Raw genomic sequence first — 115,343 nt, forward strand, 5'->3', positions numbered from 1 at the left:
TCCTAGGAGCACTTTTGCTTCTTGTTTGGGGCCTTGTATTTTACCGAATATACCAGGCCTTTGCCCCTGAAGAAGAGCTCTCTATGCCCTCCATACAGTTTGCCCATTGGAATAAAGAACAGGCGGTCAATAAAGAGGGATATCAACTTGCTTTAGACTATGAAGATCCCTTTTTGAAGGAACAAGCTTATCATTTTTCTTCTCCTAGGCCAAGACAGCAAATGGATCAAAAACCTAGTTTTGCCCAAAAGGAGCCCAAAAGGAGCAAAAAAACCGAAAAGAAAGTCATTCTCCCCAAAATGCCTCAGGTCCGCTATCAGGGCTACGCCATAAGTCAATCTGACAGCATTGCAATTATTAAAATTGATAATCAGTTTTTCCCCAACCTAAAAGTAGGCGAAGTAGTCCAGGGAATTCGCTTAATGGCCATTTTCCCCGATTCTATTTGGTTAGATTGGCGAGCCGAACGCCATACTATTTTGAAGAAGTAGTTGCCGATTTTTTCTTTTGCTTCGCCTTCTTTTTTTCTTTTTGCGCTGGCTTCTTTTTTCGTTCTTTTTTGGGTTTAGCTGCTTTTTTCTCTCCTTTTTTGTAGCGTTCTACTCGAATACAACGGCCAGTTTCAGGATCAAAAAAATAGTATTTCCCATGCAGTTTTCCTTTGCGATACTGTCCTTTTTCAATCAATTGCCCAGCAGCATTATAGCGGCGTAAAACTCCTTTTTTTTGTCCTTTTTTCCAATTTAGCTCTTCTTTTAAGCGCCCATTTTCCCACCATTTTTGCCAAAGGCCATGCTTTAACCCTTTATGAAAAAAGCCTTTTTCCAAAAGATTTTGATTCGGATAAAAACGCTCATAAAGCCCTTCTAACAACAAGCCTGAATATGCTGCTTCTGTACCCAATAAGCGATCTTTATGATACCAGAAGTACATTTTTCCTTTTTGCACCTTCAGCTTTTCAGGGTTTTTTACAAAGATCTTGGCTCGAACAAGGGTATCGCCCTCTAACATACTCAAAGGACGTAATTCAGATTGAGCAAAGGCTTCAACTGAACCTATAATAAATAATAGTAGGAATATATTTTTCATATTCTTTTGGCCCAAAGCTAGCCATTTATTGGCTGATGTCAAATAAAAGTAATTTTTAGAGTACCTATTTTTTTGGGCCCGGCCGCCTAAGGCGGCCGGGCCCTTGCAGGGCTCGCAGGACTGCTCGGCCCTGCGCCAGCAAGCTGGCTGGGTCTGCCGCTACGCGGCACCCTTTCAGGCCCCTAGGCCTGCGGCGGCTTCGCCGCCTGCTCGCTGTGGCTGCAGGTTAAAACCAGCAGCCAATTTAGGTACAGCAGAGCCAACTCCTAAGCAACAATTGGCCTGCAGCTTAAAAGCCGCAGGACCTGAAAACCAAATATATCCTTCCCACAAACAAAGCAGGGGCTTTTAAGCCGCTGCGGCAAGAAAGAACAAGGCCCAGCAAGAATGGCTGCGGCCTTTAGGCTGCAGGTAGCGGCAAAGCCGCCATGGCCGAAGGCCAAACGGCCCAGCGCTGCGGAGGGGTGGCCGAAGGCCAGACCGAAGCCGCCAAAGGCGGCTGAAGGGCCGAACAGACCTGTGAGCCCCGCAGCATAGCGGCGGCCGAACTAGGCGAAGCCTAGCCGGCCGCGGGCCCCCAAAAAAAAAGAAGCTACCTTTCGATAACTTCTTCTATTTTGTACTTAAAGTGATTCCCTTAATCCCTCATTTTTAGGACCAATTTGCCAAACTGCTGGCCTTTGTCCATACAATCAAAGGCTTTTTGCGCTTGGTCCAAAGGCCAAACCTGCTCGACTAAAGGTTTGATTTTGTGCTCTTCTACCCAAGCGATCATCTGGGCAAAATCCTCATCGCTGCCCATGGTACTGCCCATAATATCGAGCTGTTTCCAAAACATCTTTTGGGGATTGATTTGGAATTTGCCCCGGGTTCCCCCATAAAAAACGATCCGTGCAGCAGGACGGGCCAAATCGACAAAATGGCCAAAGTCGGGACCGCCAGCACTATCAATAATCAAATCAAAACCAGCGGGATCTTGGGCCAATAGGGCCTTATGCCATTGGTCCTGCTTATAAGAAATGCCGTTTAGGGCGCCCATTTCCTTGGCCTTTTCGATCTTCTCGGCCTGTCCAGAGCTCACCCAAATATCAATGCCCAGAGGTTGGGCAAATTGCAGGGCCGTTAGGGCCACGCCCCCGCCAATACCCGAAATAAATAGGCGTTCGCCCACCTGCAGACGGCCTCGGCTAAAGAGCGCCCGATAGGCCGTGAGTCCGGCCAAAGGCAGGGCCGCCGCCTCCTCGGCAGAAAGATGAGCGGGCCGCAAAAACAGGCGATCTTGGGGGACCAACAGATATTCGGCAAAGCTGCCATGCTGCGGCATGCCCAAAATGCTATAGTTTTTGGCTTGTACGGCTTGCTTTTCGCCCCAATTTTGGTTGGGATTGACGATAACCTTCTGGCCCAGCCATTTTTTATCGGCCTGCGGACCCAATTCCACCACCTCGCCACTAGCATCCGAGCCCAAGATGATCCCTTCTCGAACGCCAGGATAGAGGCCTTGGGTAATATATAAATCGCGGTGATTGAGCGCAGCCGCCTCCACCTTAATCAATACCTGATCGGCTTGGGGGCTAGGCTTTTCAATTTGGCGATAAACAGCGGGAGATTTTTTTTGGTCCAAGACCATTGCATACATCTTGCTCATCATTCTATAGATTTAGGGCCTTTTGTGCAGCAGGGCAAAAACTACCGTACATCTAGCCATGAACTAATCATTTAGGCTCTCTAAGCTATAAAAACATTTGCGTTGGGCCAAGTTTGGACAAAAAAAAGCCGCTCTCTAAGCGAGAGCGGCTTTTTGCTTTATTTTTCGGCCAGCGGAGCAGCTTGATTTTCTGCCCCGATGGGATCAATTACATTTCTAGCGAAGAGAATTTTCTTTTTCCAATAAGAAGACTTGCTTACATTTTCGATCATGATACCGTGGCGGGGGCCATTGGCATGAATCACGGTAATTCCTTCGGCGGTATTGCTTAGAATAAGACCAACATGAGTGACCATTCCGCCCTTGCCATAACGGCTAAAAAAGAGGAGGTCGCCTACCTTTGCGTCCTTAAGATCTACATGTTTTCCTTGTTTAGCTTGATAGCGAGAGCCGGGAGAGATTTCGATTCCGAAAAGGCGCATGACATAAGAAGTATAGCCAGAGCAATCGAAAGCATTGGGGCCTTTGGCAGCATAAACATAGGGGCGGCCCAGATATTTTTTGGCGGCGGCTGTAATTTCGGAGCGAATCAAAATTCGCTTTTCTAGGGTCAGCTCCCCTTGAAATTTTACGGGAACGGGTGGGTAGACGGCTTGGCGCATCTTGGCCAACTTCGCTTTGCGCTTAGCCTTCGCTTTTGCTTGGCGTTTGCGTTGGATCAGGGACTTCATGCCTGTGATGTCGGCCTGTTCGATTTGGGCTTTTTCTAGTTCTAGGGCTTGGATGACCTTAACTTTCTCGGCAAAGGTAGCCATGGTAGCGGCCAATTGTTCGGCCTGGGCCTTTTCCTCTGCCAATTGCTCTTGTTGCATGCGAATATATTGGTCGCCGACGATCAGTAGCGTCATGTAGAGCAAAAAAATCTGAAAGATCTCTACCTTAGATATGGAATTCATATATTTTATTCTTCTGTTCGCTCTCTCTTTTGGCTTAAACTTTAAAGCCATTTGTTTAAGGAGGCTTGAACGCGATCAAAAATCTTTTTTCATATAAAGCGGCTGCAAATGTATTTATTTTGGCCCAAAAACCAAAAGAATCTCCTTTATTGAAGGCTTAAGCTTATGAAATTTAACAGTTTAGGAACTTTCTGCCTTATTTTATCTTTAGTTTTGCTCGTTAATTGGGCCAAGGCACAAAACAAAACGGAGCGTCCGATTACCTACTCTAAAGTTTGTTTTTACACCATAGAAAAGCAAGGATTTGAGCGTTTTATGGAGGTGGTCGAGGCCGTCCAAAAAGGCAAAGAGCGCAAAGTGCAGGCGCAGATTCGCAAAATGCTGCGTGATTTGCGCAAATTTGACAGTAAAAAGACCGATCGTAGTTTTGAGCTTTGGTATCAGGCCAACTACAGTGATTTTGAGCAGCAGTTGGCCGTTGTGCGGCAATCTACCATTAAGTCATTAGAGATTTACAGGGCCAGATGGCGGCGCAATCAGTGTCATTATTTTGATCATACGGCCTTTTTGATGCAAGTATTGGCCTTTGAGAGCGAGCGTTTTTATCCGGACTATTGGTTTATGGGGCAAGAGCGTTACTTTTCAGAGACCTTAGTCCGTAGAGTTCGAGCGGCGGCAGCAAAAGACCTCCCGCCTATTTTTGAGCATTCGGATTTGCATAAAGAATTTGCGCCTATGTCTGCCCTACAAGCCTGGGAGCTGGACCAGATGAAGCGCTACTTGCAGATTGGTCCATATGGAGAGGATCCTGGGGGCATTGGTCAAAAGCCGCTTATACCCTACTCCTACGGCATTATTCTGCGGCCAGAGGCTAGTTATATATTAGAGCAAGTTGTTTTTGATGATCGCAGTTTGGACCTGGACCTCAATCGGCAGCTGCGGGCTTTGCAGCGTTTCTTAAAAAGCTGCCGAGCTGGAGAAATCTACCTTTTGCTTCGCTTTGAGGAGCGGCCTTTTCGGCCTTAGGGGATAATTTTCTTGGCGGTTGGCACAAAAAAGCCGATTTTTGGCCCATTGCGTCTAGCAGGGCTCGGCCAAAAGCCGGGCAGCCCCAAAAAAGAAAACAAAATGAAAACAGAATGTCCAAGCTGTCACAAAAGCTTTGAGTGCCAGCCAGAAAACATCAGCAATTGCCAGTGTGTGGACCTAGTTATTGGGCCTGCTTTGAGAGCCCATTTGGCCAAGAGCAAAAAGAGCTGTTATTGTGCCACCTGCTTGCGAGAACTGAATACAATTTGCGAGCAGGCCGCTAGAGAGCCCCTGCCTCAGAAGGCCCATGAATTTGTAGAAGGCAAGCACTTTTATAAAGAAAATGGCCTTTGGATATTTAGTAAATACTACCTCATTCAGCGGGGATATTGTTGTGGCAACGGCTGCAAACACTGCCCCTACTAAACGATAGAAAAATGGCGTTTTGGAACAATGCTTTTGGTGCCGTAGACGAGGTGCTGCCCGAATTTAAGAGCCTGCCCGAGGGCATCGGCTACCTAATGGGAAGAGTACGAAGCATGAGTGATAGTTTGGCCGACAGCCAGGTTTATGTAGATAAACGCTGGCTAGAAGTGCGGGATGATCTTGATTTTCAGGAATCGGTTTTGCATGTCTTTAAGGAAGGGGGCAATTATTTACGCATCTTGGATGGCGATATTGCCAGTGGCAGTTGGGAGGCCAGTTTGGGCGGCCTGATCATTAAGTTTGGGGGCAAGCATGAGCTCTATGAACTCGTCTTTTTGGACCTCGACTTTTTCATTTTGAAAAAGCATGGGCAACAAGGCCCCAAGGGCGGGCGTCCCTACTTTGTTTTGGCCCGAGAGGGGCGAGCAAAAGGACGAGAATGGCCCGAGCTTTTAGAGCTGCTTTTTCAAGACTACAAAAGCGAATCCTCTTATTTCCAATGGGTTTTTGTGCTTTTCGTCCTCATTTTGGGCATCCTACTCTACTCCATTTTGTAGATGTCACAAAAACTATTGTGGCTAAGCCCTGTTATCCATTTAAAATTCCCTATTTTAGGCCGTTAAATCAACCGCCAAAGTTATGTCAGAAAACAAAACGCAAAACACCATAGACGAAGTAAGTAAAATCTTCTCTACCTATTTAGTAAAGAATGGCCTACGCAAAACCCCCGAACGCTTTGCCATTTTGGAAGAAATCTATAAGCGCAACGATCATTTTGATGCAGAAGCGTTATATATCCATATGAAAACCCAGAACTATCGGGTGAGCCGAGCTACCGTCTACAATACACTAGAGCTTTTGGTCGCCTGTGATTTGGTGCGCAAGCATCAATTTGGAAAAAATTTGGCTCAATACGAAAAAGCCTATGGCTTCAAGCAGCATGATCATGCCGTTTGTATTGAGACTGGAGAAGTCTTTGAATTTTGTGATCCCCGTATTCAGCAAATCAAGGAGTTGGTAGCCGAAATGCTCGACTTCGAAATTACTCACCACTCGCTAACCTTCTATGGTTACAGCAAAGAAGGCCGCGAAAAAAAGAAATAGGGCCCAATGACTTTTCAATTAGAACAACAAGATGAAATTTGCATCTTGGAACTGGATGACCTTTGGAATCCAGAAGAAAACCAGTCGATTATTCAGGAAGTAGAACGCCTAATTGCTCAGGGGCAACGCCTGTTTCTCATTGATTTAGGGCAGATGCAATTTATGAACTCTTCTGGACTCGCTTTTTTAATTAGCATCCTTACCCGTGCCCGCTCTGCCGGTGGAGAATTGGCCCTTTGCCGGATCTCACCAAAAATTGAGCAGCTCCTACTCATGACTCGTCTGCGCTCTACCTTTGAGGTGGCTGACAGCCGAGAGGAAGCCCTGAACATTTTGCAAGCCTTAACAAAGAACTAAAACCTAATCTTTAGCCGCTTTTCAAAAGTTGTTTTTATTTTTGTGCGCCAAAAGTAGATTCCATCTACATTTTTTGCTACACAAAATTTTGCAACTATGGTTGATGTTCTGTTGGGACTCCAATGGGGAGATGAGGGAAAAGGTAAGGTCGTGGATTATTTAGCTCGGCAATACGATATTGTCGCTCGCTTTCAAGGAGGCCCCAATGCTGGGCACACTTTGGTCCTAGACGGCCAAAAATTTGTACTGCACACCATCCCCTCTGGGATTTTTAGACCTCAGGTGCTCAACCTGATTGGTAATGGCGTAGTGATTGACCCCACTACCCTGATTAAAGAAATGGAAAGTATTGCCGCCGCTGTCCCAAATTTTGGGGAGCGGCTTTTTATTGCCAAAAAAGCTCAGCTGATCCTACCCTCACATCGTTTGCTCGATACTGTGATGGAGGCCGCCAAGGGCGAGGGTAAAATTGGCTCTACCCTCAGAGGAATTGGCCCCACTTATACCGATAAAATTGCTCGCCGTGGGCTGCGCATGGGCGATATTCTCTTGCCTAACTTCAAAGCCCGCTATGAAGAACTCAAAGCGGAGCATTTGAAAATGGCCCAAATCTATCCCGCTGTAGATTTTGATTTGGCGGGACAAGAAGCCGCTTTTTTTGCCGCTGTAGAAACCCTAAAGGGCCATCAATTGGTAGATGGCGAATACTTTATCAATAAGCAGTTGGCCCAAGGTAAAAAGGTTTTGGCCGAGGGCGCCCAAGGCTCTATGCTCGATATTGATTTTGGCACTTATCCCTTTGTCACTTCTTCCAATACCATTAGCGCCGGGGTTTGCAACGGCCTAGGCGTGGCCCCACAAAAGATTGGGGAGGTGATTGGCATTACCAAAGCCTATTGCACCCGCGTAGGTAGCGGCCCCTTCCCTTCTGAGCTCTTTGGTGAAGAAGGCGAAAATCTTCGCCAAGCGGGTGGAGAGTTTGGTGCGACTACGGGCCGTCCCCGCCGTTGCGGTTGGCTCGATTTGCCGCAGCTCAAATATACCATTATGCTCAGTGGCGTGACCCAATTGGTCATTACCAAGGTAGATGTCCTGAACGAAATGGAAGAGCTCAAAGTGGCTACGGCCTACAATTATGGGGGGCAAAAAAGCCAAGAATTGCCGCATGATTTGGTCCTTGAAGACATTAGTTTGGACTATCGCAGCTATGCGGGTTGGAAAAGCAGCCTCAAGGGCATTCAAAAGTTTGAGGACTTTCCGCAAAAGCTACAGGATTACATTCATAGCCTAGAAACAGAGCTAGGCGTACCCATGAAAATGATCTCTACTGGTCCAGAGCGAGAAGCGTTGATTATTAGAGATTAGGATTTTCTTTTTTTGGGGCTGCCCCTTCCGCTAGGTTAAAACCCAGCGCAAAGCGGCATCGCTTTGCGAAGCGATACAAAATGAGGGTTGAAACCCTCATGAATGATCGGTCGGGTCGGGCCATTTCGCAGCTCGCAGGTCTGCTCGGCCCTGCAGCGCTTTCAGCGCTTTGGTCTGCCGCCTTCGGCGGCCCTGCTACAGCCCCTCAGCCGATGCTGTAGGTAGAAACCTACAGCAAGGAAGGCCCAAACCTAAAGGTTTGGGCCTTTTATTTTGGACCAAGATCTGCGTCCTACAGGCCCGAAGGGCCGCAGGCTGAGGGATGGTAGGGGGTGGCCGCAGGCCAGACCGAGCCAGCTTGCTGGCGATGGGCCGAGCGAGCAGCGAGCCCCCGAACAGCCCGACCCGAGCGAAGCGAGTGGGCAGCCCCAAAAAAAGCCCCTCTACAGCAAACTGCAGAAGGGCTTAAAAAATGTAAGCTTACTTTTTATTGGGCGGCATTTTTCAAAATGCGGTCAAAGCGGATACCATTGGGGCCAATAGACATCCAGACGAAGAGCGGCTTGCCGACAACATGGGTTTCGGGAACAAAGCCCCAAGAGCGAGAATCGGCAGAATCGTCGCGGTTATCTCCCATCATCCAGTAGTAATCCATTTCAAAGGTATAGCTATTGGTGGTTTGGCCATCAATAATAATTTGGCCATCGCGGATCAGTAGATCGTGGCCTTCATAGGCCGTAATCACTCTTTTGTAGAGATCGATATTATCCATGCTCAGATTCACGGTCTCCCCCTTTTTGGGAATCCAGATGGGGCCATAATTATGGTTATTCCAGGGGAAAAGCTCGCCATTGTAGGGGAAAATCCCTTGATTGTAGCCTGGGGCACCCACCACTGGGCGAATCTCCTTGAGAATTGGGGCCAACTGAGGATCTTGCAACATCTGCTCGACCACCAAAGGCGAAATATTTCTGAAATTGCTGGCTTTTCCGGGGCCAGACGGAATCGAAAGCGCATAATTATCATCTACATAACTCATATTGATGCTCTTATTATCTTGGGGCACCAACTCATAGCGATACTGCACGCCGGGGATAATATCGGGCTCTTGGCCATTGACAAATAGTCGGTTGGCACGGACCTCAATGCTATCGCCGGGCAATCCCACACAGCGCTTAATATAGTGGTCGCGCTTATCTACAGGCCGAGTAACAATACGGTTTTTAAAGCGTTTGAGGACCTGCTGGCGGGTCGCCTCTCTTTGGGCTCTGGGCGTCCCTTTGAGAATATTATGATAATCGCTAGAATAATCTACCCCTTTGATAATCGTATCGCCTTCGGGGTAATTGAACACCACAGGATCGTAGCGATTGACCTTTTGTAGGGCGGGAGCGCGATTATAGTCCCAACTGGGCCATTTAGAATAGCATTCGCCCCCCGTTATGGGCATCACATTATGCAAAAGCGGAAAAGAAAGGGGCGTCATGGGCAATCTAGAGCCATAATGCAGCTTACTCACAAAAAGGAAGTCTCCGACCAAAAGCGAGCCCTCCATCGATGGCGTGGGAATAGTGTAGGCCTCGATCAGGAAAAGGCGAATAAAGTGAGCGGCAAAAACCGCAAAAAGGATAGAATCGGCCCATTCTCGGACAAAAGTCTTTTTGGGAAAAGGGCGTTCTTTTTCTAGCTTTCGGATAGCGGCTTGGTCCTTATTTTTCACAGCCATTTTATAGGCGGCCTTATACTCCTTTCGTTGTTGGTGGGCGGGGCCTTTATAGCTCAATTCATCTTTTTTGACAAAGCCTAGGTAGGGAAACCAAGCAAAGGGGGCTGCAATAGCCAAAACATTATCCCAAAAGCCATATTTACCAAAGCTGCGATTGAGCTCGATAGCCATAGCGGCCAGGGTGAAAATATTGACAATAGGGATAAAAAGCCAGATAATATGCCAGCTAGGGCGGCCCACAATTTTGGTCCAACTCAGGTAGTTTAGAATGGGAACATAAGCTTTCCAGCCAGTTTCTCCAGCCTTTTCAAAAAGTTTAGAAATACCGGCAAAGGGCAGTAGGTAACCCAAGATAAATACCGATAGGTAATAGAGGATATCCATATATAAGATTATGATTATTGTAGCAAAGAAAGTCCCTATTTTCGGGCATAAGAATCTCGAAAGGCCTTAAAGCGCATACTCCAAACGCCCCAGAAGGCCTCGCTAAAGATGGCCGTGCTCATTTTGGAGGCGCCTTCTTCTCGGTCCTTAAAGGTAATGGGTACTTCTCGGAGTTTGAAGCCCAATTGCCAGGCGGCAAACTTCATTTCAATTTGGAAAGCATAGCCCTTAAAGCGAATTTTCTCAAAATCGAGTTGGGCCAGAAAATCTCGTTTGTAGCAAACAAAGCCAGCCGTAGCATCAGAAACGGGCATCCAAGTAATCAGGCGAACATAAATAGAGGCTCCTCTCGACATCAGGATGCGTTTGATGGGCCAATTGACTAATTTTCCGCCCCGAACATAGCGAGAGCCTACACTTACGCCCACTCCAGCTTCTTGACAAGCCTTGGCCAAACGAGGCAAATCTTTAGGATTATGCGAAAAATCGGCATCCATCTCAAAAATATATTGATAGTCTCGCTCCAAGGCCCATTTAAAGCCTGCGATATAAGCCGTTCCTAGCCCTTGTTTGCCTTTTCTTTGCAAGAGAAACAAGCGAGAAGCCACTTCTTTTTGTAATTCTTGTACTTTTTCGGCCGTACCATCTGGAGAGCCATCATCGACAACCAAAATATCAAAGGAGCAATCTGCGGGCAAAGCCAGCACTGCTCGAATAATATTCTCGATGTTTTCAATTTCGTTGTAGGTGGGTATAATCACCAAATTTTCACTTGCCAATTTGCTAGATTTTATTGAGATTTCGCTCTTTATGCAAAGTATATTTGGCCCAATGGGGATGAAGCAAATATATATAAGTTGTTTAACTTTTTTTGGACCTTATTAGCGCCTTAAGGTTTTTTAGTTTTTCCTTAAAAGCGCCCTAAAATAATGAAGTTGACCGAAAAAAGGCTTTTATCGCTTCAGAAATCAGCCTTTGCGCTGCAATAGCGCCATATAAAAGCCATCTTCTGGCCCACGATCTGGCCCTAAATGCTGCTCTTTGAGCAATTCGAACTCTTGACCATCGGGGCTTTGCAAAAAGCGCTGAACCTGCCACTCATTTTCTGAAGGCAAAATGCTACAGGTGGCATAGAGCAACTGCCCGCCAGGCTTACACAAAAGCGAATATTCTCTTAAAATATGCGCCTGAGTAGCCTGTATTTCTTCCAAAAACTCTGGCTTGATGATCCATTTTGTCTGTGGGTTTCGACGCAATACGCCCAAGCCCGAACAAGGTACATCCAAAACCAAATAATCGGCCATGTTGTAGTAGGCTGGCGAAAAACGCCCCGAGGCAGGAATTTTCTCTGTTTTAATGATGCTTACGCCCGCTCTTTTGGCCCGCTTTCGCAGCTCTTTGAGCTTATGCTCAGAGAGGTCCATAGACAATATTTCTCCCCGATTTTTCATCAAGGCGGCTAGGTGCAAACTCTTTCCCCCCGCCCCAGCGCAAGCATCTACCAAATAACGGCCCGCCTGCGGCTTAAGAAAATGTGCCAGTTGCTGAGAAGCATAATCCTGCACCTCAAACCAGCCCTCTTCATAAGATTTTAAATGGGTAAATTTTCGATTTTGGCCCAATACCAAAGCTTCTCGATCGCCCAAAAGCTCTACAGGCAAGCCCTCTTTGCGCAAACGATGCAATACCTTTTGCCGAGGCGCCTTGAGGCTATTGCTTCGCAAAACCACATCGGCAGAGCTATTGAGGGCCGGCAGCAATTTGGCCCAGCGCTCCTCCCCCACTTCCTGCAGGGCACGCTCCTCCAACCAATCTGGAATAGACTCCCGAATTGCTCGATTTTCTACTGCTACACGATGCCGACGCCAGATTTCTAGACTATCCAATCCCTGCATTTCTGGCCAATCTTCTGGCGGCTGATGCCCTTGCAACAACCAAGCAGTTTTTAGCATCAGCCACCAATCGGCTTCGGTTTCTGGCGGCCGCTCCAAGGCTACCTCATAATACAAACGATACCAGCGGATGAGCTCATAAATTTGCTCGGCCACAAAACGGCGATCGCGGCTGCCCCATTTCTTATTGCTCCGCAAAAGCTGCTGTATGCTGCGGTGCGCATGGGCTCCCTCTTGCAAAATGGCGCGGGCAGTTTGCCAAATTGGGGGAATCAGATTTTTATAAAATCGCAAGACTTTTCTATTTTTTGGGGCCTCCCGCAGCAAGCTGCGGGCGCTAGTTTAATTCATGAGGGTTTTAACCCTCATTCATATATGATCGCAAAGCGATGCCACAGTTGCTGTGGGTTTTAACCTACAGTAAAAACAGCCCAGACGTCTGGGCTATTTTTTTAGGTATAAAATGACCGATTCGATATGGCTGGTGTGCGGAAACTGGTCCACCAAACTGAGTTTTACCGCCTCATAGCCTGCTTCTTTAAGGACCAAGCTATCACGAGCTTGTGTGGCTGGGTTACAAGAAATGTAAACGATAGCGGGCGCCTCCAATTCAATTACTCTTTTGAGGGCCTTGGGTACAATTCCCCCACGAGGTGGATCCAAAACAATGACCCCAATCTTTTGCTTAAACTGCGGATATTCCCATAGGAATTTGCGCACATCAGCCGCATAAAACTCAATGCCTTCAATATTGTTGCGGGCCGCATTTTTGGCCGCATCCTCAATGGCTTCAGGGACAATATCTACCCCAATAATTTTTTGAATTTTGGGGCTACGGCTCAAAAGCTGGGCAATGGTTCCTGTTCCACAAAAGAGGTCCATCACCCAAAGATCTTCTTGGCCCAATTTGGCCATGGCTTCTTCGGCATAAGCAATGGCTCTTTGGTAGAGCAGCTCTGCGCAGGCGGGATTCGTCTGGAAAAAGCTCTGCATAGAAATCTCAAAAGAGAGGCCCAATAATTCTTCTACCACCTTGGGCTCGCCATAAAGTAGCTTTTGGTTTTCGGGCAATTGCTTGACGGCATCCCCTACCTCATCATTGAGGCTATGCAAAACGCCAGCTAGGCGGTCTTCGCCCAAAATATCTTTGAGCAGGTCCACAAATGCAGCTTGGTCAAATTGGTCCAAGCCCTTAGAAGTGGTCACCAAATTAAACAAAAGCGCATCTTGAGCAAATGATTTGCGGACCACCAAAAAGCGGAAAAAGCCTTCGCTTTTAGCGGGATCCCAAGCGGGAAGGCCCGTTTTTTCGCAAAACTCTCTAATGCGGAACAGCTGCGACTCCAACTGCTCATCAAAGAGGCCAGAATCTGCATCTAGGTTTTCTACGGCCCACCATTGGCCCCTTCTTTTGAAGCCTAGGGCAAAATCCCAACTTTCTTCTTCGGTCCCTAGCTCAGAACGGAGACTAGAAAAAGAATATTCCATTTTATTGCGGTAGTGCCAGCTTTTGGGCGAGGCAATATAGCCCTCAAAAACCTCTTCTACATTTTCCCATTCGCCTAGGCGCTTGAACATCTCTAGGGTAGATTGCTCTTTAGCCGTTCTTTGCTTTTCTATGGGCCAGGCGGCAAAAGGAGCGCCTGGAATCCGTTGGTAGGGTAACTCTGTTTCTTCGGCTGCGGGCTGCAGCACCTTAATGAGCTTGGCCTCGGCAAAGCGCTTTTTCTTTTTGGTGATCCGAGCCGCTACTTTTTGGCCCGGAATACTATTGTTTACAAAGACAATAAACTCCCCATTTTCGGTAGGGAGTTTAGCAATGCCTTTGCCGCCAAAGGCCATATCTACAATGTCTAATTCTAAGGTGGTTCCTTTTTTCAATTTAGCTGTTTTATAAGTCTTCTTGATAGCAATTTGGATGCAGCAGGCCCGAAGGGCCGCAGGCCACAACAAGCACTTTAGGGCGCAGTTCGACGACCAAAGGGAGTAACCGCCGCAAGGCGAAGCCGCAGCGGAGGCCCCAAACCTTCATCCTACTGCTCTTCTTCCGTTGTTTCTTCGGTAGTGGGGGCCTCCAACTGAGGGGCTTCGGCCTCTACCAACAACTCTTCTTTCATGCGTTTAACCATCAGGTGGTGGGCCTGATCTTGAATCATTTTTTCTTTGCCTTGTTGCTTATAGCCTAACTTTTCATAGAAGGCTTTAGCGGCGGTATGCGTGAGCAGACTGAGGTGATTCCAACCTGCAAAAAGGGCCACTCTTTCCAGTTGAGAGAGCATAAATCGGCCGAGGCCTTGGCCCTGGTATTCGGGAGCGATCACGATTTGCTGCAATTCGGCTTTTTCGTTGCGTTTGCCCGCCTCCGTTTCGATTTCGGGTTTGAGGATCACGCCACCCAAGAGCTCATGCTCCTCAGAAAAGAGGGCATAATGCAAAAGCTCGGCCTCGGCGGCCCAGTCCTCTAGTTCAAAAGTCATTTTTAGGGGCTCAATTAGGGCCTCTTTGCGGAGGGCCACCAAATCGTCATAATTGGGAGAGGCAAATTCAATTTGTGCTAAGTACATCATATCTTAATTTTTTGGAGGCGCCAGAAACTTCAGAATACCTTGGGCCACTCGCTGAGGGGCGCCAGCTTGGCCAAGTTTATTGCGCAGCGCCTTATATTCTTGGGCTATACGTTGACGATTTTCGTCCTCAAAAAGTTGTTGGAGTTCCGCTTTTAGGCGTTGAGGATTCAAATCATTTTGGATCAATTCGGGTACCAACTCCTTTTGCATAATCAAATTGACCAGCGAAATATAAGGAACCTTGATAATTTGCTTGGCTATCCAGTAAAAAATTGGGTGCGTTTTATAGCAAACCAACTGCGGCAGCTCGAAAAGGGCGGCCTCTAAGGTAGCCGTGCCCGAGGTGACCAGGGCCGCTTGGCTGTGCGCCATCAGGTCGTAGGTTTGGTTTTGGACAAAAGTGACTTGTGGAAAAGGCGCCAAGAAATTGCGGTAAAATTCGGGTTCTAAACTGGGGGCACCCGCCACCACAAATTGGGCCTTGGGGAAATTGGGCAAAACCGTCAACATCAAAGAGAGAATAGAGCGAATTTCTTGTTTTCGGCTACCTGGCAAAAGCGCAATAATGGGTTGATCTGCGCTTAAATTATTTTGGGCCAGAAAATCGGGATTGGGCTGGTGTTTATCCACCACCTCAATCAGCGGATGGCCTACATAATGCACCTTCATGCCCCTTTGGCGGTAAAATTCCTCCTCAAAAGGCAAAATCACATACATTTCGTCTACATATTGCTTGATCTTCTCGACACGGCCAGCGCGACTGGCCCAAACCTGAGGCGAAATATAGTAGACCACCTTTAGGCCCTGACTTTTGGCCCATTTGGCCATGCGCAGATTAAAGCCCGAATAATCAATGAGAATCAGGACATCTGGCTGAAAGTCGAGAATATTCTTTTTGCAATCGGCGAAGTTCTGGAAAATCTTAAAAATCTTGAGCAAAACCTCAACGGGGCCCATAATGGCCAGCTCCCGAATGTGTTTGTCTAGCTCGGCCCCTTGGGCCTGCATAAGATCGCCCCCCCAAGCGCGAAACTGGGCCTGAGGATCTAGGGCGTTAAGGGCCGAAAGCAAAAAGCTAGCGTGTAGGTCGCCAGAAGCTTCTCCGGCAATGCAGTAATATTTCAAGAAAATAGAGTTTTGCTGATGGGCGCAAAGATAAACAACTTATCGAACTAGCTCAATTGTTCGATCAGCAACTCTAGGCCTTTTTTGAGTTCTTGCAGGTCTTCTAGCTGCAATTCACTTTTTTCTAGGCCCGCAATTAGTTGAGTAGGCACTTTTTGGCCCTCCTCTTTGAGCGCCTGCCCTTTCTCCGTCAGATGAATGCGCCATACTCGCTCATCTTGAGGGTCTTTTTGGCGCTGCAACCAACCCTCTTTTTCCATCCGCTTCATTAAGGGCGTGATGGTGTTGCTATTGAGCAAAAGGCGCTCTCGCAAGTCCTTCATGCTGCGGCCATCTTCCTCCCAAAGGAGCAAAAAGACCAAATATTGCGGATAACTAATGCCCAAAGGGGCCAACAAAGGCTGATAGGCCCGAATAATCAGGCGCGAGGCCGCATAAACCGGAAAGCAAAACTGTTGATCGAGCCGTAAAGGTATTTTTTTGTCCATAGATACAAATTTAAACAAAAAAGAGAGGACCAAAGATAGCCCTCTCCCTAGAAAGAATTAAAATTCTTGCCCTAATCTGCCAAGCTGATGCTGCAATCTACATTCCCTCGAATGGCTCTAGAGTAAGGACAAACGGCATGGGCCGCCTCTAAAAGGGCCTGAGCTTGGGCTTTTTCTACGCCCTCAATTTTGGCCTCAATCGCCACTTTGAGGTCAAAACCGCCCTGCTGATTTTTAATCAACCCCACTTCCGCTCTGATTTCAGAAGTAATTTTGAGCTTTTGGGTTCGTGCCACCAAATTGAGCGCACTATCAAAACAAGCCGCATAACCGGCCGCAAATAATTGCTCGGGATTCGTGTGTTCGTCATTGGCTCCACCCAAAGCCTTGGGCATGCGTACCGATACGCTCAAAACGCCATCTTCTGTGGCTACTTCTCCATTTCGGCCTCCTTTGGCCTTGGCTGCTGTGCTGTAAATAAGCATAATTATCTTGGTTTTTGGTGATTTTTAATATCGCTTGCGATACAAATATAGCTCAGGTTTTTATATCGCAGGCGATATTTATGCACTTTAAGTTTTTAGTAACGTTTTGGGGCTGCCCTGGCCTTTGGCCAGGTCGGGCTGTTTCGCAGCTCGCAGGTTTGCTCGGCCCTTCGTTTTTTTTCGCTTTGCTCAAAAAACTCGGTCTGGCCTTCGGCCACTGCTGTCCATCCCTCAGCCAGGCGGCTGCGCCGCCTCTAGACGCAGAACGCCCGCTGCTTGGGGCAGCGGGCGCTTTTGGACCAAATCAGCAGTAAATACAAAACTACTAATCAGCACATTCTATCTTGCAATTACAGCCTCCTATATAATAGCTGGAATAGCTATAATCAGTAAATCCATTTTCACATGTTTTGGCCACTTCACGACATTTCTTGCGATTGTAGTTGTCTACAACTACATGATTAGCAATAATGAAAACAGCTACACATAAGACGGCCAGCATTATTTTTTGATAAAAGATAGGGATAAACTTCATATACATGGATTTTATTATTTGTTGAACGTTCAAGACAAAAACAACCCTCTGGCTGAGGGATGGAAAGTGGGGCGGCGCAGCCGCAGACCCAGCCGCCTTCGGCGGCGCAGGGCCGAGCGAACAGCGAGCCACGACACAGCCCGACCCGGCCGATAATTCATGAGGGTTTTAACCCTCATTTTGTATAGCTTCGCAAAGCGATACCGCTTTGCGCTGGGTTTCAACCCGGCGGAAGGGGCAGCCCCAAAAAAATATTATTGTGCAATAAAATGCTCGCTTAGATCTCCAGCATCTTCTATTTCTTCGTCCTCTTGACCAAATTTGAGGGCATCGGCTAAGATGACATATTGGGCCAGCATAACAACGGGTATGGCCACCAACAAGCCGAAAAGCAAGACAATAGTGGCAAAAAATAGCAAGAGCAAAGAGATAAAGGCATAAAAAAACCAGTTCAGGAGATTTCCTTTCATCAACTTTACGCTTGCTTTCATGGCCCCAATAACTCCTAAGTTGGAGAAAGTAATGATAGGGAGACCCAAGGACAAGGCTGCATAGCTCAAAAGGCTAGCAAGCGCTCCTAAAAAGAGCAAAACAAAGCCAAACAGACCAAAAGAAGGCATAAAAAAGTTTCCAGAAATAGCCATATCGAGCTCCGTACTCAAATTCTGGTTGATCAGAACAAAAATGAGCAGAGGCAAAAAAGGCAAAAGGAAAACTACACTAGTTAGTAAACTGACTCCTACTAATTTAAGCAGCTTTGGTCCAGCCAGAAAAAAATCGCTAAACTTCGGCTGTTCTTTTCGATAAATCTTATCGCCCATATAATAATAGCCTGCAACAAAAAAGGCATTAACAAAGAGGTCTAGTATATCTCCTAGGAGCTCAAAAGTCAGTTGGCCAATAATGGTAAGCAGAAGCTTAGCTAGCCCCCATAACAAGGTATAGCCAATAAAGTAAAAAAAGTAATCGCGGAGGAGTTCGTAAGATTTGTTAAGGATGTCGCCAGCGGAAAAGCGATAATTGTTCTGCACCGCCTGTTCTAAGCGGCGTTCAAAGTTGTTCATTGGTTTAGAGTTTAGAAAAATTTAAAAATGCACATGCACCTCTTCCAAAGAGAGCTCAAAAGAGAGGATACTATGTCCAGGAATATCTGGAGCTAGGCCCTGCTCGCCATAAGCTAGGCGAGAGGGCAAAATAAATACAGCTTGGCTGCCCACATACATCTTTTGGCTAGCGAGCTGAAAGCCGGGGATGGTCCCAGAAAGGGGCAACATATCGGCAGCGCTGCTATCAAAGCTGTTGTAGAAAGTGGCCCCTTGCCAAATTTGGCCCTTATAGCGCAACTCTAGCGTAGAAGAAATATCGGGCTGATCTTTAAGGGTATCTGGCTCTTGCAAAAAGTAGAGGAAATAACCCGCTTCGGGATCTTCATAATAGTCGATTCCCGCCTGCTCTAAAAAGCTTCTGATTTCGTTCCGCTCGTTGATCCAGCGTTCTTCGCTGGCCTTTTCGCAGGCGGCAAAAAGCAAACTACTGATCAACAAAGTGATCGCTAATATTTTGTTCATGATCATCTTCTTTATACAATTGGAAAATCTTTTCCAAGACAACATAGTTTACCACCAGGCTTACAGGAACAGAAACCAGCAGGCCCACAAAAAGCAGCAAAGTGCCTAGAATATTGATGCCAATGATGAGGAAAAACAGCCCGACAAAAGTCAGGAAATTTTTCTGGACCAATTTGCGGCTAGCCTCTAGCGACTCCCAGATGCCAAAATCTGCTATGGTTAAAATCACCTGACCTAGAGTATAAGAAAAGCTCAGGTAAAGCGTACCAAAAAAGCCTGCAATCAAAAGGCCAATGCTCAGGCCGCTCAGCTGGGGCATATAAAACTCGCCAGTTTGGGCGATCTCCTGCATCAGTTGAAACTCCGCTATAATATTATCTTGAAAAAAGAGGCTCGCTATAGCAGGCATGAGCGGCAAATAGATCAAAATCGTTAGCAAAAACTGATAGCCGATCAGCTTGCCAGCCTTTTTATGGCCATCCATAAAGAGATTGAAGGAAAAAGGCTGGCCTCTTCGGATAGCCTGGGCTGCATAATAATAGCCCGGCAACCAAAGGGCCGAAAAAAAGAGAGAGACCAGATTGTCTAGGCCCGGAGCAATAGCACTGGCCAGACTAGAAGCGCTGCCGCTAACAATAAGGTAGATAATCATAAAGCCAATAAACTCTCCCATTTTGGCTTTAACGGTTTCATAGGCCTGACTGAGGACCTCGGAGGGGGAAAAATCATAGCCTTTTTCTAAGGCCTGATTCAATCGATCTTCAAAGTTGATCATTGATGGTCAATTTTAATGGTTAATGGGGTTGATTTTACGGTCTTCAAAAGACAAGAACGCCTTTTTTAGTTCCTGCTCTAAATTTTCTTTTTCTTCCTCTGATAAAAAGCTATATCGAATACTATTAAAAGAGAGTTGTTTAAAGTCTTCATAGCTCAACTGGCTATTTTGGGCCAAAAGGCAATACTCCTGACTCAGGCTAGTAGCCAAAAGGGCGGGATCATCGCTAGCCAGTACAATAGGTACTTCTGCCGCTAAATAAGTAGAAAATGGATGTTGCTCGGCAGGAAGGCCCAAGATAAAGGCATTGCTCGTCAGCAGTAGCTCTAAGGGAATAGCTCGCTCTTTCATCATTTGCAAACAAGCGGCTGCATCCCTTTCTAGCGGCAAGCCCACCCCATGCCCAATGCGCTTAGCGCCGAGCTGGATCGCCTGCTCAATGGGGTTTTGGTAAGGGCGGCCGGCCAAAATATCGGGCCGAAGCTCTCCAGCATGTAGGGCCAAAGAAACGCTTGGAAATAGTTGTTTGAGGTATCGAAGCGCCTGCATTTGGCCCTCAAATTCTGCCTGAGAGAGCTCGGCATGTTCTGGCCCAACCAAATTGACAGCCAGCACCCAATCTGATTGTTGGGCCAACTGAAAGGCCAGATAAAGTTGGGCAAAAACCATGGGCAAGGGGTAGGTCCGCACCGCATACCATTGTAGACCAAGCTGAGCCTTGGGCCCTTCTAAGGCCTGATAATCGGCTTGCCAGCCCGCTATTTCGGCCAATACTTCTTGAATTAAGTCTTCTATTCCGTAGTGGAGCAGACTTTGGGTCCAGCCCTCAAAATTGGCGGGCTGGCTGCTCCAGCCTTGGGTCCAGCTCCAGAGCTCTTGCCGGGCTGCGGGGGCCTCAATGAGGGTTTCGACATACAGGATGTTTTCCGCTGCGGCCTGCTGGGCAATTTGGCCCAGCCAATAGCCCTCTTGGCCCTGAAAGATGGGGGCGATTTTCCCAAAGAAGTTGAAAAATTGCTGGGCACGCCCTTCCTTGCTGGCCCCTTTTATCGACCAGTTGGCGAGCATTTCGCTTTTATTGTAGCTATAGAGGGGCAAAAAACCAGGCTGGGCGCTGGCCGACAGCTGCCCCTCTGCATTGGCCCAAAAGCGGCCCCCTTTGGCCCAGATGGCCTCGGGCAAGAGTGCCCCCAAAGCATGATGATGAATGTCGCCTCCTTTCGGAAAGGCCTCGAAAAAAGCCGTTAAGGCCTTGGCCGAAGAGCGAATACTGGCAAAATACTGAGCCGTTTTGGAGCAAGTAGACATCTTTGTTCTTATTGTTTTAACCCTAGCTTAAGTTCATTTTGGCCCAAAATAATGAAAAAGCGTTTACCTTTGCCCCATATTTGGCCCCAAAGCAGGATTTTCTTGTGGCGAAGCCGCCGCAGCAACCTACAGTAAAAAGGGCCGAAGGCCCGCCGGCCTAGGGGCCTGAAAGGGTGCCGCGCAGCGGCAGACCCAGCCAGCTTGCTGGCGCAGGGCCGAGCAGACCTGCGAGCCCTGTAAGGGCCCGCAGCAGCTTGCTGCTGAGGCCCCAAAACCTCCTAAAACAGCATTTCAAAACTCTTTAGATTATAGCATGAAAGCAAAAAAAGTAGCCGACTCGAAAACGGTCATGACCGAAATGATTATGCCCAACGACACCAACCCCATTCACAACCTGATGGGCGGCAACCTAATGCGATGGATGGATGTGGCCGCTGGTATTTGTGCCGGCCGACATTGCGAGAGCTATGTGGTGACCGTGGCGGTGGACCATGTGTCTTTCCAAAAACCAATTCCCCTAGGCGATGTGATTACCCTACAATGTAGCGTAACTCGCGCTTTTTCTACCTCCGTAGAGGTCTATGTCGAGGTCTTTTCGGCCGATATTAAAGGCGGGAATATGCGCCGCTGCAATGATGCCTATTTCACTTTTGTGGCCGTAGATGATGAGCGCAAACGCCCTCGGGAGGTCCCGCAGGTGCTTCCCCTAACTGCAGAACAAGAAAAACGCTATGAGGAGGCCCTGCGCCGCCGAGAAATGCGCTTGCTGTTGGCCGGCAGAATTAAGGCCGAGGAAGCCACCCAGCTTCGCCAATTCCTTTTTGAAGATTAACCGATGAACAGCTACTTTTTGAGTGGCTGTTTTTTTTTGGGGCTGCCCACTCGCTTCGCTCGGGTCGGGCTATGCGGGGGCTCGCTGCTCGCTCGGCCCATCGCTTTTTTTCGCTGCGCTCAAAAAAGCTCGGTCTGGCCTGCGGCCACCCCCTACTATCCCTCAGCCGAGGCCCTTCGGGCCTGCAAAACCGTTTATTTGGACCAAGAACTTACCAGTTCCCAAAGGCCTTATTAAAGACATCCTCAATAATTTGAGCATAAATCTCTTCTACCAACTGGCTCTCTACCGAAGAAATATCTACCTCGGCCGAAAAATCAGAAAAGCGGCTAAAGCTCTGCTCCCAGTTTTTGGCCTTATCCGTATTGTCTCTAAAGGCAATATTGAGCTTAATCGTTAGCCGCTGCAAACTCACCGTAGCCTCCGGCTGTGGAGCAATTGAGCTCACCTCATAACTAGTCACAGCCCCAGAAAACTGAATATCTCCCTTGTTAGGGCTAAAACTTAAGCGAGTGTCATTCATGACCCGCTCCTTAATTTGCTCAGAGAACTGCTGCCCCAAAGTAGGGGGCGCATTGCCTGCTGTCGTTTCAAATTGCTGGACCGAAAAGGTCTTTACCTCCTGACTGATATCCCAATCATTAAAACGGATGGTGCAATTGCTCACAAAAACTAAAGATAAAACGGATAAGAGCGCCCAAAACCTTGGCATATTATGAATTTTAAACTAAATTGCGAAATCTATATATAGAGCAAGATAACCAATATACTATTGGATAATTACTTCACACAAAAATAAGAAAAACCTGCATGAAAAAGATCGCAGTGGCTTACGGAGACGGTATTGGACCGGAAATTATGGAGGCCGTACTCAAAATTATGAAAGCAGCTGGTGCTGAATTGGAATATGAAACCGTCAAAATTGGTAAAGAGGTCTATCTCTCTGGCCAAGAATCTGGCATTGATCCCTCTGCTTGGGATACGTTCCGCGAGACTGGCGTTTTCCTCAAAAGCCCCATTACCACCCCTCAAGGAGGGGGCTACAAAAGCCTAAACGTAACCATTCGCAAAACCTTGGGCCTCTTTGCCAATGTGCGCCCCGTTAAGGCCTATACGCCTTATGTGCACAGCCACTTCCCCACTATGGACGTTGTGGTGGTCCGCGAAAATGAAGAGGATCTTTATGCAGGTATTGAGCACCGCCAAACTTCTGAGGTCTTCCAATGCCTCAAGTTGGTCTCTCGCCCCGGTAGTGAAGCCATCATCCGCTACGCTTTTGAGTACGCCAAAGCCAACGGCCGCAAGAAAGTGACTTGTATGTCTAAGGATAATATCATGAAGATGAGCGACGGTATGTTCCACCAAACCTTTAATGAGGTGGCCAAGGAATATCCCGAAATCGAAGCCGAACACTGGATCATTGATATCGGATCTGCCCTTTTGGCCGACCAACCCGAGCGTTTTGATGTGGTGGTTACCCTGAACCTCTATGGCGATATCATTTCTGATATTACCGCTCAGGTAGCAGGTTCTGTTGGACTTGGCGGTTCTTCTAATGTAGGAGAAAACTTCGCCATGTTTGAGGCCATCCACGGTTCTGCTCCCGATATTGCAGGTAAGGACATTGCTAACCCCTCTGGTTTGCTCAATGGCGCTTGCATGATGTTGGTCCACCTTGGCCAAGCTGAAGTAGCCGCTAAAATCCAAAACGCCCTTATGGTGACCCTAGAAGACGGTATCCATACTGGCGATATCTACACTGAAGGTAGCAGCAAGCAAAAAGTAGGTACCCAAGCCTTTGCTGATGCTGTTATTGAGCGCCTTGGCCGTATTCCTAGCCAACTCAAAGAGGTGAGCTATGATGCCAATGCCAAGCCCGTACAGGCTAAACGCCCCACAGTGAGCCGCGTGAAAAAAGAATTGGTAGGTATCGATGTATTTTTGGAGTGGGCTGGCGAAAATGGCGAGCGCAACCCCAATGTTTTGGGCCAAAAACTCGAAGCCTTAGCCCAAAATGGTCTCCGCCTCAAAGCCGTGACCAACCGTGGCCAAAAGGTCTACCCCAACGGTCGCCCAGAGACCTTCTGTACCGACCACTGGCCTTGCCGCTTCATCAGCCCAGAGGGTGCCGCTAGCTACGAAAGCGTTTTGGGCCTCCTCCAACGCCTACATGCCGAAGGCTTTGATGTTGTAAAAACAGAAAACCTCTACAACTTTGATGATGAGCGCGCTTACTCGCTCTCTCAAGGAGAATAATTAAGCGGTCTCCGCTAAAACCAAAAAGGGCCAAGCAATTGCTTGGCCCTTTTTTTATGCTCTTCCAGAAACCGCAGCTCCTATTCCTCTTTTCTAGCTAAAAGATGCTCAAATTGAGGGGCAGTCAAACTGCGCATAAAGGCTTCTAGATCATCCATTTCTTGCTCCGTTAGGCCCAAAGGCTCTCTCAAAAGCGTGTCTCGGCCAATAGCGTGCGGACGAAAAGCATCGGGGGTATTGTAATACTCTATTACTTCTCTTAAGGTCTTAAAGCTTCCGTCATGCATATAGGGAGCCGTCACGGCAACATTACGCAAACCAGGCACCTTAAATTTACCCAAATCATTGCTGTCTTTGGTCTCAGAAAAACGCCCGACATCATTAAACTCCTGCCCATTGTAGGTCCCAATATTCTTAAACTCATCGCCCGTCATGTCTGGACCAAAATGGCAGTCAAAGCACTTTCCCTTTACATTAAAGATCTCTATGCCTCGCATAGCAGATGCCGAAATGGCCGAGCTATCGCCATCCGCAAATTGGTCGTAGGCAGAGCCTGTCTCTAGGCTTTCTTCATAAGCCGCAATGGCCAAACCCAGGTTCTCTTTGGTCAATCCTTCTTCTGGATAAAGGGCCGCAAAAGCAGCCGAATAATATTCATCGGCCATTAAACGCGCAATGGCAGAGTCTATAGGCAGGTTCATCTCTACGGGGTTCTCTATTGGCCCAAGGGCCTGCTCGGCCAAGGTGGCCGCTCGCCCATCCCAGAAAAAGATCTCTCGAGAGAGCATGTTCATGGCCGAAGGCGTGTTCCGATCGCCTAAAGCTCCAGCAACACCCTTACTTAAAGCCGAGGTATCGGCAAAGGCGTATTCTGGCAAATGACAAGAAGCACAACTAATTGTTCGGTCCAATGACAAAATGCTATCAAAGAATAAACGCTCGCCCAATTCTACCGCATCAGTCGGCAAGGCTGGGGTTAAAGGAAGTGGCTGTATTTCCTCAGCTTTGGGGATAAAGAAAAATAGACTGCTCAATATGATGGCAGTAAAGCTCATTATTTTCATATCATCGGTGATTTTCTAGTACAAAGATAAGGCAACTACCTAAACTTTTAGGTGATAAAGATGACCTATCTATTTCACTATTCAATACAAAAATAAGGCTAAAAGAGCAGAGCAAAAAATATAGGCCCTCCTTTAGAATTGGTCTTAAACCAATGCTCGCTAAAGCCCGCAAAAAAGGCCCTTAGTACATCTTACTAAGGGCCTTTTAGGCAGCTGATTAAGCTTGTAGATAAAGCGCGCCAGCCTCTACATAGGCCAGATATTGCGCATAAGAAGGGAAGGAAGGCGAGGGTTGAAATTCTTCCTCGCTCTTCACGGTCGTTCTCCGAATTCGGCTGGCTTTGGCATTGGGGAAGCCCGCTTTTTTCAAGGCCGCTAGCCATTCGGCTTCCGACCAAATGACCATGGCGGTCGGTAGGTTTTTGGCCCAAACATGAGAAGCTTCATTCTCGGCAAAGAACTCAATCATGATGGCCAAACGACCCTCCGCTTTCAATACTCTGCGGATTTCAGCCAATCCCTGATGGGGGTCCTCCAAATAATATAAGGCTTCTACCGAAAGGACATGGCTAAAACTATCATCGGCCCAAGGCAAGGCCTCTATGCTGCCTACTTGCAGATCGGCTGTAGGTACATTTTTTTTTGCCTCGGCAATCATTTTATCCGATACATCTAATCCAGCTAAGGCCTTGGCGCCCCAATTCTGCACCAAAGACAAAGCCCGTCCATTACCACAACCGAGGTCCAAAACAGCCTCTACTTCCTCCCAATTCCAGTCGGTTTTTAAGGGCTGCAATAAGGGGTCGTGCCCCAAGGCCATGCGCTCGCCTCTTTCGGTGCCCGCCCAGCTATTAAATAAGGTATTCACTTTCTGATGCTGTTCCGTTTTCATGCTTTGCTATTTTGCTGTTTATTCTATAATTTTTTTGGGGCCTCAGCAGCAAGCTGCTGCGCTATGTTGCGCAGCTCGCAGGTCTGCTCGGCCCTGCGGCCTGACGGCCTTGGTCTGCGGCTGCGCCGCACTGCTCCACAGCGCTAGGCCTGGCGGCTTGCAGCCGCTAGTGGCCTTCGCCCCTTCGGGGCTCAGCTGTAGAAATGGCCATCAACAGTCGGCCAAGCTACAAGGACTCCCCTCTAGCTCAAAGGCAAGGGTGACATGAGAGAGGCCCTTTTCTTTTAGGCCCGCTTCTAGTTTGGCCTTTATGGGCAGAAGGTCCTCCAGCTGCTGATGAGCTTGGTCTACCACCAAATGCACTGAGAAAATATGCGACTGCCCATCCATGGTCCATAAATGTAAGTCGTGTAGGTCCAAAACGGCAGGCTCGGCCAATAAAAAGGCCTTGATTTCATCCGTATCTATGTTGGCAGGAGTGGCTTGTAGGAAAATCTCAAAGGTTTGGCCCAAGGTCTTGGATACATTATATAAGATATAAAGGGCCAAAACAATAGACATCAGCGGATCTAGCCAATACCACTCAAAAAAGTAGATGCCCAAAGAACCCACAAACACAATCAGCCAGCCCATGACATCTTCTAATAGGTGAAGGCGCACGGCTTTGGCATTTAGCGAATCGCTATCCTTTAGACTAAAGACGGCCCAACCATTAACGAGCATGCCCAAAATGGCAAAGCCCAACATGCCCAAACCGTTACTAGCTTCTGGGGCCATAAAGCGAGCAATAGCCGCCCAAAGGATGCCCAAAGAACCCAAAACCAGAATAGAAGCCGTAATTAAGGCTCCTAAAACAGAATAGCGCTTGTGGCCAAAGCTATATTTCTTGGTCCGCCCCTTATCGGCATAGCGCTCCAGGCCCCAAGCGATGCCTAGCGCTAGACTATCGCCAAAGTCATGCAAAGCATCCGATAAAATAGCGACGCTATTGGTCCAAAAACCACCAAATAGCTCCAAAATCGCAAAGCTGAAGTTAATCAGAAATGCACGGCCCATGTTTTCACTATCCCCATGATGGTGATGATGGTGATGATGCCCATGGCCACAACCGCCATGATGATGATGATGCCCTGACATAGATAATCTTTTATCGGCCCATATACACCAAAAGAATAGAGATATCACTGGCCGAAACCCCACTAATGCGGCTAGCTTGACCAATACTGCCCGGACGAATCCGGCTTAGTTTCTCTTGCCCTTCTGCCGATAGGCCCTGAATTGCATGATAATTAAAGTTTTCGGGCAGACGAACCGACTCTAGGCGGTTCATTTTTTCTACCTGTTCTTCTTCTTTCTTAATGTAGCCCGCATATTTGGCCTTGATCTCACTATACTCCACAAATTCCTTGGGGTATTGGTCCAAAACCGCCTTGAGCTCTGGCAAATGCTCGGCCAAGGCTTCTGCATTGACTTTGGGGCGGAGCAAGACCTTCATGAGCTTAACCGGCTGGCGCAAAGGGGCAGAGCCCAAGCTATCTAAATAGCTATTGATGGCCTCTGGACGCACACTATAGCTTTTCATAAATTCACTAATATCTCGCTCAGCGGCTTCTTTGGCTCGTACTCTTTGCATCCGCTCTTCTACATCCATACCCAAGGCCTGGGCAATGGGCGTAAGGCGAATATCTGCATTATCTTGGCGAAGCAAGATGCGGTATTCGGCCCGAGAAGTAAACATCCGATAAGGTTCGTTGGTCCCTTTGTTGATCAAATCATCAATCAAAACGCCAATGTAGGCATCCGAGCGTTTAAGGACAAAAGGCTCTTCTTCACGGACCTTGCGGATGGCATTGATGCCCGCCATTAGGCCCTGACAAGCCGCCTCCTCATAACCCGTGGTGCCGTTAATTTGGCCCGCAAAGTAAAGCCCATCCACTAGACGAGTTTCTAGGGTTTGCTTTAGCTGCGTAGGCTGAAAGAAATCATATTCGATGGCATAGCCAGGGCGGAACATCTTGGCCTGCTCAAAACCGGGAATGAGGCGCATGGCCTTAAACTGTACATCTTCGGGCAAAGAGCTAGAGAAGCCATTGAGGTAAATCTCGGCGGTGTTCCAGCCTTCGGGCTCCACAAAGAGCTGATGTCGATCTCTTTCTGAGAAGCGGTCAATTTTATCCTCAATAGAGGGGCAATAGCGGGGACCTAGGCCCTGTATCCGCCCATTGAACATAGGCGAGCGGCTAAAGCCTTCTTTCAAACATTCATGGACCTTCTTATTGGTATAACCAATATGACAGGGTCGTTGTTCTTTGAGCTCTGGCGTATCGGTATAAGAGAATTTTCCTGCGGGTTGGTCGCCTTCTTGGACCTCTAGGGCCGACCAATTGATGCTGCGGGCATCAATGCGGGGCGGGGTCCCCGTTTTCATGCGGCTGGCTTCAAAACCAAGCTCTACTAATTGTTCCGTAATGCCTTTGGCTGCTCGTTCTCCAGCACGGCCGCCCCCCATTTGCTTTTCTCCGATATGGATAAGACCGTTGAGGAAGGTCCCATTGGTAAGGATAACCGTTTTGGCGGGAATTTCTAGGCCCAAAGAAGTGCGGATACCCACTGCCTTTTTATCCTTAACGACAATTCCGGTGACCATTTCCTGCCAGAAGTCGATATTGGGATGTGCTTCTAGCATCAGCCGCCATTTTTCGGCAAAGCGCATACGATCGCTTTGGGCGCGGGGGCTCCACATGGCGGGTCCTTTTGATCGGTTGAGTAGGCGGAACTGGATCATGGTATGGTCCGTCACAATGCCAGAATAGCCATTGAGGGCATCGATTTCTCGAACGATTTGCCCTTTGGCCACCCCGCCCATAGCGGGATTACAAGACATTTTGGCGATGGTTTCCATATTCATGGTGGCCAACATGACTTTGGCCCCTAGGTTGGCGGCAGCTACAGCGGCTTCGCAGCCTGCATGGCCGGCACCAACAACAACGACATCATAAGTATCAAAAATCATAAGTTAGTTTCTTCTTTTAGTTTGGGCGGGCTCCTTTTGGCGTCCTACAGGCGGCGAAGCCGCCGCAGGCCTAGCTGCCTGTAAGGGTGGCCGAAGGCCAGACCGAAGCGCGCAGCGCTGAAGGGCCGAGCAGACTTGCGAGCCCTGCAAGGGAGCGGCCGCCGCAGGCGGCAGGCCCCAAATTAACCACAAAGATACTCAAGAAGTTTGAGTTAGTCGAGAATGCTCTATTTCTTTTTATAGGAGAGCAGGATAACGAGGGCCGAAAAGTAGAAAGGCAGGGCGGGAATTTTGTAACGGGCCAGGGCGCCAAAGTTCATAGAGGTAAAGCCGACGGCAAAGGCAAAAATGATGGCAAAGATCAGGCAAAACAGGACCGTAGGATCTTTGAAAAGGGCCTTTAGGGTGCTGAGCACCCCTACTCGGAAGAAGACATAGAGGGTAAAAAAGAGCGTAAACAGGGCCTCGGCGGCAGAGGGGAGCACAATGACTTTTCGAGCCTCCCAGGGGTAAGGGCGAAAGAGGCTCACATTGACGGCGGCGGGAAAGGTTTTGAGCATGCCCATTAGGGTAGGTTCTACCATACCGAGGCTATAGCCGGTTCCCCCATCGCGCTCGGTACTGACCGACAGCCACCATTGGGTACGGACCACCTCGACCATCATGTTTTCTAGGGCAAACTTCTCGGAGATGCTGCCCAATTGCATAAGGGCTAGGGCGCCAAAGGCGGTTCCAAAAACGAGGAGGACGGGCCCCATCAGCATCCGAAGCGTCTTATTTTCGATCTTCTCCTTATATAAAAGGGTAATCCAGACTAGGGAGGCGGGCATCAGGGCCAGGGCGATATAGGCCTTAATCACGGCGGCATAATACAGGCCGATAATCAGGGCTAAAATGGGTAAGATATATCCTCTATTTCGTTTATAGACTAAAAAATAGAGCCCATACACAAACATCCCTAGGCCTGCGAGAGAGAGGGGGTCCTTCATCACCCCCGTTCCCCAAAAGCAGAGCGAGGGCACATAAAGCACGGCAATGGCTAGGGGGAGGTGTAGCTTGGGGTAGATATCGGTAAAGACGCGGTAGAGCATCCAATTTCCTAAAAAGGCCAGGGTAGTGATGCCGAAAGAGGTGCCGATAAAAGAACCGAAACTAAAGAGGCTAAAAAAGCCGCCTGTGCGGATAACGGCAGCGGCAGAATTTTGCCGAAAAAGCAAATGGTAGGTCAGGGCGTCTTTGGCTTCTCCAGAGTAATTATCATAATTCGAGACAATCATTTCTAGGCCCGTAATGGGCGACCTAAAAAAGGCATTAAAGATATCGACCACCCCTTGATAATAATAAAAGGTATCGCCATAGCCATAATAATACTGATACATCAAGGCCGTTAGGAAAGCCCCTGCAAGGCGAAACCAAAGTGCGGGTAAAAAGTATCGGCGGACGATAGGGTCTTTATATCGCCAATTTCGAAATGCCCAGAATCCCCCTGTGTAGATCAGGATAAAGAAAGGCAGCAGCAAAAAGTCGATCGTAGTCAGAATAGGGACTAATCCTAGGCAGGCGGTGGGTAAGGGCATTTGGCTAAAGCCTTAATAAAATTCGAGAAAAGTAATAGAAAGTCTGTACTTTGCGCCCAGTTTTCTGGACAGACAAATTTAAGTAAAAAAGCATGGCGAAACAGGCAAATGCAAAAAAAATAGGGATCGTCCTCAACACGGCCTGGAACATAGTAAACTTTCGTTTGGGGCTCATCAAGCAATTGATTGCCGATGGACATGAGGTAGTGGCCATTGCCCCCGCCGATGAATACGTTCCTCAAATAGAGGCCTTAGGGGCTCGTTTCCTGGCTTTAAATCAGCTAGAGCGCAAGGGCAGCAACCCTTTAAGAGAGATGAAACTCTGTCGAGAACTCTACAAAGTCTTTAAGCAGGAACAGCTTGATTTGGTTTTGCTCTATACCATCAAGCCCAATATCTATGGGGCTTTGGCGGCAAAATGGGCGGGCATTCCGAGCATTTGTACCGTGACGGGTTTGGGCTATACCTTTTTGCATGACAATATGGTCAGCAAATTGGCCCAACGATTATATAAGTATGCCTTTAAAAGGGCCAGTTGGGTAGCTTTTCAGAACCGTGATGATCGGCAGCTTTTTATTGATCGGGGTTTAGTGGCCCAAGAAAAGAGCTTGCTCATTCCGGGTTCGGGCATCAACACCCAAGTTTTTGCCCCAGTAGAGCAGCAAGACAAGGGGGCGGGCTTTAGCTTTTTGTTTGTGGGCCGTTTGCTCAAGGACAAGGGCGTAAATGAGTTATTGGAGGCTGCTCGGCAGTTGCAGCAGGCCCAGGCCGATGCACAAATTTGGGTAGTGGGTGCTATGGACCCCGACAATCCCGCCTGTATTTCTGCCGAGACCTTGGCGCAGGCCCAGGCTTTGGGCAATTTGCAATATTTTGGCCGTTCCGATAAGGTCAAAGACTTTATTGGGCAGGCCGATGTGGTGGTCCTCCCCTCCTACCGAGAAGGTCTGCCCCGAGTCATGCTCGAGGCCCTAGCCATGGGCAAGGCCGTCCTGACTACCGAAGTAGCGGGCTGCAGAGAAACCGTAGAAGAGGGCCAAAATGGCTTTATGGTCCCTGCTAAAGATGCCGATTCCTTGGCCAAGGCGATGCTGAAGATGTATCAACTGCCCAAAGAGCAATTAGAAAAGATGGGGGCCAAGGGTCGAGAAATGGCCCTCGAACGATTTGACGAACAAATCATTATACAACATTACAAACGGCTCATTAAGGAGCTCTAAGGACAAAAAAAGGGCAAAAGCGGACTAGAGGACAAAAAATAATAGTAGCTTTGCCAAAAATTATTACGTAATATGTTTTACCATCTTGGTCGCTATTTCATGCTCATGAAGAGTATGTTTAGCAAACCCGAACGGTTTTCTATGTACTGGAAAGCCACCGCTCGGCAGATGAATGATATCGGTGTGGGATCGCTCATCATTGTGGGCTTGGTCTCTATTTTTATTGGGGCGGTAACGGCCGTTCAATTTGCCTATCAGTTGCAGGCCTCTTCTATTCCGCCCTATTATGTGGGCTATATCGTTCGAGATATTATGATTATTGAGTTGGCGCCTACTTTTTCTTGTTTGGCTTTGGCCGGAAAAGTGGGGTCGAACATTGCTGCTGAAATTGGCGGGATGCGTCAAAAGGAGCAAATTGATGCCTTAGAAGTAATGGGCGTTGATACGGCGGCTTATTTGATTGCGCCAAAAATCATTGCTGCCGTTGTGGTGATTCCGATGTTGGTCATTCTTTCGGCCTTTATGGGCATGATGGGGGGCTATTTGGCCTGCGTCATTGGCCAATTGGTCACTATTGCCGACTTTATGCAGGGGCTCCGCTCTTTCTTCATTCCTTACAATGTTTTCATGATGGAGGTCAAGGCTTTTGTCTTTGCCTTTCTGCTTACCTCTATCTCTTGCTACCAAGGCTATTTCGTTAAGGGCGGTAGCATTGAGTTGGGCAAGGCGAGCACCTCGGCGGTAGTCATTAGCAATATCATGATTTTATTGGCCGATTACGTCATTGCCCTTTTGATGACCTAATCCATCTGGCGCTTTCTTTTTTTATGTTTTGGGGCCTCCGCAGCGCCTAAAGGCGCTGCGGCGCTAGGTTCCGGGGCTCGCAAGTCTGCTCGGCCCTGCAGGCAGGCAAAGCCTGCCTTTGGTCTGGCCCTTTGGGCCACCCCTTCACAGCGCTAGGCCGCACATCCTTTTTCTTTGCGCTGGGCGTTTCGGCTTCGGCCCCTAGATTTTCCTCTTTACCATTAGTCCAATTCCGCTATGATTCGCGTAGAAAATATTAAGAAACAGTTTGGTCAGCAAGAAGTCCTCAAAGGGATTACCACCGTTTTTGAGGAAGGCAAAACCAACCTCATTATTGGAAAAAGTGGGGCGGGTAAAACCGTAATGCTCAAGATTTTGGTGGGGCTATTACAGCCGACTTCTGGCCATATTTGGTATGGCAATACCAACTTTACTCAGCTAAGTAACAAACAACGCAAAGCCATACGGACCGAAATGGGGATGCTTTTTCAGGGTTCGGCCCTTTTTGACTCTATGACGGTAGAGCAAAATGTCCGTTTCCCCTTAGATATGTTTACCCGATTGACGGCCAAAGAAAAACGCATGCGTGTAGATGAGACCCTAGAAAGAGTAGAGCTAGGCGGGGCCAATGATAAGTACCCTTCAGAGATTAGTGGGGGGATGCAAAAACGGGTAGGGATTGCCCGAGCCATTATCCTGAAGCCCAAGTACCTCTTTTGCGATGAGCCTAACTCGGGCCTAGATCCTACTACCTCTATGCGCATTGATGAGTTGATTCATCAGATTACGGTAGAAAACCAGATGACGACGGTGATTAACACCCACGATATGAACTCGGTTATGGAGATTGGCGATAAGATCAACCTCCTCTATTTTGGCGAGTTGGCCTGGGTGGGCAATTGCGGCGAGGTTATGAGCAGCGATAATGAACTCTTGCAGGACTTTATTTTTGCTTCGCCTTTCTTGCAACGCCTTCGAGATGCGGCCCTAAAAAATGGTCATTAGACCTTATACTATATTATATAGTAAATGCTGCCCTTTATGGATAAGGGGCAGCATTTTTTGTTTTTGGGGCTGACTATTGGGGAAATAAAGGAAATGCAACTGTGGCCACGGAGTCAATCTGAGATGTCCATAAGCCTCCGTGGCCGCCACGGAACCGTATTGTTCCGTTGGATTGGCTCCGTGGCCGCCACGGAACCGTATTGTTCCGTTGGATTAGCTCCGTGGCCGCCACGGGACCGTATTGTTCCGTTGGATTGACTCCGTGGCCGCCACGGAACCGTATTGTTCCGTTGGATTGGCTCCGTGGCCGCCACGGGACCGTATTGTTCCGTTGGATTGACTCCGTGGCCGCCACGGAACCGTATTGTTCCGTTGGATTGACTCCGTGGCCGCCACGGAACCGTATTGTTCCGTTGGATTGGCTCCGTGGCCGCCACGGGACCGTATTGCTCCGTTGGATTGGCTCCGTGGCCGCCACGGAACCGTATTGTTCCGTTGGATTGGCTCCGTGGCCGCCACGGGACCGTATTGCTCCGTTAGATTGACTCCGTGGCCGTCTCTCTCTATACAACAAAATCAAATAAAACTGAATATAGATGAGTAACTAAAAGAACAACTTTTAGTTATATATCAAAGGCTCCAAAAAGGCAAATACCAAAAAAGTTGTAACTTTTTTGGTATTTGCCTTGACTTTTCAAATTTTTAGCCTCATATTTATAACGTTACAAACATTTACGTAATTATAAAAACTAAACAAATGAACGAAGCTGTTTGGATTTATTTACAAAACACCTTTAACAACAGGACAAAAAAGAACTTCAAGCTGATGTACTTGTTGTCTACTGATCATATAGATCGTTTGCGTAGACGGGCATTGCGTGAGCCTCGGATTGATCCTTTGTTGCAATATTTGGTTCCCTATTATGATGCCTATATTGCTTATTATCGGAAGCGGCAATTGGATACGCGTAACTATCGGATGAACACCTTAACGATAGAGCGGCTATTGGCGGAGCTTTCTAGTAGTTTGATACGGACTTGGGATGTTTCGATACAGGTACAGCACCCTATTACGAGCATTGAGTATCAGATTTTGTTGCCTCGTGGTCGGGCACCTTTTCAGACGGGGGCCTATGAGATGCGGATTGATGCTGTTTTTGTTTTGGCGGATAGTTTGCAGCGTTTTTCGACGCTAAGCAGCTTGGAGCAGGACGTCCGTTTGTTTGCCCAGCAGATTCGGGATGCGCGAGGGGCCCAGCAAGGGATTGAAGAGGAGGAAAGTGGGAATGGAGGAGAGCTGGAGCGACTTCGGGCCGATTTGGCGGATGCCCTACACTATGTATTTGCGGGATTGCTTCAGATTTATAATAAATCATTAGGGGTTGTGGAGGAGCTTTATGAGATGCAGTATTTGCGTTCTACAGGCGGTGCGAAGTTGGTAGAAGAGGCCCTTAGTAATTTGTCGCTAAGTTTGGCGCCCAATAGTCGAGAGCGTGTTTGGGAGGGGGAGTTGGAGATGGACCAGCGTTTGGTATTGACGAATACGGGGGCTGCTGTCATTACGGCTTATACCTTGGCTCAGGCGGCTGATTCGGCACAGACGGTGCATCATTTGCAGTTGGATGAGTCGATGAGTATTATTGTTCCGGCTGGTCATCGCTTGCTGATTGTGGAGAATTCGACGGAATTTTTGGCGGAGGTCGTGCTAGAGCAGTATCCTTCGGCTTAGAGTAGGCTAAGGCATTTTAGTTAAGGACAAATAAGGAGTCCTCCACGACCATTTTGGTTGTTGGAGGACTTTTATTTTTTTAGGGGATGAGCCCCGGAGGGGCGAATGCTATGCGGGGCGCTTTGGCCTGTTAGGGCCAAAGGAGCCCGGCCCCCAGGCGGGGGCGGCGAAGGGGGGGGAATTGCCTGAAATGGAATATATTGAGGGGGAATATAGGCGAAAAGTGTGGAGGGAGTGGCTGCCGCCAGCCGCCGGCCGGGCGCGCTTGGCGCGAGCCTGCGAAGCTTGAAGGCGCGAAGCGGCTTGTAGCTGAGCAGTTGGGCGGATTGGCCTAGGGGCCTGCAAGGGTGCCGCGCAGCGGCAGACCTAGGGCGAAATGAAATGAGCCCGCAGGGCCGAGCAGGCCTGCGAGCCCTGAAAGGGCCCGGCCGCCGAAGGCGGCAGGCCCCAAAACCTACTGCTTAATCAGCATTTGGGCGCCATAGGGCGTTTGTAGAATATATTGGCCTGCGGCTAAGGATTGGAGGTTCAGACGATAGCGATTGCCCTTTGCGCCCTCTTCAATGAGTTCGTAGGAAAGAGCAAGCTCTTGCCCCATCAGGTTAAAAAGGCGTAAAGGAGCTGATTGGGCGGGGCAAAAGATAAAAGCCTCTTCTTTGGCGGGTTGCGGATAAAGCTTAGTTTGGAATTCAGTGGCCGGACTGCTTTGTAGTAGTTTAGAGTAAAGCTGTAGACCTGTTTGTTTCTTAAGTACAAGACGATAGTAACGGTCAGCGATCAGTTGGCGGTTATCTTCATAAGTTTGACGCTCTTCCTTGAGCGGGAAATGGGCTAGCGTACTCCACTGCTCCATTCCGTTGGGGCTAGACTGCAATTCGAGTGACTGCGCACTGCTATCGGGCCAAAAATTCCAGCTCAGTTGCTTTTCATGCAGCTCAAAGTTGGTCAGCCAATCTTGAGCAAGCAGAACAGTATTACAGCTATTATCTGCGGGACAACTAAAGACAGGGCTGCCATCAGAGCTACAACTATAGCAGGTTAATGAGGCACAAATAACCATTTCTCCATCTAAGCGATTATAACTATAGAGGTTATTGGCTTGCAAATAGCCGCAGCTACTAGAGTATAAGGCTCCGTAGGCTTGTACATCATTTTGGACGAAAATGCGGCCAGAGTTATCAATGGTACCGGGAATGTCTAAGTAACTACTATAAATCTCTCCTTGAGAACCTGGATGACAATCGCAGCCAAAGTTTTCTAAAAAGCTTGCACTATTGTTTATTGCCAAACGAGCAGCAGTCTCTAAATGGCCATAATTGCTGATGCGACCAGAATTTAGTTGCAAGTTTCCCTGAGCGATTAGACTACCTTCTTGGATGACTGTAGAATTATTGAAATCTATTAAACCAGATACAAAAAAAGTTCCGCCTATCGCATTCTGCAAAAAGACGGAATTGAATTGAGCTGTACTAATATCTACCTGCCCATAGTTGTAAAAATAATCTCCACTAAAATTTACTCCATAAGATTGCCCACTGCAAGGAAGTGATGGAACATTAGTAAACTGTCCATAGTTCCGGACAACACTCGTATTGGAAAAGCTGCCAGAGTAAAAATTTGTACTTCCGGTATTATAAAACAAAGGTGCACTAGAACCATAGATATTTATATAACTCGCCGAGAACTGCCCATGATTGTAAATTTCCCCAGGATGATTTAAAACACCAATATTTAAAATGCCCTCATTCGTAATTTGTGCATTGCTACCATAAGCTCCAAAGTTATAACAATTGCCCGAAGCTTGACTCAGATTACCCGTAGGGGAAATATATAACTCCCAATCCTCAGCAGAATAATTTTGATCTAAAGTAACGGTATGAGTAATGCTAACCAAAGGGCTTCCATAAGCTGGAGGAACTTGGCCATTAAGCCAAGTACTAGGATCTGACCAATTGCCATCCTGAACGGTTTGGTATTGTGCATAACTACTAGCCGAGAAGAGCAAAATACTGTAACATAAAATTAAGAATCGATTGATGTTCATAATGTAGATATTCTTTATAAGTGTTGGTGATTAAGGTGATGAAAATACAGCTATATCCCTTAGTATATAGGTTTCTAAATTTAATTCTATGTGAACAAACCTGAGACAAAAGCGCTAACCGAAAAACGCTAGGAAACCTTAAGTTGTGATCAGATGAAGATGAGTGTTTTCCCTCTAGAGGTATTTTAAGGATAACACCTAGGAATAATACTTATCGGGCATAAAAAAAGCCTAGACTCCAAACATGGAATCTAGGCTTCGCTTTATTCTTTCAACTTTAAATCTCGAATAGCCCGCACATTAGAGAGCCGATTTCGATGCTGTAAGTACTGTTGCTGTCCCGACTTTAAAAATCCTCGCTCCTGCAAGATAATTAGGGTATATCCTTGTAGGGAAGGCTGTAAAATAATTTTATTGGGTAGCTCGGCCTTATCGTTCTGTTCAAAGATAATTCGTTCGGTATCGAACTGGCTAAGCATATAGCGGGCGGGCAAGCGGCTATCATCTAGGGGGAGGTCTAAAAACACCTGTCTTAGGCCTTCATCATAAAAGATGCGCATACGTTCTTCAAAGATTTTGTCATCTCCTTTTTTCAAGACGGCAATTCCTTCTATTACATTAGGATTGAGTAATCGCCAGCGTTCTATAGAGGTACCGGCCTCTGGGGTTTGGTCTTCATACTCTCCTAGCAGCCATTCAAAGAGTTGAATACGAGGGTGAATTTTATGCTTTTGGGCTTTTTTTCTAGAGCGGCCCTTAGCTTGTTTTCTACGAAGGCCTCTTTTATTTTCCTTTTCTAATTGTTTTGGCTCGGCCTTAACCCTATTTTGCTCTTGCAAAGCCTCTATTTGGGGGGCTAGGCTAGGGTCGGCGGCTGGAGTTTTGGCATAATTCCTCTGAACAACTGGGCTCATCTTAGGCAGGGGGTAATCTGAAGCGATTACGGCCTCTTCTTGGACCAATAGGGGGGCCTCTTCTTGCAGTTCTACATCTGGGGTTAAGACCACAAGTTCATCGGTTGGCTGCTCCTTTAATTTGGTCAGTTCATTAAGGTCTTCCTCTGCCAATGGCTGAGGAGCTTTTTCTTGTGCTGCCTGTAAAATCTTCTCGGCCTGTTCTTTTTCTTGTGCTTCAAATTGGGCCTCTTGTTCTTTGGCATTCAAGGGAAGGGCCTCACTTTCGGCCTCTTCCTTAATTGCTTCGGCTAACAGCCCTCGCTCAGAGGGTTCGGCCATCTTTGGAGCTGCTTCTTGCTCAAAGAAGAGCGGGCTGGCCAGTAAGATAGCAGCCACAATAGATGCTGCTGCAAAATAAGGCGCAAACTTGAGCATAGCCCCTCTAGGCCGAGCGGCAGATTTTGGAGAAATTTGCTCAAAGCGGGGCAAGTCCTCCTGAGTACTACTGCCCTCAGGCCGATCCAATTCCCCGCTAATGCGAGACCAGAGATCCTGGCTAGGCTGTTCGTCTAGCTTGTCGGCATTCTCCCGAAAGAGCTTAGAGATGTAATCCTCTCGACTCATAATTTAGTGTGTATAATAAGATGTTAATAATGGGATGATTCTATTCTGTGCCCCGGATTTGCCGGGCCGCTTCCACTAAAGTACGCATCTTCTTCTTGGCTAAAATCAATTGCGATTTTGAGGTATTGATACTAATCCCCAACATTTCTGCAATCTCTCGATGCTTATAACCCTCTACCACATAAAGATTAAACACCGTTCTATAGCCCGTAGGCAACTGCTCCAATAAGGCCAGAATTTCTCTGGCCGAAAGCTCGTCCTCTACGCTAATCTGTACCGCCTTGGCAGGCACTTCCGTGATTTCCACATGCTCGCTAAAGCGATACTTTTTACGCAAAAACATTAAGGCCTCATTGACCACAATTCTGCGAATCCAGCCCTCAAAGCTCCCCTTGCCAGCGTACTTATCTATCTTTCTAAAAACCTTACAAAAGGCCTGCACTAAAACCTCCTCCGCATTTTCAGTGGTCTTTACATAGCGTCTACTCAAACCAAACATTTTGGCAGAGTAACGCTGGTAAACCCGCTCCTGTGCAAGGCGATTCCCCGCACGACATCCTTCAATGAGTTCCTCTTCGGTCACAGTTTTGGTGCTTTGATGTACAGAATAACTACGAGCTGCTGGCATAAGATGATGTTTTCTTTCTCTCCTATAGATGCAACTATCCAAAATTTAGGTGTCTCCCCTAATCAAAATTACTATTATTTTTGTCATTCTTCTATAGGTTGGCTTTCTTTTGCCTCTGTAGCCGCCCCTCAAAGCAAGAACAAAAGCCAAATGCCTAGCCTAGTTGTTTTTATTCGTCTGTTATAATAAGTAATAAAAAAAACCGACCTTTATGTCCGAATTTCATTCTCCAACATAAATTTGCATTTTATGTCTATTATCACCACCGCCCAATATATTCTAGAAGACCTACAAACTGCTATCGAACAACTTAGCGACGAGCAGTTTGCTAGCCCAAATAGCCTAATCAATGCTTCTGTAGGCCAACATAGCCGCCATATTATCGAGTTCTTCCAATGTCTAGAAGAGCAAACTCCAGAAGGTAGCATCTGCTACGATTTGCGCCAACGCAAAACAGAAATCGAAACCTCTACTCAGGCCGCTAGCCTTGCTATCGATGGCATTCTCGCTTGGCTACAAACAGAGCCCCAAGAACAAAGCCTCCAACTATTAGTCGACCATAGCCTCGCTAAAGAGGAACAGGAAAAAAGCCCTATCCAAAGCTCTCTACACCGCGAAATTGCCTTTAATGTAGAACACGCTATCCACCATATGGCTATTTTTAAAATTAGCCTCAAGTATGCCTACCCCAATATCGAATTAGCCGAAACTTTTGGCTTAGCGCCCTCTACTTACCGCCACCAACAACGACAAAGTTAGTAGGTCTAGGCTCTTCCATATTATGTCCTCCAATGGTTGCTTACTAGTTGGAGGACTTTTTTTTGGGGCCTGCCGCCTTCGGCGGCCGGGCCCTTGCGGGGCTCGCAAGCCTGCTCGGCCCTGCAGCCCTGCGGGCTTGGGTCTGGCCTGCGGCCACCCCTGCAGGCACCTAGGCCAATCCTCCCCTACTGCTCAGCTACAAGACGCTTCGCGCCTTCAAGCTTCGCAGGCTCGCGCCAAGCGCGCCCGGCCGGCGGCTGGCGGCGGCCACAACATTCTCTGCACCTGAGCTAATCTACCCCTCAATATATTCCATTTCAGGCCTAGTCCTCCCCTGCGCCGCCCCCGCCTGGGGGCTGGGCTCCTTTGGCCTTGGAGGCCAAAGCGCCCAGCATTACGATGCCCCCCTCCGGGGCGCATCCCCCATAAAAAAAGGGCTGTCGGAAAACCCGACAGCCCTAAAATCTATGGCGTCATTAGATTAACGAAGCAAATTCACCGCCCCGTTAATAATTGCCGTCTCTCCATCAATATAAAGTACCTCAGCATACCAAGCATAAGCCCCAGAATTCATTGGCTTGCCCTTAAAGCTACCATCCCAACCCTGCAAAGGATCATTAGGATCAAGGTCTACACCTTCATACACCAACTCGCCCCAGCGGTCATACACTCTAAACACCAAAATCTGTTCTACCTTCTCATCGCCCTGAATAAAGAAGCGGTCATTATTCCCGTCATTATTCGGCGTAAAGGCCGTAGGTGCAGCGGCATTTCTAGGCTTCTCCATCTTCACCACAATCGAGCTATCCTGCATACAGCCAGAAGCATTCATGGCCGTAAACTGATAAATGCCCGACTCATAAGGCGTAATATCCATCATTAGACTACTATCCAGCAATGCTCCAGAGTTAATCTCGGTCCACCACCAACTAGCTGCAGTCGTATCATTCAAGTCCGCAAAAAGCGTCAAGGTATCGCCATACTCTAGCACATACTCCACCTCGCCCGAATCTAAGGCCGGACCAAAGCTCGTGATAAAGAAGGGATCTGCCGCTTCTACCGTCACCAAAGTATCAAAGAGACAACCATTGTTATCTTGGACATACAAAGGATAAATCCCCGCTTCCAAGCCCACAAAAAGGTTACCGCCCTGGAACGTCAAGCTATCTAGACTATAAGTATAGCCGCCCAACAAAGTCGATCCGCCCGTTCCATCCAACTGAATGCTTCCGTTCGCATCGCCTACACAGGCCACGCCTGTAATATTGAGGTTGCCAATACCTACTTCCGTCGGATTCGCCAAGCTAATACTCGTATCTACCTTACATCCGTTGGCATCTTCCACATTAAGCGTATAGTTGCCTGCCGCTATGCTATCCAAACTAGGCGTTAGCGCCCCATTGGACCATAGATAACTATAAGGCGAAGTTCCACCAGCTACTGTAGAGCCCAATGCTCCTGTACTGTTGTTGTAGCAATCTACCGCTCGAACTTGGTTCAAGCTCAACTCTAGTTCCGCAGGCTGAGCCACTTGGTAGCTAAAGCTATCCACACAGCCACTAATCGATTGGACCACCACGCCATATTGGCCAGCAGCTACAGCCGTAATGCTTGTGCCCACAACTCCATTGCTCCAGTAACTCGCCTGCAAAGGCTCATTCGAGTTCGTAATGCTAATCGAACCCGTAGAAGCCCCATAGCAATCTACATCATCAATCGCTACCGTAATGCTCAAGGCCAAGGCCTCGTCTACTACTGCCGTATCTACCTGCGTACAGCCATTAAGGTCGGTTACACTCACATAATAAGTGCCTGCAGAAAGGCCAGTCGCTACATTCGTCGTCTGACCCAAAGGATCTGACCACTGATAGCTTAGAGTTCCTGTTCCACCAGAAGCCATCACCTGAGCGCTTCCATCTGCGCTGCCTGTACAGCTTGCATCTGTTACATTCACTATTTGGCTACTGATTCCTGAGCTTTCATTTACTGTTGCCGAACGGACCACAAAACAGCCATTCGCATCTGTAATCGTCACACTATAGCTGCCTACTGTCAAGTTCGAATTTACATCCGTACTCGCTCCATTCGACCAAGCATAAGTATAGTCTCCATTGCTGTTTGGCGTTCCACCACTCACAATGGCCGTAATTTGACCAGAGGCCCCACCAAAGCAAAGCGCATCCGCAGTATTTAGGGTCGCCACTAGCTCACTAGCGGGTTCACTCACTATAATCTGACTGTTGGTCACACAACCATTGGCATCCGTTACGCTGACCACATAAGTACCTGCGGCCAAACCGCTAATACTTTGGCCAGTCATTCCGTTGGACCAAGCAAAGCTGTATGGTAGGGTTCCGCCACTCAAGAAGACCGTGGCCGTTCCATCGGCTCCCCCTTTACAGTTCACCGCCGTCATCCGAATCGTATCGACGACTAGGGCCGCAGGTTCTACCATATTGACATCCAAGGTCGTGCTACAGCCATTGGCATCTGTTGCCGTTACTGTATTTACTCCAGCGCCTAGGCTTGTTGCCATCGCTGTGGTCTCGCCATTGGGCCAGAGATAAGTATAAGGGGCAGTCCCTCCGCTAGCCACTACTGTAGCCGTTCCATCTTGATCGCCATTACAGCTAGGGTTACTGCTCGATACAAAGCTCAATACTACAGGATCTGGATTTTGTAGCAAAACTTGTTCTGTTACAGAACAACCTTGGCTATCCACTACTACCACAGAGTAAGCGCCTGGCGCTAGGTTCATTGCGGTGGCTGTAGTTTGTCCATCCGACCAAAGGTAAGTATAAGGGGCGGTTCCTCCTGTGGGAACAGCTGTAGCGCTACCGCTATTCGCTCCAGCACAGGCGGCTGTATTGGTGCTAATCGTTGTAGTCAACAAGCTAGGCTCGCCAATCACGATGCTTTCTACTAGCTGACATGCATTGGCATCGGTTATCGTTACGCTATGCGTTCCTGCCGATAGCCCTACTGCAGTCGCCGTTCCTTGGCCATCTGACCAGAAGTAAGTATAAGGCGTTGTTCCACCTTGTACGCTTACCGTAGCATTACCATCTGTACTTCCGTTACAGCTAGGTGCATTGGCGCTCATGCTAGCCGTTAGGGCGGCGGGCTCTTCTACTTCTGTAGTAGATACCATATCACAACCATTGGCATCGGTGACCGTCACCTCATAAGTACCGGCCATTAGGCCCGTAATTGTGGCTCCCGTCATACCATTATCCCAGTTGTAGTTATAAGGAGGCGTTCCACCGCTAGCGCTTACACTAGCCGTTCCATCGCTTCCACCTGCACAAGATACATCCGTATCGCTTAGGCTCAACTGAATGGCCGTGGGCTCTGTAATCGTTACCGAAATCGGCAATACACAGTTGTTTCCATCTCGGACCTCTACGGTGTAGGTGCCTGCGCAGAGACCCGTAAAGTTATTATTGCTGCTAAACACATTGCCTGTTTGACCAGGACCCAAAATGCGGTATTCATAGCCATTTACGCCCAAAGTACCCGTTCCAGATACTGCAGTAGCGATAATTTGGCCATCGCAATCATTAGCACAGAATACATTCACTTGCTGGATCGTCGCATCCAAAGGTACTGGATCGGCTAAGCTGATGCTATCAATAGCGGTACAGCCAGAAGCATCCGTTACCGTTACGGCATAAGTCCCTGCCGCCAAGTTGCTAGCAATTGTACCGTTTTGAGCTTGGGCGCCAGACCAGGCATAAGTATAAGGGGCAATGCCACCACTAGCCGTAACCTGAGCCGCTCCATCTGCAGCGCCGGGGCAGCTAATTGCTGCGCCGTTGTAGTTCGAGTATTGTTGAACGTTGAGAATAATTTCTGCAGGTTGGCTAATAGTAATTGTATTACTAGCAGAACAACCTCGGCTATCTGTAGCCGTAAGCGTATACGTTCCAGCTCCTACATTGCTAAGATCTTCAGTAAGTTCTCCATTGGACCAAACATAACTATAGTTAGGCGTACCACCCTGAGCATCGGCATCAATATTAGCATCTTCTTCACCAAAGCAACCAGCATCATTTGATCCAAGAAAGTTAACTTGAACTGCAGTAGCAGGCTCCCCAATCAAAGCATTATCTGTAATTGTACAGCCATTGAGATCGGTTACCGTTAGGCGGTAAGTACCAGCCGTCAAGTTATTGTTAATAGCTAAACCACTATTACTAGGCGACCAGCTATATACATAAGGAGCAGTACCTCCGGCCACTGTTGCCGTTGCTTGTCCATCATTACCAAAGCGACAACTTACAGAGTCTGTAGCCACGCTAAGTTGTAAAGGAGTGGGGCTGCTCACCTGAGCGCTATCGATATAGACACATGCATTTGCATCAGTTACAGTTACATAATACTGTTGTGCAGACAAGCCAGTAGCTGTTTGTGTCGTCTGGCCATTTGACCAGTTATAGCTATAGCCGGCGGTTCCGCCAGTAGCATTCACAGTAAGTTCGCCATCTGTATTATAAGAACAACTAATGCTATTCGCTATAAAGGTGGCGCTGATCGCCGTAGGCTCTGTAATCTGAATACAAGTATCATGAAAACAACCATTCACATCGGTCACCGTCACACAAATAGGACCAGCAGCTAAGCCAGTAGCTGTTTGTGTTGTTTGTCCATCGGCCCAAAGGTAAGTATAAGGTGCAGATCCATTGGCTGGGGTAATCGTAGCCGTAGCATCATTTCCACCTTGGCAAGAAACCATACTAGCGCTTGCGGTAGAAGTAATCACGACTCCATTACTCACTACAATGCTATCAATAAGCTGACAGCCATTATCATCTGTTACCGTTACAGTATAAGTTGCAGCGGCTAAGTTAGTAGCTGTAGCTGTAGTTTGAGCATTGGGATCATTCCAGAGATAGGTATAAGGAGCAGTACCATCCGCAACAGTGACGGTGGTACTTCCACTAGCTTGGCCAAAACAAGCAGCATCTACTGCGCTGAGGCTAGCAGAAAGTGCTGCAGCAGGCTCATTCACTACAATAGAATTTGTATACAAACAAGCATTAGCATCTGTAACACTAACTGTATAAGTTCCTGCCATCAAGTTATTGGCTGTGGGTGTATTCTGAGCATTGAGATCACTCCAGAGATAAGTATAAGGAGCAACTCCACCAGTGACTACAGCAGAAGCAGATCCATCTGAACCAGCAAAACAATTAACATCGGTATTGCTCATTGTAATGCTTACCGCAGTAGGCTCTGAAATGACTACCTGATCCGTTACACTACAGCTATTAGCGTCTGTAATTGTTACATTATAGGTTCCAGCAATAAGATTTGTTGCTGTTGCTGTTGTTTGGTTCAGTCCATCATCCCAGCTATAGCTATAGGGAGTGGTTCCACCTTGTGGAGTTGTCGTTGCTTCTCCATCGTTGCCTGTATTACAGCTAACATCTTGGCCCGTTGAAGTAGTAGACAAAGCTGTAGGCTCTCCGATAGTTACGGTAGTACTCACGCCACAAGCCAAACTAGCATCATTAACTTCAAAAGTATAAGTACCAGCGGCTAGTCCTGAAAAGCTCGGACTAGCTTGTACAGTACCTAGAGTTGGTGCTGTTTGTTGGAAACTCAAGCTTCCAATATCATTACTTACTGAAAAACCTACACTACCATCTGCAAAGCCGTTACAGCTTGCATCTGTTTGGTTATTTACAGTAAGAATAAGCGGACAACTTAGGCTTGTACAAGTAATAGAATCAATAGGGTTGGGGCAAATTCCTGTACCGCCCAAAGCGCGCACATAAATATGCACCGAAGTGCTAGGTGGCAGCCCATTTACTGTATGGCTAAGCGTTCCTGTTGGGCTGATCCAAGTTAGGCCAGAGTCTAGGCTGACCTCATAACCTGTAGCCGAAGCCACTGCGGCCCAATCAAATGTAATATCATTAGCAGTCGTGTTTCCACAGCTTAAGGTTGGAGCAGCAAGAGAGTTACCCACCTCAATGCGAATAGAATCTACATAGGTACAGCCCACAGCATCCGTTAAGGTCACACTATAATCTGAGCTTACTGTTGGTCCAGCTGCAGGGTTGGCGCAGGTCGTACAGCTCAAATTGGGGCCAGACCAAAGGTAGGTATTACTAGCCGATGAGGGCGCAAAATGAATAGACCAGTTGTTAATTGTTCCAGCAGCTCCCAACGCATTATGCGATACAGCCAAAGACCAAGTTCCATTACTTGCTCCTAGGTTGAGGTTAGAGAAGGGTTCTTCTGGACTAAGATCCGCATTAGGGGGAATAACTGTAAATGGTCCAGAATAAGCAGTTACAGAGGTGGCTGCTGTAGGAGAAAAACAAACATTGGTATAAGCCCCCGTGTTAATTCCTCCATTACCACTAGATAGGTCAATGCTATCTCCTGATGGAGAAACTAAAGTCAAGTTAATATTAGAAGTAGGGTTGTTGGTAATATCCACACAAACAGAGTCGATACTTCCGCTAGTTAGGGTGAGGGGCGAAACGCCTGCCACTGTAATATCAGAGCGGACATAGCCACCAGAGTTGATTCCTACGCTATTCGGGTTACTAAATATAGAAGGCGTTGTTATAGCCCCTGGTAAATTAGCAGAAAGATAAGTTGAGTCGCCATTACAAACCGTATCGGGAGCGGCTGTAATTAGGGTGGCCCCTGTATCGCAGCAGACAATCACGGTTTGCATATCGGTTCCTACACAGCCATCTCCACTATCCCAATTGTAGCTAATGGCGTGCACGCCACCGCCAGCGGCAGCGGGGTCCCAACTAGCCGTACCATTTCCATTATCGACTACGCCTGGTCCAGAAAAAGTACCCGTACCTTCGGGAGTACCTAAGTTAATAATGGTACATCCGGCCCCACCATTGAGGGCTGTATTTGAGATAATTGTATTGGAGCCTGACATTCGGATTTCGTTAATAAATGTTCCGCTGCTGGCCAAATCGCACCACTCCATAGAATAAGAAGTAGCTGGATCTAGGTACTCGATAGTTGCTTGGAACTGGCTATTGCTAGGCAATTGGCCTTGATAGTTCCCCCCTGTATTAGAAGGCCCCCAATAGGCAATGATATTCCCCGTTGCATTGGGTCCATCATATACGCGCAAAATATTCTGCGTAGCAGAAAAAGCGTCGGTAATGATATCAAAATAGAAGCCGGGGGTAATTCCGAGATTGCCTGGAGATGCGCTAGTGGGATCTGCAGTTAATGTCACTGCACTACCCGTACAATCATAAGGACTGTTAGCCGTCAGGTCATTAAACTGAACAGGAGCACAGGGCAAAAGGATACTACAATCCGTAGATCCTGTTCCCCCCGTTTGGTTTGCCGAAATTTGGGTAGGTTGATTTGAGAAGTTGGTAATCAACAGAATGTATACATCTCCTGCGGCGGCATTGTTAATAGTTACCGTTTCAAAGGCGTTGGCCGAGTAGCTACAGGACTCAATAGCGCTTCCTGCCCCCCCATTACCGAGGTTGCCGCATTGGCCCAAGGCCACACCCAAGTTGTTAAATGGTCCATAGAGGATAAAATCAACATCTACAGAGTTCGTATTGACCAAATCAATAATTAGGTTACCGGGCTGATCAATTTGTAGGTAATACCAGGCTGGGTTAGGCTGAGAGCCTAGGCATCCGTAGTTATTGCCGGCTGGGGCGGCGGGTTGGTTGGTCCCTGCAGGGAAGGTAATCCCCGAGCCAGAACAAAAGGGCTCTGAGGCTGCACATGTGGCGCCTTGAGCCGAGGCTGCTGCTGGCATAAGCAGCAGAGCCAAAAGTGGTAAAAGGAAAAATCGAGTCATCTGCTGGTAGGATAGCATAGATTTTAGCTTGATTTAAGAGGCTATAGCCTCTAAGCGATAAAAAAAAGCGCTAGGCGCTTGATTTGTGGGGGGGAATATACGGTTCTACAGGCCCCGAAGGGGCCGCAGGCTTAGGGATGGATAGCAGTGGCCCGAAGGGCCAGACCGAAGCGCTTTAGCGCTGAAGGGCCGAGCGAACAGCGAGCTGCGACAGAGCCCGACCCCGAAGGAACTGAGGGGGAAGCCCCTCCTCCTTCTGCATCTCCTATTTAGTCGCCTTGTTTTGTTTGGCTAGGCGGGCTCTTTCTTCATTTTCTAGAGCTAGCGCTTTTTTGCGGCGAGCGAGGGCGGCCTCATATTTGGCCACCGTACCGTCGGCAATGCGGGCTGGATTTTGTTTGGCCTGCGCCAGTTCTTTTTCTAGGCGATTTACTTCCTCTGCATTTGTAGGCAGTTGGCGAACATTCGTGCTAATTTTTGGGCCAGTTTGTTGTTGAGCCTGAGCCGAATGCCCCATAAAAAGCGCTAAAACGACGAAGGCAGAAGCAAATATATTTTTCATTTAACTGTAGTTTGATTGATCTTAAAACGTATGCATTGGCTATTCTGCTGTATGTCCTTATATAACGTAGACTAGCCGTTTTCTGTATTTTTGAGCGGCAAAAACTGTTCTTTTTTTATGCTTGTTGGCTGCTCTAACTGCCGATGTAGTGGAAAATAAAGGCTAACGGAGAGCAGAAAAAGCCCTGATAATAAACAGATTTGCAAGAGTTGAAACTGCTTTTTTGTGCAGCCTTTTGGAGCAGCCTGAAAAAGTAGGGCCTCTAAACGTCTTTGCAATTTTTTCTTAGCCAAAAAGAAGGCCAAAGCCTGACCTTTTTGCTGAAAGGCGGTCATCTTGAGGAGCATTTCGGCATAATTTCGGCGGCTGGGCAGCCGCTGAGCAGCATAATCATCGGCCAAAAGCTCGTTGATTTCCAAGAGTTCTTTGCGAAAAACGTAGTAGAGCGGATGCCAAAACCAAAAAACTTGCAGCAGGCCCAGAAAATATCCAGCCCAGCTATCTCGGCCCTTGAGGTGGCCCAGCTCATGATAAAAAGCGGCCTCTTGCTCGGCCTCCGTAAGGCGATCTAGGGCTGGCGACCATAAAATGTAGTGCCGCAGCAGGCTAAATGTGCTGAAAGGATAGACCTTATAGCCCTTGGGGTAAAGCATCTGATAAGACAGATTTTCTAGCTGTCGATCTTCGGCATAGGATTCTCTACGCAGCCAAAGCAAGCCCCCAAAACGCCATAAAAAACGCAGCAAAAAGTAGCTGGCAAAAAGCAAAAACAACCACTCTAGGGCCCAACGCAGCTCCATCATACGGTCATAATAGGGGTTGGGCTGAAAATCGACCAAGCCAGCCTTTTGCTTGATTTCACAATGGCAAATGCCCTCGCTATTATTCGCCGATTTATAACAAGACAACAACTGCGGATCCTCAATATCTACCTGATTCCAGCCCTCATAACTCTCATAATCAATCCATGTCTTCTCAAAATGATGCTCCAAAGAAGGCATGAGCGTAGGCAAAAGCAAGGCCGCCAACAAAAAAGTCCAAATAAATAATTTTCGATTCTGCCAAGACAATTGCTTTCTTAAGGCCCAATAAAAGAGCGCCCCTGCAGCCAAAAGTAGCGCAGAAAGTAGTAGAAAAATTAGCATAAGCAGATTTTATCGGTCCAATAATTTTTTGAGCTCTTCTAGCTCCGCATCCGTCATATTTTCCTGCTCAATCAAGGCAGAAAGCAAGGACTGCACAGAACCCGAAAAGACTTTCTCTACGGCATTTTCCAAAAAGTCTTGCTGATAACTTTCCTTAGACACCAGGGGATAGTACTGATGACTCCGCCCCTTTTCCATATGCCCAATGTACTTTTTTTTGTCTTGCAAAATGCGCACTATCGTAGAAACGGTATTATAGGCCGGTTTGCTGGCCTCGGGCCAATGCGCCAAGATATCTTTAATATAGGCCCGCTCCAATTTCCATAAAATATCCATCACCTTTAGCTCCAAAGGCGTGAGCATAATTTTCTTTTCCATAAGCTTTAGTTATTTTTCCGCCCAAAAATAAGGCTTTTTCTGCTTTGCCTAAAAGTTCAACGCTAAAGACCACAATATTTAACCCAAAGGAACGTCTTAAAGCCCGAAAAGTCACTTTTTTATCCGCAAAAACAAAAGTTTTCATGTACGCATCCTTCTCGCGCCTCTTGGCCCTTTGCCTAGTCCTCAGTCTTTCGGCCTGCCATCTTCTCGAAATGCCCAACAATAATAGCAGCAACAATTCGAGCAGCGGCAGCGCCACAGCCACCGCCTCGGCCTATATAGAACGCTTCAAACCCATTGCTATTGCCGAAATGAAGCGAACAGGCGTGCCCGCTAGCATCAAAATGGCCCAAGCGATCCTAGAATCTGGCTATGGCCGTAGCGAACTGGCCAAAAAGGCCAATAATCACTTCGGAATCAAATGCGGCAGCGGCTGGACCGGCAAAACCTATCAACTCCGCTCCAAAAATGCCTGCTTTAGAGCCTACAGCAGCGCCGAAGAAAGCTTTAGACAACATTCTGACTTCCTCCGAAATGGAAGCCGTTATGCCGAGCTTTTCAAACTCAAAACTACCGATTATAAGGGCTGGGCCAAAGGCCTCCGAAAAGCCGGCTATGCCACTTCTTCCTCCTACCCTAGCAAACTAATCGAACTCATTGAAAGATACAGACTCCACCAATATGACCAATAATTAGGTCTTTTTTAAGCCTTTGGGGCCTCCGCAGCAAAGCTGCGGCGCTACGTTTCGCAGCTCGCTGTTCGCTCGGCCCTTCCTCGCTTCGCTCCTCGGTCTGGCCTGCGGCCACTGCTGCACATCGCTAGGCCATAAAAAGGCGGACAAGCCGCCCAAAAACAGCAAAAAGCCAGCAGCTCTAGAGCTGCTGGCTTTTTGCTGCCCACTAATCAGGCTAATCCATCAAATTGAACTGCATAAAGGCCAATTTATCTACAATTTCCTCTATCCGCTGAGCGGTGGGCTTGCCCGCGCCATGTCCCGCCGAACGGTCAATGCGTAGCAAAGCTGGCGCATTGCCCTGAGCATTGGCCTGTAGGGCCGCCGCAAATTTAAAGGAGTGTGCAGGTACCACTCGGTCGTCATGATCGGCGGTCATGACCATTGTGGCCGGGTACTTTTGGGCCTTAACATTATGTACCGGAGAATAAGCGTATAGATGCTTAAACTGCTTTTCATCACTGCTCAAGCCATAATCTGCCGCCCAAAAACGACCAATGGTAAACTCCTGATAACGGAGCATATCCAAAACGCCCACAATGGGGAAAGCCACCTTGAACAAATCTGGACGCTGCGTCATGCAAGCCCCAACCAATAGTCCCCCATTAGAACGACCCTCTATAGCTAGTTTATCGGGATTGGTATAGCCCTCCTTGACCAAATACTCGGCTGCTTGGATAAAGTCATTAAATACATTTTGCTTATTTAGCTGCGTTCCCGCCTGATGCCAATCTTTCCCATACTCTCCTCCTCCTCGGATATTGGCCACGGCAAAAATACCGCCTGCCTCTAATAAAGGAATGCGCTCTAGGGCAAAAGAAGGCATAATGCTAATATTAAAGCCACCATAACCATAGAGCAAAGTGGGGCGTTTGCCATCTGCTTTTAGGCCCTTTTTATGGGTAATGAACATGGGAATGCGAACCGTTTCTTTTCCGTTTTTGTAGGTATAAAACACCTGCCGCGTTACAAAGTCTTGGGGATTAAAGGCCAATTTTGGCGCCTGCCAAGTTTCGCTTTTTCGGCTTTTGAGCTCAAAGGTACAAGCGGTAGTCGGAATTGTAAAGGCGCTGACGCTATAGCTACCGCCTTGGCCATTGGGGAAGGCCCGCAAGCTACTAATATCTACCGGGCTATCGCTACCCAAAACCTTGGGCAAATGCAAACGGCCCTTATATTCACCTTTGGCATCATATACCCGCAATTGGTTGCGTACATCTTTGATGTAGTTGGCCACAAACTGATCGCCTAGCATAATGACCGACTCTAGCGCTTCTTTTTGCTCGGGCAAAATAGAGCGCCAATTTTTCTCTTCGGCCTGCTTGAGGTCAATTTCTAGCAATTGGTAATTGGGCGCTTTATAATTGGTCTTAAAATACAGGCGGCTACCCTTATTATTGACCAAGCTATAATCGTAGTCAAAATTACTGACCAAAACCTCAATGCCCGCATCTTTCTGCTTAAGGTTTTTGTAATAAATTCCGTTGCCACTAGTGCTAGCCGTACTATAAATGAGGAGATAGTTTTCATCCTCGGTCACTTCTGGGCTAAAATTGTAATTCGGATGGCTTCTATCGGCAAAGATGAGTTCATCCTCTGCTTGTTTTTGGCCCAAACGGTGATAATATAGCTGATGAAACTCATTTTTGCGGCTATACTTATCCTCTGCTTCATTGGCATCATAGCGGCTATAGAAAAAGCCATTTTCAAACCAGCTCACATTGGAGTAGCGCACCCAATTGACCTCATCGGCCAATACTTTTTTAGTTTTTAGGTCCATCACCTTAATCGTTCGCCAATCGGAGCCCGACTTGCTGATAGCATAGGATAAATAGCGGCCATCTTTAGAAAACCAAAGGCCCATCAAAGAAACAGAACCATCTTTAGAGAGCGTATTGGGATCTAGGACCAATTCTTCTTTGAGGGGGCTCAAACTAGCTGAGCGATAGAGCGGCGATTGATTTTGCAGGCCTGTATTTTTGGTATAATAATAATAGCCACCTTCCTTTCTGGGCGCCGAATAGCGGTTATAGTTCCAGATTTTTTCTAGGCGATCTTTTAGGGCTTCTCGGCCGGGTAGGGCATCTAGATAATTGCGGCTCAACTTTTCTTGTTTGGCCACCCAGGCTTCTACTTTGGGGTCAGTATCTTTTTCGAGCCAGCGATAAGGATCGGCTACTTTTTGGCCAAAATAGTCATCGCTTTGGTTGCCCTTTTCTGTTTTGGGATAAACCAGCTGCAATTTATCGGGATGAATCAGTTGTTCTGCTTCTGATGTTTTTGAAGCCGTTTCTGTTGTATTCTCTGTTGTTTCTTTTGTTTCTATGGGCTCAAAAGTCCGTTTAGGGGCGGAAGGCTGGCAAGCCTGCAGGCCCATGAGGCCCAAAACGGCTAGTGAAAGGGTTATTTTTTTGGCTTTCATTTTATCGGTTTTATGTAGGGAAACTGTTTTTGCTCAAATGTCTTTATAAGGTATAAAAATGCTGTTATTTTTTTGGCCTCTGGCTCGTTTTTTCTGCATTCAATAAAAAACCGATAGCAGCTTTATGCTACTATCGGCTAATGATTATTTTGGGCCGGCTTGGCCTAATAGCTCATTTTAGGTTCTAACTCTTTGGCTTGAGCGATAAAATCTTCTACTTGTTCTAGGCGGGGGACCGCTTTAGTGAGTTTTTTCTCGGCATTGACCTCGGCCATTTTTTGTTGTAGGTTTTCGGCCTTGCGGGTCCGTAATTCTTTGATGGTATCTACGCCAGCGGCCTTGAGCAGTTCGGCAAATTGGCTAGCTACGCCTTTGATGCGGAACATATCGGCCATGCCGGCCCAGGCTAGAATGCGTTTTTTATCGATGCCTGACTTATCGGCTAGTTCTTGGCGGCCTTTGGGGGTACAGGCGGCCTCTAGTAGGCCTTCTACGGTGCTGATTCCCGCTTCGGCTAATTTTTCTTGGTATTTAGGACCAATTCCTTCGATAGCAGATACTTTAGTTGCCATACTCATTGTAATTTGGAGATTATAAAATGATCGTCCCTAAAGCTAAGTTTTTTTGTTTAGGGCACAAAAAAGCCACCCTCCTTTTTGAGGAGAGTGGCTATATCTTTAGCGCTCATTTTGGCGTCCTACAGGCCCGAAGGGCCGCAGGCCTAGCGATGTGCAAGGGTGGCCGTAGGCCAGACCGAAGCGCTTTAGCGCTGAAGGGCCGAGCGAACAGCGAGCCCTGGAACGTAGCGCCTGCCGAAGGCAGGAGGCCCCAAAACAAGAACTATTTTATAGGTGAATGACTTCATCATAGGCGGCGGCGGCGGCTTCCATCACGGCCTCAGACATCGTGGGGTGAGGGTGAACAGTTTTGACCAGCTCCATGCCTGTAGTTTCTAGTTTGCGAACGGCTACCAGTTCGGCCACCATTTCGGTCACATTGGCGCCCACCATATGGCCACCGAGCAACTCGCCATATTTTTTATCAAAAATTAGTTTGACAAAACCGGCATTATCGCCAGCGGCGCTTGCTTTTCCGGAAGCCGAGAAGGGGAACTTACCGATGCGCAGCTCGTAGCCAGAGGCTTTAGCTTGTTCCTCTGTCATGCCGACAGAAGCGACCTCGGGCCAGCAGTAGGTACAGGCTGGAATATTATTATAATCGATCGCTTGAGGGGCGTGCTCAAACTTACCCTCTTTGTAGGCGATAGCTTCTACACAAGTGATTCCCTCAGCGCTAGCGACATGGGCCAAAGCCTGAGTTTCTAGTACATCGCCGATTGCATAAATGCCGGCAACATTGGTCGCATAGACCTCATTGACCTCGATATGGCCAGCTTTGGTTGTTTTAATGCCTAGATTGGCCAGACCGATATTTTCGGTATTGGGGCTTACGCCTACAGCAGAAAGGACCACATCAACGGTGACTTTTTCTACTTTTCCTGTTTTATTGTGTTGGATTTCCACCTCACAGCCTCCATTGGCCAAAGGAGTGACCTTTTGTACAGCGGCTTTGGTTTTAATCTTCATTTTGGCCTTTTTATAGACCTTAGTAATTTCCTTAGAGACATCTACATCTTCGCGGGGAAGGATATTATCTAGATACTCGACCACGGTAACTTGAGTGCCCATGCTATTGTAGAAATAGGCGAACTCCATACCGATAGCGCCAGAGCCCACCACCAACATACTTTTGGGTTGTTTGGCTAGGGTCATGGCCTCGCGGTAGCCAATTACGTGCTTACCATCGATGGGTAAATTGGGGAGCTGACGGGCGCGTGCACCAGTAGCCACAATAATATGTTTGGCCGAATAGGTTTTCTTTTGGCCATTTTCCTCGCTTACTTCTAGTTTTTTGCCGGGCAACAATTTGCCCTCGCCCATAAGGACCGTAATTTTATTCTTTTTCATCAAGAAATTGACGCCGCCGCTCATTTTTTGAGCTACGCCACGGCTGCGTTGCACTACAGCAGAGAAATCGCTTTTGGCCTCAGTTACCTGAATGCCATAATCAGCAGCATGCTGAATATAATTGAATACCTGTGCACTTTTGAGCAGTGCTTTAGTGGGAATACATCCCCAATTGAGACAAATACCACCAAGGGCTTCGCGTTCTACAACAGCTACTTTATACCCTAATTGAGAGGCCCGAATGGCCGTTACGTATCCGCCAGGGCCGCTGCCCAAAACAATGATATCAAAATCCATATTGAAGCATAGTTTTAGTTAAACAGAAAGGATGATCTTTCTGGCAACAAAGGTACAGGTTTTAGTTTAAAAACAAAGCCTGTTTTAAGAAGAGCATAATTGTCTAGATGCCTACCTTTGCATTTAAAACAATAGTCTATGAACATCAGAACGATTGAAGTTTGTCCTTATCGGGAGGACTGGCCCCAGGCCTTTGCCAAAGAAAAAGCGGCCATTTTGAGTGTTTTGCCCAAAAATATGCGGCTCCAAATTCATCATATTGGGAGTACTTCTGTGCCTGGCCTATCGGCCAAACCCATTATTGATTTATTGATGGAAGTAGATAGCTTAGAAGAGCTAGACCAATTGGCCCCAAAGCTAGAACAGCTCGGTTATTTGGTTAAGGGGGAGTTTGGTATTCCGGGCCGCCGCTACTTCCAAAAGGGAGAAATAGAGCGAAGTCATCAGCTACATGCTTTTGAGTTCAACTCCTATGGGGCCAAGCGGCATTTGGCTTTTCGGGACTACCTGCGGCAGTTTGCGGAACATCGGCAGGCCTATGCGGCCATAAAACTGGAAGGCGCTCGTTTGTATCGCTTTGATCCAGCTGCTTATGTGGCCCATAAAAATGATTTTATTCAGCTACATGAGCAAAAAGCCTTGCTTTGGGCCGAGGCGCAGGAAAACAACTAGTTGATATAAGAAGAAAGCCGCCTACACAGTTGTGTAGGCGGCTTTTCTATGCTACTTAGCTTTGATTTATGGCTTTTCTAGGGCCCAGGTCCAAGCTTCTTTTTTTGCTTTTTTGTTGTAGCTCGTGCTCAAGCTAGGGAAGAAAGCAAAACGTAGTTTTTTATTGGCTAGGGGCATATAGCCTCTAAAGATGCGGATTTCTCTTTTGCCAGAAGTTACGGTGAGTTCTTCTAGCTCTCGGATCAAGCCATTTTTGACCAAATAATTCTTTAGGCGAGCCGAGAAACAAAGCACTTGTTCGGCCTGCAAATAAGACATCCAGTCAAAGAAGAAGGCCTGGCAGCGCATGAGGTCTGCCGTGCTGATATTTGTTTCTTTATCGGTATAGAATGGACAATAAGCCGTATCCGTCAATTGGTCCAAAGAGAAGTTGGGAATATAAGCCTTTAGCTCGGGCATAATCTTGGCCCATTTCTCCTGATCGATTTCGCCATCGGGGGCGGTCATTTGTGCGGGATACTCCTGCCCTTCTTCGGCTAGCCAAGCATATTGCAAAAGAACAGTTCCTTTGCGATGGATGGTAGAACTGGCTAGTTGATAGGTCCAATTGCGTTCTGCTTCTGCATGTTGCTGGCAGATATCGCTACTACCAAAGGTTTCGGCTAAGCGAACATAGAGCTCGTCTAAATCGGTACGGCGAACCGCTTCAATCTCGACCACCTCATTTTTGCCTTCTTCTAGTTTGGGGCGCAAATCTTCCTCGCTCAAGTTCAGTTCGGCAATGGCCTCTTCTGCGCGGACCATTTGGAAATCCACCTGGCGTTTTTCCAGATTGGTGCTCGCTACCCGCACCCAAATGGGGTCTCCCATTTTGAAGCGCTCTGAAGAGGAGTGGATATGAAAACGGTCATCTTCTAGCACAAATTGATCATACATATTTTCAAAGCGGAGCATCCCTTCACAGAAATTCTCGTCTAGGGCGACAAAAATACCGTATTCGGTCATGCCCGTGATATGGCCCTGAAAAACCTGGCCCAAACGGCCCTGTAAATATTCGGTTTGTTTGTACTTGATCGACTCCCTTTCGGCATCCATGGCATTACGCTCCTTTTTGGAGATATGTCCACAGATTTCTTCTAATTTCTCTGAGGTATAAGGCGGCTTTTCATTCATTAAGAAGTGCTGCAAATTTCTATGCACCAATACATCCGCATAACGGCGAATAGGTGAAGTGAAATGCGAGTAATCTTCAAAGCCAAGGCCGTAGTGTCCAATATTTTGGGTAGAATAAGCAGCCTTCGACATGGTGCGGATGCCCAACTGATGCAAGACCGCATGCTCGGGTTTGCCCTCAGCCGCTTTCAGCATCTTATTAAAGGCGCCAGCTACTTGCTCCACATCCTGAATCTTTAGGCGATAGCCCAATTGAGCGGCAAATTTTCCAAAACCATTGACCTTCTCCATATCGGGCAGATCGTGAATACGGTAAACAAAAGGAATCTCTTTGCCTCCATTGCGGTAGATATTCATAATCTTGGCCCCTACACGGCGGTTAGCCAATAGCATAAAGTCCTCGACCAACATATGCGCATCTTTGCGATGCTTGAGGTAAACATCTACGGGTTTGCCATCTTCATCTAGTTTGAAGCGTACTTCTGGCGACTCAAAACTGATGGCTCCTTTCTTAAAGCGAGCTTTGCGCAAAATATGCGCATAGCGATTGAGGATGCGCAGCTCTTGGCTGTAGGGTCCTTCTGCCCCATCCAAAATTTCTTGGGCCTCTTCATAGGCAAAGCGCTGGTCCGAATGGATAACCGTTTTGCCAAACCACTCTTCTACCACATGGCCTTTGGCGTTGAGCTCAAAAAGGGCCGAAAAAGTCAGTTTATCTTCATGTGGGCGCAAAGAGCAAACCCCATTAGATAGCTTTTCGGGGAGCATAGGTAAAACGCGATCGACCAGATAGACAGAGGTGGTCCGCTTGGCGGCTTCTTTATCTAATGGACTTCCCTTGGCCACATAATAAGTTACATCAGCAATGTGGATACCGATTCGATAATTGCCATTGTCCAGCATTTCTACCGAAAGGGCATCATCAAAGTCCTTAGCTGTAGCGGGGTCAATCGTAAATGTAGGAATTTGGCGAAGATCTAGGCGCTTTTGGATTTCCGATTCGGGAATTTCCAGTGGAATAGCTTCTGATTCGGCCATAACTTCTTCTGGAAAATCGAGTTCGAAGCCTTGTTTAATCAGGATAGACTTCATTTCGATATCATTGCCGCCGGCTTTGCCCAAAACGGTTGTAATAACGCCCTTGGGGTTATCATTGCTATTGGGTTTGGGCCATTCGGTAATATGCACCACTACCTTATCATCACTTTGGCCCTCCATCAGGCTGTTGCGGTCCACAATAATATCCATAGGGACCGTATTTTCATCGGGAATGACGAAGCAAAAGCGCTTAGACACCACCAGCGTACCGATAAAGGTTTCTCGGTTGCGTTTTAGGATCTTAATCACTCGGCCCTCGGGTTTCCCACGGCGAGAGAGGCGCCATTTTAGCTGCACCAAATCGCCTTTGAGGGCGCCTTCCAATGCCCCTTGAGGGACAAAAACATCTCGGTCCAGTTCTGCATCATCGGGAACAATATAGGCCGCGCCTGAGCGGGTGGGGTCTACCGTTCCGGTAGTCATTTGCCAGCCCGATCCTTTTTTGCGATTATCTCGGTTATTTCGTCCCGACTGTCCTTGGCCATTGCGGTCATTTTCCACCAATCGTTGTTGGTAAAAGCGGTCGATACGGTAGCGGTTGCCCCTAGCCAGCGGATAAATTACGCCTTCTTCTTTCAGGCTGTCTAGGGCCGACTGCACAGCATCTGAGCTATTGGCAATAGGTAATTTTCTAACAATATCTTTCACGCCCAGGCGGGCCTTATGGTCATTGATAAAAAGTTTAGCAATTTGGCTTTTCAGTTCTCCAGCGCTCAATTGCTTCTTGCGCTTCGATTTATTTTTTTTCTGTGCCATATTTTTTTGTTTAGTGCTGCTCTTGGGGCCCTGGCGGGGCCATATTTAGAAAACAGAGCAGTTGGGCGGCCTGCCTTTGCAAGCCTATATTGATTAAATCGGGCTGCCTCAATTTTCGGAGGCCTTATACCCAGTTTATGCTAGTCTTTTTTTTGCGTTCTATTGGACTAGTCTTTTTATGATTGATTTGGGGCTGCCCCTTCGCTTCGCTCGGCCCTGCAGCCCTTCGGGCTTTGGTCTGCCGCCTTTGGCGGCCCTGCTATCCATCCCTCAGCCGTTAGGCCCTGCGGGCCTTTTGGGGGCATTCGTTAAAAGCGCTTTAGCTTATTTTAAGTTCGTTGGGGGGGGATATTATTTGGTTTAGGGGGGTGTTTTTGTCTTCTTTAGGGTTTGGGGCTAGGCGTCTGGGGTGGAATTGGCCCAGCGCTGCGGAGCGGGTGGCCCACAGGGCCAGACCGAGTCCTTTTGCTGCAAAGCAGCAAAAGGCGAAGGGCCGAGCAGGCTTGCGAGCCCCGCAGCATAGCGGCGGCCGACCTAGGCGCAGCCTAGCCGGCCGCGGGCCCCAAAAAAATTAAAAAAGATTATACATCTTCTAGAATTTCTCCATCTAGGGTAATTTGCAAGCGTTTGCTCTGCGTAGTATTTTCTTTGAGCAATTGGCCTTGGGCGTCGATATGGCCCTCTACTCTTTGGATGCTCCAATCTTTGGCGACGGTGCAGACCATTTGTTTGATGCCATCTTCTAGGTAAAGCGTTCCGGCCAAAATTTTATGATCAATAATGTGGCCAGCGAGTGAAAAAGTGGCTAAAAAGTAGGCGCTACCTTCCAAAGAAGCCTGCCAATAGACCAGGCCTAAGAACTTTTCGCTTTGGGCTAGGCAGAAGCAGGGCATAAATTCGGTAAACTCGTCTAGTTCTTCGCCATATTCCAGCACAAACTCGTACATCCAGGCTGCATTCAGGGGTTCATGTGCTTCTGAGATGAGCTTTTCGGTATCGGAGCTAATGCTTAGAGGAAGTTCTACGGGCGGAAAAAAGTTCAAAAAATCTTCAAAACGCAGCTTTTCTTTCTTTTTGGGGATAATTGGGCCGGTTGTTCCTTGGAACCCCTCTTGATGTAAAAGCATTTTTTGCATCTAGGTACTATACGTTGTTTAGTGAATCGATTAAAGCTAAGGTTTTTTGTTGGCTTTTGCAAGGGCAAAGGGGCAACAAAAGAAAAGGTCACCGAAGGCATTCGGTGACCTCTTGGCCCAAAAGGGCGATATAATTTAGTAGCGGTAGTGTTCTGGTTTGTAAGGACCTTTTACCGTTACGCCGATGTATTCGGCTTGTTCTTGGCTAAGTTCTTCTAGCTCAACGCCAATTTTGGCGAGGTGTAGGCGGGCTACTTCTTCATCGAGATGTTTGGGTAGCATGTATACATCCTTGCCGTACTCATCTGTATCGCGTTTGGTCCAAAGTTCGATTTGGGCCAAAGTTTGGTTAGTGAAAGAGTTTGACATTACGAAAGAGGGGTGTCCGGTAGCGCAACCCAAGTTCACCAAGCGGCCTTCGGCCAAAACGATGATATCGTTTCCTTCGATGTTATAGAGATCCACCTGAGGTTTGATTTCTACTTTAGTGCTGCCGTAAGTTTTGTTCAACCAAGCCATATCGATTTCGTTATCGAAGTGGCCGATATTACAAAGAATAGTTTTGTCATTCATCATGCGGAAATGCTCTTCGCGGATGATGTCTTTGTTACCTGTAGCGGTAACAATGATGTCGGCACGAGGGATAGCGTTGCTCATCTTTTTCACCTCAAAACCGTCCATAGCAGCCTGAAGGGCACAGATGGGATCGATTTCGGTAACGATTACACGGCAACCAGCACCACGCAAAGAAGCGGCAGTACCTTTTCCTACATCACCGTAGCCACCTACAACAGCTACTTTACCGGCCAACATAATGTCGGTAGCACGGCGGATAGCATCTACAGCAGACTCGCGGCAGCCATATTTGTTATCAAACTTAGACTTAGTTACAGAGTCGTTTACGTTGATAGCGGGCATGGGCAAAGTCCCTTTCTTCACACGCTCATATAGGCGGTGTACCCCTGTAGTGGTTTCTTCAGAGATACCGAATACGCCTTTGGCCATTTCGGGATATTTGTCCAAAACTACATTAGTCAAATCTCCACCATCATCTAGGATCATGTTCAAGGGCTCGCCATCTTTAAAGCTACGTAGTGTTTGCTCTAGGCACCAGTCGTACTCTTCTTCCGTCATACCTTTCCAAGCAAAAACGGGTACACCAGCGGCAGCGATAGCAGCAGCGGCTTGATCTTGAGTAGAGAAAATGTTACAAGAAGACCAAGTTACATCGGCGCCAAGGGCTACCAAAGTCTCGATCAAAACAGCAGTTTGGATAGTCATGTGCAGGCAACCTGCAATGCGAGCTCCTTTAAGAGGTTTGCTCTCTCCATATTTCTCACGTAGGGCCATCAAGCCAGGCATTTCTGCTTCGGCTAGGGTAATTTCTTTGCGGCCCCAGTCGGCTAGCGAGATGTCTTTTACTTTGTAGTTCAACTTATTTACTGTTTCCATTCAGTTAAAAACTAGATTGAGTGATAAAATCAGCACAAAAGTACAATTTTATCCCTGATTTACAAAATATCTTAAGCTATTGATTATCAAAGCTAATCATTCTTTAGTACGATACGGTAGCGGGCCTTGCCGGCTTCCAAATGGGCGATGGCCTCATTGATTTGGCTCATGGGGAACTCCTGCACCTGGGGGTAGATATTGTGGCGTAGGCAAAACTCAAACATTTTGAGCATATCGCTGGGGCTAGCCACGGGGCTACCGCCCACAGACTTCTGTCCGCCAATCAAGCTAAAAGCAGGAATCTGCATAGGTTCAAGGACGGCTCCTACGGTATGGAATCGGCCATTGGGGGCTAAGCAACTGAGGTAGGCGTTCCAGTCTAGGCTTACATTGGTTGTATTGATGATAAAGTCAAGCTGGCCTTTCATTTGGGCCAGACTTTCGGCAGAGCGAGAATTGACTACTTTGCTGGCGCCCATGGCCAAAATTTCCTCCGTTTTATCGGGATTAGAACTAAAGGCCACCACCTCACAGCCCCAGTACTTCAAAAACTTGAGGGCCAAATGGCCTAGGCCACCAATACCAATCACGCCCACCTTATCGGTAGGACGAACGCCTGTATTTAGGATGGGATTAAAGACCGTTGCACCTCCACAGAGCAAAGGCCCCGCCTTGCTCATATCGGTTCCCTCTGGTAAAGCAATCGCCCAAGACCAATGCGCCCGAACATGAGAGGCAAAACCGCCATGTCGGCCAACAATAACGCCCTGCGCCTCGCCACAAAGATGTTGCTCTCCGCCCATACAGCTAGGGCAATGCATACAAGAAGAAGAGAACCAACCGACCCCAACCAAATCGCCTACTTTTAGGCCTTTAACCTCGGTTCCGGCAGCAATAACTTCCCCAACAATTTCGTGCCCTGGCACAAAGGGGTAAGTCGTATTGCCCCAGTCGTTGTTAAGCATGCTTAAATCAGAGTGGCAAAGTCCACAATAATGCACCTTAATATCGACCTCTTCCTTGCCCAATTGAGGCAATTCGTAATCAAAAGGCTTGAGTTTTCCGCCTGCTTTTTCAGCAGCATAAGCTTTTACGTTCATCTTTTTTGGTTGTATTGATTGTATGTAGTTTCTAAAGAGAAAAATGCTCAAATTGTTTAGGCCCAAAGGAGACCTAAGGACAAAAAAAAAGAGCCCAAAACTGGACTCTTTTTATACTTTATCGGTAGCTGATTAGCCTTGGATGCTCAACAACTCTAACTCAAAAATGAGGGTAGAGTGAGGAGGAATGTCATTTCCTGCACCATTGGCACCATAGGCCAAAGCAGAAGGAATGTATAGGCGCCACTTAGAACCTACAGGCATCAATTGCAAAGCTTCTTGCCAGCCCTGAATCAAGTTACCTACAGGGAAAGTAGCAGGCTGTCCGCGCAATACAGAACTGTCAAATACTTTTCCGTTGAGTAGACGACCTTCATAGTGAGCTACTACGGTGTTTTTAGCCGTGGGGATATCTCCATTGCCCTCTACCAATACCTCATATTGCAAACCACTCTCGCGGCTAACAATTTCCTCACGCTTAGCATTCTCTTCCAAGAAGCTCTTCTCTTGCTCTACAGATTCTGCAGCCTGAGCAGCAGCAATACCTTGCATGTAGGTTTGTACCGCCTGCGAAGCAGCTTGTAGCTCTTCGTTAGTTGCAGACATGCCAAAAATAGCTTGGATACCTTGACCCATTGCTTCTACATCCATATCCTGAGGATTCACTTGATTGGCGAGATTGCTACCAAGCAAAAGCCCAATTTGATAACTAAGTTCTTTCATAAGTTGATTTCGATTGTATAAATTCTGTCGCAATGATACAAAAAAGCGCTCGCTATCCCAAGGATGCAAGCGCTCTTTCTAAATTCTCTGGCCTTTACTCAATCGCTAGTAGTTCTACCTCAAAAATGAGGGCCGAGTTGGCCGGGATTTTACCCGCCGCTCGCTGACCATAGCCCAAATCAGCGGGAATATAAAGCTTGTATTTGGCCCCTACAGGCATGAGTTGTAACCCTTCCTGCCAGCCTCGAATCACATTGCCCAAAGGAAAAGAAATAGGCTGCCCACGATCCACAGAACTATCGAAAACAGTTCCATCAATCAAGGTCCCATGATAATGCACCTTCACTTTGTTGTTGATGCTGGGCTTTCCTCCAACCCCTTCCTTAAGGACCTCATACTGCAATCCCGATTCGGTCACTTTGACCTCGGGACGCTTGGCATTCTCCGCCAAAAAATCTTGGCCCTTTTTCAAGTTAGCCTCGCCAGCCTTGGCCTGCATATCCTGAAAAGTCTTATTGACTAACTGCTGTGCCGCCGCTTGGTCCATCAAAGGCTTCACCTCAGCATCCATGGCAGCTTGCAATCCAGCCAACAATTCTTTGGTATCTACATCATTGTATTCCATCCCCATGGCCTTGAGGTTACTCCCCAAAAGCATCCCATAAGCATAGCTAAAATTATCCCCTTGAGGGGCCGCTTCCTGATTAATCACAGGAGCTGTAGGCGCTGCCTGTGCTGGCTCTCCGCAAGATTGTAGCCCATAACTGGCAGTAAACAAACCAGCTGCAAAAAGAAGACGAGTCGTCCATTTCATACTATATCCTGTTTTATATTTTTTACTATTTTCTCCCCTAATTTACCAAAAATAATTCCATTTGCTCAAGTCTGCCCTCCCAGATTAGTGGAAGATTAACAATCTGCTGTTATTTTTTTGGGGCCTCCGCCTCCCTTCGGTCGTCGGCGCTACGTTTCGGGGCTCGCAGGCCTGCTCGGCCCTGCAGGCAGGCTGCGCCTGCCTTTGGTCTGCGGCTGCGCCGCCCCCCTGCACATCGCTAGGCCAAGGCAGACGCCTAGGCCAATTCCCAAAAGCTTAATAAGGATCTACATCAATGACTACTCTCAGCCCACTTAGCCCATCTTTTTGCCGTAACAGCTCCTGCATATCTCTAATTTTGTCTTTGGCGGCCCGCAGGCTTTTTCCTCCTCGGCCCAATTTGATTAAGAGGTCCATGAGGTAGTAGGTCCGCACCCTAGAAATAGAAGGCTCGGCTGGCCCCAGCACCCGATCGCCCAAACGAGATTGCAAAAACTTGGCCCCCCATTCTGCTGCCATCAGGAGCTGGTCCCGCTTTTTATGCTTAAACTGAATCTTGATCAAGCGTTGAAAAGGCGGATACTTAAAGCTGCGGCGCTCGGCCAGCTCCCTTTGCTGAAACTGCTGAAAATTATGCTGCAAAACCTCCCGCAGGATTTCATGTTCGGCCTGATAGGCTTGAATAAGGACTCGGCCCTGCTTTTTTTTCCGTCCAGCTCTTCCCGCTACCTGCGTCATCAGCTGAAAGGCGCGTTCATTGGCCCTAAAATCTGGAAACTGCAGCATTTGGTCGGCCGATAAGACGGCCACTAGGCCCACATTGTCAAAATCTAGCCCCTTAGTAACCATTTGCGTCCCAATCAAAACATCAATTTGTCCATCGGCAAAGCGGTTAATCAAGCGATCATGTCCATTTTTTCCCCGAACCGTATCCCAGTCCATTCGCTCTAGGCGAGCATCGGGCAAAAAGATTTGGAGCTCATCCTCAATCTTTTCTGTTCCAAAACCAATAATCTCTAGTTCATGGCTACCGCAGGCATCGCAGCTTTTGGGCAAAGAACGCTGATAGCCACAATAGTGGCAGCGTAAGTTATTGCTATACTTATGGTAGGTCAGACTAACATCACAATCCTTGCATTCTGTGGTCCAGCCACAGCTTTTGCAGCGGTATAGGGGGGCATATCCTCGGCGATTTTGGAACAAAATCGCCTGTTCTCCATTGGCCAATGTTTCTTTGAGTGCATCGAGTAAATGGCCCGAAAAAATGCCGTGCATGCGTTTTTCTCGTTGCTGCTCGCCAAGGTCTACAATTTCTATTTTGGGGAGGGCCAGACCTCCAAATCGTTGATCTAATTGGACCAAGGCATATTTCTCCTCCAGCGCATTCTGATAGCTTTCTAAAGAAGGCGTGGCCGAGCCCAGCAAAATATTGGCCCCATGCAAATGGGCCATAAATACAGCTGTATCTCTGGCATTATAGCGGGGAGCGGGATCTTGCTGCTTATAAGAAGGGTCATGCTCCTCATCAACTAAAATGAGGCCCAAAGACTGAAAAGGCAAAAGCAAAGCCGAGCGAGCCCCCAAAATAATGGGAACGCCTTCTTGTACGGCCCGCCAAATTTCTACTCTTTCGTTATTATTGAACTTAGAGTGATAGACCAGAATTTGGTCGCCAAAATGTTTTTGTAGGCGGCCCACAATTTGGGCCGTTAGGGCAATTTCTGGCAATAAATACAATACCTGTTGTCCTTGCCCTATATAATGCTCCATTAGCTCGACAAAAACCTGTGTTTTTCCGCTACCCGTTACCCCATGTAGCAAAACGGCTTTTTTATCAGCAAAATGTTGCAGGCAGCTTTCGTAGGCTTGTTGTTGTTGTTCGGAGAGGGCATAATTGCCCTCAGCCTCGCCATCATAATCATCTAGGCGAGACAACTCTTTTTGATAGATACTAAAGATGCCCTTATCTACTAACTTTTTGAGTAGGGCACTATCTATTTTGGCCCTTTCGTAGAGTTCTTTTTTGCGGACCTCTTTTTGTTCTCGGCCCAACTGCATAAAGGCCATGAGGGTATCTATTTGTTTATGGGCTCGGCTACCAATAACATCAAAGGCTTCTTTTATACTGCTCGGATTGTTTAGTTCGTAGGGTGGGGCCAAGGCCACCCAATCTTCCATTTTGGGTTTGTAGCGTTCTTGCAGCTCTTCTTTGAGTTGGACCAACTGTTTATCGAGTAGTGATTTGACCAACTTGTGCACCGACTTGAGTTTGAGCATTCGTTGGATATCGCTCAGGCTGAGTTCCCTTTTTTTTTGCAATTGTTCGATGACCAGTGCTTCATCGCCTGGTAATTCTTGGTGCAACTGCATCCAAGGTTTGGCCTCATAGTTTTCGGCGAGAAGGAGTTTGCTTTCTCCGGCTAATTTGAGGCCAGCGGGCAAGGCGGCGGCCATCAGCTCGCCCATACTACAGAGATAATAGGTAGACATCCATTCCCAGAGGCGAAACTGCTCTTCGGTGACTACGGGAAAATCATCGAGGACCGAAATAATGGGGCGGGTTTGGTAGGCGGGTTTTTCTTCTGTAATGGAGTATACTAAACCAGCGTATCGGCCTTGTCGCCCTAGTTGCACCTCTACTCTTACGCCCTTTTGCAGCCATTCTTTAAGGTGAAAGGGGACCGAATAGGTATATAATTTAGCTAAAGGCAGGGGCAGAACAACCTCGACATAGGTTCCTTTTTTTTCTGCGCCTCCTCCAGATTCAAAGAGGTCTAACAAACTAGATGCGGACATAGGCGGTATCATAAATTTATGAGTGGCGAATATAAGGAACTCTAGACAGAAGCGCAGAACTCCTTTTGGCTAAAAAAGAAAAAAGGAAAACTTGTTTGGGAAGAGAGCCCTAGCGAAGAAGGTCCATTTGGCCTAGCGATGTGGAGGGGGGCGGCGAAGCCGCAGACCAAAGGCAGGCTCAGCCTGCCTGCAGGGCCGAGCAGACCTGCGAGCCCCGAAACGTAGCGCCGACGACCGAAGGGAGGCGGAGGCCCCAAAAGCAGCCCTTATCCAGCAGAAAACCAGCTTTAATATATATAGACAGCTAAATATTAAGAAATATTTAAATTGATTAGAGATTAGTTTTATACTCTATTATTTATTAGACTTTTGTTGATGGTCAAGGTCCTTTTTATTAGTTGAAAAGACTTGATTATAAAAATGCAAATTCAGGAATTTTCACGTTCTTTAGACAAGGCCGGGGATAAATGCAACTGGCCAACTATTATTCAACGCCCCCTAATTTACTACAGCATGCATAGAAAAATAGCTTACTTTTTCACCCTTTACCTTCTATTGTCCCTGAGTTGGGGCCTAGAAGCGCAGATTGCCTATTTGGATGTTCCGGATCAGACCTTAACGGCGGGACAATCGGCCACTTTTGATTTGACCTCGGATGGGGACAATGAGATTAACATCTCGGTTAATATGAGTGGGAGTACCTTTATTACCTTCACTCGGCCGGCATTAAATTCGGGCGTGAGTCAAACGGCCACCCTACAATTATCTGGGCCAAACATCCGAAAATTGGCGGCTGGGGCCACGATTGGGCCGAGTTCGGGGACCTATACAGCGGGTTCTACTTTTTTTTGTTCAGCCTGTATTCAGGCGCTTTTTCCTTGGGCCGCACCACCTTTTAATGATGTCTATGTGGGCTTTCGGTTTATACGAAACTCGGGGACCACACATTATGCCTGGGTTCGTCTAGATGTACCCTCTGCTGCCAACACGATAACGATTAAGGATTTTGGCTGGGAACAAACGCCTAACACCGCCATTATTGCGGGGGCGACAGGGCAGGTTTTGGTCAATCAGATTCTGGTCTATGGGCAAGGCGGGCAAAATACGATTAGCACGCCAAACGGGACCCTTCAGATGCTGGCGACGACCACACCCACAAATGCCACAGATACCACTAAGAACTGGACGACCAACAACAATAGCATTGCCACAATTAACTCGACTACGGGTTTGTTGCAGGCGGTGAGTAATGGTACCGTTCGGGTTTTTGCCACAGCCAATGATGGCTCTGGCGTATCTGGTTTTGAAGATATTGTCATTTCAGGGCAATTTAAGCCCGTCAGCAGTATTCAGATTGGGGGACAAGGTGGAGCAAGCTCTGTAATTTCTACCCAAAACCTACAAATGACTACTTATATTTTACCGACCGATGCCACAGATACCACAGTAAGTTGGGGGGTCATCAATGGAACGGGAACCGCCACAATAAATGCTTCTGGTCTATTGACAGGGGGAAATCCGGGAACGGTTCAGGTTACTGCCACAGCCAATGATGGCTCGGGCAACTCGGCCACGGCCAATATTACGGTAGATCCTCTGCTAGTGTCTAGTATATCGGTACAAGGACAAGGCGGGGCCAGTAATGTGCAGGCCTCCTCTAGTTTACAGATGGTTGCCACGGTTAGTCCGAGCAATGCCACAAATACAGGCCTAAGTTGGTCGGTGAATAACCAAACGGGTTCTGCCACCATCAACCCGAGTACGGGAATGCTATCGGCTGGAAGTCCAGGCACGGTAGAAGTTTGTGCCACGGCCAATGATGGCTCTGGTGTGGTGGGATGTACGGTTATTACCGTAGATCCTATTTTGGTATCTAGTATATCGGTACAGGGACAAAGTGGACAAACGAATGTACAAGCTGCTGCTAGTTTACAGATGATCGCTACGGTTAGTCCAGCCAATGCTTCTAATCCATCGGTTAGCTGGTCCGTAACAAATGGAACAGGAACCGCCACTATTAACGGCTCGGGTCTATTGACTGGCGGAAACCCTGGAACGGTGCAGGTTTGTGCCACCGCCAATGATGGTTCAGGCGTTTCGGATTGTGTGACAATTACGATTGATCCCATTTTGGTCTCTAGCATTAGCGTGCAGGGGCAAGGCGGAGCAACTAATGTTTCCTCTTCTGCTAGCCTACAGATGTTGGCCACGGTTAGCCCAGCCAATGCCTCTAATCCCTCGGTTAGCTGGTCCGTAACAAATGGAACAGGAACCGCCACCATTAACGGCTCAGGTCTCTTGACTGGCGGAAACCCCGGTACGGTTCAGGTTTGCGCCACCGCCAATGATGGCTCAGGCGTTTCGGATTGTGTGACGATTACGATTGATCCCATTTTGGTCTCTAGCATTAGTGTACAGGGACAAGGAGGAGCAACAGCCGTTTCCTCTTCTGCTAGTTTACAGATGCTGGCCACGGTTAGCCCAGCCAACGCCTCTACCCCATCGGTTAGCTGGTCCGTAGTCAATGGAACAGGAACCGCCACTATCAACGGCTCTGGTCTATTGACTGGCGGAAACCCCGGTACGGTTCAAGTTTGTGCCACCGCCAATGATGGCTCTGGCGTTTCGGATTGTGTAACGATTACGATTGATCCCATTTTGGTCTCTAGCATTAGCGTGCAGGGGCAAGGAGGAGTGAGTACGGTTCAGTCTTCTTCTAGCTTACAAATGTTGGCCACGGTTAGTCCAGCCAATGCCTCTAATTCATCCGTTAGCTGGTCTGTAGTCAATGGAACAGGAACCGCCACTATCAACGGCTCTGGTCTATTGACTGGTGGAAACCCCGGTACGGTTCAGGTTTGTGCCACGGCCAATGATGGCTCGGGCGTTTCGGATTGTGTGACAATTACGATTGATCCCATTTTGGTCTCTAGCATTAGCGTGCAGGGACAAGGAGGAGCGACCAATGTTTCCTCTTCTGCTAGCTTACAGATGTTGGCTACAGTTAGTCCAGCCAATGCCTCTAATCCTTCCGTTAGCTGGTCCGTAGTCAATGGAACAGGAACCGCCACTATCAACGGCTCTGGTCTGTTGACGGGCGGAAACCCAGGTACGGTTCAGGTTTGTGCCACCGCCAATGATGGCTCAGGCGTTTCGGATTGTGTAACAATTACGATTGATCCCATTTTGGTATCCAGCATTAGCGTGCAGGGACAAGGAGGGGCAACAGCCGTTTCCTCTTCTGCTAGCTTACAGATGTTGGCCACAGTTAGTCCAGCCAATGCTTCTAATCCTTCGGTTAGCTGGTCCGTAACAAATGGAACAGGAACAGCGACCATTAACGGCTCGGGTCTATTGACCGGCGGAAACCCTGGTACCGTTCAAGTTTGTGCTACGGCCAATGATGGCTCTGGCGTTTCCGATTGTGTGACGATTACGATTGATCCTATTTTGGTATCCAGCATTAGCGTGCAGGGGCAAGGAGGGGCAACTGCCGTTTCCTCTTCTGCAACCCTACAGATGTTGGCCACGGTTAGCCCAGCCAATGCCTCTAATCCTTCGGTTAGCTGGTCCGTAACAAATGGGACAGGAACAGCCACTATTAACGGCTCTGGCCTCTTGACTGGCGGAAACCCAGGTACGGTTCAGGTTTGTGCTACCGCCAATGATGGCTCTGGCGTTTCGGATTGTGTGACGATTACGATTGATCCCATTTTGGTCTCCAGCATTAGCGTGCAGGGACAGGGTGGAGCAACAGCGGTTTCCTCTTCTGCTAGCTTACAGATGCTGGCCACGGTTAGTCCAGCCAATGCCTCTAATCCTTCGGTTAGTTGGTCTGTAACGAACGGCACAGGAACCGCTACCATTAACGGCTCGGGTCTCTTGACCGGCGGAAACCCCGGTACGGTTCAGGTTTGCGCTACGGCCAATGATGGCTCAGGCGTTTCCGATTGTGTGACGATTACGATTGATCCTATTTTGGTATCCAGCATTAGCGTGCAGGGGCAAGGCGGAGCAACTAATATTTCCTCTTCTGCTAGCTTACAAATGTTGGCCACAGTTAGTCCAGCCAATGCTTCTAATCCCTCGGTTAGCTGGTCTGTAGTCAATGGTACAGGAACCGCCACTATTAACGGCTCTGGCCTCTTGACTGGCGGAAACCCTGGTACGGTTCAGGTTTGCGCCACCGCCAATGATGGCTCGGGCATTTCGGATTGTATGACGATTACGATTGATCCCATTTTGGTCTCTAGCATTAGCGTGCAGGGACAAGGAGGGGCAACAGCCGTTTCCTCTTCTTCAACCCTACAAATGTTGGCCACGGCTAGCCCAGCCAATGCCTCTAATCCATCGGTTAGCTGGTCCGTAACGAACGGCACAGGAACCGCTACCATTAACGGCTCAGGTCTCTTGACCGGCGGAAACCCCGGTACGGTTCAGGTTTGTGCCACCGCCAATGATGGCTCTGGCGTTTCGGATTGTGTGACGATTAGCATTGATCCCATTTTGGTCTCTACCATTAGCGTGCAGGGACAAGGAGGTGCGAACAGCATACAAGCTGGCTCAAACCTTCAGATGGTAGCTACCGTCAGTCCAGCCAATGCCTCCAACCAAACGGTAGTTTGGTCGGTCAACAATCAGAGTGGTACGGCTAGCATTGATCCCAATACAGGGCTGCTATCCGCAACTACAGCAGGAACTGTAGAAGTTTGTGCCACGGCCACAGATGGTTCTGGCGTTTCAGGCTGTACCGTAATTACGATTAACACAACAACTATTCTTGTCAGTGCGATTAGCGTACAGGGACAAGGCGGAAATAGCAATGTACAGGCAGGAGCCAACCTACAAATGGAGGCCACCGTCAGTCCAGCCAATGCGTCCAACCAGACGGTAGTTTGGTCGGTAACAAACCAAACAGGTACCGCCACCATTGACCCCAATACGGGCCTACTTACAGGAGGCAGTGCCGGAACTGTAGAGGTTTGCGCCACGGCCACAGACGGTTCTGGAGTATCTGGCTGTACAACAATAACTGTTTTAACTGCGGTAGTGACCGTAAGCAGCATTAGTGTACAAGGACAAGGGGGGCAAAGCAACCTTACTTTAGGAAATAATCTACAGATGGTAGCAACGGTTAACCCCGCTAATGCAACCAATAGCTCGGTTAGCTGGTCCGTAAACAACCAAACGGGAACAGCTAGTATTGATCCCCTAACAGGCCTATTAAGCGCTACCTCTGAAGGTACCGTAGAAGTCTGTGCCACGGCCAATGATGGTTCTGGCGTTTCGGGCTGTACGATTATTACCATTGACCCCATTTTGGTCAGCAGTATTGTTGTGCAAGGCCAAGGGGGAGCCACAAATGTCGCTTCTTCTTCTAACTTACAGATGGTAGCAACGGTTAGCCCCAGCAATGCCTCTAATAGCTCGCTGAGTTGGTCCGTAAACAACCAGACAGGAACGGCCACGATTAACCCTAGTACAGGTGTTTTGAGTGCTGGTAATCCTGGTACGGTAGAAGTTTGTGCCACCGCCAATGATGGCTCTGGCGTTTCTGACTGTATTATTATTACAATCGATCCCATTTTGGTCAGCAGTATTGCTGTGCAAGGCCAAGGGGGAGCCACAAATGTACAAGCCAATGCCAGCTTACAGATGTTGGCCACGGTTAGCCCAGCCAATGCCTCGAATAGCTCGGTCAGTTGGTCCGTAATCAACGGAACAGGTACTGCGACAATTAACAGTGCAGGTCTCTTGAGCGCAGGAAACCCCGGTACGGTTCAAGTTTGTGCTACGGCTAATGATGGCTCGGGCGTTTCAGATTGTGTAACGATTACCATTGATCCCATTTTGGTCAGCAGCATTACGGTCCAAGGACAAGGGGGACAAACCAATGTCCTCTCTTCAAGCAACTTGCAAATGTTGGCTACAATCAGCCCAACAAATGCCTCCAATAGCTCCTTGAGTTGGTCCGTAAATAACCAAACGGGGACAGCTACCATTAACCCCAGCACGGGCGTTTTGACTGCTGGTAATCCCGGTACGGTAGAGGTTTGTGCTACCGCCAATGATGGCTCGGGCATTTCTGACTGTATTGTGATTACAATCGATCCCATTTTGGTTAGCAGTATTACTGTGCAAGGTCAAGGGGGCGCCACTAGCGTAACCGCTTCGGCTAGTTTGCAGATGCTGGCCACGGTCAGTCCAAGCAATGCCTCTAATACAACAGTCAACTGGAGCGTTACCAACCAAACAGGAAGCGCAACGATCAATAGTGCAGGACTTTTGACCGCTGGAGCTGCAGGTACGGTAGAGGTTTGCGCAACAGCTACGGATGGCTCTGGCGTTTCTGACTGTATTATTATTAGCATAACAACAAATACCGTTTTGGTCTCTAGCATTGCCGTGCAAGGCCAAGGAGGAGCCACTAATGTCACCGCTTCGGCTAGTTTGCAAATGTTGGCTACAGTTAGCCCAAGCAATGCCTCGAATAACTCGGTCAGTTGGTCGGTAAACAACCAAACAGGTACCGCTACCATTAACCCCAGTACAGGCGTTTTGACCGCTGGTAATCCCGGTACGGTAGAGGTTTGTGCTACGGCCAATGATGGCTCAGGCATTTCTGACTGTATCATTATTACGATTGACCCCATTTTGGTCAGCAGCATTGCTGTACAAGGCCAAGGAGGAGCCACTAACGTCAGCGCTTCGGCTAGTTTGCAGATGCTGGCCACGGTTAGTCCAACTAATGCCTCGAATAACTCAGTCAGTTGGTCGGTGAACAACCAAACGGGTACCGCTACTATCAATACCAGCACGGGCGTTTTGACCGCTGGTAATCCCGGTACGGTAGAGGTTTGTGCCACAGCCAATGATGGCTCGGGCGTTTCGGATTGTATTGTGATTACGATTGATCCCATTTTGGTCAGCAGTATTACGGTCCAAGGACAAGGGGGAGCTACTACAGTTTCTACCTCTTCTAGCCTACAAATGATTGCGACCGTTAGTCCAAGCAATGCCTCGAATCCAAATATTAGCTGGTCGGTCAATAATCAGACGGGCTCGGCAAGTATTAGTGCTTCTGGTGTGTTGAGTCCTAGCTCGGCAGGAACCGTAGAGGTTTGTGCCACGGCTACCGATGGCTCTGGCGTTTCGGATTGTATTCTGATTACAATTAGCAATACCTTTATTCCCGTTACAGCGATTAGTGTACAGGGACAGGGAGGAACCAACAGCATCAATGCAGGAGCAAGCTTGCAGATGCAGGCTACGGTGACGCCCTCCAATGCAACGAACCCTAGCGTGAGTTGGTCGGTCAATAACCAAACAGGAACAGCGACCATCAATCCCACAACAGGACAGCTTATTGCTGGAAACCCCGGTACGGTAGAGGTTTGCGCCACGGCCAATGATGGTTCGGGCGTAGTGGGCTGTACCATTATTACAATCAATGCCGTTTTGGTCTCTAGCATTGCTGTGCAAGGGCAGGGCGGCGCCACTAGCGTTCAAGCCAATGCCAGTTTGCAAATGATAGCCACGGTTAATCCCGCCAATGCAACGGACAATAGCGTGAGTTGGTCGGTCAATAACCAAACAGGATCAGCGACGATTAACCCCAGTACGGGCGTTTTGACTGCCGCTAGTCCAGGTACCGTAGAGGTTTGTGCTACGGCCAATGATGGCTCAGGCGTAACGGACTGTATCATAATTACCATCGATCCTATTTTGGTCTCTAGCATTGCTGTGCAGGGCCAAGGCGGCGCCACCAGCGTTCAAGCCAATGCCAGTCTGCAGATGATCGCTACGGTAACGCCCTCCAATGCCTCGAATCCTTCGGTCAACTGGACGGTCACTAACCAAACGGGAACAGCAACCATTAACCCCAGCACTGGGGTCTTGATGGCGGGTAACCCCGGCACGGTAGAGGTTTGTGCCACAGCCAATGATGGTTCTGGCGTTTCTGACTGTATCATTATTACGATCGATCCCATTTATGTGACGGGAATTAGCGTGCAGGGCCAAGGCGGACAATCCTCGATTACGACCCTCAATGGTAACTTACAAATGTTTGCTACGGTAACGCCTAGCAATGCCTCGAACCCAACTGTAGTTTGGTCGGTGAATGACCCTGCTGTAGCCACAATCGATCCCAATACGGGACTGCTTACGGCTGTTGGCAATGGTTTGGTCACGGTAACCGCTACGGCCACCGATGGCTCTAATGTCTTTGGCTCAACCATTATTACGGTTAGTAATCAGTCGGTGATGGTGCAAACGATTTTGGTCAATTCTCAATCGGGAATAGATCATATTACAACTAATGCCGGAAGTTTACAGATGATCGCTACAATCCTTCCAACTAGTGCCAATAACCAAAATGTAAACTGGTCGGTATCCAATAGCAGTATTGCCAGCATCAACGCTACGGGTGTGCTACAAGCACTAACCAATGGCGTGGTTACGGTAACGGCTACGGCTACTGATGGCTCTGGCGTTTCGGGCAGCAAACAGATTACGATTAGCAACCAAGGTGGGCAGGGACAGATTCTGGTCTCTTCTATTCAGGTACTTTCTGCTGGCGGAAATACGGAGATTAACTTGCCCAATGGGACTTTGCAGCTCTTTGCGGTGGTTTCTCCAACTAATGCCGATAATCAAAATGTAGGTTGGTCGGTCTCTAATACTTCGGTGGGAACTATTGACCAATCTGGCATCCTTACCGCTAGAGGCAATGGCCAGGTCTTGGTCGTGGCTTCTGCTCAAGATGGCTCGGGCGTTTCGGGTTCTATTCTCATCGAGGTGAGTAATCAACCCACGGGAATAACTCCTATTGCGCTGACTGATGGGCAATATCGGATTTATCCAAACCCGCTTCAGGAGGTCCTAAATCTAGAGTTGGAGCTGCCCAATGCGGCCCCAGATGCTCGCTTACAGATTTTTGATTTCGCCGGGCGCTTATTGCTGGATCGCCAGCTAGATCTCCCCGAAGGCTTCTCGAATACTCAGCTTCAGCTTCCTGCTGACTGGCCTTCTGGGCTCTATTTCCTACAATTACAAACGCCTAAGGGGCAGCTCTTGGGCCAAAAGCTACAAAAACCATAAGCTAGCTGTTCTATAATTTGAAAAAGCCTGTTCGCTATTTGCGGATGGGCTTTTTTGTTTTTGGGGCCTCCCGCAGCAAGCTGCGGGCGCTACGCTTTGGGGCTCGCAAGTCTGCTCGGCCCTGCGGCGGCTTTGCCGCCTGGGTCTGGCCTGACGGCCACCCCGCCGCATCGCTAGGCCGTTTGGCCTTCGGCCATGGCTGCGGGTTGAAACCCGCAGCCAATTTCGGAACCACTAAGCTAGATTTTGGCTACCCTTTTCTGCGCCTAGGGACAAGCCCCTAGGCGACTACTGGCCAAATCGAGACTGTTTAAAATTTTGTGTTTCTCCTTTTTGCTGCCTAGGGACAAGCCCCTAGGCTAGCTTTTTCAGACAGCCCTCTAAAGAGGGCCTTTGGATAAGCTACTTCTCTGCTAAAATGACTTAGCAAGGCCTTATACATCAACAGTTGAGGCCCTTTAGGGCTGACTCCATTGGATTAGCCTAGGGGCTTTTCCCTAGGCGACTATTGGCCAAATCCTAACAAGCTAAAGGCCAAAATTTTATTCGGATACACAAAATCCTGAACAGTCCCATCAATGATGTCTGGGGTATCATCAATGACCATTGAACTATCATCAATGATCTCTGGAGTATCATTAACGACCATTGAACTATCATCAATGATCTCTGGAGTATCATTAACGACCATTGAACTATCATCAATGATGTCTGGGGTATCATTAACGACTATTGAACTATCATCAATGATCTCTGGAGTATCATTAACGACCATTGAACTATCATCAATGATGTCTGGAGTATCATCAACGATACTAAAAAGGTCATTCTCTAGCTCTTTGAATAAGTTCAGTAAGTCAGCACTTTAACTTATTGCTAACAATTGGACCCTTAGGCGGTTTAGCAGGCGGCGCAGCCGCCGCAGGCCTAGCGATGTGCAAGGGTGGCCAAAGGCCAGACCGAGGCAGCTTCGCTGCCGAAGGGCCGAGCAGACCTGCGAGCCCTGAAACGTAGCGCCGCAGCTTGCTGCGGAGGCCCCCAAAAAAAAGCTGCTGCAACAAAAATGTTACAGCAGCTAGTAAACAGTAGTTTCAAACTACCTACTTCACAATATCCAAAAGCTCAATTTCGAAGACCAAAATAGAGTTGGCGGGAATGCCTGGGCGGCCTTGGGGGCCATAAGCCAAGCCAGAGGGGATATATACTCTCCATTTGGCGCCAGTGCCCATCATGGGCAAAACCTCTTGCCAGCCTTTGATTACGCCCTGAATGGGAAACTCGGCGGGTTGGCCACGGTCTACAGAGCTGTCAAAGACAGAACCGTCTAGCAAAGTACCGTGGTAGTGCGTGCGCACCTTATCCGTAATGGCGGGTTTGGGTCCTTTGCCCTCTGTGAGCACTTCATACTGGATGCCAGAAGGCAGGCTGATGATCTTATCATTTTCCTTGGCATTCTTTTCAAAAAATGCTTTTTCCTGCTCCTTTACCTTTTGGGCCATTTCTGCCTGCATCTTTTGGTTGGCCGTATTGATAATCTGCTGGGCATTTTCGCCAGTCATGCTAGGCGCGCCCTCAAAAACAGAGGTAAAGCCCTTATTGAAGCCTTCAAAATCAAAGCTATTGCCATCGAGCATCCCTTGCGATTTTACATTAAAGCCCACTAGAAAGCCCAACTCCGCCGAGAAATTCTCGGGGGCTTCGGGCATAGGGTTTCCAGATTGCTTGGCTGCGGCACAGCCTCCCATATATTGTTGGATTTTTGGACCAACTGTTTGCATTTGGAAGGGCTCCTCCCCTTTCATGGCTGCTTGAAAGTTTGTTGTAAACTCAGCAACATTCAAGACATCGGCAGTAATGCCAGCGCCATTCATGAGGTCGCTAGCGATATATACGCCAAAGGCCTCGCCCAAATTGCCGGCAAGAGCGGCGGCATCGGTAGTGGCTTTTCCTTCCATTTGTTCTAGGTTTTCGCCTAGTTCTGCCGCGCCGGCTTTTTCTGTATTTTCTGTACAGCCAACAAGGCCCAAACCAGCTGCTAGAGCCAGTACTAAAAACTGTTTTTTCATTTTATTTAGGATTATTATTTTAGTTGATAGAGAGCAACTCAATTTCGAAAATCAGGATAGAATTAGGGGGAATATTGCCTACGGCCTGGCTACCATAGCCCAAAGCAGAGGGGATGTACACCTTCCATTTAGAGCCAGTGGGCATCAGTTGTAGAATCTCCTGCCAGCCTTGGATCACGCCACCGACGGGAAAAGTAGCGGGTTGGCCGCGATCTACAGAGCTATCGAAGACAGTTCCATTGGTAAGCATACCATGATAATGAGTAGTCACGCTACTTTCTGCAGTAGGTTTTTCGCCTTCGCCAGCTGTTAAGACTTCATATTGAATACCTGACTCTAGGGTGATAATACTCTTATTATTTTTGGCATTGTCTGCAAACCAAGTTTTTTCCTCGGCCAGTTTAGCTTCTGCCTGAGCGGCTTGTACAGCCTCCATGCGGGCCATAAAACGCTCTTGAGCTTGGTCCATCATTTCGGGATCTAGTTCAGTTTCTAGAGCCTTCATGATACCTGCGGCAATTTCCTCTGCAGACAAAGAGTCTTTGGGGATCCCTTGCATAGCAATACTAGCGCCCACCAAAAGGCCATAATTATAGCTAAGGCCCAGGCTGTCTACCTGTACCGTTTTTTGTTTTTTTCTACGCTTTTTCTTGCGTCTTTGGGCCGAGGCCTCGGGAGTCATGCTCAACATGATAAAAAGGAGCAAAAGAGCGGCGCCCCAAGAAGAGGCATTCATAGATAATTTCATATAAGATAGGATTGTAGAGATGGCCCTAAAGACCATAAAACAGAAGGCTCGTCTGTCCAGAAAGGAGCAAAACGAGCCTTAGCATAGTGAAAGTTATGATTTAGGCCTTAACTTCTTGGCCATATAGTAGTGCCCGCTGTTCCTTAACGCTAGGATCGCGGAGATAATCATCATAAGGCATCAGCTTATCGATAATTCCGTTGGGGGTAATTTCAATAATTCTGTTGGCAATAGTTTGCACAAACTGATGATCTGAAGAGGTAAAGAAAATATAGCCGGGGAACTCCACCAAAGACTCGTTGAGCTTTGTGATAGATTCTAGATCAAGGTGAGAAGTGGGTTCATCCAAAACCAGGGCATTTCCTTCTTCTAGCATGAGGCGAGAGAGCAAACAGCGCACTTTTTCACCTCCAGAAAGGACCTTAGCTGACTTTTGGGTTTCTTCTCCAGAGAAGAGGAGACTGTTCAGGATTTTGTGTATCCGAATAAAATTTGGCCCTTTAGCTTAGTGCTCAAAAGCAAGATTCAGTCATTCATCGCCTAGGGACAAGCCCCTAGGCTAATCCAATGGAGGCAGCCCTCTACGAGGGCCTCAACTGTTGATACACAAGGCCTTGTTCAGTTGTTGTCGCAGAGAAGAACCTTATCCAAAGGCCCTCTTTAGAGGGCTGTCTGAAAAGCTAGCCTAGGGGCTTGTCCCTAGGCGCAGGAAAGGGCATACACAAAATTTTAAACAGACTCGAGAAGAGCATACGGCCAAGGAAGCCACGGATAAAGGTTTCGTCTTTTTCTTCAGAATATTGGCGCAACCAATCGACTAGATTGAGGTCTACATCAAAGTAGTGATTATTTTCGTTGGGCAAATAAGAGGGGGTTACGGTAACGCCCCAGTTAATGCTGCCCGAATCGGCTTGTACGTCCTGTTCTCCAGCCAAACACTCTAAAAACTTAGAGACGGCCAAGCTATTTTTAGACAAGAAGGCGATTTTTTGGTCTCTTTGAACGGTAAAATTGACCTTATCAAAAAGGACCTCTCCGCCTAGGCTCATCTTAAGGTCGCGCACCTCTAGGATTTGGTCTCCTACCTCACGGTTTTGCTTAAAGATAATACCGGGATAGCGGCGAGTAGAAGGCTTAATTTCGTCTAGGTTGAGTTTCTCCAAAGCCTTTTTCCGAGAAGTGGCCTGTTTGGCCTTAGAGGCATTGGCTGAAAAGCGCTGGATAAACTCGGTGAGCTCCTTGCGTTTTTGCTCTGTCTTTTTATTCTTATCGGCCATTTGGCGAGCGGCCAACTGGCTAGACTCATACCAGAAAGTATAGTTACCTGTATGTAGATTGATTCGCATACGGTCTACATCGGCAATATGCGTACAAACGGCATCGAGGAAGTGACGGTCGTGAGAAACCACAATAACGGTATTTCTGAAATCAGCCAAGAAATCCTCTAGCCACATGATGGTTTCTGCATCCAAGTCGTTGGTGGGCTCATCGAGAATCAACACATCGGGATTACCATAAAGGGCTTGGGCCAAGAGCACCCGTACCTTTTGGCTGGTATTGAGCTCTTTCATGGGCTTATGGTGTAGTTCTTCGGCTACGCCCAAATTACTTAGGAGTTCGGCTGCATCGCTTTCTGCAGACCAGCCGCCCATTTCTTCAAAATCGGCGCTGAGTTCTCCGGCGCGCATACCGTCGGCCTCGCTAAAATCGGGCTTGAGGTAAATTTGGTCCAGCTCTACTTTGGTATCGTACAACTTTTTGTGGCCCATCATGACCGTATCTAAAACGGCAAATTCGTCATAGGCGAAATGGTCCTGCTTAAGCACAGACATCCGAGTACCGGGTTCTAAAGATACTTGACCAGTGGTGGCATCTAGCTCTCCAGATAAAATTTTGAGGAAGGTTGATTTTCCGGCTCCATTGGCCCCAATAACGCCGTAGCAATTGCCGGTAGAAAAAACAACATTCACCTCATCAAAAAGGATGCGTTTGCCGAAACGCATAGAAAGATTGCTGACAGTTAGCATTTATGGTTGGTTTGTGGCGGTGTTCAAATGATTTCACTTAGTTGGCCGCAAAGTTACTGATTTATCATTGGATTTCCTGATATCCAATTGAATTTAGCAGTTTTAGGGGGGAAGTTGTTGTTTCTAAGGCTATTTGGCTCTGTGTAGTCCTGCTTATTGGTTCTTTTTAGGGCTAAAGCAGGAGCACCAAAAATAGCTAATGATCCATCTCTTAAGAGAGAACTTATTCCCTTCATTTTAAACATAAGTATGCCTTTCCTATTCAAAAGACAGATTGAGACGAGTTTAGTTAGACTATTTGTTTGTCTATCCTTATTTGCTCCCCTTTACTATTTGCATGCACAAACTCCATGGCAAAAACAGCTGAGGACGAAGGAAGAAAAACTTTCTAGCTTAGAATATATCTATGCCCAAACAGACAGGACAATTTACCGTCCTGGAGAAACTATTTGGTTTACGGCCTATTTATTTGGGGCTCAAAAAGGGCTAGCGCCTCCATCTCAATATATTTATGCTCAACTTATTGGTCCAGATGGGGCAGTAAAAGAAGAATTTCGTTTAGAGGTAATTAACAGAACCGCTAGAGGTTGTTTTCAGCTAGCTAAAACGGCAGTGATCGGGGGCTACCAACTTCAATTGTATAGCCAATGGCAAAAAAACTTTGGTACAGCCCTCTTCTTTAAAAAAGAGCTAAAAATAAAGTCTTTAGGTCCTTCATCAGAGCAAGCTATTGGCAGTCAAAGAGAAAAATTAAAGAAGATTCAACTACATTTTCATCCAGAAGGGGGCTATTTACTTGCAAACTGTACTAACCGCTTAGCAATAAAAACAGTAGATGAAAAAGGCCGTAGTGTAGCGATTAAAGCCGTTCTGCTTAACCAGAAAAAGGAGGTCTTAGCCCAATATGAAACTTATCATGCGGGAATTGGAAGCTTAGTGTTTAGCCCTCAGCAAAATGAAAATTATACGCTTAAGGTCCTAAGCCCTATAGAAGAAGAATACCCTCTGCCTAAAATTAGAAATAAAGGGCTACATTTGAGCTGCTTAAAGCAAGAAAATCAAGTTTTAAGCATCAATATTTTTAGTACTAAGCAAAGACCTGTAGAACTACTTATAGAACAGGCTGAAGGGCTACTAATAAAGAAAAAGCTAGAACTAAAAAAGGGGAATCAACAATACCTAATTTCCTTAAAAGACGGCCAGAAAGGCTTAGCTCAATTAAGTCTGCGTAAAGTAAAAGGCCCTAAGCTCCTACAAAGGATATTTTTTCTTCAGCAAGAAGAGGTGCAGTATTTAGTCCATAAAAAGCTCGACTACAAAAAGGATAGTTCGCTCTTAAGGCTCCAACTAAAAGATGCCGATAACCGACCACTAAAAGCACAATTATCATTTGCTCTAACCATAGAGGAGGAAAAAAGGCCTCGAGATGACGAACATCTTTTATCCTACAGCTTGCTATCTATACCTTTAAGTATTCCAATTGAGCAAGCTGGTTTTTATCTAAATAAGGCCAACCCAAAAGCAGATAGTGCTCTGGATAACTTACTGCTTAGCCAGAGCTGGGCGGCTCTGCATCCACTTCAGCCTGCTCAAGCAAAGATTAAACTTAGTTATCCGGCAGAGGTAGGCGGACAATTAAGAGCCCTACTGTTTTGGCGCAAACTTCCGCTGGCCCACAAAAAAGTTGCTATTTATGATAGTAGTGGAACAAAACTCCTCCAAAAAATAAAAACAAATGCTCAAGGTGAAATCTATTGGGAAGAGGATGAATTTCAGGAAGACCTCATCGTAAAAATCGACCATTATGGCTACCAGCTTTCAAAAAAGATTTATTACCGTCCGCCCTGCCCTCATTACAGTAAAACAATTACAAAAAACGCAGGCCTATCAAATCAACTAAGTGCAAAGGTTCTCGATTATAAAGGAGAGCCTATGTACTATCTGTTTATAGATCTCTGTAGAGAAAATGAATGCAAGACCATTCAAACTAGTTGGGATGGGACCTTTAAGCTAGATTCTTTGGTCCCAGGGCGCTATGATTTACACATTAGAGGAAGAGAGCATGAAGATCTATGCTTTAATAATATTTGCTTAGCTGCAGATGATAGCCTCCAACTAACGGTCTCCTATGAAGGCTTAGGGCTAGCATCTAAATCAGAAGTTAATTCAGGAGTGCTTATACATTATACGCCAGTCCCCTATACTAAAGCAGAAGTTGAGTCTTGTCCTCCAAACCTCAATGATCCGATTAGCTATAATGATTTGATTAGAGTGGAAGAAGGCATTGAAAGACGCCCAGCCTTCTTAGGAGAAGTTGGAGAAGCATCTAATTATGCGGCCTTCTACAGAGCACAAGGAAAAGCCTACTATTACGAAACGCATTCCAAGCAGCGTGAATCTCAACCTTATTTGCGTTTTCGTATCCCATCTTCTGGATTAAAATGGCTTAATGCACAGCATGGCAGCCCTAATGTCTTTCCTTCTCGTCCCTTTTATCCAGAAAACAATAAAACCATCCTTTGGCAAGCGAAAATTGAGACCAACGAACTAGGACAGCTAGATATCCCTTACCCCAAAAGTCCAGAAAAATATCGTTTAATCATAGAAGGTATCGGCAAAAATGGCGAGTTAATTTACTGGGAGCAGCAGCTTTAGCCCAACTTCCCCTAAGCCGCTTCTAAGCAGGGAAGTTGTATTTGGCTGAGGGATGGGAAGGGGGGCCGCAGGCCCGACCAAGGGCGGAACGAAGTGGAGCCCGCAGGGCCGAGCAGACCTGCGAGCCCGGGACAGCCCGACCCGCCCGATAATTCATGAGGGTTTCAACCCTCATTTTGTATAGCTTCGCAAAGCGATATCGCTTTGCGCTGGGTTTTAACCTAGCGGAAGGGGCAGCCCCAAAAAATAATACCCATTAAAAAGCAAAAACCGCTAGCTCCTCTCAGAACTAGCGGCTTTCTATGATGTACTGTCTTTTCAGACTATTTGACCAACTTCATCTCGTCAATCAACCAGCTGGCCTGACCATAACGGTCAATGACCCAAAGCACATAGCGGATGTCTACCGCAATGTTGCGACAGCGCGATTCATCAAACATGAAGTCGCTCATGGTGCTCTCCCAACTGCGGTCAAAGTTGATGCCCATTAGGCGTCCTTTGGCATCAATGACGGGGCTACCCGAGTTTCCTCCTGTGGTGTGATTGGAGGCCGTAAAACAAACCCAAAGCTCCCCGTTCTGAGTATAAGGACCAAAATCTTTGGCCTCATAGAGCTCCATAAATCGCTCCGGCAAATCAAAATCAGGATGATCTTTCTGGTACTTTTGCATCACGCCCTCAATGGTGGTATAGGGCAAATAAGCCATGCCATCATGCGGGGCAGAACCCTCCAGTTTACCGTAGGCAATGCGCAAGGTAGAGTTGGCATCGGACCAATGACGCTGCTTGGGAAACATCGTCAAGGCGCCTTTTACATAGGTTTCCATGAGCTCTTCTTCCTGAGCCTGAAAAGCGCCATAGCTGGGCGCTACTTTCTGCAAGTAGTTGCTGTACAGACTAGCCGCCAACTGCAAAGCGGGGTCTTTGGCCAATTCAGCCGCTGCTTTGGCATCAAAGTTTTCCAAAATAGCCGCTACTTTCTTTTCATGAAGCAACTTAGAGTCTGCAAAAATAGCCTTTCCAGTAGCCGCCCAAGCTTCTGCAAAATCATCGGGCAAAAGGCTGTTGTCCATATAGTTGACATAGAGGGGCGTGAGTTGCTCATAAATTTTTTGGTCAATGCCCAAGTCGTAGTTCTTGAAAAAAGCCGTATTCGCCTCTTTCAAGCGAGCAATTTCTGCCTCTAGCTTACCGGCAGCCTCTAGTTCTTCGTAGCGGTTGGCTAGATTGTTAAAGCCGTAGCTAAAACGCAAAAATTCTGGCCCAACAAAGAAGTACTCAATAAATAAGGCTCTGGCAAATTCATATTTCTGATTCTCCTCCTGCAATTTGGCCAAATCTTCTAGAACGGTCCCAAACTCTTCGGTCCACTCTTCCTTAATTTGCGCTCGACTGTTGTACTTTTTCTCCCAATGTGCCTTTTTATCCAAGGCCTTGAGATCACGCAAACCACCCAACTGACCAATCCATTTTTTCCAAGCATTGGCAATAGAGGCCTGCTTAGAAGCATACTTGATGCGAATTTCGTCAGAGCTGTTCATGGCTGGCTTAATGATGCCCAAACTAGTTTCTCTCATCTTGATTCTTGCGGGACGCTCCTGCTGCATGTAAAAGCCCAATTTGGCCGCCGAATAATGCTGGTCGGTACGGCCCGGAAAACCATAGACCATCGTGAAGTCTCCCTCTTTTTTGTCTTTCATGCTAATGGGCAAAAAATGAGCAGGCTTGTAAGGGCGATTGGCCTCACTGTAGTCCGCTGGCGCATTATCCTCATCGGCATAAATCCGAAATACAGAAAAATCCCCCGTATGACGAGGCCATACCCAGTTGTCGGTATCCCCTCCATATTTTCCAATGGCCGAAGGAGGCGCCCCCACTAAACGAATGTCGTTGTAGTCTTGGGTAGTCAACATATAATAAACGTTCCCCTTATGAAAAGGCTTAATTTTGGCCTTATAGCCTTTTTCCGCCGCCGCAGCCGCTTCCAAAGCCTTGATATTTGCCGAAACTTTTGCCGCCTTTTCTTCTTCGGTCATGGACTCTGTGGTCCCTTTCAATACATCAAAAGTAACCTCGCGCATCTCTTTGACAAAGGTAACATGCATCCAAGGACAAGCCAGTTCTTCCGAGCGGTTTTTGGCCCAAAATCCGTGCTTGAGGTAGTCATTCTCTAAAGAAGAATGCTGCTGAATGGCATCAAATCCACAGTGGTGGTTGGTCAATAATAAGCCCTGTTTAGAGACCAATTCTGCCGTACAGCCCCCATCAAACTGAACAATCGCATCCTTCAAACTCGATTTGTTGGTCGAGTAAATCTGCGAGGGCTTGAGCTTTAAACCATAGGTCTTCATATCCGAGTAGAACATGTCTATCAAGGCCGGAATCCACATGCCCTCCCCCGCCCAACTCATGGGCATAAAGAGCAATAATGCTACTACAAATGCTAATAATTTTTTCATTAGTTATTTTTAAGTTAGATAATGTTTCTGCTCTTTTGGGGCTGCCCCGGCCTTCGGCCGGGTCGGGCTATCTCGCAGCTCGCTGTTCGCTCGGCCCTGCGCTTTTTCGCTACGCTCAAAAGCTGGGTCTGGCCTTCGGCCACTGCTGCCTATCCCTCAGCCTGCGGGCCTAACGGCCCTGTACACTGCATAATTCCAACAGACTAAAAGAATTGCTTTAGTAGTTGCCCAGCGGCTTCTCTAAATCTGCTGTTTCGGTCTTCTGCCCAAGCCTTTAGCCGCTTTTCTTGGGCCGCTTCGGCTTTGGGACTTAAGGCAAAGTTGGCCAAAAACTGATAAAATTGATAGTCTTTGTTTTGCCCTAAGTTAAGATCTTCTGTATACAATTGCGAAAAACGCTTAAGTTGCCCCCTAGCCTTGGCATATTGGTCCTGACGCAAATAAATGGCCGCCAAACCCTCTAGGAGTTTGTAGTTGTCGGGAGCCGTTTGTAAGAGTTGGACCAGCACTTTTTCACTCTTTTCATAGTCGTAGTTCTCAAAGTATAATCGAGCCAAGGCAAAGAGTTCCTCAAATTCTGGCGCAATGGCCGTGGCCCGCTCATAATAAGGCACCGCTTTATGGTATTTACGCTCTGGCAAATAAGCAAAGCCCATCATTTTGTAGAGGTCCGCATCAAAGGCATTGATGGCCTCGGCCTGGCCTAGGGCTTCCTCCGCCAAAGCGAGTTCGCCTTTCAAGATGTATAATAGGACCAATGATTTATGAATCAAAAAGGGGTTTTCTGGCGCTGTTTTCAACATCTTTAGGTAATCTTGCTCTAGGGCCTTTAAGGCCACTAGCTGCTCCCCCTTGGCCCTTAACTGAAAAGGCTTTTTTGCGCTAAACTGATCGAGCTCCATAAAAAAGACTTTATAAAATAAAGCCGTCAATTGGGCCGTCTTTAAGGCCAAGTTAATCCGCAAAACCTGCGGATTTTCCCGCTGCGCCCGCTCCAAAAAACGAAGGTCCAACTCAAATTTAGCCAGCTCTTCCAAACCATAGTTCTCCCGCTGAGCAGACAACTGCATCATGGCCTGATAGGTGGTAAACAATAAGGCCGTTACATAAATATTAGGGTCTCGAGGATCTAGCTGATAGGCCGTATCTAACTGCCGCTCGGCCTTCTCTAACTGAAAGGTCTGCAACTGATAAAGGGCCAATTGGGCCCTGGCCCGCGCTAATTTGGGCTGCCGCTGACAAAAAGCCTCCCATAAGGTGGGCAAACTCTCGAGGTTCCCTACAGTCAACATCATATAACTAATGTCTTCTAACACTTCTATGTTGGAAGGGTTGGCCTCATAGAGCTCTACCGCATAGTTATAGGCCTTCTGCAAATAGGGAAAACCCTTCTCTGGCTGGCCCAAATCATAATAACTCTGATAGATGTCGATCAATAAATCTATGTCGTTCTCCAATTTAGGGTCCTCATAGGCCAAAAGCAATTCTTCTAAACTGCGCTCTGGCGCTACCGCCTCTGGCGGCAACTCTGGCTCTAACATAGAGCGGTTGTAACTCAGGATAATGCTGGCATTTACCTCCGGAAAAGCCGCCGCCTGCCGAATGGCCAGACTGTCTCGCCCATCTCGCAAAAGTTGGGCAGCTAAACCATAGGGAAGCAAAAGAATGACAAATAAAAGAGCGGTTCTGATCATGGTAGTTTGCTTTTTTTATGGGGAAATTAAATAGCAGGTCCAGAGGAGCGCAGCGACTGGCTGAGGGATGGAAAGCAGTGGCCGAAGGCCAGACCTAGGCGGCGAAGCCGCCGCAGGGCCGAGCAGACCTGCGAGCTGCGACAGAGCCCGACCCAAGGCCGTAGGCCGCAGGGGCAGCCCCAAAAAAAACTAATCCTCCTGCTGCTTACAGCTTTCAATATGCTCAATCAAAGCAGGCAAGGACCAAGCCGATTCTATGCTATAATCCCCAATTTTGGTCCGCCGAAGGGCCGTCAAATAGGCGGCATTATCTAGGGCTCGGCCAAAATCATAGGCCAAAGAGCGAATATAAGTCCCCTTGCTACAGGCCACCTCAAAATCAACCAAAGGCAGCTCGGTATTCGTCAGTTGAAAGTCAAAAATCTCGATGTTTCGGGCCTTGCGCTCTACTTCCTTACCCTTTCTGGCCAATTTATAGAGGGCTTGTCCCTTAATCTTTACGGCAGAAAACATGGGCGGATATTGAGCAATAGGGCCTAAAAACTGCTGTCTGGCCTGCTCCAAAGCCGCCGCATCAATACCCGCAATAGATTGCTGCTCTGTCTCTTCAGATTCGGCATCATAGGAGGGCGTTGTGGCCCCCAACTTGAGCTGGCCCGTATAGGTTTTGGGCATGCCCTGCAAACCATCTATTTTCTTGGTATATTTTCCCGTGCAAATGAGCAATAGGCCCGTGGCCAAGGGGTCTAAGGTGCCGGCATGCCCCACCTTAATTTTCTTGACGCCCAAGCTGCGGCAAAGGGCATAGCGAATTTTATTGACCACATCAAAAGAGGTCCATTCCAAAGGTTTATCGACTAAAAGGAGGGCGCCCGCCTGAAAATCGTAGGGCGCAGTTTGATTGAGTACTTCCAAGGTATTTATTTTGATTGTCATCGAACAAAGAAGGGCGGCCCAAAGCGCTGGCCCTAGCTGGGCAAAGCTAGGCTTTTTTGAGCATTTTTGCTAGGGCCTAGGCCTTTTTGAGTAGTTCTAAGCAAAGGCGGTTTGGCCCATCGGCCTGCTTGAATTGCTGCCCCAAACGACGGCCCAAAACGGCCAAAATTGCTTTGTCTTGGGCCAAGACATACTGGACCTCCCGCTCAAATTGACTCAGCCCCTCATCTTTATAATATTTACTGAGCTTTTTGCTTTGGCCGCCCATGCCCAAGGGCCGAAAACGGTCGCCGGCCTGCTGTTGGCGCAGAAAAAGCCCCTTAGTGAGCTGCTCAGGCAATAGGCCCGCCCCTTTTTGCGCCCAATAGAGCCCTAAAATTTGCCCTTGGCCTAGGTCTAGCCGAATTTCTTGGCCCATTTCGGGAATCGGCAGGGCCAAAGGAGCCAAGGGGGGCTGCTCGGCAGGGCCCAAAACTAGGCCCCAGGCCATTTCTTGCAAGCGGTAATTGGGCGCCAAATGTAGGCCGCCCGCCTGTTGCTGCCGCTTGCTCCAAATATTCTGAATCTGCTTGGGGGCAAAGCCCAAAGGCCGCAACCAATATTGTAAAAAAAGCGCGGGCTCCGAGCATTGGGCTAAATTTTCCCAGCTCAAACGGGCCAATTCCCCATTTTTTCCTGCGGCCAACAAACGCTGCCGATAAGCCTGCATCTCCTTTTGGATAAAGCGGTTTTCCTCTCGCAAAAGGCCAATATTTTGGGCCAAACGCTCCTTATAATTTGGATAGGCCCGCTCGATTTCGGGCAAAACCCGATGCCGCAAAAAATTCCGCTTGTACTTGACCTCCTGATTAGATTGGTCCTCTTTCCAGACTATATTTTGGGCCAAAGCATAACTTTTTAGGGCCGATTTTGGGACAGATAAAAGCGGGCGGCAGAGCTTTCGCTGCTCATCTTTGGGCAAAATTCCCTGCATACTGCCTAGGCCGCCGCCTCTTAGCTGCTGCAAGAAAAAAGTCTCTAATAAATCATCTAAATGATGGGCGGTCAGGATGTATTTGGCCCCAACTTGCTGCCGAATTTCCTCAAAATACTGATAGCGCAGGCTTCTGGCCCGAGCTTGCAAATTGCCGCCCTGCTGGGCCAATTCCTGGCCCAAATCATAGGTTTTAGTATAGAAAGGGATGCCCTTTTCTTGGGCCAATTGGGCCAAAAAATCGGCTTCTTCCTGAGCTGTTTCTCGCAGCTGATAATTAAAATGTACCCAAACTTGCGGCTGCTCCCAACTCATCAGCAAATGGGCCAAAACCATAGAATCTAGGCCCCCGCTGATGCCCAAAACAAGGCGGTCCTCCCCTAGCTCAAAAAGTGATTGGGCCAAAATTTCCGCCCGAAGGCGCTGGGCTAAAGACATAAACAAAAAGGCAATTATAAGGTATTTGCTAATCGGATCTTTTTTTGGGGCTTCCCCGCCCTGCGGGCGGGTCGGGCTCTGTCGTGGCTCGCAGGTCTGCTCGGCCCTGCGGCGCTTGCAGCGCCTGGGTCTGCGGCTTCGCCGCACCACTTTCCATCCCTAAGCCTTAGGCGCTGCGCGCCTTGGCGGCGGCTAAAGCCGCCTGTAGGAGCGATAAAAAAAGCTCTTTCCGTAGAGAAAGAGCTTTTTTGAGGACCAAAATTAGGCTTTAAACTTATGCCATTCGGCCTCTACCTCTTTTTGCAGACTTTGGAGGTCTTCATGTTCCTTAAACAACTGGCGAAGTGGGTGGAACTTATGCATTGAAGGTGCAACAAATTGCTCTACATCGGCTCTTTTGATGCTCTTTTCGCTCAAAATGATGAGTCGCTCAATCACATTGCGCAGCTCTCGGATATTTCCGGTCCAATCCATTTCTTGCAAAAGGGCCAGGGCATCGGCCTCCACTTTTTTGGCGGGGCGGCCATAATCTTGGCAGATGGCCTCTACAAAATGCTCCACCAACAAGGGAATATCTTCCTTGCGTTGATTGAGAGAAGGGACCTGAATAATGATTACGGCTAGACGATGGTATAAATCTTCACGGAAGCGGCCCGCATTGATCTCCTCTCGAAGATCTTTATTGGTAGCGGCCACCACTCTTACATCTACTTTGATCTCCTTATCGCCCCCAACTCGAGTGATGCGGTTTTCTTGTAGGGCTCGGAGGACCTTAGCTTGGGCCGAGAGGCTCATATCGCCAATTTCGTCTAAGAAAAGGGTACCGCCATTGGCCTGTTCAAACTTTCCGATCCGTTGTTTTACGGCAGAAGTAAAGGCGCCTTTTTCGTGGCCAAACAACTCACTTTCGATGAGTTCGGAGGGAATAGCTGCACAATTGACCTCTACAATAGGTTTATCGGAGCGATTACTTTTTTCGTGCATCCATCGGGCCACTAGCTCTTTACCGGTTCCGTTTGGACCAGTAACCAAGACTCGGGCGTCGGTGGGAGCTACTCGGTCTATAGTTTCTTTAATGCGTTGCACGCCTTCCGACTCTCCAATAATTTCTTGGGTCTTGCTCTTCTTGATTCTTCTTTTGAGGACCTTAGTTTCGGTGACCAAAGAAGATTTATCGAGGGCATTGCGGATCGTAATGAGCAGGCGGTTAAGATCTGGGGGCTTAGAAATATAGTCAAAAGCGCCTTTTTTGACGGTCTCCACGGCGGTATCGATATCGCCATGGCCCGAAATCATAATTACGGGTAGGTCGGGTTGGAGGATTTGGACTCTTTCGAGGACCTCCATACCGTCCATTTTGGGCATTTTAATATCGCAGATGACTGCATCATAGCCGCCTTTTTTGAGTTTGGATAGGGCATTGATTCCATCCTTGGCCTCATCTACTTTATAGTCTTCCATTTCTAGAATATCGCGCAATACATTGCGGATACTCTCTTCATCATCAATGATTAGTATTTTCACCATAGGGTTTGCTCTTTTTATAGGGGCTTAAGATAAAGATTATAGGTCATTTTTAAAATTGGGCGGCTGTTTTATTGAAGAAGAGAATTGGGCGCAGGGCTTTTAATTGGCCGAAGGCCAAACGGCCTAGCGATGCGGCGGGGTGGCCCGCAGGGCCAGACCGAGTTTTTGAGCGCAGCGAAAAAACGAAGGGCCGAGCAGACCTGCGAGCCCCAAAGCGTAGCGCCGCAAGGCGAAGCCGCAGCGGAGGCCCCAAAACAGCAAGCCTAGTATTCAAAAAAAAGGGAAGAGATGATTTTAGGCAAGTTCTCTAAAAAAAGCGTATTTTTGGAGCTTGAATTAGATGACATTATAACGTACCATGGCAAAAAAGCTAAATAGAGGACAGGGAGTTGGGGCCCTTTTTTCGAAAATCAATCCCAATATTGAGGTGAATAAAGAGGAATTGGTTCGGGAATTATCGAACACGGTGGCGGATATTCCCTTAGATCAGATCAGTTTCAATCCGGACAATCCTCGTTTAGAGTTTGATGAGGAGGCCTTATTGCAGTTATCGGAATCGATTAAGAAGCATGGGCTCATTCAGCCGATAACGGTAAGGCATTTGGGGGAGAATCAGTTTCAGCTCATATCTGGAGAGCGTCGGTTGCGGGCTTCTAAGCTGGCGGCTTTGGGTCAGGTGCCGGCCTATATTCGGGTGGCCAATGATGAGGCCATGTTGGAATTGGCTTTGATTGAGAACATTCAGCGGCAGGATTTGAATGCGATAGAGATTGCGAGCACCTATCAGCGGATGATGGATGAGTTAAAATTGACGGAAGAGCAATTATCTAAGCGGGTTAATAAGAAGCGGAGCACGGTGAGTAATTATGTGCGTTTGCTTCGTTTGCCGGGTCAGATTCAGAATGCCATTAAGGCGCGGCAGATTTCTATGGGTCATGCGCGGGCTTTAGCTGGATTGAATGAGGAGCAGCTGCAGAGTATTTTGTTTGAGGCGACGATGGAGGAGAAATTATCGGTGCGCAAGGTAGAGCAATACAGCAAACTTTTGCAGAAGGGCAACTCATTGGACAAGGCGATCATGGGCTTGAAGTCGGGTTTAATTGCCTTGGGTCATTTGGCGGAATTGAGTCGTTTGGAGAAATTGGACGAGCAACTTTATTTATATAAAGAGATCATTCGTTCCAACTGGTCGGTAGAAGAGACTCGTCTTTGGTTGGACAAGCAATTGGCCAAAAAGGAGGGAGAAGCAGCGCCCAAAGAGGAGAAGAAAAAAGTTTTGCCAGCCGCCTATCAGAACTTGCAAGAGCGTTTAAAATCTCAGTTGGGGGCCAAGGTGCAGCTCAAGGCCAATGAAAAGGGCAAGGGGCAGATCATCATCAACTTTATGGACCCTGATGATTTGGAGCGAATATTAGAGCAACTCAACTATGAAGCATAATATTTTATTTGCTTTTCTACTGCTATTGTCCTGTCCTTTATGGGGGCAGGACAGTTTGCGTTTGGTCCCAGAGGATGGGCCAAGGGCGAAGGCAAAAGCGAGGCAACTGGACCCACAGAAAGCCTGGCGTTGGGCTTTACTACCGGGAGGCGGACAAATTTATAACCGTCGGTATTGGAAACTGCCTATTGTTTATGGGGGCATAGGGACCTTAGTGTATCTATCTATAGATAATCGCCAAAAATATCAGTGTTATCGGCAGTCCTATTTAGCGGTAGTAGACAGTGATCCGAATACGGTAAATACTTGTGATCCAAATTTGACCGATGCTCAATTAAAAATCTTACGGGATGCATATCGTCAGCAGTACGAGTATTCTGTAGCGGGATTGATTGGGTTTTATGGGCTAACGATACTAGATGCTTTTGTAGACGCTCACTTAAGTAGTTTTGATGTGAGTGACGACCTTAGTTTGCATTGGAATATTGGCGGGCGGCCGCATTATCAGGCTTTTTCGGGGCAGACGGGATATCATCCGGAGTTACAGCTTCAGTTACGTCCTCGACGAGCGCAAAAAAAGCGGCCAATTCCTCATTTCTGATTATTGGTCATTTATGCACAAGCGGCTCTTTTTTATTTTTTTCTATTGTTTTCTTTCGCCTTTATCGGCTCAAAACTGGGGATGGAGTAGTTATTTGGACCTCAACATTTACCAGAACTATCAGCAAGCGCAACTTTTGGGGCAAGAGGGGGCTTCGGCTGGGCAGTGGCTCAACCTCTTGCCTGCGGTAGGTTTGGGAGTATATCGGCGGGGGCGTCATGGGCAGAGCTATCAGTTATTATTGGCTACAGAGTACCAGCCCTTTGCGATGAACAGCCAAGATTATGGGGGCTTGGGGAGTCTTTCTTTTCCTCTTTTATTTCGGGCCCAGCATCGGTTTAGCAAAAAAGAAATCGGGATGGGGGGCTTTATGAGTTTGGGAGCTGGGGTACAATGGAGCCGGATTCATTTGTATGATCGGCCAGAAAGCCTGCGGCAATTGCCCAACCCTTATTTTTACAGCTGGGTAGTAGAGCTAGCTTTTGGTTTGGAGCAATTGGTCCAATTTGAGGCTAAGCAAAAGCGGCGTTTTGCCTTCTTTTTTCGCTTTGGCAGTTCAGAATTGGGGGCCGAAACCCTAAACTTTGGTTTGCGTTTGGGGTTTGACAAGCCTTTTTCGGCTCCTTTTCGGCAATTTTAGGACAAAAAAAGGGAGCAGCTTTCGCTGCTCCCATTCACATTCCAATTAAAAAAATAGTCTACTTCCCTTTGCCCATATTTTTGGCTTGTTCCATAGCGATTTCGCGCATGGCCTTAAAGGAGTCGGCAGAAGAAGAATTTTCCAAAGCTTTGACGGCCAACTGTTGAGCTTGGCGTTGTGTATCCTCTAGTTGGGCATACAGTTTATGAATTTGGTCCTTTTGTTTATCCAAAGTGCTGTTCAAGTCATCAATAATATGTTGTAGTGCGTTGAGTTCGCCTTCTTGCTCGGTTTTGAGCATTTTCATTTTGACCTTATGGTCTCTTTCGACGATTCCCTTGGCTTCGGCTTCGGCTTTTTTGACCTCTTTGCGGAGTTTTTCTTCTAGCTCTTCAAAATCGGCCTTGTATTTTGCCTGTTCCTCTTCTTGTTCCTTTACTGATTTCTCTTCAGCGGCCCAAGCTTCTTCCTTTTGTTCCTGAATTGTTTGCAATTCGAGTTCAAGCTGATTTGATTTCTGCTTATAGTTATCGTCCTCGATTTTGCGTTCTTGCTTCAGTTGGTAGTCGTATTGTTCTTTATCGCGGCTACGTTCTTGTTCGGCCTCGCGTTGCATTTCGGCAATTTCTTCCGATTTGAGTTCTTGTTCTTTATCCCAGCTTCTTTGCTGTTCTTCTAGCTGCTCTTTATAGGCTTTTTCTTTGGCCTCAAATTCCTCTTCAAATTGTTTTTGGCTCGCTAGATATTCCTCAATAATTTTGAGCATGCTATCGGCATCCACCTCAATATCATAGAGTTTTTGGATCTCTTGGCCTTCTTCTTCCAGTTTGGTTTGAAGATTTTGGAGTTTTTCGGCTTCAATAGCTTGCAGGGCAGAATTATCGCTAAAAGCGGGAGCAATGCCTTGTTCTACAGCTTTGAGCGTAGCAATAATCCCTTCCAAGTTTTTGAGCTCAGCCGTTTTATAGACCACTTTTTCTTGGATCACGGTTTTTGTGCTGCTCGTTGTGCTAGGAGCGGGAGCTTTCTCTTTATTTTTGAGTTGTTTTTCCAAATCCTTGACCTTGGCCAAAGCCTCTTTATAGGCATTCATGATTTGGTTTTTGGTATTGCGCATGGATACAGCCATGATATATATAATTTAGAGTTGAAGACAAAAAGAAGATACAAAAGATAAAAGAAGAGATTTTAACTCCCCAAGCTCACAAAGAAAACAGAATCATCTGGCTAATGGAGTAAAATAGCGGCTGGCGCTGCACTCCCTTTGGGTTTGGGAGCTGGGGCGTTAAAAAATCCCTCTACATTTTTGGCCTAACTATTTAGGAGGCCTGTTTATTTTCTAGTGCTTTAATAGAAAGCGCCTGCATCTGAGCCACGGCTTCTTTGAGCTCGGCCTTGAGTTTTTCGATTTCAGATTTTTGGTTTTCTAAGCGGTTAGACAAACTCTCAATTTGGAGTTCGGCAATTTTGCGCTTGCTTTCCATTTCCTTTTCATAAAGTTCTTGGGCCTCTTTGGCATCTCGGTTGGCCTCTTTAAAGGATTTGTCTTTGGCTTTTTTGACCTCTTCTTCTAGTTCGGCCTCAAAACCATCCACTTTTTCTTTATGCTCCTTAAATTCTTCGGCTTTTTCTTCTAGCCATTTTAGGCGCTGACTCCAGTCTTTTTGCTTTTCTCTTTCTTCTTCATCTAGTTTGCGCAAAAGCTGCGTTTTACGCATCTCAAAGGCATCTTTTTCTCGCAAGTAGCGGCGTTCGAGCTGATAGCGATACTCTTCCAATTCTTGCTCTCGCATTTTTTCCAATTGGGCCTTATTTTCCGCCTGCTCTTCCTGGAAATCGGCAATTTCTTGCTCCCAATCTGCTCTTTGCTCCTGCATTTCTTCCTGCAAAGCATCTAGGGCCTCCTGATGCTTTTCTTCCAACTCTTCGGCTCTTTGCTTTTGCTCCTGCTGAAGGATGAAAAGCGCATTGGCCGCAATTTTTGTTTGATAGCGGGCTTCTAGGTTTTTTTCTTGTACCTTGAGGGCCGTCCGCATTTTTTCTAGCTGCTCGACTTCAGCCAATACTCGCTCCCGAAGCGTTTCGGTGGTGCTCGCTACCTCCCATTGTAGGTCTGCAAGTTTTTTGATGATCCCTTGAGGGCTGAGGCCTTCAGTTTCTTCCAAAAGGGCGGCTTCTCTTTCCAAACGAGCCGATTCTTCTTTGGTCAGAATCGCTTTTTGTTGGATTTCATACTGGGCCAATAACTGCTTAAAGGCCTTTTGGACTTCTTCTTTGGACTTCAAAGATTTGCTCATGCGTAATGTTTTGTAGAAGGATGATGAATGTGAACTAGATTGCAATCTCTGTTTGATTAAATACACTCTCTTTTACGCAGCTGAATCCATTTGGTTACATAATTGACGCAAAAAATTTAAATTTTCTCAAAATTTAATCAAAAAAATTAAATGCTTGCCGCTAAATGGGCTAACTCTCAGCTGTTTATCGCCTTTATGGCCCTTTTCACCACTATTTGGGGCTATCAGTTTGGACTTTGGGACCATCAGGAGCACCTTAGTTTGCTCTTCCGTCAGCTAAATCCCGACTTCCTCTCCTCCGATGCCTTTATCAATGCCAATGATTCGGGCTTTAATCCCAGAATCTATAGCAACTATTTAACTATTTTGCTGACAAAGCTTTTTGGCCTGCCTTTGGCCTTTTTTCTGCTTTGTTTTCTTTGCAATTGGGCCATCGGTCGAGCCGCCCAACAAATGGGGGACTTGCTCTTTAAAAATGAGCTTTCGGCCAATTTAGCCGCCCTCTTTTGCCTCTCTATTCCCACCTTAGGCCTAGGCTCTGTCTCCGAAATCCATGCGGTTTATCTCACCCCCAATAGTATGGCTTTTGCCCTGGTTTTGCTGGCACTTCCCCAACTCTGGCAACAAAAGTTTGTGCAGGCTGGCGTTTTTTTGGCCCTAGCTACCCTTATTCATCCTTTGGTGGGACCAGAATCGACGCTTTTGCTGGGCGGCCTCTATGCCCTCAGCCTGCCTTTTCGCCCCCGCCTTAGCCGCAAGCAATGGAAGGCTTTGACCTTGGGCGCTGGATGCTTTGGGCTGGCCGCTGCCCTGAGCCTTGGCCCCTATTTCCTTTCGGCCCAAGAAAATATTAGTCTAGATGAGTTCTATAATATATATGTACACTTTAGAGCCCCCCACCATATTCTCCCTAGCCAGTTTTTGCTCCAAGAAGAACCTAAAAATAGCTATTATTTGATCGGCTATTTGGCCTTGCTTTATTTGCCCAAAGGCCTGCTAAAGCTCCAAAAAATAGATCGCTTTTTTGTTTTGGGCCTGATCCTTAGCCTGCTGGCGCTGGCCTATATTGGCTATTATTTTGTAGAAGTCCAGCCCAGTAAATTGATGGCCACAGCCCAAGTTTATCGCATTCTCTACCTAGGCAAGTTTTTCTTTCTTTTGGGCTTGGCTGGAGCCATTGGCCAAGTTCGACAAGGCAAGCAACTCGAGCAAGTTTATGCCTGGGCCTTTTTGCTCAATAGTTTTTGTTGGACCAATGGGCTGCGCATCGCCCTGCTCTTTCTGCTCGCTCGCTTGCGCAACCGTTTTTTTCCGCATTGGCGCTGGACCCTCGCCCTAGAGTTGCCCCTTTTGCTGGCCCTTACGATTTATGGACTCTGGCAAACTTACCTAACGCTAGACTTTTCTGCCGAGGCCTATCTTTGGCTGATTTTTTTGCTTTTTGGTCCTATTTTCTACAGTCTGGCCCCAAAGAAAAAATGGCCCAGTTATCTATTTGCGGCCGCTAGCCTGAGTTTCCTTTTATTTTGGTCGCAAACTCCCCGAACCCCAGGCATGTCGCCCCTACAGCAAGATATGAGCCGCCTGTATAGCCTGAGCGACCAAGCTTATTTTCAGCCAGCGCTCTATGAGGTGAGTCAATATATTAAGAAAGAAACGCCCAAAGATAGCCGCTTTTTGGTGCCCCCTATGCAGGCCGAAATCCGCTATTTGGGCCAGCGGGCTTTGGTAGTCGATTTTAAGGCCTTTCCTTTTAGCGGCCAAGCGATGAAGGCCTGGCAAGAACGCATTTTTGAGGTGTATGGCTGGACCGATCAGCAGGGGTTTGGAGCCGTTAATCAGGTTTTTGAGCCTTATTGGAAAACACGGCCCGATAGTATGCTGCTACTGCTGGGCAAAAAGTATGAGGCCCAATATGCCCTGCTTTATGCCGAAACAAAGACGCAGTTGCCTGTGGTCTTCAAGAATCAAGGTTTTCAGTTGGTTTTCTTGAAGGAGGATTAGGGGCTGCCCCCTTCGCTTCGCTGCGGGTCGGGCTGTGCGGGGGCTCGCTGCTCGCTCGGCCCTTCGCTTTTTTTCGCTTTGCTCAAAAAAGCTTGGTCTGGCCTTCGGCCACCCCCTGCCATCCCTCAGCCAGATTTAATCGCGCTGCTTTGGTCGTAGTTTGCTATGAATTTTTGGCTAGGCCAGCTATTTTTTAAGGGCATAGCCTTCGCTATGGCCGAGAAAAATAGGGCCGACTAGCGGGAAATTGCTGCAAACTATAAAAGTGAGTGCGTTTAAATTTGGCTATTGCCTGCGGGCCTTCGGCCCTGTAGAACCGTATAGTTGGTATTCGTCGCTGCGCTCCTCATTTGTTGTTATGTCCCCGCCCACCCACCCCTCTGCGAGATTCCTTAAGGAATCTCTTGGGGAGGCTGGCCCAACTCCCCCCTCAGCCGAAGGCTGATTGTTATAGACTGAGGAGCGAAGCGAGGAAGGCCATGCTGGGCGCTTTGGCCCCCAAGGCCAAAGGAGCCCAGCCCCCAGGCGGGGGCGGCGAAAAGAAAACCCAAAACTGAAATGAAATATTTTGAGGGCCGATTTAGAAAAGCGCAAAAAAGAAGGTGGCCGCCGCCAACCGCCGGCCGGGCGCGCTTGGCGCGAGCCGGCGAAGCTTGAAGCCGCAAAGCGGCTTGTAGCTGAGCCGCAGGGCAGGCCGGCCTAGGGGCCTGTAGGGGTGGCCGAAGGCCAGAGCGAGCAGGCAAAGCCTGCGAAGGGCCGAGCAGACCTGCGAGCCCCAAAAGGGCCCGGCCGCCAAAGGCGGCAGGCCCCAAAAAATAAATAGCCCTTTAGGCTATTTCTGGATAAAAGCAGACATTGCTTTTTGCTTCTGCCCGATAAGTTTTATCTTGAAAAGATACAAAACAATCAAATATGTCCAGATACTTTAAAGCCGCCCAAGAAAGCCCCACTTTCTTGGCAGGAGATGCTACCCTTTTGCAAGAAATTGCCCACCCCCTAAAAGACAATTGGCCCATAGGCTATAGCTTGGCCAAAGCCCAATTAGATGTGGGGCAGTCTAGCCTGCCTCACAGACTAAAAAGCAGCGAGCTCTATTATGTAATCTCTGGAGCCGCCAGCATTTTTATTGATGGCCAAGAACAAGCCCTGCAAGCAGGCGATTGCTGCCTAGTGCCCGCCCAAGCCGAGCAATATGTGCAGCAAAAAGGCGATCAGCCCTTTCATTTTCTTTGTATTGTAGAACCCTATTGGCAAGAAAATGATGAAGATATCCTATAAACTCCCCCTGCTTTTCTTTCTCTTGCTTTGGAGCCTCCCACAGCTACTTTTTGGACAAGAAAAAGAACGCATAGATAGCCTAAAACGCCTAGGACAAGAAGAAAGCGTTTTGGGCGCCCTGAGCTATAGCCAATGGGCCAAAAAAGAATTTAAAAGCAAAAACTATAGTGAAGCCCTTCAGCTTTTTGAAGAGGAAATTCGCTGTAGAAGCCATTTAGCCGATACTGGCGAACTGCCTACGCTAAAGGTCCGAGCCTATTATAATGCTAGCCTAATGGCTAGAGTAATTGGCCAATATGAATTGGCCAAAAAACATGGCTTTGCCTGCCTCAATAGCAGCAAAAAACTATTGGGAGAAAAAGATGTAGAAACCCTAGACGCCTATCGACTCCTTGCCGATATTGGCTATTATAGTCAGGCCTATGAACTAGAACAAAACTATGGCGACACCGCCCTTTGGCTTTGTGAATCTGCCACTCCCCTAGACAGCAGTCGCTATACTAGCCTGCTGGTTTTGCAAGCCGCCCGAGAAATCAAAAAAGGCTTTTATCTAGAAGGCGAACAGCTCCTAAAAAAAGCCCTAGCCATAGAACAACAACGCCCCAAAGACAACCTCAAGGTCCAAAAAAGCTTGGCCAAAATTTATAATGACTTAGCCGTCGTTTCCGATTATCAAGACCGCTTTGGAGCCGCCCTTAGCTTTTATAATAAAGCCCTGGCCCTGCGCAAAAGTACAGGCGGAGAAGAACAGCTCTCCCTAATTTGGCTATATGATAATATGGGCGTGCTCTACCACCGTATGGACCGCCCCCTCGATGCCCTAGAGTACCAACATCAGGCCCTAGATATTGCCAAAAAACTAATTGGCGAAGACCACCCTCGCTATGCCTTGGTCTTGCAGCATTCTGCAGTATCTTTTGAAAAACTCAAGCAATATGGACAGGCCGAAAAACGCCTAAAAAAAGCGATTCAGATTTATACCCAAAGCCTAGCCGCAGACCACCCCAAAGTAAGTACCGCCAAAATGAGGCTGGCCAAGTTTAAATCTAAGCAGGACTGGCCAGCAGCCCAAGCCCTCTTTCAAGAAGCAGAAAATATTCTGCTCCAAAATCCAGAGAGAAACGCTCCCGCCCTAGCCGACCTCTATTTTGAGTGGGCCGATGCCGCTGACAAGCATAAATTAGGGCCTGTTATTTTAGAAAAAACAATCCTCGCCCTAGCTAAAAACCGATTCCAAACAAAAGATGGCTATCGAGAACCACGTCTGGCCTTGCGTTGCTGGACCCTCTGGCTGAAGTACGCTAGTTCAGCTGATTTTGGACCCAAAAAACAAGCACTATTTGCCCTGCAAAGCGATATTCATCGGCAATTAGAGCGTAGCGCCAACCAAAGCGATAAACAACTGCTGCTCTCTACCGCCAAGCACTTTTATGGCGCCTATATTGACCATATCTACCGCTACAAAGAGCAATATCTCCAAAAAGAAGAGATGCGCAACCAACTCTTGGCCCTCTTTGAAACTAGCAAATCAGTGCTGCTCAAACACAGTTTGGCCCTGCACCAAAAACTCGCCAGCCTAAAACTAACAGCTGAACAGGAAAAAGCCTGCTTGCAGGCCCAAAAACAAGCGATCTACTATGAGGAGCTCTGGACCCAAGCCGACCCTCAAGATAAAAAAGAGTTTAGTCGACTAGAAAAGCAGTATGAACAGGCCAAGGCCAAATGGCTAGCCCTCAAAGCTGAAGTAGGCCTCGATAAAGCCAAGCAAAAGACCTCTAGCTGGCAACTCCCTTTGGCAAAAGAACTACAGGGTAAATTGGCCCAAAAAGAATTGCTTTTGCATTACTTCTCTAATCAAGATGGGCATTTTCGCCTCAGCATTAGCCAAAATAGCTTTGAGCTAGAACAAATCAATGAACTACTTTTAGAAGGCCCCATTATCCGCCTAATCAATAGCTTTTATAATAGCGAAGCCCTCTTTGAACTAGATGCCTCAGAACGATACAATAATTTTATAAAAGATGCAGAACTACTCTCGCAGCTCTTACTCCCCAAAAACTTAGAACAGTTTGAGCAATTGAGTATTGTGAGTGATGGTATATTAGAATACCTCCCCTTTGAACTGCTCCTTAGCAAAAAAGCAGGCCCCAAAGATAATTTCCAAACTCTCCCCTACTTGGTCAAAACAAAAAGCATTCGCTATGTCTACAACTGGGAAGTCCTCCAAAAACAAGAGCAACATATCCCACAAAAGGATCCCAAAATGCTAGCCCTAGCGCCTATTTATAATTGGGAGAGCCCCATGCATAAACCCCTAGCCGGTGCCCAAGAGGAAGTGGCCTGGTTGCATAAACGCTACCCCTCTAAAAATATAGCGCCCTTTCCCAATAAGCAGGAATTACTGGCCAATATCGGCAGTTATCAGTTGGTGCATTTGGCCATGCACGCCTTGGCCCCAGATAGTAGCGATGCCTTTTTGCTGCTGCCCGAAGAAGGACCAAAAGGTCGGCTAGATAGTAAGGAGCTGGCCGCTCTCTCCCTAGAAAATCAAGATCTCCTCGTTCTTTCCGCCTGCCAAACCGCCCTGGGCCAACAAAGTAGTGGCGAAGGCGTCATGAGCCTTGGCCGGGCCCTGGCCCATAGTGCCGCCCCCTCGGCCATGGTGACGCTCTGGTCTTGGAATGATGAATCAGCCGTCTATCTGATGCGCCGCTTTTATATTCATTTAGAGCAAGGCTCGCCTAAGGATAAGGCCCTGCAAGCAGCCAAATTAGATTATATCAATAATGCAAAAGAAATGCATTGCCACCCCTTTTTCTGGGCCGCCGCTATTCTCTATGGAAACCGACAAGCCCTAGCACTTCGCCCCAAACCAAATTATAGCCCCTACTATTGGGGCGGGGCCGGACTAGCTGCCTTGTTGATCCTTGCCCTCGCCCTTTGGCGCCGAAAATCTTAAGCTAAATAACAAAGCCCTCTGTCAATTAGACGGAGGGCTTTTTCTTTCTCTCTTTTCAGGCTATTCTTCTAAGCCCTCTGTTTTAATGTCTGTAATCAAGGGATCGTCTAGGCGAGCCTGTAGCTCAGGCAGACGTGAAAGCGGCAAGGATAAGGTCAAAACAACTTCCTCCGCCGCATAATCAGAGCTTTTGATGTCCATCTCCGCCCCTTTGAGGTAGTTCATCCAATCACTAAGCAAGGGGTAAGGCAAAAAGAGCTTGACTTTCTGCTTCAATATGCGCACAACTGTCGGCGCCTCATTCAAGGCCTCAAAACTAGCCGCTTTATAGGCCGTTTTCAAACCCGAGGTCCCCAATTTGGTCCCCCCAAAATAACGCACCACCACAATCAAACAATGGGTCAATCCAAAGCTATCAATTTGGCCCAAAATAGGCCGACCCGCCGTTCCCGAAGGCTCTCCATCATCATTGGCCCGATAATGCGTTTTGTCTAATCCCAAACGCCAGGCATAACAATGATGCCGCGCCTTAAAATGCAACTGCCGCACCTCCTCCAAGTAGAGCTGGATCGCCTCTTCATCCTCTACCTCATAGGCATAGGCTATAAATTTACTCCCTTTTTCCTTATACAATCCCTCTCGGGGCTCCGCCAAAGTCGTATAGCGGTCAATAATTTCTGCTGACAAAATAAGGCCTTTAAATTGCTACCCAAAGGGGCAAATCTGCTTGAATACCGAGGCTCTGCATCAATTGCGCAATAGCCGCTTCTCCCTTTGGTCCAAAATCAATGCTGTTTTCAGTAACATACAAATTGATATGCAGCTGACAAACTTCTGCATCCATTTCTTGGGCATGCTCCGCTACATATTCCGCCGAGGCCCGCGGATGCGCAAAGGCATATTCTACCGATTTACGCAATAAGCGCCCAATCTTTTGCTTGAGCTCCTCGGGCAAGTCTCTACGGACCGCTATGCCGCCCAAAGGTATAGGCAAACCCGTTTGCTCTTCCCAATGTTGCCCCAAATCCATCACTTTGTGCAGGCCTCTTTGGGCATAGGTAAAGCGGTTTTCATGTATCAATAAACCCAGATCTACTTGCCCCCCAAGTACCGCCCCCTCAATATCCGAGAACAAGTATTCTTGCCGATTTTGAGCCCCTGGAAAAGCAAAAGACAATAGGAAATTTGCCGTGGTATGCTGCCCCGGTATCGCTATTTTGGCCCCCGCCACTTCTGCGGCCCCAAAAGGCCGTGCCCCCACCAATAAAGGCCCACAATTGTTCCCCAATGCAGAACCCGCTCGCAAAAGTTGGTAGTCTTTCCACAAATGCGCAAAAGCATGATAACTCAACTTGCAAATGGGCAACTCTCCCGCAAAAGCTAAGCGGTTAAGCTCCTCTACATCCGCATGATGCACCTCAAATTCTAAACCCTCTGTGTCTATTTTCCCATGCACCAAAGCATCAAAAATAAAGGTATCATTGGGACAAGGCGAATAGCCTATTTTGATCTTTTCCATTTCTTTTTTTATTTTTCTTTTGGGGCCTCCGCAGCAAAGCTGCGGCGCTACGCTTCGGGGCTCGCTCTTCGCTCGGCCCTTCGGCGCAAAGCGCCTCGGTCTGGCCCTGCGGGCCACCCGCTCCGCATCGCTAGGCCAAATGGGAGTCCTCTGCTTCAACCACCCCAGCCACCCTACAGCATCTAATTAAATAGAGCGCAAGATTTGCTTGGCCTGCTGCATATCTGCGGCAGAGATGTCTAAATGAGTGACTAGGCGTATCCATTGGCCCCCAAAGGGAACCGCAAGCAGGCCTTTGGCCGCCAATTGGTCCAAAAATGCCTGAGGCGAAAGCTCTTCCTTTAAACGAAAGAGCACAATATTAGTTTGTATGGGAGCCAGTTCTTCACAATAAGCTTGTTGAGCAATGAGCTGGCCTAATTCAGCCGCTTTTTCATGGTCTTCTGCTAGACGGTCCCATTGTTGGTCCAAAGCATATTGTCCAGCCGCCGCCAATTGGCCAGTTTGCCGCATCCCGCCACCAAAGAGCTTGCGCAAACGCCTAGCCGAGCGGATAAAATCGGCACTGCCCAGGAGCAAGGAGCCAATAGGGGCCCCTAGGCCCTTAGAAAGACAAATTGAGATGCTATCAAAGCAGGCCCCTACTTCTTTTTCGCTATAGCCTTTGGCCACAATAGCATTGGCAAGGCGGGCCCCATCCAGATGAACGGCCAAATTATTTTCTCGGGCTAGTTGAGAGAGGGCCTGCATTTGGTCCAACTCATAACAACTTCCGCCTCCTTTATTACAAGTATTTTCAAGGACCAAGATTTGGGCATTGGCCTTATGCAAATCATGAGGGTTGGGCAAAGCCGCCAATAAACTTGAGGGCTGCATCAATCCCGCCTCATCTTGGGTCAAAATTGGGCTGAGTCCAGAATGAAAACTAATGCCTCCCACCTCATATAAATATACATGTGAACGCTGATCGCAAATTAGGCTGCCTGGAGCCGAGCTATGGTTTTTGATCGCAATTTGGTTGGCCATGGTCCCAGAGGGACAAAAGAGGCCCGCCTCTAAGCCAAAGCGTTGGGCCGTTTCTCTTTCTAAAGCATTGGTTAAGGGGTCTTCGCCAAAGACGTCATCGCCTAGGGGGGCCTTTTGCATGGCGGCCAGCATGCCTTGGCTAGGGCGAGTGACCGTATCTGATCTAAAATCTATCATAAAAGGAAGGTTAAAGTAAAAAATGAGCGGGCTAATTCTTTGGTCCAAATCCTGCGTCCTACAGGCGGCGAAGCCGCCGCAAAGGAGCGAAGCGACTGGCCTAGCGATGGAAGGCAGGGCGGCGAAGCCGCAGACCAAGGCCGTCAGGCCGCAGGGCCGAGCGAACAGCGAGCTGCCGAACGTAGCGCCGCAAGGCGAAGCCGTAGCGGAGGCCCCCAAAAAAACAGAAAAGACTACACTCTTTCGACTAGGAGGGCGGCGCCTAGGCCTGCCCGGGCCGAAATGGCGATACAGCCCAATTGTTTATCCTCTTTTTCGAGCCCATCGAGCAGATTGGCCAGGGCGATGCCGCCCATAGCGCCGGCTGCATAGCCCCAAGCGATATCGCTACCGAAGATATTATATTGGTCCAGCGGAATATCGAGAGCTTGAGTAAAATGCAGGCCAACAGCGGCGAAGAGCTCCACTTTTTCCCAAAGTTCTATATCATTTTTGTTCAGGCCAGTTTGGGCCAGCAACTGCTTGACGGCCTCTAGGCCAGCGGTACAGCTGAGGGTAGGATCGACAGCCACCACCTTAGCGCTTAGGATTTTGGCTCGGGCTTTCAGGCCCAATTGCTCGCCAATTTGGGCATTACCGATTAGGGCCATAGCCGAGCCATCGGCCAATTGGGCGGCAGAGGCGGGCGTATGCAAATGCTCCAGATATTCGAGGGAGGGATAGCGCATAAGGGCCATAACATCGAGGTCCTTGGCTTCTTTTTCGGAGAGGATGGGCGCAAACTGGGCCATATCTTCGGCCTTTAGGCCATGGCGAAGGCACTCATTTTTTTCGAGAATAGGCAGGCCATTTTGGTCATAGACCAGAGCGGCATTGTGGCGGAGCCATTTAGCGGCCTGGCTTTTCAGGGCTCTTTGGTGCATCTCGAAAGAATATTCGTCTAGTTCTTGGCGGCTAAATCCTTGCAAATTGGCGAGCAGATCGGCGCTCAGGCTGGGCGGCACAAAATTGACGGCGGCACGGACCAGCGGGTCATAAATCATGGCGCCTCCGTCGCTAAGTTCGGGCACTCGGTTCATACTTTCTAGTCCCCCAGCCAAAACTAATTGCTCCCAGCCGAGTTCTATTTTTGCTGCGGCCATTTGCAGGGCCTCTAGGCCAGAGGCGCAAAAGCGGTTGATTTGGGTACCGGCCACTTGGTAGGGCAAGCCAGCATAGAGGGCAGCTGCTCGGGCGATATTGCCGCCTTGTTCGCCTACGGGCGTCATGCAACCGAGGAAAAGATCGCCGATATAATCGGCAGCAGTGGGTTGGGCTTTGAGCACCACCTGAATACTACTATCGAGTAATTGGATAGGTTTTATTTCTTGTAGGGGGCCACTATTTTGGCCGGCGGCCCTTGGAGTTCGGCTAGCGGCATATATAAATACATTTTGCATTTTATCGACATCTATTTTAGTGGTCATGAAAAGACAAGAGCTTGGGCTAAATTAAAGGCTAATATTGGCTAATTCTTCCTTATTTTAGTTGGGCCAAGGGGCCTTAGCTAAGTGTAGATTACTGTCTTGCTGGAGCTTTTAGTTATTTTCTAGCGGCCTTGAGTATTTTGCTTCGTTTATTTTATTTGGCTGGGCTTGAACATGCCCAAAATAACAAAATTCAGGAATATGTTGCACGCTCCAATCAAACGAACCGCCTACCCTTGGGCCAAGCCAGCCTTTTATGTTTTTGCGGTCCTTTACCTTTTGGGATTTTGTTTGCCCGCCTACCATATCCACCCCTTAGTAGAGCTATTGATTCGGGAGCGTTTTGCTTTACCAATGCCAGCGGATTCGCTATGGGGCTATCAGGTTCCGATTTACTTCTTGAAGCAGATGGTTGATTCGCCTTTATTGCTCTTGGCCAATATGGCTAACTTCATTGTTCTATTTATGTTTGCCTATCAGCTCATTCGGCCATTGGGGGCTTATATTTTGCTTAAAAATGCCCTGGTTATTTTAATGTTGGTGGGCACAGTTATTTGGCCCTTGCTTCTGCGTACGGGTTTTGACTGGGGCTATTACCTATGGGCCTTAGGGGCCTTAGGCATGAGCTTTTGCTTTTTATCGCAGCCTTTAAATCAGTCTAAAGATACCGCTTTGGAGAACACGGATATTTTGGATGCCGATTATTTTTCCTCTTAGAAGAATAGGTCCTCCAATAGAATTGTCTAGCCCTTAAAAGTAGTAGCAGTTTTTAACTGGGTACAAAAACAGATTTATTTTGGTCCGCCACGGAGCTAATCCATCGGAACAATACGGTTCCGTGGCCGCCACGGAGCCAATCTGACGGAACAATACGGTCCCGTGGCCGCCACGGAGCCAATCCATCGGAGCAATACGGTTCCGTGGCCGCCACGGAGCTAATCCATCGGAGCAATACGGTCCCGTGGCCGCCACGGAGCTAATCCAACGGAGCAATACGGTCCCGTGGCCGCCACGGAGCTAATCCATCGGAACAATACGGTCCCGTGGCCGCCACGGAGCTAATCCATCGGAACAATACGGTCCCGTGGCCGCCACGGAGCCAATCTGACGGAGCAATACGGTCCCGTGGCCGCCACGGAGCTAATCCATCGGAACAATACGGTTCCGTGGCCGCCACGGAGCCAATCTGACGGAACAATACGGTCCCGTGGCCGCCACGGAGCCAATCCATCGGAGCAATACGGTTCCGTGGCCGCTACGGAGCTAATCCATCGGAACAATACGGTCCCGTGGCTAAATTTAAGCGCCTCTTTTTTATTTAAGGGTCCCCCCTCTATTAAAAAAAGATCCTTGCTTATACGGTCAAATAAAGCGCCTCCTTTATTTTGGGCCCAAAAAAGGGCGCCTCCAGAGTATGGAGGCGCCCTAAAATTGCTTATTGCTTTAACAGATTAGTTAATTTTCACAAACTTCTGTTTGATTTGCTGGCCATCGGCTTGGATAGCGGTAAAATAGTAGAGTCCATCTGCGAGTTGGTCGATTGAGACCGTATGTTGTCCATTTTGCAATTGACCGCTCCAGATTTGGCGGCCCATAGCATCAAAAATTTGGGCATCGACAGTTCCTTCGCTACTGAGTTCTACATTAAGTTGTTCGCGGGCGGGATTTGGATAAAGGAAGAGCGAGAACTCTTCTTTTGTGGCCAAATCTGCCGTTGTTCTGCTAGAAGAGAGGCAGAAGTTGGTGGTTTCGCTGCTCCCGAAGCTAGCGCCGCTTGCGAGGAGATCGCCTTGGGCGTTAGTTAGGCTATAATCGCCATTGCCGTAGCTACAGCAGATACCATCTCCGTATTGGTCATAAATAACAAAGCTATAGCAGCCATTGGGTAGGCAGATATCTTCATTGTGGTTGGTACCGCTATAACTATTACCGCTAGCCACTGCGGTATTATTCGCATCTAGAATTTCCCAGCTTGTTTCTCCGGGATAATTATCGAAGTTAATATTTAGGTTAAGTGTTTCACAGCCGCTACCGCCGCCAGTGCTACCGCCAGCATCTTCTAGCTGAATATTATCGATAGCCATATCGCTGGTATAGCTAGTACCGGTACTTCCATAGAAGCGGAGTTGAACCGTTTGCCCGGCATAACTGCTCAGGTCTACAGTAGCCGAGAACCAGCTATTGCCTTGGTCGCCAGAACTGCTCCAGAGGCTGCTCCAGTTGGTCCCATCAGTAGATGCTTCTAGGCTAAGAGTACCCATAGCGCTACCGTACATATGATAATCGAAGCTAAACTCGGGGCTGCTTAGGGCGCTCAAATCGAAGCAAGGAGCGTTTAGGACCGCTACTTTGCTAGGATAATTGGGTGAAGAGGCCTCAATATAAAGGTAAGTTGATGCTTCTGAGGCGGCAGAGGGTCCCGTAGAAGAAGAACCAGTTGCTCCGCTGTTTTCGGTCCAATCGATATCATCATTCGCATTTTGGCTCCAATCGCCTAGGCCAGACTCAAAACCTTCGGTGTAAGGGAAACTAGTAATTGTAGTTGCGCAGACAGTTCCTGTTCCGCCGCCAGTGCTCCCGCCAGCATCTTCCAGCTGAATATTATCGATAGCCATATCACTGGTATAGCTAGTTCCTGTACTTCCATAAAAGCGGAGTTGAACTTGTTCTCCGACATAGCTGCTGAGGTCTACAGTAGCCGAGAACCAGCTATTGCCTTGATCTCCTGTTGTGCTCCAGATATTGGTCCAGCTTGTTCCATCGGTACTTGCTTGTAGGCTAAGGCTCCCCATAGCGCTACCATACATATGATAATCGAAGCTAAATTCGGGATTAGCAACTGCGGCCAAATCGAAGCAAGGCGTATTTAGGATAGCCACTTTGCTAGGATAATTGGGCGAAGAGGCCTCAATATAAAGGTAGTTAGTAGCTTCTGAGGCGGCAGAGGGCCCCGTAGAAGAAGAAGGCGTACTACCATTATTTGAGGTCCAATTGATATCATCATTGCTACTTTGGCTAAAGTCGCCTAGGCCAGACTCAAAACCTTCGGTATAAGGAAAACTAGAAATAGCAGTTGAACAGAAAGTGCTTCCACCGCCGCCAGTACTTCCACCACAGCCATTAGAGCTTAATAGGCTTTCGCGGAAGCCGCCAGGAGCGAAGAGTGCCTGCATACGGGCCTTTTGTCCAGCCGTAAAGAGATTCATACAAGCATCATCTGAGTAATCCATATAGTTTTCGACCATATCGGCAGAGCCACAAGAGCTATGGCCAGTAGCGCAGCCATAATTAGCGGCATCAGACTCTGGGGTATCGCCTACAAAATCATCTTGTCCGCAAGCGCCATCGCCCCAGATGTGGCGAAGGTTTAGCCAGTGGCCCACCTCATGCGTAGCGGTACGTCCACCATCAAAGGGAGCTGTAGCTTGGCCCACTGTACCAAAATACTTATAGCCCATGACGACCCCATCGGTAGCAAAATCGCCAGAGCCGGGGAATTGGGCATAGCCCAAAATTCCGCCGCTGATATTACAGACCCACATATTGAGATATTGGTCCGTGGGCCAAGCATCTTTACCGCCTTGGCTGCTATACTTCATAGCATCATTGGTAGAGAAACTAGAGACCGAGGTATAGGTTCGGGTAATTCCGCTAGTGGCATTGCCGTTGGGATCTACGGTAGCGAGGCAGAACTCGATTTCGGTATCTGCGGCTTGGGCCCACTTGTTATCCGCATCGGAGTTGGTGCGGCGAAAATCTTCATTGAGGACCTGAATTTGGGAAAGGATTTGTGCATCGCTAATATTTTGGGCCGTGGTATTATAAACCACATGCACCACTACGGGGATGGTGATCACAGAGCGGCTGCTATTAGCTTGGCCAGAGCGGATAAAGTTTTGCGTATGCTGCTCAATGCTTCGCATACGTTGCTCTACTGCGGGATTAGCCTGTTGTTGTTGCTGCAAAACATCCATGGCATGGCAATTTCGGGGGCCGGGCGGATGATTATGCTGGGCAGAAAGGCCAAAAGAAAGGCATAAAAAGAGGCAAAATGCAATTTGCCTAAAGGATAAAAAGTTCATAAACACAGAGATTAAATAGTTTAATGGAATTTTTGATTGCGTTAAATTTAGCTAGAAAATAGCGCTAAACCCAAATAAAATTTTGAATCAAAGCCCAAAATCCATTTATAAAACCAGTATTCAATCTATCACTATAACAAGATAAAATCACCTAGTTTAGAGTAGTTAGAGCAAAATTTTTTCTATGAGAAGCAGCTCTCCTAGAAAAAAGCTATAAACTATACTCGTAATAAAGAAAAAGGCTAGAGCAACTGCTATGATATCTAGTTCTTTATATAAGTCCCTTAAGGCCTAATAGATTTAAAAAATCACCATCTGTGTTTTAACTTATGTTAATCTTTGTTAAGAACAAATGGAAGCCTTTTTAGGGGGAACTATTTACGGCCCAATTTTTTCGGTGGACAGGCGGCGAAGCCGCCGCAGGCCTAGCGATGTGTAGGGGTGGCCGAAGGCCAGACCGAGCTTTTGAGCAAAGCGAAAAAGCGAAGGGCCGAGCGAGTAGCGAGCCCCGAAACGTAGCGCCCGCCGAAGGCGGGAGGCCCCAAAACAAAACAACTTATATCCTTATGCTACTATTATCCCTTTTGATTTTCGGCCTTTTTTGGGGCCAGACGGTATCGGCCCAGCTAGACATTGAAAATTGTCAGTTTTTGCCTGATTTGAAAAGCTGTACGACCTTGGTTTTTATGCCCGCTTATGATACGGCCCAGCACCATAGTTATCGGCAATTGATTGAGCGAGAATGGCGGTTGACGCCTATAAAATTTGTTTCTTATCGGGAGTATTTGCAATATAAAAACAAAAAGGGCTATGCGTATTTGTTGTTTGGCGACGATAAGATTAACAATGCCAGCCAGCGCTCTAGTTATGTATATTTGGAGCTTTGGCTTTGGGCCAATGCGCAAAAAAAGCGGATGGCTCGGATGGAGTTGTATCCCGATGCGCAGACGAGCAAAGATCCCTCTTTGATTTATGATTATCGCTTTCATACAGAGGGGCATATTTTCAATTGGTCGGAGGGGATGCTCAAGAATTATTTGCAGCAGATTCAGGACCATTTGCTGCGGGGACAAAAGCGCTCGGGTTTTCGGCCAGGGCCCGCCAAAGCCGAGTTGAAAGCGCTGAAAACGGACACCCTTTTTGTTCCAGATTATGTGCTCAAGGAGTTTAATACCTATTGGGAGGCCAAGGGGACGCAATCGGCCCAAGAACTGATGGCCAAATACCCTCACCCCTATAAAATAGTTAGCAACAAGGAGTTATCTAAGCAGATTTTAGCCTGCCCCGAAGGGAAAAAGATTTATTATTTGCTTTTTGTGCGCAGCAATAGCGATAAATATGTCTCGGTGGTCGAGGGGCAATCGGGCGATATTTTATATAGTCGCCTACGGCCTTTGCAATTTAATTTGCGGCCCAAAGACTTGCAGCGTTTGGCCAAGAAAGTGAATAAATTTTAAGTAAAAAGGGCGGTCGGAGAATTCTCCAACCGCCCTTTTGCTATGCCTCCAAACGCCAATCTATGGGCGTTTTTCCTTGTTTTTCTAAATGTGCGTTGGCCTTTGAAAAATGAGCCGAGCCCAAAAAGGCCGTTCCCGCCAAAGGCGAGGGATGCGTGGCTTCCAAAACCAAATGCTTGCTTTCGTCAATCAGGACCTTTTTCTTTTTGGCAAAACCGCCCCAAAGCATAAAGACCAAGCCTTCTCGCTCTTCCGATAGCTTTTGAATGACTGCATCGGTAAATTTTTGCCAGCCAATTTTGGCATGAGAAGCCGCCTTTTTATGCTCTACCGTTAGGGCCGCATTGAGCATAAAAACGCCTTGATCGGCCCAAGACTCCAAACAGCCATGTTTTGGCGCTACAAAACCTTCAATATCAGCAGTTAGTTCTTTATAAACATTGCGCAAAGAGGGCGGAATCCGTTGGCCCTTGGGCACCGAAAAGGAAAGTCCATGCGCTTGCCCAGGTCCATGATAGGGATCTTGGCCCAAAAGGACCACCTTTACCTCATGAAAAGGGACCTTATTAAAGGCATTGAAAATAAGGCGGCCGGGGGGATAAATCGTTTTGCCGGCTTGCTTATCGGCTTTTAGGCGCTCCTTAATTTGGGCAAAATAATCTTGTTCAAATTCTGCTTTTAGGGCCTCTAACCAAGAGGCTTCAATTTGTACTTGGCTCATATTTTTTAGTTCGATTTAGGCTAAATTTAAGGAGTTTGGCAGAGATTGTCCATAAAAAAAAGCCCCAATTTGGGGCTTTTATCGCTTAAACGCCTTTGGCTAAGGCATCCAATAATTTCTTTTCTACTTGCAAGAGTTCTTGCAATTTGGGCATGGCTTGGCTGTGCAAACGTCTTTGTTCTAGCTGCAAGAGTTGTCGGTTATCGACATAAGGTTGCAAAATTTCCCATTCTTCTAGGCTGAGCAAGGCTTTTTCTTGGACCAACTGCTGCAGCCGTTGCCGCAAATTATGCGCAGGAGGCTGTTCTTGCTGCTGCATACTATATAGGTAGCTCAATTGGTCAATTTTCTGCCAATAATTTTGCTGTTCTTTCAAAAATTTGGCCGTGGGGGCCTGCAACAAAAGCTGCAGTTGGGCCTGCTGCGAGCGAAGTTGATTGCGCAATTGCTGGCGCTGTGCCCGATGTTTGGGCGAGGTTTTCCAAATTGGGCCGGCCAAATCAATGCGCAAATTGGGCAAATCCTCGGCTAGTTCGGTAATTTCCTGAATCTGTTCTAGGCTGGGGCTATCCCAATCACAGTAAATAAAATAAACCTCCTCTTCCCCATCTTCTACCAGCAAATCAAATTTAAATTGCTGTAAATTCTGATGAAGATCATGAGCCGCTGGCCCCTCCACAATTCGCTTGGGCGCCGCCGCCTGATAGGCCGTTAGATAGGGTTGTAGTTTTTGCATTTTGGGGTATTTTTAACTAAGGCGAGTTTGCAACTCATAGGCCTCGATCGTAATCGAAATAAAATCTTCCTCTTGCTGAAAAGCATCCTGAAAACATCGAATCAAATAAGCTTTCGCTCCTCTAATGTCTTGAATATCATAAATGTTCCGTCCATGGGCACTTACTTTTTTAACTTGTTTGTCATCCAAGTAAACCGCCCCATTCAAAGCATCCTGAATGGGCTTAATAATATTGTCGGTATCCAAATCCGTCTCCCGATGATAATAGTAGGAAATTGATAATTCCACCTCCTGTTTACTGGGCAAATCTTTGCGTTTGGCCAATACTTTTTTGGCCTCTTTTCGGATTCTCCCCTTCCAGCGCTCTCGCCTTTTTCCGCTCGATTGCACACTGGCCGGCTTGCCAATTACGGCAATCAATATTTTTCGCATTTCTTTTCTTTTCCTGTTTTTTGGGGCCTCCCGCAGCCCTTTTTTTTGGGGGCTGCGGGCGCTAGGTTGCGGGGCTCGCTGCTCGCTCGGCCCTGCGGCGGCTTTGCCGCCTGGGTCTGGCCCTTTGGGCCACCCCTCCACAGCGCTAGGCCGTTGCAGGCTTTGCCTGCAGGGCGCTTCGCGCCCTTTTCTGGACCAGAAATTTAGGCCTTTTTATCAAATTCCTCAAATAGTTCTTGGCGGCCATATTTGCTACAAATGGGACATTCATAGGGGTTATGTCCTCTAGCGGGACAATACTCTCGACCAAAGAAAATGATTTGCAGGTGTAATTTGTTCCAACTTTTCTTAGGAAATAATGCTTTTAGGTCTTTTTCTGTCTGCTCTACTGATTTTCCATTGCTCAATTGCCAGCGCCAAGCTAGGCGATGAATATGAGTATCTACGGGAAAGGCGGGATGGCCAAAGCCCTGAGACATGACCACAGAGGCCGTTTTATGGCCCACACCGGGCAATTTTTCTAGGGCTTCAAAGCTTTCGGGCACCTCCCCTTGGTACTCCTCTAGCAAAATTTGAGAGAGTTTAGAAATGGCCTTAGATTTTCGGGGGGCTAGGCCACAGGGCCGAATAATTCTTTGGATTTCCTCGACGGGCAATTTAATCATTTCGGCTGG

Annotated in this window: 86 protein-coding genes and 1 pseudogene (2 of these 87 only partly in view); 26 read left to right on the plus strand and 61 right to left on the minus strand. The window is 47.8% G+C overall.

Translation table 11 applies throughout. The annotated features are described in order from the left end of the window. On the plus strand, positions 1-491 hold the 3' portion of the coding sequence (locus SGRA_RS02965; protein WP_014373669.1) for a hypothetical protein. The gene continues 34 nt to the left of window position 1, outside the view; 491 of the gene's 525 nt are visible here — the last part of the coding sequence; its start codon lies off the left edge, out of view; it ends in the stop codon at positions 489-491. Here SGRA_RS02965 and SGRA_RS02970 read toward each other — a convergent pair. The 3 genes from SGRA_RS02970 to SGRA_RS02980 form a co-directional block, all read right to left on the minus strand. Beyond that, complete coding sequence (locus tag SGRA_RS02970; RefSeq protein ID WP_050981188.1) at positions 475-1,089, minus strand: toxin-antitoxin system YwqK family antitoxin; 615 nt, start codon at positions 1,087-1,089, stop codon at positions 475-477. The two genes, SGRA_RS02965 and SGRA_RS02970, sit on opposite strands and share 17 nt — an antisense overlap. A 637-nt stretch (positions 1,090-1,726) precedes the next feature. After that, a complete protein-coding gene (locus SGRA_RS02975) occupies positions 1,727-2,740 on the minus strand; it encodes a quinone oxidoreductase family protein (protein WP_245538627.1) in 1,014 nt (337 codons plus the stop codon). Between the two features lie 155 nt (positions 2,741-2,895). Continuing rightward, positions 2,896-3,693 (minus strand): C40 family peptidase, encoded by a 798-nt coding sequence (locus tag SGRA_RS02980; protein ID WP_014373673.1) that lies wholly within the window; start codon positions 3,691-3,693, stop codon positions 2,896-2,898. A 165-nt stretch (positions 3,694-3,858) separates the two neighbouring features. Here SGRA_RS02980 and SGRA_RS02985 point away from each other — a divergent pair, with 165 nt between their 5' ends. The 6 genes from SGRA_RS02985 to SGRA_RS03010 all read left to right on the plus strand — a co-directional run bounded on the left by SGRA_RS02985 (position 3,859) and on the right by SGRA_RS03010 (position 7,974). Beyond that, positions 3,859-4,719 (plus strand): hypothetical protein, encoded by an 861-nt coding sequence (locus SGRA_RS02985; RefSeq protein WP_014373674.1) that lies wholly within the window; start codon positions 3,859-3,861, stop codon positions 4,717-4,719. A gap of 102 nt (positions 4,720-4,821) precedes the next feature. Beyond that, positions 4,822-5,148 (plus strand): cysteine-rich CWC family protein, encoded by a 327-nt coding sequence (locus SGRA_RS02990; protein WP_050981155.1) that lies wholly within the window; start codon positions 4,822-4,824, stop codon positions 5,146-5,148. Positions 5,149-5,159: 11 nt separating this feature from the next. Then, entirely contained in the window at positions 5,160-5,705 is a 546-nt protein-coding gene (locus SGRA_RS02995) for a hypothetical protein (protein ID WP_014373676.1), read from the plus strand. Between the two features lie 82 nt (positions 5,706-5,787). Continuing rightward, positions 5,788-6,252 carry a Fur family transcriptional regulator gene (locus SGRA_RS03000; protein WP_014373677.1) on the plus strand — a complete coding sequence of 155 codons (465 nt, stop codon included), beginning with the start codon at positions 5,788-5,790 and terminating at the stop codon, positions 6,250-6,252. Between the two features lie 6 nt (positions 6,253-6,258). After that, on the plus strand, positions 6,259-6,609 hold the full coding sequence (locus SGRA_RS03005; protein WP_014373678.1) for an STAS domain-containing protein: 351 nt from the start codon (positions 6,259-6,261) through the stop codon (positions 6,607-6,609). Between the two features lie 96 nt (positions 6,610-6,705). Next, on the plus strand, positions 6,706-7,974 hold the full coding sequence (locus tag SGRA_RS03010; protein WP_014373679.1) for an adenylosuccinate synthase: 1,269 nt from the start codon (positions 6,706-6,708) through the stop codon (positions 7,972-7,974). A 487-nt stretch (positions 7,975-8,461) separates the two neighbouring features. Here the strand turns inward: SGRA_RS03010 and SGRA_RS03015 are convergent, their stop codons facing one another. From SGRA_RS03015 to SGRA_RS03080, 13 genes are all read right to left on the minus strand, one after another. Next, entirely contained in the window at positions 8,462-10,084 is a 1,623-nt protein-coding gene (locus tag SGRA_RS03015; protein ID WP_014373681.1) for a S26 family signal peptidase, read from the minus strand. 35 nt (positions 10,085-10,119) lie between these two features. Then, positions 10,120-10,863: a polyprenol monophosphomannose synthase gene (locus tag SGRA_RS03020; protein WP_014373682.1), complete on the minus strand. Its 744-nt coding sequence runs from the start codon at positions 10,861-10,863 to the stop codon at positions 10,120-10,122. 189 nt (positions 10,864-11,052) lie between these two features. Beyond that, positions 11,053-12,270, minus strand: a complete 1,218-nt coding sequence (locus tag SGRA_RS03025; protein WP_014373683.1) for an RsmB/NOP family class I SAM-dependent RNA methyltransferase — start codon at positions 12,268-12,270, stop codon at positions 11,053-11,055. A gap of 150 nt (positions 12,271-12,420) precedes the next feature. Next, a complete protein-coding gene (rlmD, locus tag SGRA_RS03030; protein ID WP_081477797.1) occupies positions 12,421-13,857 on the minus strand; it encodes a 23S rRNA (uracil(1939)-C(5))-methyltransferase RlmD in 1,437 nt (478 codons plus the stop codon). Between the two features lie 152 nt (positions 13,858-14,009). Beyond that, entirely contained in the window at positions 14,010-14,543 is a 534-nt protein-coding gene (locus tag SGRA_RS03035) for a GNAT family N-acetyltransferase (protein ID WP_041329461.1), read from the minus strand. A gap of 3 nt (positions 14,544-14,546) precedes the next feature. Then, positions 14,547-15,668 (minus strand): lipid-A-disaccharide synthase, encoded by a 1,122-nt coding sequence (gene lpxB, locus SGRA_RS03040; protein WP_014373686.1) that lies wholly within the window; start codon positions 15,666-15,668, stop codon positions 14,547-14,549. A 47-nt stretch (positions 15,669-15,715) separates the two neighbouring features. Beyond that, a complete protein-coding gene (locus tag SGRA_RS03045; protein WP_014373687.1) occupies positions 15,716-16,156 on the minus strand; it encodes a MarR family winged helix-turn-helix transcriptional regulator in 441 nt (146 codons plus the stop codon). A gap of 71 nt (positions 16,157-16,227) precedes the next feature. Further along, positions 16,228-16,641 carry an organic hydroperoxide resistance protein gene (locus SGRA_RS03050; RefSeq protein WP_014373688.1) on the minus strand — a complete coding sequence of 138 codons (414 nt, stop codon included), beginning with the start codon at positions 16,639-16,641 and terminating at the stop codon, positions 16,228-16,230. Between the two features lie 325 nt (positions 16,642-16,966). Further along, positions 16,967-17,176: a hypothetical protein gene (locus SGRA_RS03060; RefSeq protein WP_041329462.1), complete on the minus strand. Its 210-nt coding sequence runs from the start codon at positions 17,174-17,176 to the stop codon at positions 16,967-16,969. 254 nt (positions 17,177-17,430) lie between these two features. Beyond that, entirely contained in the window at positions 17,431-18,240 is an 810-nt protein-coding gene (locus tag SGRA_RS03065; protein ID WP_014373691.1) for a DUF2189 domain-containing protein, read from the minus strand. Positions 18,241-18,261: 21 nt separating this feature from the next. Next, on the minus strand, positions 18,262-18,744 hold the full coding sequence (locus tag SGRA_RS03070; protein WP_041329463.1) for an FKBP-type peptidyl-prolyl cis-trans isomerase: 483 nt from the start codon (positions 18,742-18,744) through the stop codon (positions 18,262-18,264). Then, entirely contained in the window at positions 18,707-19,519 is an 813-nt protein-coding gene (locus SGRA_RS03075) for a hypothetical protein (protein WP_014373693.1), read from the minus strand. Before SGRA_RS03075 ends, SGRA_RS03070 begins: the two co-directional genes overlap by 38 nt. Before the next feature lie 12 nt (positions 19,520-19,531). After that, positions 19,532-20,827 carry an adenosine deaminase family protein gene (locus SGRA_RS03080; RefSeq protein WP_014373694.1) on the minus strand — a complete coding sequence of 432 codons (1,296 nt, stop codon included), beginning with the start codon at positions 20,825-20,827 and terminating at the stop codon, positions 19,532-19,534. Between the two features lie 313 nt (positions 20,828-21,140). On the opposite strand from SGRA_RS03080, the gene SGRA_RS03090 reads away from it, so the two are divergent. Then, the gene (locus SGRA_RS03090) at positions 21,141-21,659 is read left to right on the plus strand and encodes an acyl-CoA thioesterase (RefSeq protein ID WP_014373695.1); all 519 of its coding nucleotides are present in this window, start codon (positions 21,141-21,143) and stop codon (positions 21,657-21,659) included. A gap of 211 nt (positions 21,660-21,870) precedes the next feature. Here the strand turns inward: SGRA_RS03090 and lptE are convergent, their stop codons facing one another. Then, entirely contained in the window at positions 21,871-22,371 is a 501-nt protein-coding gene (lptE, locus tag SGRA_RS03100) for an LPS assembly lipoprotein LptE (protein WP_014373696.1), read from the minus strand. 98 nt (positions 22,372-22,469) lie between these two features. On the opposite strand from lptE, the gene SGRA_RS03105 reads away from it, so the two are divergent. Then, positions 22,470-23,915 carry an NADP-dependent isocitrate dehydrogenase gene (locus tag SGRA_RS03105; RefSeq protein WP_014373697.1) on the plus strand — a complete coding sequence of 482 codons (1,446 nt, stop codon included), beginning with the start codon at positions 22,470-22,472 and terminating at the stop codon, positions 23,913-23,915. Positions 23,916-23,995: 80 nt separating this feature from the next. On the opposite strand, the gene SGRA_RS03110 is transcribed toward SGRA_RS03105, so the two are convergent. From SGRA_RS03110 to SGRA_RS03135, 5 genes are all read right to left on the minus strand, one after another. Beyond that, a complete protein-coding gene (locus SGRA_RS03110; protein WP_014373698.1) occupies positions 23,996-24,979 on the minus strand; it encodes a cytochrome-c peroxidase in 984 nt (327 codons plus the stop codon). A 217-nt stretch (positions 24,980-25,196) separates the two neighbouring features. Then, positions 25,197-25,871, minus strand: coding sequence for a class I SAM-dependent methyltransferase (locus SGRA_RS03115; RefSeq protein ID WP_014373699.1), 675 nt, complete (start codon positions 25,869-25,871; stop codon positions 25,197-25,199). A 210-nt stretch (positions 25,872-26,081) separates the two neighbouring features. After that, positions 26,082-27,008 carry a cation diffusion facilitator family transporter gene (locus SGRA_RS03120; protein WP_050981156.1) on the minus strand — a complete coding sequence of 309 codons (927 nt, stop codon included), beginning with the start codon at positions 27,006-27,008 and terminating at the stop codon, positions 26,082-26,084. A 10-nt stretch (positions 27,009-27,018) separates the two neighbouring features. Then, entirely contained in the window at positions 27,019-28,881 is a 1,863-nt protein-coding gene (mnmG, locus tag SGRA_RS03125; RefSeq protein ID WP_041329825.1) for a tRNA uridine-5-carboxymethylaminomethyl(34) synthesis enzyme MnmG, read from the minus strand. Positions 28,882-29,111: 230 nt separating this feature from the next. Then, positions 29,112-30,461, minus strand: a complete 1,350-nt coding sequence (locus tag SGRA_RS03135; protein ID WP_014373703.1) for a hypothetical protein — start codon at positions 30,459-30,461, stop codon at positions 29,112-29,114. 92 nt (positions 30,462-30,553) lie between these two features. Between SGRA_RS03135 and SGRA_RS03140 the strand changes: the two genes are divergently transcribed. From SGRA_RS03140 to SGRA_RS03160, 4 genes are all read left to right on the plus strand, one after another. Then, positions 30,554-31,681 (plus strand): glycosyltransferase family 4 protein, encoded by a 1,128-nt coding sequence (locus SGRA_RS03140; RefSeq protein WP_014373704.1) that lies wholly within the window; start codon positions 30,554-30,556, stop codon positions 31,679-31,681. Between the two features lie 72 nt (positions 31,682-31,753). Next, positions 31,754-32,485, plus strand: a complete 732-nt coding sequence (locus SGRA_RS03145; RefSeq protein WP_014373705.1) for an MlaE family ABC transporter permease — start codon at positions 31,754-31,756, stop codon at positions 32,483-32,485. A gap of 237 nt (positions 32,486-32,722) precedes the next feature. After that, on the plus strand, positions 32,723-33,490 hold the full coding sequence (locus SGRA_RS03150) for an ABC transporter ATP-binding protein (RefSeq protein ID WP_014373706.1): 768 nt from the start codon (positions 32,723-32,725) through the stop codon (positions 33,488-33,490). 757 nt (positions 33,491-34,247) lie between these two features. Further along, positions 34,248-35,219, plus strand: coding sequence for a hypothetical protein (locus SGRA_RS03160; RefSeq protein ID WP_148268253.1), 972 nt, complete (start codon positions 34,248-34,250; stop codon positions 35,217-35,219). Between the two features lie 454 nt (positions 35,220-35,673). Here the strand turns inward: SGRA_RS03160 and SGRA_RS03165 are convergent, their stop codons facing one another. From SGRA_RS03165 to SGRA_RS03175, 3 genes are all read right to left on the minus strand, one after another. After that, the gene (locus SGRA_RS03165) at positions 35,674-37,263 is read right to left on the minus strand and encodes a hypothetical protein (protein WP_014373708.1); all 1,590 of its coding nucleotides are present in this window, start codon (positions 37,261-37,263) and stop codon (positions 35,674-35,676) included. 263 nt (positions 37,264-37,526) lie between these two features. Next, positions 37,527-38,783, minus strand: a complete 1,257-nt coding sequence (locus tag SGRA_RS03170; RefSeq protein WP_014373709.1) for a hypothetical protein — start codon at positions 38,781-38,783, stop codon at positions 37,527-37,529. Between the two features lie 40 nt (positions 38,784-38,823). Then, positions 38,824-39,411: an RNA polymerase sigma factor gene (locus tag SGRA_RS03175; RefSeq protein WP_014373710.1), complete on the minus strand. Its 588-nt coding sequence runs from the start codon at positions 39,409-39,411 to the stop codon at positions 38,824-38,826. A gap of 249 nt (positions 39,412-39,660) precedes the next feature. Between SGRA_RS03175 and SGRA_RS03185 the strand changes: the two genes are divergently transcribed. Beyond that, positions 39,661-40,170: a DinB family protein gene (locus tag SGRA_RS03185; RefSeq protein ID WP_014373712.1), complete on the plus strand. Its 510-nt coding sequence runs from the start codon at positions 39,661-39,663 to the stop codon at positions 40,168-40,170. A 481-nt stretch (positions 40,171-40,651) separates the two neighbouring features. Here the strand turns inward: SGRA_RS03185 and SGRA_RS03190 are convergent, their stop codons facing one another. From SGRA_RS03190 to SGRA_RS23745, 5 genes are all read right to left on the minus strand, one after another. Beyond that, a complete protein-coding gene (locus SGRA_RS03190) occupies positions 40,652-48,001 on the minus strand; it encodes a T9SS type B sorting domain-containing protein (protein ID WP_014373714.1) in 7,350 nt (2,449 codons plus the stop codon). 247 nt (positions 48,002-48,248) lie between these two features. After that, complete coding sequence (locus SGRA_RS03195) at positions 48,249-48,545, minus strand: hypothetical protein (protein WP_014373715.1); 297 nt, start codon at positions 48,543-48,545, stop codon at positions 48,249-48,251. 71 nt (positions 48,546-48,616) lie between these two features. Then, positions 48,617-49,690, minus strand: a complete 1,074-nt coding sequence (locus tag SGRA_RS03200; protein WP_014373716.1) for a M56 family metallopeptidase — start codon at positions 49,688-49,690, stop codon at positions 48,617-48,619. A 9-nt stretch (positions 49,691-49,699) separates the two neighbouring features. Next, a complete protein-coding gene (locus tag SGRA_RS03205) occupies positions 49,700-50,068 on the minus strand; it encodes a BlaI/MecI/CopY family transcriptional regulator (protein ID WP_002659997.1) in 369 nt (122 codons plus the stop codon). Further along, positions 49,989-50,213, minus strand: a complete 225-nt coding sequence (locus SGRA_RS23745; RefSeq protein WP_014373718.1) for a hypothetical protein — start codon at positions 50,211-50,213, stop codon at positions 49,989-49,991. The genes SGRA_RS03205 and SGRA_RS23745 overlap by 80 nt, the downstream gene beginning before the upstream one ends. Here SGRA_RS23745 and SGRA_RS03210 point away from each other — a divergent pair. Continuing rightward, entirely contained in the window at positions 50,212-50,763 is a 552-nt protein-coding gene (locus SGRA_RS03210) for a glycoside hydrolase family 73 protein (RefSeq protein WP_014373719.1), read from the plus strand. The genes SGRA_RS23745 and SGRA_RS03210 overlap by 2 nt on opposite strands. Positions 50,764-50,980: 217 nt before the next feature. Here SGRA_RS03210 and SGRA_RS03215 read toward each other — a convergent pair whose 3' ends face one another. The 3 genes from SGRA_RS03215 to lpdA form a co-directional block, all read right to left on the minus strand. Then, on the minus strand, positions 50,981-53,227 hold the full coding sequence (locus SGRA_RS03215; RefSeq protein WP_014373720.1) for a prolyl oligopeptidase family serine peptidase: 2,247 nt from the start codon (positions 53,225-53,227) through the stop codon (positions 50,981-50,983). A gap of 164 nt (positions 53,228-53,391) precedes the next feature. Continuing rightward, the gene (locus SGRA_RS03220; RefSeq protein WP_014373721.1) at positions 53,392-53,799 is read right to left on the minus strand and encodes a DUF4332 domain-containing protein; all 408 of its coding nucleotides are present in this window, start codon (positions 53,797-53,799) and stop codon (positions 53,392-53,394) included. Between the two features lie 273 nt (positions 53,800-54,072). Further along, positions 54,073-55,491 (minus strand): dihydrolipoyl dehydrogenase, encoded by a 1,419-nt coding sequence (lpdA, locus tag SGRA_RS03230; protein WP_014373723.1) that lies wholly within the window; start codon positions 55,489-55,491, stop codon positions 54,073-54,075. Positions 55,492-55,629: 138 nt separating this feature from the next. Between lpdA and SGRA_RS03235 the strand changes: the two genes are divergently transcribed. After that, positions 55,630-56,163, plus strand: coding sequence for a GrpB family protein (locus SGRA_RS03235; RefSeq protein WP_014373724.1), 534 nt, complete (start codon positions 55,630-55,632; stop codon positions 56,161-56,163). Positions 56,164-56,229: 66 nt separating this feature from the next. On the opposite strand, the gene rnr is transcribed toward SGRA_RS03235, so the two are convergent. The 7 genes from rnr to priA form a co-directional block, all read right to left on the minus strand. After that, positions 56,230-59,190: a ribonuclease R gene (gene rnr, locus SGRA_RS03240; RefSeq protein ID WP_014373725.1), complete on the minus strand. Its 2,961-nt coding sequence runs from the start codon at positions 59,188-59,190 to the stop codon at positions 56,230-56,232. A gap of 581 nt (positions 59,191-59,771) precedes the next feature. Beyond that, positions 59,772-60,317, minus strand: coding sequence for a hypothetical protein (locus SGRA_RS03250; protein ID WP_245538628.1), 546 nt, complete (start codon positions 60,315-60,317; stop codon positions 59,772-59,774). Between the two features lie 144 nt (positions 60,318-60,461). Next, entirely contained in the window at positions 60,462-61,778 is a 1,317-nt protein-coding gene (gene ahcY, locus SGRA_RS03255; protein ID WP_014373727.1) for an adenosylhomocysteinase, read from the minus strand. Between the two features lie 92 nt (positions 61,779-61,870). Further along, the gene (gene ahr / locus SGRA_RS03260; RefSeq protein WP_014373728.1) at positions 61,871-62,878 is read right to left on the minus strand and encodes an NADPH-dependent aldehyde reductase Ahr; all 1,008 of its coding nucleotides are present in this window, start codon (positions 62,876-62,878) and stop codon (positions 61,871-61,873) included. Positions 62,879-63,010: 132 nt separating this feature from the next. Next, positions 63,011-63,601 (minus strand): BamJ family beta-barrel-assembly machinery protein, encoded by a 591-nt coding sequence (bamJ, locus tag SGRA_RS03265; RefSeq protein WP_014373729.1) that lies wholly within the window; start codon positions 63,599-63,601, stop codon positions 63,011-63,013. A 94-nt stretch (positions 63,602-63,695) separates the two neighbouring features. After that, a complete protein-coding gene (gene bamJ / locus SGRA_RS03270; RefSeq protein ID WP_014373730.1) occupies positions 63,696-64,415 on the minus strand; it encodes a BamJ family beta-barrel-assembly machinery protein in 720 nt (239 codons plus the stop codon). Between the two features lie 276 nt (positions 64,416-64,691). Continuing rightward, on the minus strand, positions 64,692-67,211 hold the full coding sequence (priA, locus tag SGRA_RS03275; RefSeq protein ID WP_014373731.1) for a replication restart helicase PriA: 2,520 nt from the start codon (positions 67,209-67,211) through the stop codon (positions 64,692-64,694). Between the two features lie 513 nt (positions 67,212-67,724). On the opposite strand from priA, the gene SGRA_RS03280 reads away from it, so the two are divergent. Beyond that, positions 67,725-76,313 carry an Ig-like domain-containing protein gene (locus SGRA_RS03280; RefSeq protein ID WP_245538629.1) on the plus strand — a complete coding sequence of 2,863 codons (8,589 nt, stop codon included), beginning with the start codon at positions 67,725-67,727 and terminating at the stop codon, positions 76,311-76,313. A 505-nt stretch (positions 76,314-76,818) separates the two neighbouring features. On the opposite strand, the gene SGRA_RS03290 is transcribed toward SGRA_RS03280, so the two are convergent. The 5 genes and pseudogenes from SGRA_RS03290 to SGRA_RS03310 form a co-directional block, all read right to left on the minus strand. Beyond that, the gene (locus SGRA_RS03290; protein WP_148268255.1) at positions 76,819-77,004 is read right to left on the minus strand and encodes a hypothetical protein; all 186 of its coding nucleotides are present in this window, start codon (positions 77,002-77,004) and stop codon (positions 76,819-76,821) included. A 409-nt stretch (positions 77,005-77,413) separates the two neighbouring features. Beyond that, positions 77,414-78,379 carry a BamJ family beta-barrel-assembly machinery protein gene (bamJ, locus tag SGRA_RS03295; RefSeq protein WP_014373736.1) on the minus strand — a complete coding sequence of 322 codons (966 nt, stop codon included), beginning with the start codon at positions 78,377-78,379 and terminating at the stop codon, positions 77,414-77,416. Positions 78,380-78,398: 19 nt separating this feature from the next. Then, positions 78,399-79,127: a BamJ family beta-barrel-assembly machinery protein gene (gene bamJ, locus SGRA_RS03300; RefSeq protein WP_014373737.1), complete on the minus strand. Its 729-nt coding sequence runs from the start codon at positions 79,125-79,127 to the stop codon at positions 78,399-78,401. 100 nt (positions 79,128-79,227) lie between these two features. Beyond that, positions 79,228-79,614: an ATP-binding cassette domain-containing protein gene (locus SGRA_RS03305; protein ID WP_081477662.1), complete on the minus strand. Its 387-nt coding sequence runs from the start codon at positions 79,612-79,614 to the stop codon at positions 79,228-79,230. Between the two features lie 253 nt (positions 79,615-79,867). After that, positions 79,868-81,154 (minus strand): annotated as a pseudogene (locus tag SGRA_RS03310) (ABC-F family ATP-binding cassette domain-containing protein); the annotation flags it as partial. A 249-nt stretch (positions 81,155-81,403) separates the two neighbouring features. On the opposite strand from SGRA_RS03310, the gene SGRA_RS03320 reads away from it, so the two are divergent. Beyond that, the gene (locus SGRA_RS03320) at positions 81,404-83,809 is read left to right on the plus strand and encodes an MG2 domain-containing protein (RefSeq protein ID WP_014373739.1); all 2,406 of its coding nucleotides are present in this window, start codon (positions 81,404-81,406) and stop codon (positions 83,807-83,809) included. Between the two features lie 323 nt (positions 83,810-84,132). Here the strand turns inward: SGRA_RS03320 and SGRA_RS03325 are convergent, their stop codons facing one another. The 5 genes from SGRA_RS03325 to SGRA_RS03355 all read right to left on the minus strand — a co-directional run bounded on the left by SGRA_RS03325 (position 84,133) and on the right by SGRA_RS03355 (position 91,836). Further along, positions 84,133-86,268, minus strand: a complete 2,136-nt coding sequence (locus tag SGRA_RS03325; RefSeq protein ID WP_014373740.1) for a S46 family peptidase — start codon at positions 86,266-86,268, stop codon at positions 84,133-84,135. Positions 86,269-86,471: 203 nt separating this feature from the next. Continuing rightward, complete coding sequence (locus SGRA_RS03335) at positions 86,472-87,962, minus strand: tetratricopeptide repeat protein (protein WP_014373741.1); 1,491 nt, start codon at positions 87,960-87,962, stop codon at positions 86,472-86,474. Between the two features lie 189 nt (positions 87,963-88,151). Then, complete coding sequence (gene truB / locus SGRA_RS03340; RefSeq protein WP_050981157.1) at positions 88,152-88,898, minus strand: tRNA pseudouridine(55) synthase TruB; 747 nt, start codon at positions 88,896-88,898, stop codon at positions 88,152-88,154. A gap of 76 nt (positions 88,899-88,974) precedes the next feature. Further along, positions 88,975-90,309, minus strand: coding sequence for a tRNA lysidine(34) synthetase TilS (gene tilS / locus SGRA_RS03345; RefSeq protein WP_015691154.1), 1,335 nt, complete (start codon positions 90,307-90,309; stop codon positions 88,975-88,977). A gap of 261 nt (positions 90,310-90,570) precedes the next feature. Beyond that, positions 90,571-91,836: a sigma-54-dependent transcriptional regulator gene (locus tag SGRA_RS03355; protein ID WP_015691156.1), complete on the minus strand. Its 1,266-nt coding sequence runs from the start codon at positions 91,834-91,836 to the stop codon at positions 90,571-90,573. A 358-nt stretch (positions 91,837-92,194) separates the two neighbouring features. Here SGRA_RS03355 and SGRA_RS03360 point away from each other — a divergent pair, with 358 nt between their 5' ends. From SGRA_RS03360 to SGRA_RS03370, 3 genes are read left to right on the plus strand one after another with little or no spacing between them, the layout of a single operon-like run. Then, positions 92,195-93,274 carry a ParB/RepB/Spo0J family partition protein gene (locus SGRA_RS03360; protein WP_015691158.1) on the plus strand — a complete coding sequence of 360 codons (1,080 nt, stop codon included), beginning with the start codon at positions 92,195-92,197 and terminating at the stop codon, positions 93,272-93,274. Continuing rightward, positions 93,264-93,875, plus strand: coding sequence for a DUF5683 domain-containing protein (locus SGRA_RS03365; protein WP_015691159.1), 612 nt, complete (start codon positions 93,264-93,266; stop codon positions 93,873-93,875). Before SGRA_RS03360 ends, SGRA_RS03365 begins: the two co-directional genes overlap by 11 nt. 13 nt (positions 93,876-93,888) lie before the next feature. Continuing rightward, complete coding sequence (locus SGRA_RS03370; protein WP_015691160.1) at positions 93,889-94,515, plus strand: hypothetical protein; 627 nt, start codon at positions 93,889-93,891, stop codon at positions 94,513-94,515. A 58-nt stretch (positions 94,516-94,573) separates the two neighbouring features. Here the strand turns inward: SGRA_RS03370 and SGRA_RS03375 are convergent, their stop codons facing one another. Then, positions 94,574-95,644: a coiled-coil domain-containing protein gene (locus tag SGRA_RS03375; RefSeq protein ID WP_015691161.1), complete on the minus strand. Its 1,071-nt coding sequence runs from the start codon at positions 95,642-95,644 to the stop codon at positions 94,574-94,576. Between the two features lie 190 nt (positions 95,645-95,834). Continuing rightward, positions 95,835-96,812: a coiled-coil domain-containing protein gene (locus tag SGRA_RS03380; RefSeq protein WP_015691162.1), complete on the minus strand. Its 978-nt coding sequence runs from the start codon at positions 96,810-96,812 to the stop codon at positions 95,835-95,837. Positions 96,813-96,962: 150 nt separating this feature from the next. Between SGRA_RS03380 and SGRA_RS03385 the strand changes: the two genes are divergently transcribed. The 3 genes from SGRA_RS03385 (at position 96,963) to SGRA_RS03400 (ending at position 103,053) form a co-directional block, all read left to right on the plus strand. After that, positions 96,963-98,816, plus strand: coding sequence for a DUF6798 domain-containing protein (locus SGRA_RS03385; protein WP_015691163.1), 1,854 nt, complete (start codon positions 96,963-96,965; stop codon positions 98,814-98,816). A 912-nt stretch (positions 98,817-99,728) separates the two neighbouring features. Next, on the plus strand, positions 99,729-100,094 hold the full coding sequence (locus SGRA_RS03395; RefSeq protein ID WP_015691166.1) for a cupin domain-containing protein: 366 nt from the start codon (positions 99,729-99,731) through the stop codon (positions 100,092-100,094). Next, positions 100,075-103,053 (plus strand): CHAT domain-containing protein, encoded by a 2,979-nt coding sequence (locus SGRA_RS03400; protein WP_245538631.1) that lies wholly within the window; start codon positions 100,075-100,077, stop codon positions 103,051-103,053. Before SGRA_RS03395 ends, SGRA_RS03400 begins: the two co-directional genes overlap by 20 nt. A gap of 60 nt (positions 103,054-103,113) precedes the next feature. On the opposite strand, the gene SGRA_RS03405 is transcribed toward SGRA_RS03400, so the two are convergent. From SGRA_RS03405 to SGRA_RS03420, 4 genes are all read right to left on the minus strand, one after another. After that, positions 103,114-103,740, minus strand: coding sequence for an IMPACT family protein (locus SGRA_RS03405; protein ID WP_015691168.1), 627 nt, complete (start codon positions 103,738-103,740; stop codon positions 103,114-103,116). Between the two features lie 10 nt (positions 103,741-103,750). After that, positions 103,751-104,572 (minus strand): 1,4-dihydroxy-6-naphtoate synthase, encoded by an 822-nt coding sequence (locus SGRA_RS03410; protein WP_015691169.1) that lies wholly within the window; start codon positions 104,570-104,572, stop codon positions 103,751-103,753. A 186-nt stretch (positions 104,573-104,758) separates the two neighbouring features. Continuing rightward, positions 104,759-105,775, minus strand: coding sequence for a threonine aldolase family protein (locus SGRA_RS03415; protein ID WP_015691170.1), 1,017 nt, complete (start codon positions 105,773-105,775; stop codon positions 104,759-104,761). A gap of 233 nt (positions 105,776-106,008) precedes the next feature. Continuing rightward, entirely contained in the window at positions 106,009-107,241 is a 1,233-nt protein-coding gene (locus SGRA_RS03420; RefSeq protein ID WP_050981158.1) for an acetyl-CoA C-acyltransferase, read from the minus strand. Positions 107,242-107,442: 201 nt separating this feature from the next. On the opposite strand from SGRA_RS03420, the gene SGRA_RS03425 reads away from it, so the two are divergent. Further along, positions 107,443-107,958, plus strand: coding sequence for a hypothetical protein (locus SGRA_RS03425; protein WP_015691172.1), 516 nt, complete (start codon positions 107,443-107,445; stop codon positions 107,956-107,958). A gap of 734 nt (positions 107,959-108,692) precedes the next feature. Here SGRA_RS03425 and SGRA_RS03430 read toward each other — a convergent pair. After that, positions 108,693-111,323 carry a M43 family zinc metalloprotease gene (locus SGRA_RS03430; protein ID WP_015691174.1) on the minus strand — a complete coding sequence of 877 codons (2,631 nt, stop codon included), beginning with the start codon at positions 111,321-111,323 and terminating at the stop codon, positions 108,693-108,695. A gap of 566 nt (positions 111,324-111,889) precedes the next feature. Between SGRA_RS03430 and SGRA_RS03435 the strand changes: the two genes are divergently transcribed. Beyond that, a complete protein-coding gene (locus tag SGRA_RS03435; protein WP_015691175.1) occupies positions 111,890-112,780 on the plus strand; it encodes a hypothetical protein in 891 nt (296 codons plus the stop codon). Between the two features lie 40 nt (positions 112,781-112,820). Here the strand turns inward: SGRA_RS03435 and ung are convergent, their stop codons facing one another. From ung to nth, 4 genes are all read right to left on the minus strand, one after another. Beyond that, entirely contained in the window at positions 112,821-113,501 is a 681-nt protein-coding gene (ung, locus tag SGRA_RS03440; RefSeq protein WP_015691176.1) for a uracil-DNA glycosylase, read from the minus strand. 85 nt (positions 113,502-113,586) lie between these two features. After that, the gene (locus SGRA_RS03445) at positions 113,587-114,237 is read right to left on the minus strand and encodes a hypothetical protein (protein ID WP_015691177.1); all 651 of its coding nucleotides are present in this window, start codon (positions 114,235-114,237) and stop codon (positions 113,587-113,589) included. 12 nt (positions 114,238-114,249) lie between these two features. Continuing rightward, positions 114,250-114,669 carry a RusA family crossover junction endodeoxyribonuclease gene (locus SGRA_RS03450; RefSeq protein ID WP_041329831.1) on the minus strand — a complete coding sequence of 140 codons (420 nt, stop codon included), beginning with the start codon at positions 114,667-114,669 and terminating at the stop codon, positions 114,250-114,252. A 203-nt stretch (positions 114,670-114,872) separates the two neighbouring features. Continuing rightward, positions 114,873-115,343, minus strand: partial view of an endonuclease III gene (nth, locus tag SGRA_RS03455; RefSeq protein ID WP_015691179.1) — the 3' portion only. The gene runs 213 nt beyond the window's last position; 471 of the gene's 684 nt are visible here — the last part of the coding sequence; its start codon lies off the right edge, out of view; it ends in the stop codon at positions 114,873-114,875.

Origin of the sequence: Saprospira grandis str. Lewin (genome assembly GCF_000250635.1) — a bacterium.
Classification (GTDB): Bacteria; Bacteroidota; Bacteroidia; order Chitinophagales; family Saprospiraceae; genus Saprospira; species Saprospira grandis.

Coding starts and splice junctions, on each gene's coding strand:
- SGRA_RS02970 (WP_050981188.1), bottom strand. CDS start 1,089: ATGAAAAATATATTCCTACTATTATTTATTATAGGTTCAGTTGAAGCC.
- SGRA_RS02975 (WP_245538627.1), bottom strand. CDS start 2,740: ATGATGAGCAAGATGTATGCAATGGTCTTGGACCAAAAAAAATCTCCC.
- SGRA_RS02980 (WP_014373673.1), bottom strand. CDS start 3,693: ATGAATTCCATATCTAAGGTAGAGATCTTTCAGATTTTTTTGCTCTAC.
- SGRA_RS02985 (WP_014373674.1), top strand. CDS start 3,859: ATGAAATTTAACAGTTTAGGAACTTTCTGCCTTATTTTATCTTTAGTT.
- SGRA_RS02990 (WP_050981155.1), top strand. CDS start 4,822: ATGAAAACAGAATGTCCAAGCTGTCACAAAAGCTTTGAGTGCCAGCCA.
- SGRA_RS02995 (WP_014373676.1), top strand. CDS start 5,160: ATGGCGTTTTGGAACAATGCTTTTGGTGCCGTAGACGAGGTGCTGCCC.
- SGRA_RS03000 (WP_014373677.1), top strand. CDS start 5,788: ATGTCAGAAAACAAAACGCAAAACACCATAGACGAAGTAAGTAAAATC.
- SGRA_RS03005 (WP_014373678.1), top strand. CDS start 6,259: ATGACTTTTCAATTAGAACAACAAGATGAAATTTGCATCTTGGAACTG.
- SGRA_RS03010 (WP_014373679.1), top strand. CDS start 6,706: ATGGTTGATGTTCTGTTGGGACTCCAATGGGGAGATGAGGGAAAAGGT.
- SGRA_RS03015 (WP_014373681.1), bottom strand. CDS start 10,084: ATGGATATCCTCTATTACCTATCGGTATTTATCTTGGGTTACCTACTG.
- SGRA_RS03035 (WP_041329461.1), bottom strand. CDS start 14,543: ATGATGTACTTAGCACAAATTGAATTTGCCTCTCCCAATTATGACGAT.
- SGRA_RS03045 (WP_014373687.1), bottom strand. CDS start 16,156: ATGGACAAAAAAATACCTTTACGGCTCGATCAACAGTTTTGCTTTCCG.
- SGRA_RS03050 (WP_014373688.1), bottom strand. CDS start 16,641: ATGCTTATTTACAGCACAGCAGCCAAGGCCAAAGGAGGCCGAAATGGA.
- SGRA_RS03060 (WP_041329462.1), bottom strand. CDS start 17,176: ATGAAGTTTATCCCTATCTTTTATCAAAAAATAATGCTGGCCGTCTTA.
- SGRA_RS03065 (WP_014373691.1), bottom strand. CDS start 18,240: ATGAACAACTTTGAACGCCGCTTAGAACAGGCGGTGCAGAACAATTAT.
- SGRA_RS03070 (WP_041329463.1), bottom strand. CDS start 18,744: ATGAACAAAATATTAGCGATCACTTTGTTGATCAGTAGTTTGCTTTTT.
- SGRA_RS03075 (WP_014373693.1), bottom strand. CDS start 19,519: ATGATCAACTTTGAAGATCGATTGAATCAGGCCTTAGAAAAAGGCTAT.
- SGRA_RS03080 (WP_014373694.1), bottom strand. CDS start 20,827: ATGTCTACTTGCTCCAAAACGGCTCAGTATTTTGCCAGTATTCGCTCT.
- SGRA_RS03090 (WP_014373695.1), top strand. CDS start 21,141: ATGAAAGCAAAAAAAGTAGCCGACTCGAAAACGGTCATGACCGAAATG.
- lptE (WP_014373696.1), bottom strand. CDS start 22,371: ATGCCAAGGTTTTGGGCGCTCTTATCCGTTTTATCTTTAGTTTTTGTG.
- SGRA_RS03105 (WP_014373697.1), top strand. CDS start 22,470: ATGAAAAAGATCGCAGTGGCTTACGGAGACGGTATTGGACCGGAAATT.
- SGRA_RS03110 (WP_014373698.1), bottom strand. CDS start 24,979: ATGAAAATAATGAGCTTTACTGCCATCATATTGAGCAGTCTATTTTTC.
- SGRA_RS03115 (WP_014373699.1), bottom strand. CDS start 25,871: ATGAAAACGGAACAGCATCAGAAAGTGAATACCTTATTTAATAGCTGG.
- SGRA_RS03120 (WP_050981156.1), bottom strand. CDS start 27,008: ATGTCAGGGCATCATCATCATCATGGCGGTTGTGGCCATGGGCATCAT.
- SGRA_RS03135 (WP_014373703.1), bottom strand. CDS start 30,461: ATGCCCTTACCCACCGCCTGCCTAGGATTAGTCCCTATTCTGACTACG.
- SGRA_RS03140 (WP_014373704.1), top strand. CDS start 30,554: ATGGCGAAACAGGCAAATGCAAAAAAAATAGGGATCGTCCTCAACACG.
- SGRA_RS03145 (WP_014373705.1), top strand. CDS start 31,754: ATGTTTTACCATCTTGGTCGCTATTTCATGCTCATGAAGAGTATGTTT.
- SGRA_RS03150 (WP_014373706.1), top strand. CDS start 32,723: ATGATTCGCGTAGAAAATATTAAGAAACAGTTTGGTCAGCAAGAAGTC.
- SGRA_RS03160 (WP_148268253.1), top strand. CDS start 34,248: ATGAACGAAGCTGTTTGGATTTATTTACAAAACACCTTTAACAACAGG.
- SGRA_RS03165 (WP_014373708.1), bottom strand. CDS start 37,263: ATGAACATCAATCGATTCTTAATTTTATGTTACAGTATTTTGCTCTTC.
- SGRA_RS03170 (WP_014373709.1), bottom strand. CDS start 38,783: ATGAGTCGAGAGGATTACATCTCTAAGCTCTTTCGGGAGAATGCCGAC.
- SGRA_RS03175 (WP_014373710.1), bottom strand. CDS start 39,411: ATGCCAGCAGCTCGTAGTTATTCTGTACATCAAAGCACCAAAACTGTG.
- SGRA_RS03185 (WP_014373712.1), top strand. CDS start 39,661: ATGTCTATTATCACCACCGCCCAATATATTCTAGAAGACCTACAAACT.
- SGRA_RS03190 (WP_014373714.1), bottom strand. CDS start 48,001: ATGCTATCCTACCAGCAGATGACTCGATTTTTCCTTTTACCACTTTTG.
- SGRA_RS03195 (WP_014373715.1), bottom strand. CDS start 48,545: ATGAAAAATATATTTGCTTCTGCCTTCGTCGTTTTAGCGCTTTTTATG.
- SGRA_RS03200 (WP_014373716.1), bottom strand. CDS start 49,690: ATGCTAATTTTTCTACTACTTTCTGCGCTACTTTTGGCTGCAGGGGCG.
- SGRA_RS03205 (WP_002659997.1), bottom strand. CDS start 50,068: ATGGAAAAGAAAATTATGCTCACGCCTTTGGAGCTAAAGGTGATGGAT.
- SGRA_RS03210 (WP_014373719.1), top strand. CDS start 50,212: ATGTACGCATCCTTCTCGCGCCTCTTGGCCCTTTGCCTAGTCCTCAGT.
- SGRA_RS23745 (WP_014373718.1), bottom strand. CDS start 50,213: ATGAAAACTTTTGTTTTTGCGGATAAAAAAGTGACTTTTCGGGCTTTA.
- SGRA_RS03215 (WP_014373720.1), bottom strand. CDS start 53,227: ATGAAAGCCAAAAAAATAACCCTTTCACTAGCCGTTTTGGGCCTCATG.
- SGRA_RS03220 (WP_014373721.1), bottom strand. CDS start 53,799: ATGGCAACTAAAGTATCTGCTATCGAAGGAATTGGTCCTAAATACCAA.
- lpdA (WP_014373723.1), bottom strand. CDS start 55,491: ATGGATTTTGATATCATTGTTTTGGGCAGCGGCCCTGGCGGATACGTA.
- SGRA_RS03235 (WP_014373724.1), top strand. CDS start 55,630: ATGAACATCAGAACGATTGAAGTTTGTCCTTATCGGGAGGACTGGCCC.
- rnr (WP_014373725.1), bottom strand. CDS start 59,190: ATGGCACAGAAAAAAAATAAATCGAAGCGCAAGAAGCAATTGAGCGCT.
- SGRA_RS03250 (WP_245538628.1), bottom strand. CDS start 60,317: ATGCTTTTACATCAAGAGGGGTTCCAAGGAACAACCGGCCCAATTATC.
- ahcY (WP_014373727.1), bottom strand. CDS start 61,778: ATGGAAACAGTAAATAAGTTGAACTACAAAGTAAAAGACATCTCGCTA.
- ahr (WP_014373728.1), bottom strand. CDS start 62,878: ATGAACGTAAAAGCTTATGCTGCTGAAAAAGCAGGCGGAAAACTCAAG.
- bamJ (WP_014373729.1), bottom strand. CDS start 63,601: ATGAAAGAACTTAGTTATCAAATTGGGCTTTTGCTTGGTAGCAATCTC.
- bamJ (WP_014373730.1), bottom strand. CDS start 64,415: ATGAAATGGACGACTCGTCTTCTTTTTGCAGCTGGTTTGTTTACTGCC.
- priA (WP_014373731.1), bottom strand. CDS start 67,211: ATGTCCGCATCTAGTTTGTTAGACCTCTTTGAATCTGGAGGAGGCGCA.
- SGRA_RS03280 (WP_245538629.1), top strand. CDS start 67,725: ATGCATAGAAAAATAGCTTACTTTTTCACCCTTTACCTTCTATTGTCC.
- SGRA_RS03290 (WP_148268255.1), bottom strand. CDS start 77,004: ATGGTCGTTAATGATACTCCAGAGATCATTGATGATAGTTCAATGGTC.
- bamJ (WP_014373736.1), bottom strand. CDS start 78,379: ATGAAAAAACAGTTTTTAGTACTGGCTCTAGCAGCTGGTTTGGGCCTT.
- bamJ (WP_014373737.1), bottom strand. CDS start 79,127: ATGAAATTATCTATGAATGCCTCTTCTTGGGGCGCCGCTCTTTTGCTC.
- SGRA_RS03320 (WP_014373739.1), top strand. CDS start 81,404: ATGCCTTTCCTATTCAAAAGACAGATTGAGACGAGTTTAGTTAGACTA.
- SGRA_RS03325 (WP_014373740.1), bottom strand. CDS start 86,268: ATGAAAAAATTATTAGCATTTGTAGTAGCATTATTGCTCTTTATGCCC.
- SGRA_RS03335 (WP_014373741.1), bottom strand. CDS start 87,962: ATGATCAGAACCGCTCTTTTATTTGTCATTCTTTTGCTTCCCTATGGT.
- truB (WP_050981157.1), bottom strand. CDS start 88,898: ATGACAATCAAAATAAATACCTTGGAAGTACTCAATCAAACTGCGCCC.
- tilS (WP_015691154.1), bottom strand. CDS start 90,309: ATGTCTTTAGCCCAGCGCCTTCGGGCGGAAATTTTGGCCCAATCACTT.
- SGRA_RS03355 (WP_015691156.1), bottom strand. CDS start 91,836: ATGGTGAAAATACTAATCATTGATGATGAAGAGAGTATCCGCAATGTA.
- SGRA_RS03360 (WP_015691158.1), top strand. CDS start 92,195: ATGGCAAAAAAGCTAAATAGAGGACAGGGAGTTGGGGCCCTTTTTTCG.
- SGRA_RS03365 (WP_015691159.1), top strand. CDS start 93,264: ATGAAGCATAATATTTTATTTGCTTTTCTACTGCTATTGTCCTGTCCT.
- SGRA_RS03370 (WP_015691160.1), top strand. CDS start 93,889: ATGCACAAGCGGCTCTTTTTTATTTTTTTCTATTGTTTTCTTTCGCCT.
- SGRA_RS03375 (WP_015691161.1), bottom strand. CDS start 95,644: ATGGCTGTATCCATGCGCAATACCAAAAACCAAATCATGAATGCCTAT.
- SGRA_RS03380 (WP_015691162.1), bottom strand. CDS start 96,812: ATGAGCAAATCTTTGAAGTCCAAAGAAGAAGTCCAAAAGGCCTTTAAG.
- SGRA_RS03385 (WP_015691163.1), top strand. CDS start 96,963: ATGCTTGCCGCTAAATGGGCTAACTCTCAGCTGTTTATCGCCTTTATG.
- SGRA_RS03395 (WP_015691166.1), top strand. CDS start 99,729: ATGTCCAGATACTTTAAAGCCGCCCAAGAAAGCCCCACTTTCTTGGCA.
- SGRA_RS03400 (WP_245538631.1), top strand. CDS start 100,075: ATGATGAAGATATCCTATAAACTCCCCCTGCTTTTCTTTCTCTTGCTT.
- SGRA_RS03410 (WP_015691169.1), bottom strand. CDS start 104,572: ATGGAAAAGATCAAAATAGGCTATTCGCCTTGTCCCAATGATACCTTT.
- SGRA_RS03415 (WP_015691170.1), bottom strand. CDS start 105,775: ATGATAGATTTTAGATCAGATACGGTCACTCGCCCTAGCCAAGGCATG.
- SGRA_RS03420 (WP_050981158.1), bottom strand. CDS start 107,241: ATGACCACTAAAATAGATGTCGATAAAATGCAAAATGTATTTATATAT.
- SGRA_RS03425 (WP_015691172.1), top strand. CDS start 107,443: ATGTTGCACGCTCCAATCAAACGAACCGCCTACCCTTGGGCCAAGCCA.
- SGRA_RS03430 (WP_015691174.1), bottom strand. CDS start 111,323: ATGAACTTTTTATCCTTTAGGCAAATTGCATTTTGCCTCTTTTTATGC.
- SGRA_RS03435 (WP_015691175.1), top strand. CDS start 111,890: ATGCTACTATTATCCCTTTTGATTTTCGGCCTTTTTTGGGGCCAGACG.
- ung (WP_015691176.1), bottom strand. CDS start 113,501: ATGAGCCAAGTACAAATTGAAGCCTCTTGGTTAGAGGCCCTAAAAGCA.
- SGRA_RS03445 (WP_015691177.1), bottom strand. CDS start 114,237: ATGCAAAAACTACAACCCTATCTAACGGCCTATCAGGCGGCGGCGCCC.
- SGRA_RS03450 (WP_041329831.1), bottom strand. CDS start 114,669: ATGCGAAAAATATTGATTGCCGTAATTGGCAAGCCGGCCAGTGTGCAA.